This window comes from Delftia sp. WY8 (assembly GCF_018437695.1).
Taxonomy (GTDB): Bacteria; Pseudomonadota; Gammaproteobacteria; order Burkholderiales; family Burkholderiaceae_C; genus Comamonas; species Comamonas tsuruhatensis.
In genome coordinates, this window is the sequence record NZ_CP049795.1 from 5148346 (window position 1) to 5261055 (window position 112710).

The following is a 112710-nucleotide window of genomic DNA, read 5'->3' on the forward strand; positions in this document are numbered from 1 at the left end:
GGCTGCCTGGCGCGTCTGGCAGGCCGAAGGCGGCGCGCTGCCCGACGTTGTGGCGGGCCACTCGCTGGGTGAGTACTCGGCCCTGGTCGCGTCAGGTGTGCTGACCCTGGCCCAGGCTGCGCCGCTGGTGCGGCTGCGCGCGGCTGCCATGCAGGAGGCCGTTCCCGTGGGAACCGGTGCCATGGCTGCCATCCTGGGGCTGGATGCCGACAAGGTGCGCGCAGGCTGCGCAGAAGTCACGGCGGCATTGGGTGGTGCGGAAGTCGTCGAGGCCGTGAATTTCAACGACCCCTCGCAGACCGTGATTGCCGGCAGCAAGGCGGCTGTCGAGAAGGCCTGCGAGGCCCTCAAGGCCGCAGGCGCCAAACGTGCGCTGCCGCTGCCGGTGTCGGCGCCTTTCCATTCCAGCCTGATGAAGCCTGCGGCCGAAAAGCTCAAGGCGGCGCTGGCTGCCACCGTGCTGGCTGCGCCGCGCATCCCAGTGCTCAACAACATCGACGTGACTGTGCAGCAGGATGCCGACGCCATTCGCGATGCGCTGTATCGCCAGGCCTTCGGCCCGGTGCGCTGGGTGGAATGCGTTCAGGCCATGAAGGCCCGCGGCGTCGTCCACCTCGTCGAGTGCGGTCCCGGCAAGGTGCTGATGGGCCTGACCAAGCGGATTGACGCGGACCTGACGGCCGCTGCCCTCTATGACCCGGCCACGCTGGCCGACGTGAAAGAATCCCTCGCATGACTGACAACCAGAACAAGCCCCAGGTTGCCCTGGTGACGGGTGCCTCGCGCGGCATCGGTGCCGCCATTGCCCAGGAGTTGGCAGCACGCGGCTACCGCGTGATCGGCACGGCCACCACCGATGGTGGTGCCGAGAAGATCAGCCAGGCCCTGTCGGCCCATGAAGGCTGCCGTGGCGTGAACCTCAATGTCACGGACGTGACCGCCGTCGATGCCCTGATCGACAGCATCGTCAAGAATGACGGTGGCCTGCATGTGCTGGTCAACAATGCCGGCATCACACGCGACACCCTGGCCATGCGCATGAAGGACGATGACTGGGATGCGGTGATCGACACCAATCTCAAGGCGGTTTTCCGAGTCAGCCGTACGGCCATTCGGCCCATGATGAAGCAGCGCTTCGGACGCATCATCAACATCACCAGCGTCGTTGGTGCCTCCGGAAACCCCGGTCAAGCCAACTATGCAGCTGCCAAGGCCGGCGTTGCCGGCATGACGCGTGCGCTGGCCCGTGAACTGGGCAGCCGCGGCATCACGGTCAATTGCGTGGCTCCGGGCTTCATCGCCACCGACATGACGGCGGAGCTGCCTGAAGAGCAGAAAAATGCCCTGAAATCGCAGATCGCCATGGGTGATCTGGGCCAGCCCAGCGACATCGCCCATGCCGTGGCCTATCTCGCATCGGCGGGCGCAGGCTACGTCACCGGCCAGGAATTGCACGTCAACGGCGGCATGTACATGTAAGCGCTGCGGCGGCTGCGGGCAAATCCCTGCCAGAAGCCGCCGTTGCTTGCAACCGAAGAGGCCGTTTCCTCGCGACGGCCGGCTGAAGAGGGCGTAAGGTCCGAAACGGCTAGAATCGCGGGTTCATTCACAACCCCCAGAGGGAAACCATGAGCGATATCGAAGCACGTGTCAAAAAAATCATTGCCGAACAACTCGGCGTTGAAGAGTCTCAAGTCACCAACGAAAAGGCCTTCGTGGCTGATCTGGGTGCTGACTCCCTGGACACGGTGGAGCTGGTGATGGCCCTGGAAGATGAATTCGGCATCGAGATCCCCGACGAAGACGCGGAAAAGATCACGACGGTGCAAAACGCCATCGACTACGCCAACACCCACCAGAAGGCCTGACAGGGCCCTGACCCGAGCGATCAGCAGAAGGTTTTACGCATGAGCCGTCGTCGCGTTGTCGTGACCGGCCTGGGTTGCATCTCCCCCGTGGGTAACACGGTGGGCGACGCCTGGGCCAATCTTTTGGCCGGCCAGTCCGGCATTGACCTCATCACCAAGTTCGATGCCTCGAACTTTGCCTGCAAGATTGCGGGCGAGGTCAAGGGATTCGATGTGGAGTCGTACATGAGCGCCAAGGATGCGCGCTCCATGGACACCTTCATCCATTACGGCATCGCTGCTGCGGCGCAAGCCGTGCAGGACTCAGGTCTGCCCACGGGCGAGGCCTTGTCGGATGATCTGGCTACGCGCATCGGCTGTGTGATCGGTTCGGGCATCGGCGGCTTGCCGCTGATCGAGAACACCCACGCAGAACTGGCTGCGCGCGGACCGCGCCGCATCACGCCGTTCTTCGTGCCTGCCTCCATCATCAACATGGTGGCTGGCCATGTGTCCATGCGGTTTGGCTTCAAGGGGCCGAATCTCGCCGTGGTGACTGCCTGCACGACCGGGCTGCACTGCATAGGCGAAGCAGGGCGCATGATCGAATACGGCGATGCCGATGTGGTGGTGGCTGGCGGCACGGAAGCCACGGTCTCCCCGCTGGGCGTCGGCGGCTTTGCCGCCATGCGCGCACTGTCCACGCGCAATGATGATCCCAAGGCCGCCTCGCGTCCCTGGGACAAGGACCGCGACGGCTTTGTGCTGGGCGAAGGTGCAGGCGTGCTGGTGCTGGAAGAGTACGAGCATGCCAAGGCCCGCGGTGCCAAGATCTATGCTGAACTGTGCGGCTACGGCATGAGTGCCGATGCCGGCCACATGACGGCGCCCAACATGGACGGCCCGCGCCGCGCCATGCTGTCAGCTCTGCGCAACGCCGGCATCAACGCCGACCAGATCGATTATCTGAATGCGCACGGCACATCCACGCCGCTGGGCGACCTCAACGAGACCAATGCCATCAAGGCGGCTCTGGGCGATCACGCCAAGAAAATCGTTGTCAGCTCGACCAAGTCCATGACCGGTCACCTGCTGGGTGGCGCTGGCGGCATCGAGAGCGTCTTCACCGTGCTGGCATTGCACGAGCAGAAGATTCCCCCGACCATCAATCTGGACAACCAGGATCCCGAGTGCGATCTCGACTACTGCGCCAACACGGCACGGGATGCGAAGATCGAAGTGGCAGTGAAAAACAACTTCGGGTTCGGCGGCACCAACGGAACGCTGGTGTTCAAGCGAATCTGAGGCCTGCACGCCTCACCATGAAAAGCCCGCCCCGCAAGGGAGCGGGCTTTTTTATTTCTCCCATGGGTCAGGGCGCGTCCGGCAGGGGTGGAACGCATGTCAGACATGCTGCGGTTTTGCGACACTGCAGGCATGACGTCACGCCATGCCCCGCCCGCAGTCCGCCATCCGCTGAATCCACCGCGTGGGTCGGTCGCATGCCTGTGCGCGCTTTGGCTGCTGGCGGCCATGCTTTTGCTGGCGTGGGCGCTTGATCTTCAGTCCGGATGGGGGCCTGCCGTCGTGGCTGTCACGGGTTCTCTGGTTGCAGCTGCAGGCATGTGGCATGGATGGCGCGCCCTGGGCAGAGGCTTTGTTGCATGGGATGGCGCGCAGTGGTGGCTTGGTGAGGCAGCCGCTGCCGACGATGCGCAGCCGGTGCTGCTGCAGGTGCGCGCTGACGGTGGTCAATGGCTATGGGCGCAGGCCAGACCCGTTTCGACGGGGTCTTTGCGCTGGCGAAGCTCCCGCTGGCTGCTGCTGTCTTACAGGCAGAGTCCTGAAACCTGGGGTGATTTGCGGCGTGCTGTATATTTCCCGCCCAGACCTACAGAACGCGCGCAGTGACTGCGCCAGGGCCGCCACGGCCCGTCTTCACCGATTTCATGACGCCTCCCGAATTCCCGCCTTCTTCTGCCGACAGCGACCTGGCTCTGGTCGAGCGCACCAACGCAGGAGACATGCGGGCCTTCGAGCTGCTGGTCATCAAGTACCAGCGCCGCATCGAGCGCCTCATTGGCCGCATGGTGCGCGACGTGGACCTGGTGCCTGACATTGCGCAGGAAACCTTCATCCGGGCCTATCGGGCGCTGCACCAGTTCCGGGGTGATGCCCAGTTCTACACCTGGCTGTATCGCATCGCCGTGAATACTGCCAAGAAGGCGCTGCTGGACATGAAGCGCTCGCCGCTGATCACCGAAAGCGCGTTACACAACGGGGATGACGATGATGAAACTTCCCGGCTCAGCCAGGAACTAACCACCGAAGAAACACCCGAAACGATCCTGGCGGCCCAGGAGATTGCCCAGGCAGTCAACGCCGCCATGGAGGCCTTGCCCGAAGATCTCCGTCAAGCCGTCACGTTGCGGGAAATCGAAGGCCTGAGCTACGAGGAAATCTCGAACGCCATGGGTTGTCCCATAGGCACCGTGCGTTCACGCATCTTCCGTGCACGCGAAGCGATTTCAGCGAGAGTCAAGCCTTTGCTGGAGCGCCAGTCTGGCAAGCGGTGGTAGCAACGGGTGATGGCCATCGGGTGGCGCATTTTTTGGGTACAGGGTCTCAGAGCAGACAGGCAGGTGATTGATCATGAATGACGATCTGACGAAGCGCGAACAATTGTCGGCATTGGCTGATGGCGAACTCTCTGCCGCGGAGCTGCAGGCCGCGCTGGCCTATGCGCAAAGCGATGCAGGCCAGCAGGAATGGCGCATGTACCACCTGGTGGGCGATGTGCTGCGCTCCCCTGAGCTGGCGCACCACAGCCGGCACGATCTGCTTTCCGGAATCCGCTCCCAGTTGGCCAACGAGCCGCGCCGCCCCCTGGTTCCCGTCGCCGCAGACGAGCTGGAGCAGGTCGCGCGCCCGGCGCACGGCAGGACCGTCGTCAATGGCGCGCCGCTGCACGACGCAGCCAATGCGTCGGTATTCCGCTGGAAGATGGCTGCGGGTTTTGCTTCCGTGGCGGCCGTGGCTGCCATTGGCTGGAGCGTGATGCTCGGCGCGCCTGCAGGCCCCGGCGCGGCGCCGGGCCGGGCATTGGCCACCCTTGAAACGGGGGCGCCTGCAGCGGCTGCTGTCGCTGGAAATGCCCAGGACTTCCCTCTCGGAGATACGGCCCAATCCTCTTCGGTGGTGGCTGTGGCAGGCCCTTACGGCCAAAGCGTCATGCTGCGTGATCCGCGCCTGGATGCGCTGCTGGCCTCCCATCCGCAATACAGTGGTCCGGCCACGTTGCAGATGCCGGCCAGCTTCCTGCGCAATGCCAACTTCGCCTCGGCACCGCGCGCGAACCAGCGCTGAATCCCGCAGGAGAGCATGACTCTCCTGCCTTCTTTTGCACCCGCGTCCAGCCGTTCGGCATTGAAATGGACGCGGGTGCAGTCATTTGTGGCCCATGCACGGCGGTTCGCGCCGCATGCATGCTGCCGATTCGGGAACTAACAGCGTCTTTCAGGCTTCTGAGCCATCGTCTGGCCGGTGCATGCCGGGACTGCGCCAGAATGTGGCGTTCGTCCGAGATGCAAGTCGGCACCGCGTATCTGAACAGGCCGCCCGGGCGCAATGGGCACGGGGGCAACACAATGATTGAGAAGGAAAGGATCACCATGACCACAGTTCGATGGAAGACGCTGCAGTCCTGCACACTGGCAGGCGTTCTGGCGCTGGCTGCTGGCAGCGCCTCAATGCTGGTGCCGGTGAGTGCCGCTCATGCGCAAAGCGGTGCCGTGGTGCGGGGTCTGCCGGACTTCACCGACCTGGTCGAGCAGGTAGGGCCTTCCGTGGTCAACATCCGCACGTTGGAGAAGGCGTCGGCCAACTCTGCCGAGGCGCTGGGCATGGATGAGGACATGCTCGAGTTCTTCCGCCGCTTCGGCCTGCCCGTGCCCAATGTGCCGCGCCAACGCCCCCAGCCGCGTTCACAGCCTGACGAGGAACAGCCGCGTGGCGTGGGGTCGGGCTTCATCCTGACGGCGGACGGCTTTGTGATGACCAATGCCCACGTGGTCGAAGGTGCTGACGAGGTCATCGTCACGCTGACCGACAAGCGTGAGTTCAAGGCCAAGATCGTGGGCAGCGACAAGCGCACCGACGTGGCTGTGGTCAAGATCGATGCCACCGGACTGCCCGCCGTGAAGATCGGCGACGTGAACCGTCTCAAGGTCGGTGAGTGGGTGATGGCCATCGGATCGCCCTTCGGCCTCGACAACTCGGTCACCGCAGGCATCGTCAGCGCCAAGCAGCGCGACACGGGAGACTATCTGCCCTTCATCCAGACCGATGTGGCCATCAATCCCGGCAACTCGGGCGGCCCGTTGCTGAACATGCGCGGCGAGGTCGTGGGCATCAACAGCCAGATCTATTCGCGTTCCGGCGGTTTCATGGGGATCAGCTTCGCGATTCCGATCGACGAGGCCGTGCGCGTCAGCGACCAGCTGCGCGCCACCGGCAAGGTCACGCGAGGGCGCATCGGCGTGCAAATCGGGCAGGTCACCAAGGACATTGCCGAATCCATCGGCCTGGGCAAGGCTCAGGGTGCGCTGGTCTCTGCCGTGGAACCCGATTCCCCAGCCGCCAAGGCCGGCGTCGAGGCGGGTGACGTGATCATCAAGTTCGATGGGAAGGCCATTGAGAAGGTCGCCGACCTGCCGCGTCTGGTGGGCAATACCAAGCCCGGAACGCGCAGCACCATCACCGTATTCCGCCGTGGAGCCGCCAAGGATCTGACCATGGTGATCGCCGAAGTCGAGCCCGATGGCGCTCCCCAGGCAAAGGCTGCAGGCAAGGGCAGCACCCTGGTCTCCCAGTCGCTGGGCCTGACGCTGGCCGAACTCACGGATGCCCAGAAAAGGGAATTGGGCATCAAGGGCGGTGTCCGCGTGACGGCCGCTGTCGAGGCAGCAGCACGCGCAGGCCTGCGCGAAGGTGATGTGATCCTGCAACTGGCCAATGTCGAGATCACGGGGCTCAAGAGCTTCGAGGCCACGCTGGCCAAGGTGGACAAGAGCAAGCCGGTGAACCTTCTGGTGCGCCGCGGCGAATGGGCTCAGTACGTGCTTATCCGTCCTGCCCGCTGAGGGGTTGGGGCAGGCCGGTTTTTCGGGGTACTGGGGAATACCCTCGGAATCCGGATCAAGGCCTGCCCATGCCCCTTGGGGCATTGGGTAAAATGCCCCACCAAAGCGTGACGGCTCAAGGCGTCAGAAACCTGTTTTCAAAGAGGATTGTTGCGGTGCAAAAGCACCGCACTATCCGGTGATCGACGGGCTAGAAATGGCTTGTCGGGTCTGTTGATAAACTGTTGATAAATAATTGTGACAGATCAAGCCCGGAGCTTTGCAGGCCTTGTCAGGGCTTGGTTTCCAGCCCTTTTTGCCTACAATAAAGTCCCAACTATCGCAGTTGCCAGAGATTGTTGGTTCGGGGCGCGTCGTTCATGGACGCGCCCTTTTTTCTTGCGCGCCGACCCTGTCGTTTTCCACTTTCACTAGCAGTCCTTCTCGTTGATGAACCACATCAGAAATTTTTCCATCATTGCGCACATCGACCATGGCAAGTCGACGCTGGCCGACCGCCTGATCCAGCGTTGCGGAGGCCTGGCTGACCGTGACATGGAAGCCCAGGTGCTGGACTCGATGGATATCGAGAAAGAGCGCGGCATCACCATCAAGGCGCAGACGGCTGCCCTGCAGTACAAGGCCAAGGATGGTCAGGTCTACAACCTCAACCTCATCGACACGCCCGGCCACGTGGACTTCTCGTACGAAGTCTCGCGTTCCCTGTCGGCCTGCGAGGGAGCGCTGCTGGTGGTGGACGCCTCTCAGGGCGTAGAGGCACAGACCGTGGCCAACTGCTATACCGCGCTGGATCTCGGCGTGGAAGTGACGGCCGTTCTCAACAAGATGGATCTGCCGCAGGCTGACCCCGACAACGCCAAGGCAGAGATCGAGGACGTCATCGGCATCGATGCCAGCGATGCCATTCCCTGCTCGGCCAAGACCGGCATGGGCATCGACGAGATCCTGGAGGCCGTGGTTGCCAAGGTGCCGCCGCCCAAGGGCAATCCCAATGGCCAACTGCGCGCCATGATCATCGACAGCTGGTTCGACACTTACGTGGGCGTCGTGATGCTGGTGCGCGTGGTCGATGGTGAACTCAAGCGTGGCGAGCGCTTCAAGATGATGGCTTCGGGCGCTGCCTACGAAGCCAACAACCTGGGCGTGTTCACTCCGGCCGACGTGCCGCGCGACGCGCTGCGCGCCGGCGAGGTGGGTTACATCATCGCCGGCATCAAGGAGCTCAAGGCAGCCAAGGTGGGCGACACCATCACGCTGGAAAAGAAGCTTCCCAACAATCTGGGCCCTGCCACCGAGGCCCTGCCCGGCTTCAAGGAAATCAAGCCCCAGGTGTTCGCGGGTCTGTACCCCACCGAAGCCAGCGAATATGACCAGCTGCGCGATGCGCTGGAAAAGCTGCAGCTCAACGATTCGTCCCTGCAGTTCGAGCCTGAAGTCTCTCAGGCGCTGGGCTTCGGCTTTCGCTGCGGCTTCCTGGGCCTGCTGCACATGGAAATCGTGCAGGAGCGCCTGGAGCGCGAATTCGACCAGGACCTGATCACCACCGCGCCCAGCGTGGTCTACGAAGTGGTCAAGGGCGATGGCGAGGTCATCCAGGTCGAGAACCCGTCCAAGATGCCCGATGCCGGCCGTATCGAGGAGGTGCGCGAGCCCATCGTGACCGTGCACCTGTACATGCCCCAGGACTATGTGGGCCCGGTGATGACGCTGGCCAACCAGAAGCGTGGCGTGCAGATCAACATGCAGTACCACGGCCGCCAGGTGATGCTCACCTATGAGATGCCGCTGGGCGAGATCGTGCTGGACTTCTTCGACAAGCTCAAGTCGGTCTCGCGCGGCTATGCCTCCATGGACTACGAGTTCAAGGAGTACCGCGCCTCCGACGTGGTCAAGGTGGACATCCTGCTCAACGGCGAGAAGGTCGATGCGCTGTCCATCATCGTGCACCGCTCCCAGGCCACGTACCGCGGCCGGGCCGTGGTGGCGAAGATGCGCGAGATCATCAGCCGCCAGATGTTCGACGTGGCCATCCAGGCCGCCATCGGCGCCAACATCATTGCTCGGGAAACCGTCAAGGCCATGCGCAAGAACGTGCTGGCCAAGTGCTATGGCGGCGACATCACCCGCAAGCGCAAGCTGCTGGAGAAGCAAAAGGCCGGCAAGAAGCGCATGAAGCAGATCGGTTCGGTGGAAGTGCCTCAGGAGGCCTTCCTGGCCATCTTGCAAGTGGAGGATTGATGCAAGCCATGCAATGGATTACGGCCGTCGTGCTGGCGGCTTTCGTGGGCTATATCGGCGCCTGGTACACGGGCTTCATCGAGGGCAACTTCGCGTTGCTGCTGTTCCTGGCCACCGTGGTCACTGGCCTGTACTGGGTGGCCGAACGGCTGTATTTCCTGCCCCGCCGCCGCCGCGCCGCCGTGGCCATCGAGGAGGCTGCCGTGGCGCGCCGCGCAGAACTCGACCGCATGGGCATCGCCAAGACCGACATCGAGGTGTCGGAAGAGGCCAAGGGCCGCATCCTCATGCAGCCCTGGTGGCTTGACTGGACCGCGGGCCTGTTCCCCGTGATCGCCATCGTCTTTGTTCTGCGCTCGTTCCTGTTCGAGCCGTTCAAGATTCCCTCGGGCTCCATGATTCCCACGCTGCTCGTGGGCGACCTGATCCTGGTGAACAAGTTCACCTACGGCGTGCGCCTGCCGGTGATCAACACCAAGATCACCCAGGGCCAGCCGCTGCAGCGCGGCGATGTGGTGGTGTTCCGCTATCCTCCGCAACCCAGCCTGGACTACATCAAGCGCGTGGTGGGCCTGCCGGGTGACGAGATCTCCTATCTGAACAAGCGGCTGACGGTCAATGGCAAGGAAGTCCCGGTCAGCGAACTGCCGGACTTCTTCGACAAGGACGCGATGCGCTACTTCAAGCAGTACGAGGAGTCGCTGGGCGACAAGCCGCACCGCATGATCGTGAACCAGGACGTGCCCGCCTTCATCCAGGGTGCCAGCGGCTTCGAGTTCCGCGAGAACTGCCGCTACAGCGTCGAAGGCATCACCTGCAAGGTGCCCGAGGGCCAGTACTTCATGATGGGCGACAACCGCGACAATTCGCTGGATTCCCGATACTGGGGCTTTGTGCCCGACAAGAACATCGTTGGCCGGGCCTTCTTCGTCTGGATGAACTTCGGGGATTTCAAGCGCATCGGCGGCTTCCATTGATCACATGCATGCCTGAGGGCCGGATGCCCCCAGGCATGCGCGAGGGATTCACATCGGAGGAGGAAAAAGCATGTTGACATCGAACAACCGGCGTTCGCGCCAGCGCGGTCTGTCCTTTCTGGGACTGGTGTTTGTGATTGCCCTGGGCGTGGGTGTGGTGGCCGTGGGCGCACAATCCGTGCCGGTCTTCCTGGAGTACCAGGCCATCGTCAAGGCCGCCAACAAGGCGGCCCGCGAAGGCAATTCCGTGGCCGAGGTCAAGGCCAGCTTCGAGCGTTCCGCCGCCATTGATGACTTCACATCCGTGAAGGGCGCAGACCTCGAGGTGACCAAAATCAATGACCGTGTGGTGGTGGGGTTCGAATATTCGCGCGAGATCCATCTCGTGGGCCCCGCCTACCTGACTTACCGTTTTAAGAAGCAGACCCAATAGGTGCCTCCCTTACTGAATGCGCTGCAGCTGAGGCTGCAGCATCAATTTGCCGAGCCTGCATTGCTGCAGCGTGCCGTCACGCACCGCAGTTTCTCGGCAGACAACAACGAGCGCCTGGAATTCCTCGGCGACTCGGTGCTGAATCTTGCCATTTCCAGCCTGCTCTACCAGCGGCTCAGTTCCATGCCCGAGGGCGATCTGTCCCGCGTGCGCGCCAACCTGGTCAAGGAAGGCACGCTGCACCAGATCGCGCTGAGGCTGCAGTTGCCCGATCTGCTGCGCCTGGGCGAAGGCGAATCCAAGTCGGGCGGCAAGCAACGCCCCTCCATCCTGGCCGATGCGGTCGAGGCCCTGATCGGCGCAGTGTATCTGGACGCCGGCTACGCTGCGGGCGAGAAGGTGGTACACCATCTCTTCGAGGGCGTGGACATCAACCCCCACATGCGCGCAGCCGAAAAGGATGCGAAGACGGCCCTGCAGGAATGGCTGCAGGGGCGGCGCATGAAGCTGCCGCAGTACGAAGTGGTTGCCACCACGGGCGCCGCCCATCGCCAGACCTTCGAGGTGGCCTGCGCGATTGCCGAGTTGCAACTGCAGGCCCGGGGAACGGGTGCCTCGCGCAGGGCCGCCGAGCAGACGGCTGCCACAGCCATGCTGGAACTATTGAAAGCAAGACACGCATGAACCAAGACAAACCCCCGGCGCCGACACAGACCGCCGCCGAACTCGACGCCCTGCTGGCTGCGGCCAAGCCCGGCGCTGGCGCAGCTCGCACGGCATCCGCTGCTGATGACACCCCGGCACCCGAGGTGCCGACCGGCCCGCAGCGCTGCGGCCTGATCGCCATCGTCGGCAAGCCCAATGTGGGCAAGTCCACGCTGATGAATGCGCTGGTGGGCCAGAAGATCAGCATCACCTCGCGCAAGGCGCAGACCACGCGCCACCGCATCACGGGCATTCGCACGCGCGCCGCGACGCAGTTCATCTTTGTCGATACGCCGGGTTTCCAGACCAAGCACAGCACGGCACTGAACAAGTCGCTCAACAAGACCGTGATGGGCGCCATCGGCGACGTGGACCTGATCCTGTTCGTCGTGGAAGCCGGCCAGTTCACGCTGGCCGATGCCAAGGTGCTGTCGCTGTTCAAGCCTGGCATCCCCACGCTGCTGATTGCCAACAAGCTGGACACCGTGGGCCGCCGTGCCGAGATCGCACCCTGGCTCAAGGGCATGCAGGAGCGCCATCCGTTTGCCGAATTCGTGCCCATGTCGGCCAAGAACAAGGGAGACATCGAACGCCTGTTCGGCATCTGCGAGAAGTACCTGCCCGAGCAGGACTGGATGTACGCCGCCGACGAGCTGACCGACCGCAGCGAGAAGTTCCTCGCCTCGGAGACCGTGCGCGAGAAGCTGTTCCGATTCACGGGCGACGAGCTGCCCTACACCTCCACGGTGGTCATCGACAAGTTCGAGGAAGAGGCCAGCAAGCAGCACAAGCGTTTCATCCGCGTGGCGGCCACCATCGTGGTCGAGCGCGACGGCCACAAGGCCATGATCATCGGAGAGAAGGGCGAGCGCCTCAAGCGCATCAGCACCGAGGCGCGCCAGGAGCTGGAAAAGCTCATGGATGCCAAGGTCTTCCTCGAAGTCTGGGTCAAGGTCCGCTCCGGCTGGGCCGACGACGAAGCCCGCGTGCGTTCGTTCGGCTACGAGTGAGCACCCTTACCGCAAGGCCCTGGGTCCATGGCTAGCGCCAAGCGTGTCTCGGACGAGCCGGCCTTCGTCCTGCACAGCTACGACTGGAGCGAGTCCAGCTTGATCCTTGAGGTCTTCACGCGTCACCGGGGCCGCGTGGCGCTGGCGGCCAAGGGCGTCAAGCGGCCGACCTCGAACTTTCGCCCCGTGCTGCTGCCGCTGCAGCCGCTGAGCCTGAGCTACAGCCTGGGCGGCGAGGGCAATGGCGAGATCCATACCCTCAAGGGCGCAGAGTGGGTGGGCGGGCATGTCATGCCCCAGGGTGACGCCCTGCTGTCGGGCCTGTACCTCAACGAGCTGCTGATGCGCCTGCTGGCGCGCGACGATCCCTACGCGGCGCTGTTCGACATCTATGCCGGTGTGGTGCGCGTGCTGGCAGGCCAGCATGGCGATGCCATCGAGCCCGTGCTGCGCACCTTCGAGCTGCTGCTGCTGCGCGAATTGGGCCATCTGCCTGCCTTGAATGAGGAAAGCGCCACGCTGGCGCCGCTGGCCGAGGGGCGTCGCTATGCGCTGGTGGCCGAAGGCGGCCTGCGCCCGGCGCTGCAGGGCGAGCGCGCCGTGCTGGGCGCTGCGCAGTGGCAGGCCATTGAAAGCGCGCTGCAGGCACGGCAGGCCTTCAACGCCACACTGCATGTGGTGGCCCAGCCCGAGGCGGCGCTGGCCCTCAAGCCCCAACTGAGGGCCTTGCTGCAATACCATTGCGGCAGTCCCATGCTGCGCACCCGCCAGCTGATGATGGATCTGCAATCGCTATGAATCTTTCCCACGCTTCGCAGCGCACGGCGCTGTCGGTCAATGTCAACAAGGTTGCGCTGCTGCGCAACACGCGCCATCTGGGCATTCCCAGCGTGACGCGCGCCGCGCGCATCTGCCTGGAGGCCGGTGCCCAGGGCATCACCATCCATCCGCGTCCCGACCAGCGCCATATCCGCAGCGAAGATGTCTATGAACTGCATGCGCTGATGAAGCATTGGCCGCAGGCGGAGTTCAACATCGAGGGCAACCCGACGCAGAACCTGATGGACTTCATCCGGGCCACGCGCCCGCATCAGGCCACCTTCGTGCCCGACAGCGAGGACCAGTTCACCAGCGACCATGGCTGGAACTTCCCGCAGGATGCCGAGCGCCTGAAGCCGCTGATCGCCGAATGCCGCCAACTCGGCGTGCGCGTCAGCCTGTTCATGGACCCGGTTCCCGCACAGATGGCCGCTGCGCGCGCCGCAGGCGCCGACCGGGTCGAGCTGTACACCGAGCCCTATGCGGCCGCCTGGGGCACGGCAGACCAGGAAGTTCAACTGCAGGCCTACGCGGCGGCGGCCCAGGCTGCGCTGGACGCCGGGCTGGGCATCAATGCCGGCCATGACCTCAGCCGCGACAACCTGGCCGCCTTCGTGGCGCGCGTGCCGGGCCTGCTCGAAGTCTCCATCGGCCATGCGCTGATCGCCGACGCGCTGGAGCTGGGCTACGCCCAAACCGTGCGCGCCTACCAGCAGTGCATAGACCAGGGCATGGCGGCGCGCGCCTGAAGCTTTCGCGGAGCGAATCCATGATCTACGGCATCGGTACCGACATCTGCGACGTGCGCCGCATCCGCGCCAGCCTGGAGCGCCATGGCGACCGTTTCGCCGAGAAGGTGCTGGCCGAAGGCGAACTGTCCACCTGGCGAGCCCGCCGCGCGCGCTGGCCCGAGCGCGGCATCCGCTTCGTCGCCACGCGCTTTTCCGCCAAGGAGGCCTTTTCCAAGGCCATAGGCATGGGCATGGTCATGCCCATGACCTGGCGCAGCTGCGAGGTCGTCAAGCTGCCCAGTGGCCAGCCAGCCATCGTGCTGCACGGCGCGCTCAAGGAATGGTTCGAGGCACGGAACCTGCAGGTGCACCTGTCCGTGACCGACGAGAGCGACTACGCGGCCAGCTTCTGCGTGGTCGAGCGCCGCGCCTGACACCCGGCCGGCGCAGCGCTGGCTTTTTTGACTCCACAGGATTCATAGCATGACCGAGCACGCACCCCTGATCATCGACATCGCCGGCAAGGCGCTCACCGACGCGGACCGCCGGCGCCTGGCGCATCCGCTGGTCGGCGGCATCATCCTCTTCGCCCGCAACTGGGAAAGCCGCGAGCAACTGGTGCAGCTGTGCGCCGATATCAAGGGCGTCAAAGCCGACTTGCTGATCTGCGTGGACCACGAGGGCGGGCGCGTGCAGCGTTTTCGTGCCGACGGATTCACGCATCTGCCGCCAATGCGCGCCTTCGGCCAGATGTGGATGGACGACGGCAAGGGCAGCAGGCAGCGCGAAGGCAGCGGCGCCCTGGCTGCCATGAACGCCGCCACGGCGGCCGGCTACGTGCTGGGCACCGAACTGCGCGCCTGCGGCGTGGATTTCAGCTTCACCCCGGTGCTGGACCTTGACTATGGTGCCAGCAGCGTCATCGGCGACCGCAGCTTCCACCGCGACCCGCGCGTGGTGGCGGCACTGGCCCGCAGCCTCATGCACGGCCTGCTGCAGGCCGGCATGGGCAACTGCGGCAAGCACTTTCCCGGCCACGGCTTCGTCAAGGCCGATTCGCATGTGGACATTCCGGTCGATGGCCGCAGCCTCACCGCCATCCTGGGCGAGGACGCCGCGCCCTATCCCTGGCTGTCCAGCGTGCTCACGGCCGTGATGCCGGCCCACGTGATCTACCCCAAGGTCGACAGGCGCCCGGCCGGTTTTTCCGCCAAGTGGCTCAAGGACATCCTGCGCAGCCGCCTGCGCTACGACGGCGCCATCTTCAGCGACGACCTGAGCATGGAGGGCGCGCGCCGCATCGACGGGCAACTCATCGGCTACACCGACGCAGCCCTGGCCGCACTGGAGGCCGGCTGCGACATGGTGCTGCTGTGCAACCAGAGCCTGGGCCTGGGCGAGCATGTGGACGAGCTGCTGGCCGGCATGGAGGCCGCGCAGCGCAGCGGCCGCTGGCAGCCCGATGCCGACAGCGAATCGCGCCGCCTGGCCCTGCTGCCGGAGACCGTGCCCCAGCCCTGGGACGATCTCATGCGCCAGCCGGCCTACCTCCAGGCGCTGGACCTGCTGCCTTGATGGATTGACGAGCGCAGCGGCTGGCCGGCTGAGGGCTGGCGGGCCTTGCAAAGGCTGTGCGGGCCATGGAGGACGCGCACGCCAAGTGTTTTCACAGGAGAGTTTTCCCATGCGCGTTGGCGTGCTGACCGGAGGTGGCGACTGCCCCGGCCTGAATGCGGTGATCCGTGCGGTCACCAAGTCCCTGATCAACCACGGCCAGTGCGAGGTACTGGGCATTGCCGACGGCTTCGAGGGCCTGATGCTCGACCCGCCCGGCGTCAAGCCCCTGGGCTGGGACGAGGTCTCGGGCATCCTGCATGTGGGCGGCACCATCCTGGGCACCAGCAACAGCGCCAATCCCCTGCGCGATGAGGCCACGCTGGAGCATGTGGGCCGAAATGTCCGGGCGCTGGGACTGGACGTGGTGGTGGCCATCGGCGGTGACGGCACCATGAGCCTGGCGCATGGCCTGGCCGAACAGGTGGGCCTGACCTGCGTGGGCGTGCCCAAGACCATAGACAACGACATTGCCAATTGCGAGCGCAGCTTTGGTTTCGACACCGCCGTGGCCACGGCCACCGAGGCGCTGCGCCGCATCGAGAGCACAGCCAACAGCCACCACCGCGTGATGATCGTCGAGACCATGGGGCGCCATGCCGGATGGCTGGCGCTGGAGGCCGGCATTGCCGGCGCGGCCGACGTCATCCTGCTGCCCGAGATCGATTACGACCTGCAGGCCATCGTGGATTTCTGCCGCATGCGCGAGCAGCGCCAGCGCTACACCATCATCTGCATCGGCGAGGGCGCCAAGGAAAGCGGTGCCAGCCTCACGGTGCGTGAGCGCATAGAGCAAAGCCCGGACCCCGTACGCCTGGGCGGCGTCGGCCATGTGCTGCGCGAGCGCCTGCAGCCCCATCTCAGGAGCGAGGTGCGCACCACGGTGCTGGGCCATGTGCAACGCGGCGGCGACCCCACTCCCTTTGACCGCGTGCTGGCCACCCAGTACGGCCACCATGCGGCGCAGCTGGTGCTGTCCGGCGGCTTTGGGCGCATGGTCACGCTGCAGGGCGGGCAGATCGGCAGCGTGGAAATCTCACGCGTGGCCAACACCCAGCGCACCGTGCCGCTGGACCACGGCCTGCTCACCATGGCGCGCGACATAGGCATTTGCCTGGGCGAGCCCCGCAAGCCTGCTGCGTCGCCGGCCGCCGCTGGCCGCCACTGAGCCCGCCATGCGGCAACAGGGGCGCATCACCGGCTGGAAGGACGAGCAGGGCTTCGGCTTCATCGAGCCCGATGGCGGCGGGGCGCCGGTCTTTGTCCACATCAAGTCCTTCACCGATCGCCGCCGCAGGCCCGAGGGCGGCGAGCGCGTCAGCTACGTGCCCGGCCGCAACGCCCAGGGGAAATGGCGCGCCCAGGATGTCGCCTTCATTGGCGAGTCCAGGAGCGGCCATCCGCAGCCTGCGCGGCGACGCCGTGCCGGCATGTCCTCGCGGCCTCAGTCAACTGTGCGAGGCCAGGTGGCAGTGGGGCTGGCCGCTGCCTTCTTCTGCGTGCTGATGGCCGTTGCCTGGATTGGCCGCATGCCCTGGGCACTGTTCGGCCTGTATGCGGCGGCAAGCCTGGTGACCTTCATGGTCTACGGATTCGACAAGTCCGCCGCCGTGCACGACCGCTGGCGTACCAGCGAAGGCCGTCTGCACCTGCTGGCGCTGCTGGGCGGCTGGCCTGGCGCGCTGCTCGCGCAAGGGCTGCTGCGGCACAAGTCCAGCAAGGCCTCGTTCCAGTTGGTGTTCTGGATCACCGTGGGGATCAACTGCGGCCTGCTGGCCTGGCTGCTGTCACCGGCGGGTGCGCCGTTGCGGGCTCTGGCACCCGGCATCTTCTGAAGACCCAAGGAGCAGGCGATGACCCAGGTTGGACCAGGGGCCGAAATGCCCAGCGCAAACGATGCATCGCTGCAGACCTGGCAGGCGTCCTGGGATAGCGCCTGGTCCGCACTGGGTGCCAGCGCTCCGCCGCCTGTGCTGGCCGAGTTGCTGCAAAGCTACAGCGAGCCCCAGCGCCACTACCACACGCTGCAGCATCTGGGCGAGGCCATGGGCCTGCTGCAGCCGGCGCTGGGCCTGGCCGCGCACCCCGGCGAGGTGGCGCTGGCGCTGTGGTTCCATGATGCCGTCTACGAAACCCAGGCCAAGGACAACGAGGCGCGCAGCGCCGACTGGGCCGTGGCCGTGGTGCGCGGGCAGGGCCTGCCGGCGGAGGTGGCCGGGCGCGTGCACGGCCTGATCATGGCGACCTGCCACGCGGCACAGCCGTCCGGGATCGACGCCCAACTGCTGGTGGATGCCGACCTGGGCATTCTGGCGGCCGACCCTCTGCGGTTTTCCGAATACGAGCTGCAGGTGCGGGCCGAGTACGAATGGGTGCCCTTGCCGCTGTACCGCGCCAAGCGCCGCGAGGTGTTGCTGGGCTTCATGCAGCGCGAGGCCATCTACTGCACCGACTGGTTCCGGCAACGGCTGGAGGTGCGGGCGCGGCGCAACCTCGCGCAGGCGCTGGGTTTGTAGGCGGCGCCTGTGTCGGCACCCTATGATCGGGGGCTGCTGCGGGCCGTGCAGGCCTGCCTCCCTCTCTTTCTTATCTTGCCCAGGCTCTGCCTGGCTCACCGGACGCGCAGATGACCACCCTTGGAACCCCTTACTCCCCCCATGCCACCAAAGTCATGCTGCTGGGCAGCGGCGAACTCGGCAAGGAAGTGCTGATCGCGCTGCAGCGCCTGGGCGTGGAGACGATCGCCGTGGATCGCTACGAGAACGCGCCCGGTCAGCAGGTGGCCCACCACGCACGCACCATCACCATGAGCGATCCGGCCCAGCTCAAGGCCTTGATCGAGGCCGAGAAACCCCACCTGGTCGTGCCCGAGATCGAGGCCATTGCCACGCCCATGCTCGAAGAGCTGGAAGCGGCAGGCGTGGTCACCGTGATCCCCACGGCCCGCGCCGCGCGCCTGACCATGGACCGCGAAGGCATTCGCCGCCTGGCCGCCGAGACGCTGGGCCTGGCCACCAGCCCTTACCGCTTCTGTGATTCGCAGCAGGAACTGCAGGCTGCCATCGACGGCACGGATGGCCAGCCCGCCATCGGCTTTCCCTGCGTGGTCAAGCCCGTGATGAGCAGCTCGGGCAAGGGCCAGAGCAAGCTGGACGGCCCGGACGACGTGGCCAAGGCCTGGGACTACGCCATGGCCGGCGGCCGCGTGAGCCATGGCCGTGTGATCGTCGAAGGCTTCATCGACTTCGACTACGAAATCACCCAGCTCACGGTGCGCGCCAAGGGTGCGGACGGCCAGGTGCAGACGCATTTCTGCGATCCGATCGGCCACATCCAGCAGTCCGGCGACTATGTGGAAAGCTGGCAGCCCCATCCCATGCACCCGGCGGCGCTGCAGAAGTCGCGCGACATCGCAAAGGCGGTGACCGATGACCTGGGCGGCCTGGGCCTGTTTGGCGTGGAGCTGTTCGTCAAGGGCGAGCAGGTCTGGTTCAGCGAAGTCTCGCCACGCCCGCACGACACGGGGCTGGTCACGCTGGCCACGCAGTGGCAAAGCGAGTTCGAGCTGCATGCGCGCGCCATTCTGGGCCTGCCCGTGGATGCCTCGCTGCGCAACCCCGGCGCCAGCGCCGTGATCTATGGCGGGCAGGATGCCGAAGGCCTGGTGTTCGACGGCGTGGACGAGGCCCTGGCCGTGCCGGGCACGGACCTGCGCCTGTTTGGCAAGCCAGAGAGCTTCGTCAAGCGCCGCATGGGCGTGGCCCTGGCGCGCGCCCAGGATGTGGAGCAGGCGCGCACCAACGCCAAGCTGGCCGCCAGCAAGGTCCGGCCGCGCAAGCCCTGAGGCGCTGCCCAATGACAAAGCCGCCGTCCCTTTGCCGGGCGGCGGCTTTTTTCATGGGGTGCCGGCCTTAGTTGGTCGTGTGCATGGGAGGCTGCGAGGGCTGGGCATCATGCGGCGTGGTCAGGCGGATGGCGCGCTCCTCCTCGCCATGGCTGGCATGCTCGCCATCCACACCCAGGCCGCCCTTCCAGCGCCGGACCACGCGCTGGAAGATCAGCGAGTTGGGGATCTGCAGCAGATTGGGTGAGCCATCGGGCGCATGGGCATCCTGCAAGGTGGTGTAGAGCATGTTGATGTCGATCACGCGGCCCTTGGCACCGGGCTTTTCGGCCGTGTCCAGCACCTCGATGTAGTCGCCCAGGCGAAAGGGCCCGACGATGACGATGAGCAGGGCGCAGAACAGGTTGGACAGCACGCTCCAGGCCGCAAAGAAGGCCACGGCGCCCACGGTGGCAAAACCGGTGAAGGCCGTCCACAGCACGGTGGCCGAGACGCCCAGGCGCTCCAGTACCAGCGGCACGGTGGCGGCGATGAGAATCCAGCGGAACACGCCGCGCAGCGGCACCAGCAGCTCCGGCGGCAGGCCGTAGTGCCTGCCCGCGCGTGCGATCAGCCGGCGAACCAGGCGATTGAGCAGCCAGGCCGCACCGATGATCAGCAGGATCTGGGCGCCGGGGATGATGAACTCCAGCCAATCCTGCATCCAGGCGGGCAGGTGCGCTTGAAAACGACGCATAACTTCAAACATTCAGGAAACAGCAATCCGCATTCAGGACCCGGATGCGCGGCTTGCGCGCGCCCGGCATTGAGCTGCGATCGTAAGCGCAGGCGCAAGGCCCGGCAGTCAGGTGCGGCGCTGCTCCACCGTGTCCATCTGCATCTCGAAGCTGAAGAAGCGGTCGCGCCCCTGCGCCTTGGCCGCGTACAGGGCCTGGTCGGCGCGCATGAGCATGGCTTCGGCGCTGGTGTATTCGTCGGGGACGCAGGTGGTGATGCCGCCCGACAGCGTGAGGCCCGATTCATGGGGTGAGTCGGGGTGGCGTATGCGCAGCACGCGCAGCATCTGGCCCACGGCACGCGCGAACGTCATGGCCCCCGAGCGTGGCGTGCGCGGCAGGATGAGCGCGAATTCCTCGCCGCCATAGCGCGCCGCCACGTCACGCGGGCGCACGCAGACCTCGCGCAGCAGGCGGCCTATCTGTTTCAGGCATTCATCGCCATGCACGTGGCCATAGGTGTCGTTGTAGCGCTTGAAATGGTCCAGGTCGCAGAGCATCAGCGTCAGCGGCTGGCCCTCGCGGCGGGCCGAGGCGATCTCGGCATGCAGGATGCGGTCGAAGCCTCGGCGGTTGACCAGGCCCGTGAGCTGGTCGAGCTCGACCATTTCGTTGAGCTTCTGGTTGGCCTCATGCAGCTCGGCCGACAGCGATACCAGGCGCCGGCGCATGTCCAGCAGGCGGCGCATGGCGCGCAGCTTGGCCACGAGCACGATGGGCTTGACGGGCTTGACCAGGTAGTCGTCGCCTCCGGCCTCGATGCCGCGCCACACGTCCAGGTCATTGTCCAGTCCGGACAGGAAGATGACGGGCGTCCACTCGCCGGGCTCGGCCTCGCGCAGCTGGCGGGCCACCCAGTAGCCGTCCTCGCCCGGCAGACGGATGTCGAGCAGCACGAGGTCGGGGCGCTGCTCGCGGAACAGTGCCAGGGCGCTGGGGCCATCGGCGGCCTCCAGCACGCGGGTCACGCCGGCATGCAGCAGCTCGCTGACCAGACTGGTGCGTACCGAGGCCTGGTCTTCCACGACCAGCACGCAAAACGGCGATGCCTCGTCCGTCGGCTTGGCGAAGCGCGCTCCGGTGGGCTCGATGGCGGGAGAGTCGGTGCTGTCGGTGGGCGAAGGTGGTGGGGCAGCGGGCATGGCCTTCAGGGTTGTGAGACCAGAAATGGGTCAGGGGGCTGCGCAGTACGCGGCATGGGGGTGGCGCCAGTGTAAGTCGGTCGTTGTATTCGTGTGCGATTGTGGATGCCCGGCTTTCTTCAGGCCAGGGGCAGGTCCGTGCGGGCCCGGCTGGCTTCGTCGTGCCATTGCACAAAGGCGTCGGCGGCCGCACACAGGCGTGGGTTGCCCAGTTGCTGCAGCAGCCTGCAAGCTGCAAAGCCCTGGGCTTTTTCGTCATAGGCAAGCGCCCACTGGCGGCGCTCTTGCCGCGTCTGCTCGGGCTGGGGCCAGCGGCGCAGCGAGGTGGACAGTCCGGTCAGGCCCATGCGCCAGGGCTTGCCCGATACGCGGGCGCGAAAGCACTGCTGGCGCTCGCACAGCAGGGCATAGAGCGGGTCCACCTGCAAGGCGTCGAACAACTGCGCGACGGCAGGGTCGTCGGGTGCGAAATCGGTATGCGTGACGATGACACGCAGGCCCTTGGGCGTTTCATAGACGCGCAGCCCCCAGTCGGCATGGCTTTGGTGGAAGGCCTGCACGCGCTCCATGGCGCGTGCGGGCGGCGAGTCCGTGGCCGCGCGCCGGCGCGCCTGCCGCGCCTCCCACCAGCGCTGCACGCGCCGCATGGCCAGGAACAGCAGCAGCACGACCAGCGCCGTGGCCACCATCCTCGAATTGTTCTTGTGCGGTGCCAGCCGGGCCAGCCAGGTGGCGGCCGAAGCCAGCAAAAGCAGGGTCACGACGGGAAAGCGCACAGCGCTCGGCGGCTCGGGCAGGTCGATATCGGCGATGGCCACGCGCTCGGTGTTCAGGCAGTGGGCGCCGTAGCTGTTGCGTGTCATCACCGTGCCGTCGCGCCGCTGCAGGACTTCTTCGCGTATGGGGGTGCTGAAGCCGTCGAGCGCGTACTCGTTCTTCCATTCCATGCGCGGCTCGCCTGGGGGCAGCGCCGCATGGCGGGCGTCTTGCAGGGCCTTGGCGGCACGCTCCTGGGCGTGGGCCTGGGCAGCCTCCTGGCTGGTGTCGGACCATCCCCAGCGCTGGACGGTGATGCCGTGGGTGGGGCGGCTTTCATGCCGCAGGCGCGCCTGCGCCCAGTAGGTGGGGATGTGCATGGCGAGCCAGTATAGGGAAAAGCCGCCTGGCTCCCAAGGGAACGCAGGCGGCTTCAGTTGGCCATGCGCGCAGGCGCTGGATGCCGGGGGGTTACTGTTCGCGGCGCAGGGCGGGGAACAGGATCACGTCGCGGATGCTGGCGCTGTCGGTCAGCAGCATCATCAGGCGGTCGATGCCGATGCCGCAGCCGCCCGTGGGGGGCATGCCGTACTCGAGGGCACGCACGAAGTCGTGGTCGAAGTACATGGCTTCGTCGTCGCCGCCGTCCTTGGCCTGGACCTGGGCGTTGAAGCGCGCGGCCTGGTCCTCGGCGTCGTTGAGTTCGGAGAAGCCGTTGCCGAATTCACGGCCCGTGATGTACAGCTCGAAGCGCTCGGTGACTTCGGGGCGCTCGTCATTGGCGCGTGCCAGCGGCGAGATCTCGGTGGGGTGCTCCATGATGAAGGTGGGCTGCCAGAGCTTTTCCTCGACCACTTCCTCGAAGTACAGCACCTGCAGGCTGGCCAGGGTACGGGTGGACAGGCGGTCCTTTTCTTCCGTCATGCCCAGCTTGCGCAGGGCATTGGTCAGCCATTCGCGGTCGGCCACCTTGTCACCGGCTTCGGTGAACTTGACGATGGCCTCGGGAATGGTCAGGCGCTGGAAGGGCTGGGACAGGTCCACGGGCTTGCCGCCGTAGGTCAGCTGCAGCGTGCCCACGGCCTTTTGCGCGGCGTCGCGCACCAGTGCCTCGGTGTAGTCCATCAGGTCGCGGTAGTTCCAGTAGGCCGCGTAGAACTCCATCATGGTGAACTCGGGGTTGTGGCGCACCGAGATGCCTTCGTTGCGGAAGTTGCGGTTGATTTCGAACACGCGCTCGAAGCCGCCGACCACCAGGCGCTTGAGGTACAGCTCGGGCGCGATGCGCAGGTACATCTCCTGGTCCAGCGCGTTGTGGTGGGTGACGAAGGGCTTGGCGTTGGCGCCGCCGGGAATGGGATGCAGCATGGGCGTCTCCACTTCCAGGAAGCCATGCTCCACCATGAATTCGCGGATGCCCGAGACGGCCTTGCTGCGCGCGATGAAGCGGCGGCGGGCCTGCTCGTCCATCATCAGGTCCACGTAGCGCTGGCGCACCTTCTGCTCCAGATCGGCCATGCCGTGGAACTTGTCGGGCATGGGGCGCAGGCTCTTGGTGAGCAGGCGCAGCGTCTGCACCTTGACCGACAGCTCGCCGGTCTTGGTCTTCATCAGCGTGCCTTCGGCGCCCAGGATGTCGCCCAGGTCCCAGCGCTTGAAGGCCGCATAGACCTCCTCGCCCACGGTGTCGCGCGTGATGTACAGCTGGATGCGGCCGTGCGTGGGGCCCAGCGATCCGTCCTGGATGGTGGCGAAGCTGGCCTTGCCCATGACGCGCTTGAGCATCATGCGGCCGCCCAGGCTGACCTGCACGGATTCGGCGTCGAGTTGCTCGGCGCTCTTGTCGGAATGGGCCTGCTGCAGCGCCTCGGCGCGGTCGGCCGGCTTGAAGTCGTTGGGGAAGGCCACGCCGCCCTGTTCACGCACCTGTTCGCGCAGGGCCTTGAGTTTTTCGCGGCGCTCGGCGATGAGTTGGTTTTCGTCCTGGGGAGCGGTCTGGTCCGCTGCAGATGGTGTGTTGTGTTCGGTCATGACAATGAGCGCCAGCGCAAAACGCCGAGGGGCCGGAAAAAAGCCGGAGGGGGAAATCGGGGAAAGCCGAAAAAAAGCCAGGCGGGAAGGGCTGGAAAATGCAGCGGCAGCAGCAAATGCCACCGGCAGGCCCCGCAGCTGGCGGGCTGAATCCGCGATTTTAAGTTTTTTGTCGCGCTTTCGGTGCGTGGTGCCGTCAATGTGCCGGACCTTGCTGCGGTATGACGCCGCAGGACCGCCAATTCGTCAGTGCGCGGCGGGCGGGGAGCCGGGCGCCGTCCCCTGCGAATTGCCTATGCCGCTGCGTTCCAGCACATCCGCCACCAGTTCCAGCCGCACCAGCGGGCTGTCCAAGGCCATCAGTTGCTGCTTGATGGACACGGGCAGGGGCAGCAGCTCGGTCCAGCGGTTGGCCACCCAGCCGCAGTCGCCCATCTGTTCGGCGCTGGGCAGCCGGGCATGGTCGGCGTCGGTGGATCGTGCGTGCAGCTGCATCAGCACCTGGGCCAGGGCCTGGGCCGTGGCGAGCAGGTGATCGGGGACGGGGACGGCGGCGTCGGCAGGCAGCATCTGCACATCGGCCACCCACAGGCCGTGGGGCAGCTGCCGGTGATCCTGCATGCGAAAGCGCTGCGTGCCCTCGCACTGCAGGTGCAGCAGGCCGGGCTGGGGCTGCTGCAGCTGGACGATGCGTGCCAGCGTGCCCACGGCATGCAGCTGCTCGGCGGCAGCACCGGCCTTGCGCACTTCGCTGCCGGCCTGCAATGCCACCACGCCGAAGGGGGCTCCCGTGCGCTCGCACTTGCGGATCATGTCCAGGTAGCGGACCTCGAAGACGCGAAGGCTCAGCAGGCCTTGGGGAAAAAGGACGCTGCCCAGGGGGAAAAGCGGCAGGGAGTGCAGTGCGGTATGGGCGGTCATGTGATGGGCGGGATGCGGCAGCTATCATCCCATGCTGTGCCAAGGCCGGCTGGCCGTGGTCCGATCTTCCTCTCGCAGTCCTACAACGCCATGCTTTTTCAGATCGTTTCCTTTTTGCTCGACGTGGTCGTTGGCCTGCTGACCGGCGTCTGCCTGTTGCGCATGTACATGCAGGCCCAGCGCATTCCCTTCGGCAACCCGGTCGGCCAACTGGTGTTTGCGCTGTCCGACTGGATCGTGATGCCGCTGCGCCGCGTCATCAAGCCGGCCGGGCGCTGGGACATGTCCAGCCTGATCGCGGCCTTCCTGCTGCAGATGCTGCAGTTCGTGCTGCTGTGGCTGCTGATGGGCGGGCAGTCCAATGTGGTCGCCCTGCCGTGGCTGGCCCTGTGCGGCCTGGCGCGCGTGGCGCTGTCGGGCATGGTGGGCGTGCTGCTGATCTATGTCATCTTGTCGTGGGTGCAGCCGCAGTCGCCGATGTACGGCGTGCTGCAGCGCCTGTCCGAGCCCATGCTGCGGCCCATTCGCCGCATCGTGCCCCTGATCGGCGGTATCGATCTGTCGGCACTGGTGGCCCTGGTGCTGCTGCAGATTGCGCTGATGGTGCTGGGCTATATCCAGGGCTCTGGCCTGATGCTGCTGGCCTGATTTCCCCAGTTTCCCGGACGTGAAAAAGCCGCCGCAGGCACCCACCTGCGGCGGCTTTTCTGTGTCTGCGCGAGGCTTTACTGAACAGCGTCGGCCGGCAGGCGCTGCAGCATGGCAAGCGATGCGGCGATGCGGTCGCGCAGTTCGCGGCGGTCCACGATCATGTCCACGGCGCCCTTGTCCTGCAGGAACTCGGCGCGCTGGAAGCCTTCGGGCAGCTTCACGCGCACCGTGGTTTCGATCACGCGCGGGCCGGCGAAGCCGACCAGGGTCTTGGGCTCGGCAATGACGATGTCTCCCACGAAGGCGAAGCTGGCGGAGACGCCGCCGAAGGTGGGGTCGGTCAGCACCGAGACGTAGGGCAGGCCCTTCTTGGCCAGGCGTGTGAGCGCGGCGTTGGCCTTGGCCATCTGCATCAGGCTCAGCAGGCCTTCCTGCATGCGCGCGCCGCCGGTGGCGGTGAAGCAGATGAAGGGGACCTTCTGCTCGATGGCGGTCTCGACGCCACGCACGAAGCGCTCGCCGACCACGGAGCCCATGGAGCCGCCCATGAATTCGAACTCGAAGCAGGCTGCGACCACGTTGACGCTCTTGATGGCGCCGCCCATGACGACCAGGGCATCGGTCTCGCCGGTGTTCTCCAGCGCTTCCTTGAGGCGCTCGGGGTACTTGCGGCTGTCCTTGAACTTCAGGGCGTCGACAGGAATGACTTCCTGGCCGATCTCATAGCGGCCTTCGGCATCCAGGAAATGGTTCAGGCGGGCGCGCGCGCCGATGCGGTGATGGTGGCTGCAGCTGGGGCAGACGTTCTGGTTTTTCTCCAGATCGGCCTTGTAGAGCACGGTCTCGCAGCTCGGGCACTTGATCCACAGACCTTCGGGGATCTGCTGGAGGCGATCCGTAGGGTTGGTTTGCTGGATTTTGGCAGGCAGGAGTTTTTCAAGCCAGGACATGGTGTTTCCTTTTCAGGCGCAGGGCATGCGGCACCGGGCCGCATGCAAGGGCTGCATTATGCGACCTACGCGTCGAGTGCCTTGCGCACGCCGCGCAGGAAGTCGATGGTCAGGGGGACGATCTTTTCGTGGGGCTGGCCGTCCAGCATCTCGATGATGCGGCTGCCGATCACCACCGCATCGGCCACGCGGCCGATGGCCTGTGCCGTGGCCGCGTCGCGGATGCCGAAGCCCACGCCCACGGGAATGCTCACATGCTCGCGGATGCGCGGCAGCATGGCTTCCACGGCTGCCGTGTCGAGCGCGCCCGAGCCGGTCACGCCCTTGAGCGAGACGTAGTAGACATAGCCGCTGGCCACGCGCGCCACCTGCTGCATGCGCTCGGTGGTGGACGTGGGTGCCAGCAGGAAGATGAGGTCCATGTCGCGCGCACGCAGTTGCGCGGCGAATGCCTCGCACTCCTCGGGCGGGTAGTCCACGATGAGCAGGCCGTCGACGCCGGCTTCGGCCGCATCGTCCACGAAGCGGTCCTTGCCGTGGATCTGGTCGTAGCGCTCCACCGGGTTGGCATAGCCCATCAGCACCACGGGCGTGGTCTGGTTTTTCTGGCGGAACTCGCGCACATAGGCCAGCACCTGCACCAGGCCCACGCCGTTGGCGATGGCACGGTCGCCAGCCTTCTGGATGGTGGGGCCGTCGGCCATGGGGTCGGAGAAGGGCACGCCCAGCTCGATCACATCGGCGCCAGCCTCCACCATGCCGTGCATCAGCGACGGCGTGATGGCCGCGAACGGGAAGCCCGCGGTGATGTAGGGGATCAGGGCCTTGCGGCCATCTTCCTGAAGTTTGGTGAAAGTCGTGGTGATGCGGCTCATTGAGCTGCTCCTCCCTTGACCGTGAGCCCGCGCATGGAGGGACGGTCGTAATAGTCGGCGCCCGAGAGATCGGCCACGGTGCCGATGTCCTTGTCGCCGCGACCGGACAGGTTCACGAGGATGGACTGGTCGGCGCGCATGGTCTTGGCCAGTTGCATGGCATAGGCCACGGCATGGCTGGACTCCAGGGCGGGAATGATGCCTTCGGTGCGGCACAGGTAGTGGAAGGCGTCCAAGGCCTCCTGGTCCGTGATGCCCACGTATTGGGCGCGGCCCAGTTCCTGCAGCCAGGCGTGCTCGGGGCCGACGCCGGGATAGTCAAGGCCGGCGCTGATGCTGTGCGTCTCGGTGATCTGGCCGTTCTCGTCCTGCAGGATGAAGGTGCGGTTGCCGTGCAGCACGCCGCTGCTGCCGCGCTGCAGCGAGGCCGAGTGCTTGCCGCTGTCCAGGCCCTCGCCCGCAGCCTCCACGCCGATCAGGCGCGTGTTCTCGAACGGGATGTAGGGGTGGAAGATGCCCATGGCATTGCTGCCGCCGCCCACGCAGGCGACCACGGCGTCGGGCTGGCGGTCGGCGCCCAGAAACTCGGGCATCTGCGTGAGGCATTCCTCGCCGATGACCTTCTGGAAGTCGCGCACCATCGCGGGATAGGGGTGGGGGCCGGCCACGGTGCCGATGATGTAGAAGGTGTTGTCCACGTTGGCCACCCAGTCGCGCATGGCCTCGTTGAGCGCATCCTTGAGCGTGCGGCTGCCCGATTCCACTGGCACCACGGTGGCGCCCAGCAGGCGCATGCGGTAGACGTTGGGGCTTTGGCGCTTCACGTCCTCGGAGCCCATGTAGACGATGCACTTGAGGCCGTAGCGCGCGCAGATGGTGGCCGTGGCCACGCCGTGCTGGCCGGCGCCCGTCTCGGCAATGATGCGGGGCTTGCCCATGCGCCGGGCGAGCATGGCCTGGCCGATCACGTTGTTGATCTTGTGCGCGCCCGTGTGGTTGAGGTCTTCGCGCTTGAGGTAGATCTGCGCGCCGCCCATCTCGCGCGACATGCGCGCCGCGTGGTAGACGGGCGAGGGGCGGCCGACGAAATGGGCCAGCTCGGACTGGAATTCGGCAACGAATTCCGGGTCGTTCTGGTACTTGGCGTAGGCGTCGCGCAGCTCGGTCAGAGCGTGTGTCAGGGTTTCGCTGGCAAAGCTGCCGCCGAAGCGGCCAAAGTGGCCAGATGCGTCAGGGTACTGGTATTCGAACATGGCTTGTCTGCAAAAGTTGGTCATCGGCCGCGCGCACGGCGGCGATGAATCGGTGTATCTTGCCGGCGTCCTTGATGCCCCTGAGGGGCTTGCCGTCGGGACCATCGGCCTCGACGCCGGAACTGACATCAACGGCCAGCGAGAGTCCTCGCGGGCGCACTTGCAAGATGCCATCGGTCACGTTTGCAGGCGTGAGTCCACCAGACAAAACGAGGTGAGAGGCGACGTTTGGTGGAAGGAGTGACCAATTGAATGCTTTTCCGCCACCACCATAGCCGTCGACATGGGCGTCGAGCAGTATGGCCTGGGCTTTCGAGTAACGCTGGGCATATTCTACGAGGTCGAAGCGCGCGGCATCGGGACCAAGGGGAATGCGCGCGGCGCGCAGGAAGGCGCGGGTGCCGCCCGATGTGGCGGCAAGGCAGTCCTCGGGCGACTCGTCGCCGTGGAACTGCACGCAGGCGCCCGGGATGGCGGCGCAGGCGGCCATCACGTTGGCGGCGCTTTCATTGACGAACAGCAGCACCGGTGTCACGAAGGGCGGCAGGCGCCGCGCCAGCTCGGCGGCACGCTGCACCGTCACGGCGCGCGGGCTGGGGGCGTAGAGGACAAAGCCCACGGCGTCGGCGCCGGCGGCCACGGCTGCGTCCACATCCTGTTCGCGGGTGAGTCCGCAGATCTTGATTCGGGTGCGCTGCATGGGGGCTGAAGAATGGGGGAAGGCCTGCTCGTTCACGGGAGCCAATCATAGGCCGGGCTGCGCGAAGGAAGGCCCCATGAAGGATCGTATACGGGACCCAGAAAGTACAGGCCGTCCGGCGAGAAGGTGGGCGCGGCGGCATCGCGGGAGCGCGCCTCCAGCACCTGTTGCATCCACTGCGGCGCGTGTGTGCCCTGGCCTACGGCGAGCAGGCAGCCCATGATGTTGCGCACCATGTGGTGGAGGAAGGCGCTGCCCTCGAACTCGAATCGCCAGTAGCAGCATTCCATGGCTGCATCCCCGGGACGCATGGAGCTGGCCGCGGCCATCTGGGCGCCGTCGCCTGCCATGCGGCGGGTGATGGACAGGCGGTGCAGTGTCTTGACGGGGGATTTGGCCTGGCAACCCGATGCGCGGAACGAGCTGAAATCGTGCTCTCCCAGCAGGTGCTGGGCGGCGGCCTGCATGGCGTCACCGTTGAGTGCATGGAACACCCAGCCCACACGCCCGGCCTCCACGCTGGGCCGCACGGGCGACTGCAGCAGCACATAGGCATAGCGCCTGGCTGTGGCGCAGGCCCGTGAATGGAAGGAGTCGGGCACGGGCTGGGCCCATTGCACGGCGATGTCCGGCGGCAGGAAGGTGTTGGTGCCACGGACCCAGGAGAACGGGGCCCTGTCCAGCGGCGTGTCGAAGTGGACGACCTGCATGAGGCCGTGCACTCCGGCATCGGTGCGGCCCGCACAGAGGGTGTGGACCTCCTGAGCGGCAAAGCGGCCCAGGGCCGCTTCGAGATGGTCTTGAATGGTGTTGCCAGACAGCTGGCTTTGCCAGCCGCTGTAGCGCTGGCCGTTGTAGGCGACGCCGAGGGCTACGCGCATGGCGAGGCCTCCGGCATGGGTTGGGTGTGCATCAAGTTGTCAGTTTTCCATGGTGGCATGTACCACCCTGTCACGCGAAACCGGCACGCGGCGCCTGGGCAGGCGCCGTCGGGCTTCAGTCTATCTCGGCAAGGAGGCGCTGGGCTTTGGCCTTGAGATCGCCGTGGGCCTCGGAGATCACTTCCTCGATGAGTGTACGGGCTCCGTCGCTGTCGCCGATGGCATTGAATTCCTGGGCCAGGGCGAGCTTGGTGGCCAGCGGGTCCTCGGGCGCCGAAGGCGGCGTTGCGGCCGTGGGAGTGTCATTGCCCAGGTCCAGGGACAGGCTGCCCAAGTCGAATTCCAGCGATTCGGCCGGTTCCGGCTTGGCCTTGGCCGCCGTTTCCAGCACGCCGCCGGAATGCGCTGCTGCCGGCGCTTGGGCTGGCGCCTCGGTGCCCAGGTCTTCCAGGTTGAACTCCATGGCGTCCAGCGACAGCAGATCGGTACTGGCGTGGCTGTCGTCCGTGGTGGAACCGGTCAGGGGCGAGGGTTCGGTGGCCGGGAAGCTGTCCGTGACCTGCCGTGTGACGGGCATGTCCAGCGGCAGCATCTCGGTCGGCTGCATGTCGCTCATGGCGCTGCTGTGGTTCAGGGCATCCGTCAGCGAGGCATGGGCCGTGGGCTGGAAGCCGGGCATGTCCAGCGATGCAGCAGGCGGCTCCACGCGGGGATCCATGCGAGGCGCCTCGCTTGCTGCGGGCTGCATGGGCTCCAGTGGTGCGCGCAGCGTGGGCTCCAGCGCAGCGAAGTCCTGTTCGCTGGGCATGGGGGCCGGTGCGGGCAGCGGGCTGGCGTGCTGCGCGGGCAGGCTGGCGTCGGCCAGGCCGCCGGGCAGGTCCATGTTGAGGTCCATGTCCAGGTCCATGGGCAGGGTGGCAGGGCCTTCGCGGTGCGCCTCCATGTCCAGGGGGCGGCTGGCCAGCGAGGCGGCCGCCAGTCCGGCAGCTGCCGCTGCGGCGCCGCCGGCAACGGCGGCAGCAGACAGGGGCGCGGCGCCGGCAGGCTGGTAGAGGGCGTTTTCCGGGTCCAGGATGCGGCCCTGGTCGGCCAGGCGCTGCCAGTCCACGCCCTTGCCCTGGGTCAGGCCGTGCAGGGTCTGCGCGACGGCCTCGAAGGCCTTGCGGTCATGGCGCTTGGCGTAGATGTCGGCCAGCTTCTGGTGCAGTGCGGTGCGGCTGGGATCGGTGCGCAGGGCTTCCTTGAGGATTTCCTCTGCCTGCAGGTCGCGGCCATAGGCCAGGTAGACATCGGCCTCGGCCACGGGGTCCACATCGCCGGCATCGAGCTGACTGGGCGAGTAGTGCATGGAGGTGCCCGACAGCTGGCTCGATGTGCCGGTATCCACGCGTTGGCCGCCACTGGCTCCAAAGAAGGAATCGGCCGCGAGCTGGCTGTCGCCAAAGGCGCTTTCGCTGGAGGCTGCGGCAGCGCGGCGGCGCTGCATGACGCGGTAGCCACCATAGCCCAGCAGCAGGGCCAGCAAGGCGGCGCCGGCCAGCGGGATGGTGGGATCTTCCATCAGCGTATCGATGAAGCTGGGCTCGGCGATCGGTGCGACGGGGGCGGGTGCCGGCTTGGGCTTCGGCGGCTCGGCAGGAGCGGGCGTGGCGGGCACGGCTTCTGCCGCGGGCGCTGCCGGGCCGGCAGCATTGGCTGCGGCGTCTGGAGCAGCAGCGGTGGCGGCAGCGGCCGCAGCGGCTGCATCGGCAGGCGCCGCCGGGGCCGGGGGCGTTGTCTGGGGCGCTGCAGCTTCAGGCGCTGCAGGCACGGTCGGCGCGCCCGGCACAGCCACGCCGTTTGCCGTGCCGCCGGCTGCCGAGGCAGGTGCTGCAGCAGCACCTTCGGCGGGCTTGGTGGCGGCGGCGATCTGGCTCAGCTCGGACATGTTGCGCTGCAGTTCGGCCGTGCGCGATGCCTGGTCGTCGGACTGCTTTTGCTTGGCCAGGCGCTCGTCTGCCTCCACGCCCTTGACAGCACCTTTGGACAGGGTGAGCTTGTCGGGTGCGGCGGTGGAGGGCTTGCGGTCTTCGACCTGGGCCTGGACGCTGCCCGATGCTTCACGATTGGCCGATGCCACGGGCGCGGCCGGCGCGGCGCTGGCCAGCTGGCGGCGGAACTGGTTGAAATCCCGGGACTGGGCTGCAACGATCTGGCGCGCCTCGCGCGGCGAGGTGGCCTGTGCCGTGGCCTCGTCAGGCACGGTGAGCACGGCGCCGGAGCGCATGCGGTTCACATTGCCGTTGATGAAGGCCTTGGGATTGGAGCGCAGCATGGCCACCAGCATCTGGTCCAGCGAAACGCCTGCGGGCAGGTGGGCGGCGGCAATGCGGCCAGCCGTGTCTCCGGTCTTGATGCGGACCTCGGATGCTTCGGACGGCGCCGGCGCTGCAGCAGCGCGCTCGCGGGCTGATGCGGTGCTCCGGCGCGGGGCTGCCGGAGCAGGGGCTGGACGGCTTTCCTCGGTGTTGCCTGCGGCAGCTGGCGAGGGGGCCGGCGCGGCGCGGCGCGGTGCGGCGCCCGGTTCGGGGGCGGAGGCCTGGGCCGCAGCCGTCACGGCAGGCGGCAGCTTTTGCAGGGTGGGCGGATCCAGCAGCAGGGTGTAGTTGCGCTGCAGGTTGCCCGAGGCCCAGCTGGCGTCGATCACCAGATCGACAAAGGGCTCGTTGACGGGCTGGGTGCTTGTGAGTCGCAGCACGGCCGATCCGTCCGCGCGACGCTGCACGCTGACGCGCACCTGGCTGGCCGTGGCGTTGTACTCCATGCCCTGGGTGCGGAAGACGCCGGGAGAGGCCACGCCCACGCGCAGGCCTTCGGCTTCAGCCGCCGTGATCTGGGGGATTTCGACTTCGGCACGCAGGGGCTCGCCCAGGGCCGATTGCACGTTCACCCGGCCCAGAGCCAGTGCCCAGGCCTCGGAGGCGGGCAGTGCGACCGAGACGACGGCCGCAGCGGCCAGCACAGAGAGTTTCCAACGATGCATAAAGCGTCAAACCTGTGTGGATGCAATTGGGCGGGCACTATTGTTATTGTGAGGATGCCCGCGTTTGCACATGTAATTGAAATTTACCCGGGGATAGATGGCACGCCATATACCAAGGTGCTTGGGTCGCATTGTCGGCCACGCTATAGGATCGCAAGCGTCTGGTTGCCGGTGAACGCTGCCAGTTGTTGTCGAACGGCAACGAGAAGAAACACAATGTATCTTCGGTGATTGTAGGCAACCGCCTACAGTCAGGGGACAAGAGACTTGGGCATTGTGCCCAATCGCACAGGGTTTAAAGCCGAAAAAAGCGCCATGTCCCGGGCCAGGACATGGCGCTTTTTGTGTTGGCTCAAGCCGGCGGTGCTCAGGCGGCCAGCAGGATGCGCAGCATGCGGCGCAGCGGCTCGGCGGCGCCCCACAGCAGTTGGTCGCCGATCACGAAGGCCGACAGGTATTCGGGGCCCATGTTCAGCTTGCGCACGCGGCCCACGCCGACTTCCAGGCCGCCGGTGATGGCGGCGGGCGTCAGTTCCTTGACGGTGATGGCGCGTTCATTGGGCACCCACTTCACCCAGGGGTTGCCGGACTTGATGATGGCTTCCAGCTCCTGCAGGGGCAGGTCCTTCTTGAGCTTGAGGGTCAGCGCCAGGCTGTGGCAGCGCATGGCGCCGATGCGCACGCACAGGCCGTCGACGGGAATGGTCTGCTCCGTGCCCAGGATCTTGTTGACCTCGGCCTGGCCCTTCCACTCTTCCTTGGACTGGCCGTTGTCCAGCTGTGCGTCGATCCAGGGGATCAGGCCGCCAGCCAGAGGCGCGCCGAAGAATTCGGTGGGCACATCGGTGCGGATGGTCTGAGCCACCTTGCGGTCGATATCCAGGATGGCGGAGGCGGGCGTGGCCAGCTCGTCGGCCACGGCCGCATGCACCACGCCCATGCCCTTGAGCAGTTCGCGCATGTGGTTGGCGCCGCCACCGGAGGCTGCCTGGTAGGTCATGGAGCTGACCCATTCCACGAGACCGGCCTTGAACAGGCCGCCCAGCCCCATCAGCAGGATGGAGTTGGTGCAGTTGCCGCCAATCCAGTTCTTGCCGCCCGCGGCGAGCTTGGACTGGATCAGGCCTTCATTGACGGGGTCGAGCACGATGACGGCATCGCCTTCCATGCGCAGCGACGATGCGGCATCGATCCAGTGGCCGTTCCAGCCCGAGGCGCGCAGCTGGGGGAAGACTTCCTTGGTGTAGTCACCGCCCTGGCAGGTGATGATGATGTCGCACTTGGACAGCTCGGCAATGTCGTTGGCATTGCGCAGCTCGGTGTGGGTCTTCGCCATGGCCGGGGCCTTGCCGCCGGCGTTGGAGGTGGAGAAGAAAACGGGCTCGATCAGGTCGAAATCGCCCTCTGCCTGCATGCGGTCCATCAGCACGGAGCCGACCATGCCGCGCCAGCCCACCAGGCCTACCAATTGCTTGCTCATTTTTGAAACGCCCTTTCAGTGTGAAAACAGTGCTGGATCAAAACTGTTGTCGCCCGGCTCGTCTGGGCCAGGTGAGGGCGCACGACGAACCGGGCTGGGTCAGCCTTTGATTGTCGTAATGGTTGTGGATGTGATTGCGCGCACGGCCACACCAGCCTGGGCGGCGGGTGCAATGTTCAGCAGGAGGAACGGGCGGGCGGCAAACATAAGAGCAGTCATTCTAGCGAATACGCCAGGAAAGAGAATGTCTGTTTGATGAATATCTTCGTCGAAATGGCGAAAAGCAGACGTCTGTTTTGACGCTTTGCCAAGTTCTGGAAAATCCTGGCCAGGCCAGGCCAGGCCAGGCCAGGCCAGGCAGCCGCAAGCCCGGAGGCTCGCGGCTGTCGTGGACGTCAGGCCAGCGCGGCCACCACGGCATCGCCCATCTCGCGGGTGGAGACCTTGGTCGTGCCTTCGCTGTGGATGTCGGCCGTGCGCAGGCCCTGGGCCAGGACCTTTTGCACGGCGGCTTCGATGCGCTGTGCAGCAGCCTCCTGGTTCAGCGAGAAGCGCAGCATCATCGCAGCCGACAGGATGGTGGCCAGCGGATTGGCAATGCCCTTGCCCGCAATGTCGGGGGCCGAGCCATGGCTGGGCTCGTACAGACCCTGGCCCTTGGCGTTGAGCGAGGCGGAGGGCAGCATGCCGATGGAGCCGGTGAGCATGGAGGCTTCATCGGACAGGATGTCGCCAAACATATTGCCCGTGACCACCACGTCGAAGCGCTTGGGCTCCTTGACCAGTTGCATGGCGGCGTTGTCCACGTACATGTGGTCCAGTTGCACGTCGGGGTACTGCTGGCCTACCTCGGTGACCACGTCCTTCCAGAACTGGAAGGTTTCCAGCACGTTGGCCTTGTCCACGCTGGTCACGCGCTTGCTGCGCTTTTGCGCGGCCTGGAAGGCCACGTGGGCGATGCGCTCGATTTCGGGCTTGGAGTAGCGCATGGTGTCGAAGGCTTCCTCGGCGCCGGGGAAGTGGCCGTCGGTGGCCACGCGGCGGCCGCGCGGCTGGCCGAAGTAGATGTCGCCGGTCAGCTCGCGGATGATGAGGATGTCCAGGCCTGCGACCAGTTCGGGCTTGAGGCTGGAGGCATGGGTCAGCTCCGCATAGCAGATGGCCGGGCGGAAGTTGGCAAACAGGCCCATGTGCTTGCGCAGGCCCAGGATGGCCTGCTCGGGGCGCAGCGGGCGGTCCAGCGTGTCGTACTTCCAGTCGCCCACGGCGCCGAACAGCACGGCGTCGGACTCCATGGCCAGCTTCAGCGTGGATTCGGGCAACGGGTGGCCGGCAGCTTCGTAGGCAGCGCCGCCCACGGGGGCCGTCTGCATGTCGAAGTCCAGGCCCAGGGCGCCCAGCACCTTCACGGCTTCCGCAACGATTTCGGGGCCGATGCCATCACCGGGCAAGACTGCGATTTTCATGGTGTTCCTTTTGAGAGACTGTTCGGATGGTGGAAGGCCGCCGGCGGCTGGTTCAGCAACGCCTGCGGCCCATTGATGCGCGCAAGTGGAGATCGATCAGCGCTGCACCAGCGTGTGGGCCAGCCAGGGCTTGGTGGCCAGGCGCTCGGCCTCGTAGGCGCGGATCTTGTCGGCATGGCGCAGGGTCAGGCCGATGTCGTCAAAACCGTTGAGCAGGCAGTACTTGCGGAAGGCAATGACGTCGAAGGGGATCTCCTCGCCCTGCGGGCGCACGATCACCTGGCGGTCCAGGTCGATGGTCAGCTCGTAGCCGGGGAAGGCCGCGATCTCGTTGAACAGCATGTCGATCGTGGCTTCGGGCAGCACGATGGGCAGCAGGCCGTTCTTGAAGCAGTTGTTGAAGAAGATGTCGGCGAAGCTGGGTGCCAGGATGGTGCGAAAGCCGTACTGGTCCAGGGCCCAGGGCGCGTGCTCGCGGCTGGAGCCGCAGCCGAAGTTCTTGCGTGCGACCAGGATGGAGGCGCCCGCATAGCGCGGCTGATTGAGCACGAAGTCGGGGTTGGGCTTGCGCGAGGCCGGGTCCTGGCCGGGTTCGCCATGGTCCAGGTAGCGCCACTCGTCGAACAGGTTCACACCGAAGCCGGTCTTCTTGATCGACTTGAGGAACTGCTTGGGAATGATGGCGTCGGTGTCGACGTTCTCGCGGTCCATGGGGGCGACAAGGCCCTTGTGCACGGTGAATTGTTGCATGGCTGTATCGGATTCGGGGTTCAGCGGGCGGCGCGTTCGATGGCGCTGCCCGCGCTTTGCACGTCCTGGCCAATGCCCTTGACGGTATTGCAGGCGGCCAGGGTGAAGGCCAGGCCGATCAGGAGGATCGAGAAGGAGGGCTTCATGGTGTGCAGGCGGGGCAGTTGCGGGATCGGATCAGGAGAACCTGCGGATGTCCACGAAGTGGCCGTGGATGGCCGCGGCAGCGGCCATGGCGGGGCTCACCAGGTGGGTGCGTCCGCCCGCGCCCTGGCGGCCTTCGAAGTTGCGGTTGCTGGTGGAGGCGCAGCGCTCGCCGGGCTCCAGGCGGTCGGCGTTCATGGCCAGGCACATGGAGCAGCCGGGTTCGCGCCATTCAAAGCCTGCCGCCTTGAAGATCTGGTCCAGGCCTTCGCGCTCGGCCTGCTCCTTGACCAGGCCCGATCCGGGCACCACCATGGCCAGCTTGATGTTGCGTGCCACCTTCTGGCCCAGCTTCTTGACCACGGCGGCGGCTTCGCGCATGTCTTCGATGCGGCTGTTGGTGCACGAGCCGATGAAGACCTTGTCCACGAAGATGTCGTCGATGGCCTTGCCGGGTTCCAGCGCCATGTAGGTTAGCGCGCGCTCGATGGCGCCGCGCTTGCTGGCATCCTTTTCCTTGTCGGGATCGGGCACGCGGGCATCCACGCCCAGCACCATTTCGGGCGAGGTGCCCCAGGTGACCTGCGGCACGATCTCGCTGGCCTGCAGCTCGACCACGCGGTCGAACTTTGCGTCGGGGTCCGAGTGCAGCGTCTTCCAGTAGGCGACGGCGGCGTCCCATTCGGCGCCCGTGGGCGCCAGCGGGCGGCCCTTGACGTAGGCGATGGTCTTGTCGTCCACGGCCACCAGACCGGCGCGTGCGCCGCCTTCGATGGCCATGTTGCAGACCGTCATGCGGCCTTCCATGCTCAGGTCGCGGATGGCCTCGCCTGCGAACTCGATGGTGTAGCCCGTGCCGCCGGCCGTGCCGATCTTGCCGATGATGGCCAGCACGATGTCCTTGGCCGTGATGCCGGGCGCCGCCTTGCCGCTGACGTTGATCAGCATGTTCTTGGCCTTCTTGGCCAGCAGGGTCTGGGTGGCCATCACGTGCTCGACTTCGGAGGTGCCGATGCCGTGGGCCAGTGCGCCGAAGGCCCCATGCGTGGACGTGTGGCTGTCGCCGCAGACCACGGTCATGCCGGGCAGGGTGGCGCCTTGCTCGGGACCCATGACGTGGACGATGCCCTGGCCCTTGTCCATGAAGGGAAAGAAGGCCGCAGAGCCGAACTCGCCGATGTTGGTGTTCAGCGTGGTGATCTGTTCCTTGCTGATGGGGTCGGCAATGCCGTCATAGCCGCGCTCCCAGCCGTCGGTGGGTGTGTTGTGGTCGGCCGTGGCCACCACGGAGCTGATGCGCCACAGCTTGCGGCCGGCCATGCGCAGGCCTTCGAAGGCCTGGGGGCTGGTGACTTCGTGCACCAGGTGGCGGTCGATGTAGAGGACGGCGGTGCCGTCATCCTCGGTGTGGATGACATGCTCGTCGAAGATCTTGTCGTAGAGGGTGCGTCCCATGGCGTTCTCGAATGGTTGGTGTCGTGGGGAAATTCTTGGATGTGCATCCGGGGGCCAAGGGGCCTTCAGGATGCGCTGGCCGGCGGGCTCAGGTGCTCCACCAGCAGGCGGGCCGTAACGGGTAGCGCGTCGAAGTCGCGCGCCACGATGCTCAGCTCGCGCCGTGCCCAGTCGTCGCTGAGCTCCAGGGCGCGCAGATGGCCCACGCCGTGCATGAGCTCGAAGGCGCGGTCGGGGATCAGTCCCACGCCCAGGCCGTTGTCGATCATGCGGCACATGGCATCCAGGCTGGTGACCTGGATGCGCTGGTGCAGCGCATGCCCGGCCTGGGCCGCAGCCGCACGCATGGCCAGGCTGATGGAGGAGCCGGCCTGCAGGCTGACGATGTCCCATTCGAGCACATCGGCAAAGGCCACGCTGTCGCTGTGCGCCAGCGCGTGCTGCTCGGGCACCACGACGACCAGCCGGTCCTCGCGGTAGGGGCGGTGCTGCAGCGCGGGAGTAGCCTGGCCATTGCCCAGCGGCATGTATGCCATGGAGCAGATGCCGATGTCGGCCGTGCCTTCCTGCACCGCCGCCAGCACGGCGGGGCTGAGCTGCTCCTGCAGGTCGATCTTGACCTGGCCATGCTTGCGCGCGAAGACGCCCAGGTCTTCCGGCAGGAACTGCACGATGGCCGACATATTGGCGTGGATGCGTACATGGCCGCGCACGCCATCGGCGTACTCGGACAGCTCGCCCTGCATGCGCTCCAGGCCATACAGCACGTTGCGCGCGTGGTGCAGCAGGCTTTCGCCGGCAGGAGTGAGTGTCACGCCACGGCTGTGGCGATACAGCAGGGCCGTGTCCACGGTGGCCTCGAGGTCGGACAGGCGCTTGCTCACCGCCGAAGCGGCGATGAACTCGCGCTCTGCCGCTCGTCCGATGCTGCCAAGTTCGCAGACAGCCACGAACAGCTGCAAGGAGGTAAGGTCTATGCGCCGTGCAAAACTGCGCTCTGAATTCTTCATGTGGTGGGGTTCAGGCTTCTCATTAGGAGAAGTTGAATGGATTTTCTCGCACAAGTCATCGATCTGTCATCTTCAAGCGCGATGTCTTTGGTGATGTCGTGCGATTTCATGGAGATGGGGGTCATGCCTCATGGCGATGGCTGCGGGCAACCATGCCCGCCGGAACGCCGGTTGCATACTGAAAGAATTTGTCAATCTTTGCGCCAGTCGCCTGCATGGATTGCTGCAAAAATAAGAGCATATGAACGATCGATACCCGACGGGCCTGCGAGCCCTGCCTGCAGGCCTGTCATTGCTGCTGGCCGCAGCCCTGTCCTGCATGGCCGTCCCGGCGTCTGCCAAGCCGCAGCCACCGGCGAAGAACACGGCCAAGAGCGGCGCGAAGGCTCCGGCCAAGCCTGCGGCCAAGGCAGCTGCGAGGCCGACAGGCAAGACCGCCGTCAAATCCAAGGGCAAGCCGGCACCTGCCACCACCCGCAGCGCACCTGCCAAGGCGGCCGCCGCTGCAGGCGTGGTGGGCGGCGCTGCCGCAGCGGGGGCTGCAGCTGCAGGTGGCGGCGCGTCCAAGGGTGAGTCCGGCCTGAGCGCTGCCGAGCTTGCAGCGCTGCAGCAGCATGCCGAGCAGGGCGAGGCCAGCGCCCAGTACGCGCTGGGCTCGCTGTACAAGCGCGGCCAGGGCGTTGCCCTGGATGCGGAGACTGCCGCCCGGTGGTATGAGAAATCGGCCCAGCAAGGCTATGCGCCGGCTCAGTCCGACCTGGGTTTGATGTACGCCAATGGCCGTGGCGTGGTGCGCGACGATGCGCAGGCCGTGCAGTGGTATCGCAAGGCGGCCGAGCAGGGTGACGCCGTGGCACAGAACAACCTGGGCCTGATGCTTGCCGAAGGGCGCGGAGCCGCCAAGGATCCCGTCCAGGCCGTGCAATGGTTCCAGCGCTCGGCCGAACAGGGGGAGGCGGCCGGCCAGTACAGCCTGGGCGTGATGTATGCCACGGGCCGGGGCGTGGCCGAGGATGTGGCGCAGGCGCTGCGCTGGTTCGTGGCGGCGGCAGGCCAGGGCCATGTCGATGCGCAATTCAACGCCGGCATGCTCTATGCCGAGGGTGGCGTGGTCGATCGCGACATGGCGCAGGCCGCACACTGGCTGGAGAAGGCGGCCGAGCAGGGCAGTGCCGCAGCCCAGTCCAACCTGGGCGTTCTGTATGCCAATGGCCAGGGCGTGCCTGCCAGCGACAAGCAGGCCGCGCGCTGGCTGGAGCGTGCCGCCCAGCAGGGCGACGCGCTGGCGCAGTCCAATCTGGCCAGCCTCTATTCCTCGGGCAAGGGCGTGGAGCGCAGCCCGTCGCAGGCCTATTTCTGGATGCTGCTGGCAGCGGGCAAGGACAGCTCTCTGGCGGCCAAGCGCGACAGCATGGCCCAGCCGCTGAGCGCGGCAGAGCGCGCACGTGCGGAGCGGCAGGCGGCGGCCTGGAAGGCCAAACCCGCTCCCTGAGCCCTGTTGAGGATGCACCAATGAAAAACGCCTCGGAAGAGGCGTTTTTGTTGGGGGCTCAGTGCTGCATCAGCTGAAGAAGCTCTTGAGCCTGTCGGTCCAGCTCTCGCCGCTGGGCGAATGCTTGGCGCCGCCCTTCTTGAGCGATTCCTCCAGCTCGCGCAGCAGCTTGCGCTGGTACTCGGTCAGCTTGACGGGCGTCTCGACCACGATGTGGCAGTACAGGTCACCGGGGTAGCTGGAGCGCACGCCCTTGATGCCCTTGCCGCGCAGGCGGAACTGCTTGCCGGCCTGGGTGCCTTCGGGGATGTCGATGGCCGCCTTGCCCGAGAGGGTGGGTACCTCGATCTCGCCACCCAGCGCCGCCGTGATGAAGCTCACGGGCACGTTGCAGTGCAGATCGTCGCCATCGCGCTCGAAGATGTCGTGGTCCTTGATGCGGATCTCGATGTAGAGATCGCCTGCAGGCCCGCCATTGGTGCCGGGTTCGCCATTGCCCGAGGAGCGGATGCGCATGCCGTCGTCGATGCCTGCGGGAATCTTCACTTCCAGCGTCTTCTGGCGCTTGACCTTGCCCTGGCCGCCGCAGCTGGTGCAGGGTTCGGGAATGATCTTGCCGGTGCCTCGGCAGTGCGGGCAGGTCTGCTGCACGCTGAAGAAGCCCTGGCGCATCTGCACGCTGCCCATGCCGTTGCAGGTGGTGCAGGTCTTGGCGCTGGTGCCGGGCTTGGCGCCGCTGCCGTGGCAGGTGTCGCAGCTGTCCCAGCTGGGGATGCGTATCTGCGCATCCTTGCCGTGGGCCGCCTCTTCCAGCGTGATCTCCATGGCATAGCTGAGGTCGTTGCCACGGTAGACCTGGCGGCCGCCACCTGCGCCGCCGCGCCGCCCGCCCTGGTTGAACATGTCGCCGAAGATGTCGCCAAAGGCCTCGGCAAAGCCGCCAAAGCCTTCTGCGCCGCCGCCCATGCCGCGGTTGGGGTCCACGCCTGCGTGGCCGTACTGATCGTAGGCCGCGCGTTTGTTGCTGTCGGAGAGCATCTCGTAGGCCTCCTTGGCCTCCTTGAATTTCTCTTCCGCCTCGCGTGCGGCATCCCCCTGGTTGCGGTCAGGGTGGTACTTCATCGCCAGCTTGCGATAAGCCTTCTTGATGTCGTCGTCCGAGGCGTTCTTGGCAACGCCGAGGACCTCGTAAAAATCGCGTTTGGACATGGTGTTTGCTAGCCAGTCAGTGAGAACAGGAACGCCGCGTCAGCCCCTTGGCAGGGCCGAGCGCGGCGGCAAGCGGTCGTCAAGGGACCACGCGCTGGGTTCAGTCCTTCTTGACTTCCTTGACTTCGGCGTCGACGACGTTGTCGTCAGCGGCTGCAGCACCGGCCGAGGCGCCTGCAGCACCGGCGGCTGCTGCGGCGGCGGCTGCCTCGGGGGCGCCCGCTGCCTGTGCATCGGCGTACATCTTCTCGCCGAGCTTCTGGCTGACCGTCATCAGCGCCGTGGTCTTGGCGTCGATGGCGTCCTTGTCCTCGCCCTTGAGCGCTTCTTCCAGGTCCTTGACGGCGCTCTCGATGGCGGTCTTCTCGCCAGCGTCGAGCTTGTCGCCATGCTCGCCCAGGCTCTTCTTGACGCTGTGCACGGCAGCCTCGCCCTGGTTGCGGGCCTGGACCAGTTCCAGCTTCTTCTTGTCGTCGGCGGCGTTCAGCTCGGCGTCCTTGACCATCTTCTGGATCTCTTCCTCGGACAGGCCGGAGTTCGCCTTGATGGTGATCTTGTTTTCCTTGCCCGATGCCTTGTCCTTGGCGGACACGTTCAGGATGCCGTTGGCGTCGATGTCAAAGGCCACTTCGATCTGGGGCACACCACGCGCGGCCGGCGGGATGCCTTCGAGGTTGAACTCGCCCAGCATCTTGTTGCCCGAAGCCATTTCGCGCTCGCCCTGGAACACCTTGATCGTCACGGCAGGCTGGTTGTCGTCGGCCGTCGAGAAGGTCTGTGCGAACTTCGTCGGGATGGTGGTGTTCTTGGTGATCATCTTGGTCATCACGCCACCCAGCGTCTCGATGCCCAGCGACAGCGGTGTCACGTCCAGCAGCAGCACGTCCTTGCGGTCACCCGACAGAACCTGGCCCTGCACGGCGGCGCCCACGGCCACGGCTTCGTCGGGGTTCACGTCCTTGCGGGGATCCTTGCCGAAGAATTCCTTGACCTTTTCCTGCACCTTGGGCATGCGGGTCATGCCGCCGACCAGGATGACGTCATCGATGTCGGACACGGACACGCCTGCGTCCTTGATGGCCGTGCGGCAGGGCGCAATGGTGCGCTCGATCAGGTCCTCGACCAGGCTTTCCAGCTTGGCGCGGGTCAGCTTGATGTTCAGGTGCTTGGGACCCGAGGCATCGGCCGTGATGTAGGGCAGGTTGATGTCGGTCTGGGCCGAGTTCGACAGCTCGATCTTGGCCTTCTCGGCGGCTTCCTTCAGGCGCTGCAGGGCCAGCACGTCCTTGGACAGATCGACGCCCTGTTCCTTCTTGAACTCGGTGATGATGTAGTCGATGATGCGCTGGTCGAAGTCTTCGCCGCCCAGGAACGTGTCGCCGTTGGTCGACAGCACTTCGAACTGCTTTTCGCCGTCCACATCGGCGATTTCGATGATGGACACGTCGAAGGTGCCGCCGCCCAGGTCATACACGGCGATCTTGCGGTCGCCCTTGTCGGTCTTGTCCAGGCCGAAGGCCAGGGCCGCCGCCGTGGGTTCGTTGATGATGCGCTTGACTTCCAGGCCGGCGATGCGGCCGGCGTCCTTGGTGGCCTGGCGCTGGGCGTCGTTGAAGTAAGCGGGCACGGTGATCACGGCCTCGGTCACGGGCTCGCCCAGGTAGTCCTCGGCGGTCTTCTTCATCTTGCGCAGCACTTCGGCGGAAATCTGCGGCGGGGCCAGCTTCTGGCCGCGCACTTCCACCCAGGCGTCGCCGTTGTCGGCGCGCGAGATGGTGTAGGGCATCAGGTCGATGTCCTTTTGCACTTCCTTCTCGTCGAACTTGCGGCCGATCAGGCGCTTGGCGGCATAGATGGTGTTGCGGGGGTTGGTGACCGCCTGGCGCTTGGCCGAGGCGCCGACGAGGATCTCGCCGTCTTCCTGGTACGCAATGATCGACGGCGTGGTGCGCGCACCTTCGCTGTTCTCGATCACGCGCGTGGTGTTGCCGTCCATGATGGCCACGCAGCTATTGGTGGTGCCCAGGTCAATACCGATGATTTTTCCCATTTTGAGTTCTCTCCGCGTTCTGTGAAATGTTTGAATGACTGCTAACTTGTGGCCGGCTCGCGCAGCTTCAAGGGGCTTGTCCCCTTTTTTGTCAGTGCTGCCGTGAGTGCCCGCTTACTGGGGCTGGGCCACGGTCACGAGGGCCGGGCGCAGGATGCGGTCGGCGATCAGGTAGCCCTTTTGCAGCACCGACACCACGGTGTTGGCTTCCTGCTGTGCAGGCACCATGCTGATCGCCTGGTGCAGGTTGGGGTCGAATTTCTCGCCGGCAGCCGGATTGATGGTCACGACCTTGTTGCGCTCAAGGGCCGAGGTCAGCTGGCGCAGCGTGGCGTCGGCACCTTCGCGCAGCTGTTCCGGCGTGGCCTGTTGAATGGCCAGGGCGGCATCCAGGCTGTCGCAGACAGGCAGAAGGCTTTCGGCAAAGCTCTCGATGCCGAATTTGCGCGCCTTGGAGACTTCGTCTTCCGCGCGGCGGCGCACATTCTCGGCCTCGGCCTTGGCGCGCAGGAACTGGTCTGCCAGCTCGGCGCTCTTGGCCTTGAGTTCGGCCAGCTCGGCCTGCAGGCGCTGCAGCTCGTCGGCTGCATTGGCCGCCATGGCGGCTTCGATTTCTTCCGGGGCTGCGTCTTGCAAGGGGTTGGAGTTTTGTTCAGACATGGATAGAGACTTCAGCTACAAAACAAAGCGGTCGCCAGACTGGAGGCCAGGCGATTGCACGATCTTGAATCGAGATGCGAGCGGATCGGTGTATTTTCAAGGGCTTTGTGCATGTGCATCCGCGCGGCAGAGGTACACGGTGAGGGCAAAAGCCGGGCGACGGGGCAAAAGCCCCACACAGATCCGGGGTCTCGGGCAGAGCGAAGTGTACAGATGGAAGAGGGCTGCGCTAGAATCCAATGCTTTGCCTTGCCGCACCGCTACAAGACGCAGTGGGCGGCGTTTTCCCAAAAGGAGTCGATATGCGTCATTACGAAATCGTTTTGTTGATCCACCCGGATCAGAGCGAGCAGGTTCCCGCCATGCTGGAACGCTACAAGGGCATGATCACCGCTGGCGGTGGCAAGGTCCATCGCGAAGAAGACTGGGGCCGTCGCCAACTGGCTTACATGATCAACAAGCTCGCCAAGGCCCACTACCTGTGCCTGAACATCGAAGCCGACCAGGCTGTGATGGCTGAGCTGGAGCATGCCTTCAAGTTCAACGATGCCGTGCTGCGTCACCTGACGGTTCAGAAGAAGAAGGCCGATACGGCTCCTTCCTCGATGATGAAGACCGTCGAGCGTGAAGAGGCCCGCAAGGCCAGCCAGACCGAACAGGCCTGAGCCCAGCCCTGTCAGAACCTGAAGGAGTGGAGAACCACGTTGTACTGACGGCCGCCATTGCAGAGCTTCAAGCACTGCGCTACACGCCGGCAGGGCTGCCAGCCCTTGAACTGCGACTCGAGCATGCGTCGCGGCAGAAAGAGGCGGGAAGCGAGCGCAGCGTGACGGCATCTGTCAAGGCGGTGGCCTTTGGCGCGCTGGCTGAAAAGCTGGCCCGCCAGGCGCTCGGCAGCCAGTGGAAGTTCCAAGGCTTCCTGGCAACGCCCCGCAACGGCAAATTGCTGGTTCTTCACATCCAGGACATTCAACAAAACTAATTTTCAAGAGGTCCAGAAATGGCCACGTTCAAGAAATTCAACAAGGACAAGCGCCCCAAGCGCAACACGCAGTCGCTGCTGTTCAAGCGCAAGCGCTTCTGCCGCTTCACCGTCGCCGGCGTCGAAGAAATCGACTACAAGGATGTGGACACCCTGCGTGACTTCATCGGTGAAAACGGCAAGATCGTCCCCGCTCGCCTGACCGGCACGCGCGCCATCTACCAGCGTCAGTTGAACACTGCCATCAAGCGCGCCCGCTTCCTGGCTCTGGTTCCTTACTCTGACCAGCACAAGATCTAAGGAATACAACCCATGCAAGTCATTCTGCTCGACAAGGTTGTGAACCTCGGTGGCCTCGGCGATATCGTCAAGGTCAAGGACGGCTACGCCCGCAACTTCCTGATCCCCACGGGCGCTGCCCGTCGCGCCACGGCTTCCGCCAAGGCCGAGTTCGAAGCCAAGCGCGCCGAACTGGAAAAGCAAGCGGCTGAAAAGCTGGCTGCTGCCCAGCAACTGGGCGAAAAGCTCAACGGCGTGAACGTCAAGCTGACCCAGAAGGCTGGCGTTGACGGCCGCCTGTTCGGTTCGGTGACCAATGCCGACATCGCCGAAGAACTGACCAAGGCCGGCTTCGCCGTTGCCAAGTCGCAAGTTCGCCTGGTCAACGGTCCCATCAAGACCGTGGGCGACGCCACCGTGGTCGTGGCACTGCACACCGACGTCAGCGTCGAAGTGTCGGTGTCGGTCTACGGCGACCACTCCTGATCCGGGGCTTGTCCCGTATCACCAAAAAGCCGCCTTCGGGCGGCTTTTTGCTTTGCCGCGCCCGGGTGATGACGCCGGGTGGCGCGGCCTTTTGCCAGCCGCTACGATGGCGGGCTCATCTCCAGGAATTCCATGTCGTCCGTAATGCCCCCGCTCGATCTCGATGATGCGTTCGCACCGCTGCTGCCCGCTGGCGACCAGCAGGTCGCGCAGTTGCGCGTGCCGCCGCATTCGATGGAGTCCGAGTCCAGCGTGCTGGGTGGCCTGCTTCTGGACAACAGTGCCTGGGACCGCGTGGGCGATCTGCTGGTGGATGGTGATTTCTACCGCCATGAGCACAAGCTGATTTACGAGGCCATCGGCAAGCTGATCAATGCCAGCAAGCCGGCCGACGTGATCACGGTGTACGAGCATTTGCAGGGCATGGGCAAGGCCGAGGAAATTGGCGGCCTGCTGTACCTGAACCAGCTGGCGCAGTACGTGCCCAGTGCCACCAACATCCGGCGCTACGCGGAGATCGTGCGCGAGCGCTCCATCCTGCGCAAGCTGGTGACGGCCAGTGATGACATCGCCACCAATGCCTTCAATCCGCAGGGCAAGACGGTGGACCGCATCCTTGACGAGGCCGAGCAGAAGATCCTGGCCATCGGCGAGGAGGGGGCGCGCAACAAGCAGGGCTTCCAGTCGCTCGACACGCTGGTGGTGGACCTGCTGGACCGTGTCCAGGAGATGGCCGACAACCCCATGGACGTGACCGGCGTGCCCACGGGCTTCGTCGATCTGGACCGCATGACCAGCGGCCTGCAGGCTGGTGACTTGGTGGTGTTGGCTGCCCGTCCCTCGATGGGTAAGACCTCGTTTGCGGTGAATATCGCCGAGCATGTAGCGCTCAACGAGGGCCTGCCGGTCGCCATTTTCTCCATGGAAATGGGCGCGGCCCAGCTGGCGGTTCGTATCGTCGGCTCCATCGGCCGCGTCAACCAGGGCAATCTGCGCACGGGCAAGCTCAACGATGACGAGTGGCCGCGCCTGACGGAAGCCATCGAGCGGCTGCGCACGGTGTCCCTGCACATCGACGAGACACCGGGCCTGTCCCCCACGGAGCTGCGCGCCAATGCGCGGCGCCTGGCGCGCACCTGTGGCAAGCTGGGCCTGATCGTGGTGGACTATTTGCAGCTGATGAGCGGCTCGGGCTCGGCTGCCAGTTCCGACAACCGTGCGACCGAGCTGGGCGAGATTTCGCGGGGCTTGAAGATGCTGGCCAAGGAGTTGCAGTGCCCGGTGATTGCCCTGTCCCAGCTCAACCGTTCGGTGGAGCAGCGCACCGACAAGCGCCCCATGATGTCCGACCTGCGCGAATCGGGCGCCATCGAGCAGGATGCCGACATCATCATGTTCATCTACCGCGATGACTACTACAACAAGGACAGCAAGGAGCCCAACATCGCCGAAGTCATCATCGGCAAGCAGCGTAACGGCCCGACCGGCACGGTCAAGCTGTTCTTCCAGAAAAACCAGACGCGCTTCGAGAACCTGGCCGTGGGCTACGGTGGTGGCGACGAGTACTGATTGCAGCGCTTGGCTTTCAGGCTTTCCATGAAAAACGGCCCCGAGGGGCCGTTTGGTTTTTTTGCAGTGGGCGGTCTATGTACGCCAGGCATGGATCAGCAGACCTGCCACGCAGGCGCCGAGGATGGCGCAGGCCCAGGCCAGCCGCTGGGCGCCTGTGCGCAGCGCACCCACGGTGGCCACGATCTGGGCATTCTGCTCGGCCAGCTTCTCGATCAGTTCCAGCGACTGGCGCTGTGACTGCTCCAGCTGCGTGATGCGGGCTTCCTGGGCCTGGATCAGCAGCAGAGCCTGTTCGCCAGCCGAGCGCGGGGCTGCCAGCGGCTCGCCGGCTGCAGCCGGCTGCGCGCCGACCGCCTGCTCCGCATCCTTTTTGCGCAGCAGGCTCTTGGCTGCCTTGACGACCTGGGGGGTGGCCTCGATGACATCGCCCCAGGGCACCAGCTTCAGCGCCGTGATCCAGCTGATCGCCATGGCTTACAGCACCTCGCTGGCGAAGTCGGCCAGGCGCGAGCGCTCGCCGCGCGCCAGCGTGATGTGGCCGCTGTGGGGCCAGCCCTTGAAGCGGTCCACGGCGTAGGTCAGTCCCGACGATCCCTCGGTCAGGTAGGGTGTGTCGATCTGCGCCAGATTGCCCATGCAGATGATCTTGGTGCCGGGGCCGGCGCGCGTGATCAGGGTCTTCATCTGCTTGGGCGTCAGGTTCTGGGCCTCGTCGATGATGACGTACTTGTTCAGGAAGGTGCGGCCGCGCATGAAGTTCATGCTCTTGATCTTGATGCGGCTGCGGATCAGCTCGTTGGTGGCGGCGCGGCCCCATTCGCCGGCATTGCCGCCATCGCCCTTGGCCAGGAATTCGAGGTTGTCGTCGAGGGCGCCCATCCAGGGGCCCATCTTCTCTTCCTCGGTGCCGGGCAGGAAGCCGATGTCCTCGCCCACGCTGACCGTGGCGCGCGTCATGATGATCTCGGTGTAGCGGCGGTCGTCCAGCACCTGGGACAGGCCGGCGGCCAGGGCCAGCAGGGTCTTGCCCGTGCCGGCCGTGCCGGTCAGCGTGACCAGGTCGATGTCCGGGTTCATCAACAGGTTCATCGCGAAGTTCTGTTCGCGGTTGCGCGCCGTGACGCCCCAGACGGCGTACTTGGGATTGCCGAAGTCCTTGAGCGTCTTGAGCACGGCCGTCTTGTCGCGGATCTCGGTCACGCGCATGAACAGGCTGGGCTCGCCCGGTGCCTCGTGGTAGACGAACTGGTTGATCATCAGCTGGTCGACGATGGCGCCGCTGATGCGGTAGTAGGTGATGGCGCCTTCCTGCCAGCTTTCGACGTTCTTGCCGGCCTTGGCCCAGAAGTCCTGGGGCAGGGCCAGGGCGCCTGCGTACAGCAGGTCGCCGTCGTCCAGTACCTTGTCGTTCTGGTAGTCCTCGGCCGCAAGGCCCAGGGCGCGTGCCTTGACGCGCATGTTGATGTCCTTGGACACCAGCACGACTTCACGCTCGCTGAACTTCTTGCGCAGCGCGGCGACAACACCCAGGATCTGGTTGTCCGCCTTGCCCTGGGGCAGGCTGTCGGGCAACGAGGTCTCCAGCGGTTCCGTCTGGAAATACAGCATGCCGGTGGCGCTGCGCTGGCCCGTGGCATTCAGCGGCAGGCCCTTGTCCAGCGTCTCGGAGGGCTGGGAGGCGACCAGTGAATCCAGCGTGCGGCTGACCTGGCGGCCGTTGCGCGCCACTTCGGTCATTCCCTTCTTGTGGCCGTCGAGCTCTTCCAGCACCACCATGGGCAGGAAGATGTCGTGCTCCTCGAAGCGGAACAGGCTGGTCGGGTCGTGCAGCAGCACGTTGGTGTCGAGCACGAACAGCGTCTTCGGGCCTGTGCGCGTGCGGCGTGGGCGAACCGGCGCTGCCAGCAGTGCTGCCGGCTTGGCTTCCGTGGCCGACCTGTTGGCCGACCGGGCGCTGGACGGCGCTGCCGTTGCGTTGGAATTGTCGGTTGCACGGCGCTGCCGATGGGCAGGGGCTGCAGTCGCGGGTGCAGGAGCCGGTGATGCGGCCTTGGTGTTGCGGCCGCGCGCCGGTGCGGGCTTTGCAGCTGTGGTGGTGGTGTTGGAGGCGGAGGCCGGGGCCGGCTTGCGCTTGCGTGGCGCGGCGGCAGCTACGGCCTCGACTGCATCGGGAAGATCGTCAGCGGGCAGGGGGTCTGCGTGCTGGGCACCGCGCACGGGAAGAAAGGCTTCGGGGGAGAGCTTGGCGGCACGGCGGCCGGGTGCGGGGGGCAGGGGCATGGTGGACGAACCGTTCCTCAACAAGGATCAAAAAGCACAAAGCCGCCTGGAAACCGAGGCGGCTTTGGAGGGGTGACAGGGAAAAGCGTCTTTGCTAAGAGGCATTGCCCCATTATGCATAGGCGGACGGCCTGAATATGTCGGCCGGCACTCTGTCACCTGTCGGATTGTTGCTATCAGGCAGCCTGCTTCAATGCCTTCAGGGTCTTGACAGCCTTGAGGACCTCGTCAACGTGACCGGGAACCTTCAGGCCGCGCCATTCCTGCACCAGCAGGCCATCGGCTCCGACCAGGAAGGTGGAGCGCTCGATGCCCTTCACCTTCTTGCCGTACATGATCTTGTTCTTGACCACGCCGAACATGTGGCACATCTTCTCTTCCGTATCGGCGATCAGCTCGAACGGCAGTTCCAGCTTTTCCTTGAAGTCGTCGTGCGACTTCATGTTGTCGCGCGAGACGCCAAACACGGTGGCGCCAGCTTTCACGAAGTCCTTGTACTTGTCGCGGAACTGCATGGCTTCGGTGGTGCAGCCAGGCGTATTGTCCTTGGGGTAGAAATACAGGATCAGAATCTGGCCCGTGTGGGAGGTGTTGGTCACCTTGATCCCGCCGGTAGCGTTGGCTTCAAATTCGGGAAGGGGTTTGTTGACAACGATCGCCATGCGCTTATATCTCTCGGGTGTAGTCGTTGAAATGCCGAGGGCCGTGTTTGTGTTTTTGCTTTTATCGGAAATGCCCCCAACCGCAACCTGCAATTTTACCCTGAAAACGGAATTTCTCCCAATCAGGGGGGCAGGAGTCTACTCCAAGAGTAGGGCCGCGACGACGTTACGGCCTTCGCTGGCAAGGATGTTGTAGGTGCGACACGCGGCCTGCGTATCCATGCTTTCCAGGCCGATGCGTCGGGCCATGAGCGGGCGCAGCCAGGCCGCTGGCGGGAAGCGGTTGCGCTGGCCGCTGCCCAGGATGATGACCTCTGCATCCAGCTGGGACAGGGCCTCGAAATGCTCAGGCGTCAGGTCTTCGAAGCGGGCGCAGTCCCAGGCCTGGCGCAGGCCTTTGGCGCCGACAAGCAGGCTGTGTTCGAACTTTTCCCGGTCCACGGCGACCCAGCCGGGGCCATAGCCCGTGATGCTCTGTGCTTCGGATTTGTCGGCGTGGAATTTCATGGATGAGGGTGGCGCGGTCTGCGCGATGGGGGTGGCCGCCACATGGGTCGGGGCCAGGGCGATGCTGCATTGCGGAACTGTGGTCAAATTATAGGTTTCACCAGGGTGCATGGGGCACTTTGGCGTGCATGAAGGCCGCAAGCCCGCGCCGGCCATTTTCATATTCTCAGCATGAAAACCGTTCTCAAATCCGCAAAACTAGCCAACGTCTGTTATGACATCCGCGGGCCCATCATGGACGCGGCCAAGAAGATGGAAGAGGACGGCCAGAAGATCATCAAGCTCAATATCGGCAATCTGGCCGTGTTCGGCTTCGACGCTCCTGAGGAAGTGCAGCAGGACATGATCCGCAACCTGCCCAATTCGGCAGGCTACTCGGACAGCAAGGGCATCTTCGCGGCGCGCAAGGCCGTGATGCATGAGACCCAGCGCCAGGGCATCCTGGGCGTGACGCTGGACGATATCTACCTGGGCAATGGCGCATCCGAGCTGATCAGCCTGGCCACGAACGCGCTGCTGGACGACGGCGACGAGATGCTGCTGCCGGCGCCCGACTATCCGCTGTGGACCGCCGTGACCAGCCTGTCCGGCGGCACGCCCGTGCACTATATGTGCGACGAGTCCAACGGCTGGATGCCCGACCTGGACGACATCCGCGCCAAGATCACGCCGCGCACCAAGGGCATCGTCGTCATCAACCCCAACAATCCGACAGGTGCCCTGTACAGCAAGCAGCTGCTGCAAAGCATCGTGGCGCTGGCCCGCGAGCATGGCCTGGTGATCTTCGCCGACGAGGTCTATGACAAGGTGCTCTACGACGACGTCGTGCATACGCCGCTGGCCAGCCTGTCCACCGATGTGCTGACGCTGACCTTCAACTCGCTGTCCAAGGCCTATCGCAGCTGCGGCTACCGCGCCGGCTGGATGGTGGTCTCGGGCGACAAGAAGGCGGCCAAGGACTATATCGAGGGCCTGAACATGCTCTCCAACATGCGCCTGTGCGCCAATGTGCCCGGCCAATGGGCCGTGCAGACGGCGCTGGGCGGGCATCAGAGCATCGACGAGCTGGTGCAGGAAGGCGGCCGGCTGCGCGTGCAGCGCGACCTGGCCTACCAACTGATCACCGAAATCCCCGGCGTGAGCTGCGTCAAGCCGCAGGCCGCGCTGTATATGTTCCCGCGCCTGGACCCCGAGATCTACCCGATCAAGGATGACCAGGCGTTCTTCCTGGAAGTGCTGCAGGAGACCAAGGTCATGCTGGTGCAGGGAACAGGCTTCAACTGGCCGCACCCCGACCATTTCCGCATCGTCTTCCTGCCGCACGACACCGACCTGCGCGAGGCCATCCGCCGCCTGGCCGTGTTCCTCGAGAAATACCGCAAGCGCCACGGCACGGACCGCGGCTGAGCTGTGCGGGGGCCGGCGGGGGAGAGGGCCTTGCGCCGACCATCGCTTTTTACCGGCTGCCGGCGCGCACCCTCTGGGCGCCGCAGCATTTTTTGACTGGCAAGTAGTTTATGAAACCGATCCAAGTAGGCCTTCTGGGCATTGGCACCGTGGGCAGCGGCACCTTCAACGTGCTGCAGCGCAACCAGGAAGAGATCCGCCGCCGCGCGGGCCGCGGTATTGAGATTGCCATGGTGGCCGACCTGGATACGGAACGCGCACGCTCCGTCGTGGGCGACACGGCCAAGGTGGTCGGCGATGCGCGCGAGATCATCGCCAACCCCGAGATCGACGTGGTGATCGAGCTGATCGGCGGCTACGGCATTGCCAAGGCCCTGGTGCTGGAGGCCATTGCCGCCGGCAAGCATGTGGTCACGGCCAACAAGGCCCTGCTGGCCGTGCATGGCAGCGAAATCTTCAAGGCCGCCGCCGAGAAGGGCGTGATGGTGGCCTACGAAGCGGCGGTGGCCGGTGGCATCCCCATCATCAAGGCGCTGCGCGAAGGCCTGACGGCCAACCAGATCCAGTGGGTGGCCGGCATCATCAACGGCACGACCAACTTCATCCTGTCCGAGATGCGCGACAAGGGCCTGGACTTCGACGTGGTGCTCAAGGAGGCCCAGCGCCTGGGCTATGCCGAAGCCGATCCGACCTTCGACATCGAAGGCGTGGACGCCGCCCACAAGGTCACGCTGATGAGCGCCATCGCCTTCGGCATTCCCGTGCAGTTCGACAAGGCGCATGTGGAAGGCATCACCAAGCTGTCTGCGGCCGACATCAAGTACGCCGAGCAACTGGGCTACCGCATCAAGCTGCTGGGCATCACCAAGCGCACGGACAAGGGCATCGAGCTGCGCGTGCACCCCAGCCTGGTGCCGACCAAGCGCCTGATCGCCAACGTGGAAGGCGCGATGAACGCCGTCGTCGTCCATGGCGACGCCGTGGGCACGACGCTGTACTACGGCAAGGGCGCGGGCTCCGAGCCCACGGCCAGCGCCGTGATTGCCGACCTGGTGGACATTGCCCGCCTGCACACGGCCGACCCCGAGCACCGCGTGCCCCCGCTGGCCTTCCAGTCGAACACGCTGGTCGCCGCAGGTGGCGAGCTGCCCGTGCTGCCCATGAGCGAGGTGGTCACCAGCTACTACCTGCGCATCCGCGTGGCCGACGAAGCCGGTGTGCTGGCCAAGATCACCAGCATCCTCGCCGGTGCCGGCATCAGCATCGATGCCCTGCTGCAGCGCGAGGCTGGCGAGGTGAGCGGCGACAGCGAAGGCAGCCAGGGCGTGCCGCAGACCGACCTGATCATCCTGACCCACGCCACGCGCGAAGGCGACATGGATGCTGCCCTGGCGCAGATCCAGCAGTTGCCCACGGTGCTGGCCCCTATCAACCGCATCCGCAAGGAAGAGTTGAACTAAGACACCCCCTGAGCGGCTGCGCCGCTTCCCCCTCTCTCGCACGCGGGAGGGGGACGACGCCCTCGCTGCGGGGCGGCCCTTGCTCGGCATCCCTGGCATCGGCCGCGCCCCGTCTCACAGAATACTGACGAGGAAGCGACATGCTTTATCTTTCCACGCGCGGCCACGCGGACCGCAAGCGCTTTTGCGACATCCTGCTCGAGGGCCTGGCGCCCGATGGCGGGCTGTACCTGCCCGAGCGCTATCCGCAGATCGATGCCGCCCGCCTGGGCGAGCTGCGCGGCATCTACAAGGAGCAGGGCTACGCGGCCCTGGCCTTCGAGATCCTGAGCCTGTACATCGACGACATCCCGGCCGAGGATCTGCGCGCCCTGTGCGCCAAGACCTATACGCAGCAGGTGTTCGGCACGGCCGAGATCACGCCGCTGCGCCCGCTGGAAGACGGCCTGTGGCTCGAAGCCCTGTCCAACGGCCCCACGCTGGCCTTCAAGGACATGGCCATGCAGCTGCTGGGCAACCTGTTCGAGTACGAACTGGGCCGCCGTGGCGAGGAGCTGAACATCCTGGGCGCCACCAGCGGCGACACCGGCAGCGCCGCCGAGTACGCCATGCGCGGCAAAAAGGGCGTGCGCGTGTTCATGACCAGCCCGCGCGGCCGCATGAGCCCCTTCCAGCAGGCCCAGATGTTCAGCCTGCAGGATGCCAACATCCACAACATCGCCATCGAAGGCGTGTTCGACGACTGCCAGGACATCGTCAAGGCCGTCTCCAACGACCACGCCTTCAAGGCGAAGTACAAGATCGGCACGGTCAACTCGATCAACTGGGCCCGCCTGCTGGCCCAGGTCGTCTACTACTTCGCCGGCTACCTGCAGGCCACGCAGAGCAATGACCAGAAGGTCAGCTTCACGGTGCCCAGCGGCAACTTCGGCAACATCTGCGCCGGCCATGTGGCGCGCCAGATGGGCCTGCCGATCGAACGCCTGGTGGTGGCGACCAACGAGAACGACGTGCTCGACGAGTTCTTCCGCACGGGCGCCTACGTGGTGCGCGGCAGCGAGCACACCTACGAGACATCGAGCCCCTCGATGGACATCTCCAAGGCCAGCAACTTCGAGCGCTTCGTGTTCGACCTGCTGGGTCGCGATGGACAGGCCACGCGCGAATTGTTCGCCGAGGGCGTGGCACGCCAGGGCCGCTTCGACCTGGGCGGCAACCCGCTGTTCCAGGAAGCTGCTGCCCGCTACGGCTTCGTCAGCGGCAAGAGCACGCATGCCGACCGCCTGGCCACCATCCGGGATACCTTCGAGCGCTTCGGCACCATGATCGACACGCACACGGCCGACGGCGTCAAGGTGGCGCGCGAGCAGCTGCAGGCCGGCGTGCCCATGATCGTGCTGGAGACGGCACTGCCCATCAAGTTCGCCGCCACCATCGAGGAGGCCCTGGGCCGCCTGCCCGATCGCCCGGCCAAGTTCGAAGGCATCGAGGACCTGCCCAAGCGCGTGACCGACTTGCCGGCCGACGCCGAGCAGGTCAAGGCCTACATCGCCCGGCATTGCGACTGATGCCACGGCCGGGCTGTCCGCAGGTCCGCAGCTGGAGTGCATGGCGATGAAGGTCATCGGCTTTGCCGGCTACTCCGGCTCGGGCAAGACCAGCCTGGTGGAGCTCCTGATCACGCTGATGCGTGCGCAGGGGCTCAGCGTTTCGGTGGTCAAGCATGCCCACCACCATTTCGATGTCGATCACGAGGGCAAGGACAGCTGGCGCCACCGCAAGGCGGGTGCCTATGAGGTGGTGCTGGCTTCCGATCGCCGTCTGGCGCTGATGCGCGAATTCCCCCGGCCCACGGAGCTGTCGGTGCACGACATGCTGGCCGAGCTGGACCCCCTCGTGGACTGGGTGCTGGTAGAGGGTTTCAAGCACGCCGATCTGCTCAAGATAGAAATCTGGCGCGAGCAGCCCGAGCGCACCAGCGCCGGCAAGACCCAGGCGCCTTTGTTCCCGCACGATCCCCATGTGCTGGCCGTGGCAACCGATGCGCCGGCCCGCCTGCCCGAGCCGCCGCGCCAGCCCGTGCTGGACCTCAACGCGCCAGCGCAGATACTGCAATGGCTGCTGGATCAGGGGGAGCGCCTGCGCTACCGTGCACCTGACAGCGGCCAAGACTAGGAGAAAAACCATGCGAGCCCCGCTCAAGCCCCTCGATGAAGCGCTGGCCGAACTGCTGGCCCAGGCACTGCCGCTGGCTGGCGATGACACCGTGGACTGCTTTGACGCCGATGGCCGCGTGCTGCGGGCCGACGCCGTCTCGCCGCTGCAGGTGCCGCCCCAGGACAACAGCGCCATGGACGGCTACGCCGTGCGCAGCGCCGAATGCACGCAGGGCAATGCCGAGCTGCCCGTCTCGCAGCGCATCCCCGCAGGCGCCGTGGGCCAGCCGCTGGCCGTGGGCACGGTGGCGCGCATCTTCACGGGGGCTCCGGTGCCCGAAGGTGCCGATGCCATCGTCATGCAGGAAGACTGCGAAGTTCTGGAAGACGGTCGCGTGCGCATCAAGGCGCGGCCCGAGGCCGGGCAATGGATACGCCGCTCGGGCGAGGACATCCGGCGCGGCGCCACCGTCATCGCGGCCGGCACGCGCCTGTCGCCGGCCGAGCTGGGCCTGGCCGCCAGCATCGGCCTGGCCTCTTTGCGCGTGGCACGCAAGCCGCGCGTGGCCCTGTTCTCCACGGGCGACGAGCTGGTCATGCCGGGCACGGTCGCGCCCGAGCAGATGCCGCCCGGCAGCATCTACAACAGCAACCGATTCTTCCTTCGCGCCCTGCTGCAGCGCATGGGCTGCGAGGTCACCGACTTCGGCATCGTCCCCGACCGGCGCGAGGCCACTGTGGATGCTTTGCGCGAGGCGGCCCGCGCGCATGACCTGATCCTGACCAGCGGCGGGGTGTCGGTCGGCGAGGAAGACCATGTCAAGCCCGCCGTGCAGGCGCTGGGCCAGCTCGACCTCTGGCAGATCGCCGTCAAGCCCGGCAAGCCCTTCGCCTATGGCCGCGTGAACCGCGAGGGCGAAGGCTTTGCCCACTTCATCGGCCTGCCCGGCAACCCGGTCTCCAGCTTCGTCACCTTCCTTTTGCTGGTGCGCCCCTTCGTGCTGCGCCTGCAGGGCGTGCAGCAGGCGCTGCCGCGCTCGGTCGAGGTGCGCGCCGACTTCCATTGGCCTCGCGGGGACAAGCGCCGCGAATTCCTGCGCGTGCGCTACAACGAGGGCGGTGGCCTGGAGCTGTTCCGCAACCAGAGTTCGGGCGTGCTGACCTCGGCAGCCTGGGGAGATGGCGTGGTGGACAACCCGCCAGGCCAGGCCATAGCGCCGGGCGACCGGGTGCGCTTCATCGCCTTTTCGGAGCTGCTGTCATGAGCCAGGCCGTCCCCACCGCCATCACCATCACCGTGCGCTATTTCGCCTCCATCCGCGAAGCCCTGGGCACGGGCAGCGAAACCCTGTCCACCGAGGCCGCCACCGTGGGCGCGCTGCGTGAGGAACTGATTGCGCGTGGCGGTGCAGCCGCCGAAGCGCTGGCCCCTGGCAAGGCCGTGCGCATGGCGCTGAACCAGGTCCTGTGCGATGCCGGTGCCGCCATTCGCCAGGGGGACGAGGTGGCTTTCTTCCCTCCCGTGACCGGAGGTTGACCCAAATGACCACCGACAAGCCCGTGGACCAGGCCATCAGCGCGCGCACGCGCAAGGCCTTGTCCGAAGCCAAGGCGCGCGGCGTGCAACTGGGCCGCGCAGGCGCAGACAACCTGCGCGCCACCGTGGAAAAGCGCAAATCCACGGCCGATGCCTTTGCCCAGCAGCATGAGGCGCTGTTCGCCGAACTGCAGGCGCGCGGCCTGACGCACCGCGCCATGGCCGCCGAACTCAATGCCCGCGGCATTGCCGCGGCCCGGGGCGGCGAGTGGACGCACGGTCAGGTGCAGCGCATCCTGAACCGCTATGCCGACCTGCGTTCGGCAACACTGTCTGCGGACGGCAGCAGCGGCAGCTGAATCCCGGCCAGCCGCTGCGCCAGCGCGGCCGATGCCGGCTGCATGGGCGCCCGCAGCGTTGCCCGCATTCGGCCCTGCTGCGCCAGCAAGGCCTTGATGGGGGCGGGGTTGGGCTCGGCAAAGCAGGCGGCGATGTGCGGCTGCAGCGGCTGCCACAGCGCACGGGCAGCGGGCAGGTCGCCGCGCTCCAGGCATTGCATCAGCTCGACGAAGTGCCCTGTATGCGCGTGCGCGCTGGCAGCAATCGCTCCCGCGCCGCCCAGGGCCAGCGTGGAAAAGATCTGCGCGTCTTCGCCGGCCAGCACCTGCAGTTGCCCATCGGCGATCAGTGCCTGGGTCTTGGCGGCATCGCCCCCGCAATCCTTGATGGCCACGATGCGCTCATGTGCGGCCAGCGCACGCAGCGTGGCCAGCTCCAGCACCACGCCGGTGCGGTAGGGAATGTCGTAGACGATGACCGGATGGGCGCTGCGCTCGGCAATCGCCGTGAACCACTGCAGCAGACCTGCCTGCGACGGGCGTATGTAATGCGGCGCGGGCACCAGAATGCCGGCCAGCGGCAGGGCGTTCAGTGCCTGAACGCGGGCCAGCGCATGCCCCAGGTGGCAGTCCGAAACGCCCATGACCACGGGCATGCCCTGGGCCGCTGAGAGGATGGTGGACAGGGCGGCATCGTGCTCCGCTTCGCTCAGCGCGGCGGCCTCGGCGGTCGAGCCGCAGGCCACGTAGCCGGCGATGCCGCTGGCGTTGTAGTGCTGCACCAGGGCGCGCAGCGCCCCGTGGTCCACCGCCGCCTCATCTCCAGGAAGAAAGGGCGTGACCAGCGGAAGCCACAGCCCCTGGAATCGGGCTTGTGGCGAGGTGGTGGAAGGCAAAGACATGGAAGATCCCTTCGGGTGATTCAAACAATGAACGACCGGACGCAGCCACCGGCCAGACCGAGGGCGGAAAGGCAGGCGCCTGAAGGGATGCGGGAAGGGGAGATGGAGGCTGCCGGGCCGGTTCCGTCGCTCATCTGGACGGAACCTCAGCTCCGGTCAGACGAGCTGGGGTTTGCAGGCTTTGCCCAGGCACAGGCACACGGCATCGCCGTGGCATGTGGGGAAGGCAAAGATGGCAGGCATGGCGCGCAGTGTAGCGCGCCTGAGCGCCTCGGTGGTGGCCTTCAGGCTGCGCCTTCGGCGCCGGTAGGGGGTGATGCATCGGGCAGCAGCGGTGCCTGCCACTCCAGCAGCTCGGCCAGGCGCTGCACGATCCAGCGTGCCTCGCCGGGGCTGACGATGGAGCCTTCGGCAGCCAGGCCGGCGTGCATGCCCAGCAGCACGCCTTGCTCCGAAGAATTGCCCGAGTGGTAAAGCGTCTGTGCCTGCTCGACCAGGTGGCTGGCCAGGTCCTCGCACAGTTCATAACGTCCGACCACGTCTGCAATGGATGCCTTGAGCCGGCCGTGCCGGTCGGCATACAGGGCGGCAAAGCTCGGCGGCGGCTGTATCTGGCTGGTCTCGTCCATGGCGCGCCTCAATCGGGTTCGAACAGGCGTTCGAAGCGTGCGATGTCTTCGGCCAGCTCGCAGCTCACCAGCTGGCCCATCTTGCCGTCGCCCAGCCGGTGGGCTGCAAACAGCGTGGCCTTGCCGCGAAAGCCGTAGTCGGGCAGGTGGATGATGGTGTAGGGATGGGGCACGAACAGCTGGTGCTCGTAGACCACGCGCTGCTCGTTGCGCGGCGAGGGATAGAGCGTGTATTCGGGGGTGGTGATCGTGAGTGTGGCCATGCGTGGCCCGCCGCAGCAAAAAAGCGCTGGGGGCGGGGGAGGGCAATGCTACCGCGTTCATCGCCTTCTGGCGCGTCACCGGCCTGCGACAATGCGGGCATGCAAGCAGCCCGTGTATCCATCCAGACCGAGGATTTCGACGTATCGGCCGAACTCGCCGCCCTGCGCTCCGGCGACGCCCGCGTGGGGGCGGTCTGCAGCTTCATCGGCACCGTGCGCGACCGCAACGAGGGCGCCACCGTGGCCAGCATGGAGCTGGAGCACTACCCGGGCATGACCGAGAAATCCATCGAGGCCATCATCGACGAGGCCGTGCAGCGCTTCGGCATCCATGGCGCGCGCGTCATCCACCGCATCGGCCCGTTGCAGCCCATGGACCAGATCGTGCTCGTGGCCGTCACCGCATCGCACCGGGGCATGGCCTTCCAAGCCTGCGAATACATCATGGACTACCTCAAGTCGCTGGCGCCTTTCTGGAAAAAGGAACAGACGCCCGAGGGCGCGCGCTGGGTGGATGCGCGCGTCAGCGACGAAGAGGCGCTGGCGCGCTGGCGCCAGTGAGCTGACGCTTCAGGCCCTGCGCAGTGCGGCACCCCGCAACCATTACGGCGGCCGGAACACCAGCAGGTTGCCGAACATCACCAGCAGCAGGCCACCCACGGCCAGCGGCGTCCACACATAGCCTTCGAAAAGTGCCGAGATACTGAGCGCAACGATGGGGAACAGCACCGTCGCATAGGCCGCCTTCTCGGGGCCCAGGCGCCCGACCAGGGTCAGGTAGGCCGTGAACGCGATCACCGAGCCCGGAATGGCCAGGTACAGCCAGGAGCCCACATAGGTCCAGCTGGCATCGAAGCGCCAGGGCAGGCCTGCCACCAGCGCATAGCCTGTCAGCAGCAGCGTGCCGGCCAGCATGCCCCAGGCATTGGTCTGGGCCGGCCGCCAGCCCATGGACTGCAGCGAGGCCGACAGCATGTTCCCGCAGGAAAAGCACAGCGTGCCCAGCACGGCCCAGCCCAGGCCGGGCAGGCTGGCATGCCGGCCTTCTCGCAGCTCGGGCCAGAACAGCGCCACCAGGCCTGCAAGGCCGAAGAGGCTGCCGGCCAGCACATGGGGCGCCAGCCTGCGGCCGTGGATGATGCGCGCCAGCAGCGCGTTCCAGAGATTGGCGCTGGAGAACACCACGGCGGCCAGGCCGCTGGCCAGCGTCTCGCTGGCATGCATGAAGCACACGAAGTTGAAGCTGAACAGGCACAGGCCCTGGGCCAGCACGCGCGGCAGCGCCGGGCCGCGGGGCACGCGCAGCTGGCGCGACCAGGCCAGCCAGGCGAACATCAGCACGGCGGCCAGCGCAAAGCGGTAGGCAATGGACAGCTCCACGGGCACGGCGCCCAGCTGCAGCTTCAGGGCGATCCAGGTCGAACCCCAGATCAGCACGACCAGGGCATAGAGGGTGGCAGTCATGGCCGGTGATGATGGCGCCGCAGGCTGGGCGGGCATGGCAGATTCCTGCGGTTTGATGGCCTGGCGCCATGCGTCGGTATGGCTGCGGGACCACAATCGCTGCCATGACGCCCACGCCGCTGCCCGAGCTGCCCTCCAGCCACCTGTGCCAGGTGCTGTCACGCTCCAAGGCCCGGCTGCAGCGGCGCGTGCGCCTGAGCGAGGGGGTGGAGCTGGCCGTCTGGGCCAATGTGGACGACGAGGTGCGCTACTGCCAGCCAGGCCACCACACGCTGTCGGTCTACCTGGCCGGCGGCGAGGGCTCGCAGCTCAAGGCGCGGCCCGAGGCCATGGGGGCGCCGGGGCGCATCTGCATCTTCACGCCAGAGGACGAATCGCACTGGCTGGTGCGCTCGCCCGTGCAGTTCCTGCACCTGTATGTGTCCGACCTGGCCTGGGCGGGGCGCGTGGTCCGAATGCTGGATGCCGAGCCCCGCTCACGCACCTTGCGTGCGCAGATCTACGGGGACGATCAGGCCTTCCACGCCGGTGCCCGTGCGCTGATGCAGCTGGACTGGCAGGACCCGCAGCAGCAACTGGCGGCCGATGCCATTGGCCAGCAGCTGGTGGACCGGCTGGTGCTGCAGTCCGCCACGCCGCGCCAGGTGCAGGCGCTGCAGCGGCCGCTGGGCGGGCTCTCTGCGGCCGTGCGGCGCAGGGTGCTTGCCCATATCGAGGCGCATCTGCATGACTCCAAGGCCGTGTCGCTGCCGGCACTGGCGAGACAGGCCTGCCTCTCGGAATTCCATTTCGCGCGCATGTTCCGCCAGAGCATGGGCTGCACGGTGCACGAATGGGTGCTGCAGCAGCGCCTGGCCCGGGCACGGCGCGCCCTGTCTGCGCGCAACGTGCCGCCGCTGGCCGAGCTGGCGCTGGATTGCGGCTTTTCCAGCGCCAGCCACCTGGTGCGCAGCTTCCGGGCGCATTTGGGCGTTACGCCTACGCAGTTCTCGATCTTTCAGCGCAATGCTTGAGAAGGATGGCCGGCCTCGCCGGCCTTGATCTGGCGCAAGCGTCTGTCCTTGCGGGCCGGGCATGGCTTGAAATTTGCCCTGCCGGTATCAGATAAATCGCAATGACCCTGTTTCAGGAGCGAAAAGAAACACCATGCGAATCGACAAACTGACAACCAAGTTCCAGGAAGCCCTGGCCGACGCGCAAACGCTGGCCCTGGGCGGTGACCAATCCAATATCGAACCCCTGCACCTGCTCGTGGCGCTGCTGCGCCAGGACGATGGTCCGCGCTCGCTCTTGCAGCGCGCCGGCGCCAACGTGGGCCAACTGCAGGCCGCGGCCGAGAAGGCCCTGGCAGACCTGCCGCGCGTGCAGCACCAGGACCAGGTGCAGGTCGGCTCCGAGCTGGGCCGGCTGCTGCAGGCGACCGAGAAGGAAGCCCTCAAGCGCGGCGACCAGTTCATTGCCAGCGAGCTGTTCCTGCTGGCGCTGACCGACAGCAGCGGCGCCTCCACGCGTGCGGGCCAACTGCTCAAGGAAAGCGGCGTGACGCGCTCCAGCCTGGAGTCGGCCATCAACGCCGTGCGCGGCGGCCAGACCATGGACAGCGCCGAAGGCGAAGGCCAGCGCGAGGCCCTCAAGAAATACACCATGGACCTGACCGAGCGCGCGCGCATCGGCAAGCTGGATCCGGTGATCGGTCGCGACGACGAAATCCGCCGCTCCATCCAGGTGCTGCAGCGCCGCAGCAAGAACAACCCCGTGCTCATCGGCGAGCCCGGCGTGGGCAAGACCGCCATTGTCGAGGGCCTGGCCCAGCGCATCGTGGCCGGCGAGGTGCCCGAAAGCCTCAAGAACAAGCGCGTGCTGTCGCTGGACATGGCGGGCCTGCTGGCCGGCGCCAAGTACCGCGGCGACTTCGAGGAACGCCTGAAGTCCGTGCTCAAGGAAGTGGCCCAGGAAGAGGGGCGCATCATCCTGTTCATCGACGAGATCCACACCATGGTCGGTGCCGGCAAGGCCGACGGCGCCATGGACGCGGGCAACATGCTCAAGCCGGCCCTGGCGCGCGGCGAGCTGCACTGCATCGGTGCGACCACGCTCGATGAATACCGCAAGTACATCGAAAAGGATGCGGCGCTGGAGCGGCGCTTCCAGAAGGTGCTGGTCGAGGAGCCCTCGGTCGAGGACACCATCGCCATCCTGCGCGGCCTGCAGGTGCGCTACGAGGCCCACCACGGCGTGGACATCACCGACCCGGCCATCGTGGCCGCGGCCGAGCTGAGCCACCGCTACATCACCGACCGCTTCCTGCCCGACAAGGCCATCGACCTGATCGACGAGGCTGCGGCCAAGATCAAGATCGAGATCGACTCCAAGCCCGAGGTCATGGACAAGCTCGAGCGCCGCATGATCCAGCTCAAGATCGAGCGCGAGGCCATGAAGAAGGAAAAGGACGAGGCCTCGCAAAAGCGCCTGCAACTGATCGAGGAAGAACTCGGCAGCCTGGAGCGCGAGTACGCCGACCTCGAAGACGTGTGGAAGAGCGAGAAGGCCAGCGCCCAGGGCTCCGAGCAGATCCGCAAGGAGATCGACCAGATCCGTATCCAGATCGACGAGCTCAAGCGCAAGGGCGACTTCAACAAGGTGGCCGAGCTGCAGTACGGCAAGCTGCCCTCGCTGGAAAAGCAGCTCAACGAAGCCCAGGCCAGCGAGCAGGGGCAGGGCGGTGCGCCCGCCCACAGATTGCTGCGCACCCATGTGGGCGCCGAGGAGATTGCCGAGGTGGTCAGCCGTGCCACGGGCATTCCCGTGGCCAAGATGATGCAGGGCGAGAAGGACAAGCTGCTGCGCATGGAAGACCGGCTGCATGACCGCGTCGTCGGCCAGGACGAGGCCATCTCGGCCGTGGCCAACGCCATCCGCCGTTCGCGCTCGGGCCTGTCCGATCCCAACCGGCCCACCGGTTCCTTCCTGTTCCTGGGCCCCACGGGCGTGGGCAAGACCGAGCTGTGCAAGGCGCTGGCCGGCTTCCTGTTCGACAGCGAAGACCATCTGGTGCGCATCGACATGAGCGAGTTCATGGAAAAGCATTCCGTGGCCCGCCTGATCGGCGCGCCGCCCGGCTACGTGGGCTACGAGGAAGGCGGCTACCTGACCGAGGCCGTTCGCCGCAAGCCCTACAGCGTGCTGCTGCTCGACGAGGTGGAGAAGGCCCATCCCGACGTCTTCAACGTGCTGCTGCAGGTACTGGACGACGGCCGGCTGACCGACGGCCAGGGCCGCACCGTGGACTTCAAGAATACGGTCATCGTGATGACGAGCAACATAGGCTCTTTGCTGATCCAGGCCATGGTCGGCGAGGATTACGATGATGTGAAAGACGCGGTCTGGGGGGAACTCAAGAACCATTTCCGACCCGAATTCCTCAACCGCATCGACGAGACCGTGGTGTTCCACGCGCTCGACGCGAAGAATATCGAGTCGATCGCAAGGATTCAGCTCAAGCTGCTGGAGCGGCGTTTGGAGAAAATGGACCTTGCGCTGCAGGTGTCCGACCAGGCACTGGCCGAACTGGCCAAGGTGGGCTTCGATCCCGTTTTCGGGGCCCGGCCGCTCAAGCGCGCGATACAGCAGCGGATCGAGAATCCGTTGTCGAAACTGCTGCTCGAAGGGCGCTTCCCGCCCAAGAGCACGATTGCGGTGCATGTGGACCCGGTACAGGAACCGGGCGTATTCCGGTTCGATGCGGCAGACTCCGCCTGACGCACCGGGCCAGCCAAGAAAGGCTTTGCTTTGAACGATTTCGTCGCCACCCTGACCCGCTGGGCCGTTCGCATCCTGCTGATGCTTGTGGGCCTGGTCTTCTTTGTCAGCCTGCTCACCGCAGCGGCGCTGCTGGCCCTGGTCTGGGCCGTGCGGGCGCTGTGGGCCAGGCTCACCGGCCAGCCGGTCATGCCCTGGGCCATGCGCATGAGCCCGCGGGCTGGCTGGCAGACCGTCTACCGCTCCGGCTCCGAGTGGATGGCCCAGCGCCCGCAGCGCGCCTACGGCGCGGCTGAAGGCGGTGGCCGTCGCGCAGGTGCAGGCGCAGGCGTGCTGCCGGGAGCGGGCGAGGTGACCGACGTTCAGCCCCGTGAAGTGCGCGAGCCCTGAAGCGTCTTGCTGCAGCCTTTACGCGGCCTGCGCATCTTCGCGCCCAGGCCGCGCATATCGGCCCGTATAGTCTGTAACCCTCGGGAGCCCGTGCAAGGCTCCCTTTTTTTTCTCCGAGCCGTTCTGGCTGCTTGCTGCCGTATCCAGCCAACCCGCAGGCGGCCTGTGCAGCATGAGAGCGTCTGCCGCGTCTTCTTACCATTGAGCCCTATGACCCAGATGGATCTTCATCGCGTCTTCGAACTTCAGTACCAGGCCAGCCGGGCGCAGGTGGACGTGCCGCTGCTGGTGCGCCGCGAGAGGCTGCTGCGCATGCAAAAGCTGCTGGACGAGCACGGCCCCGTGCTGGCTGCCGCAGTGCAGGCCGACTTCGGCATGCGCTCGCCACGGTTGACCGAGATGGTGGAGCTGTTCGTGCTGCGCAACCTGCTCAAGCACACGCTGCGCCATCTGGCGCGCTGGTCGGGGCGCCAGCGGGTGCGCACGCCGCTGATACTCATGCCGGGCCGGGGGTGGATAGAGCGCCAGCCGCTGGGCGTGGTGGGGGTGATCTCCCCGTGGAACTATCCGGTGCAGCTGGCGCTGGGGCCTGCCATCACGGCCCTGGCAGCGGGCAACCGCGTCATGCTCAAGCCCAGCGAACTCACGCCGCACACGTCGGCGCAACTGGCCGCGCTGGTGGGGCAGTTCTTTGCGCCCGAGGAGTTCGCCGTGATCGAAGGCGATGTGAGCGTGGCCACGCAGTTCTCGGGCCTGCACTTCGACCACTTGCTGTTCACCGGATCGACGGCCGTGGGCCGGCGCGTGGCCCAGGCGGCCGCAGCGCACCTGACGCCGACCACGCTGGAACTGGGCGGCAAGTCGCCCTGCATCGTCTCCACCGACTGCGACCTGAAGGAGGCGGCGCTCAAGATCGCACATGGCAAGCTCGTCAACGCAGGCCAGACCTGCATTGCCCCCGACTACGTGCTGCTGCCGCATGGACAGGAGGCCGAATTCGCCGAGGCCTTTCGCGCCGCCGCGCAGCGGCTGTTCCCGCGCTTTGCCGGCAACCCGGACTATGCCGCCATCCTCACCAAGCGCCACTTGGCCCGCCTGCGGCAGATGCTGCGCCAGGCCCAGGGCATGGGCGCCCATGTCGAATGGATGGAGGACGGCGGCGCCAGCCAGGAGGGGGCGGACATGGCCTGGGGTGATGCCGTGGAGCGCCAGATGGCACCGGCCCTGGTCTTCAATGCCACCAGCCAGATGCAGCTCATGCAGGAGGAGATCTTCGGCCCCATCCTGCCCGTGATCAGCTACGACAGGCTGGACGACGTGGTCTCGGCCATCAATGCCGGGCCCAGGCCGCTGGCGCTGTACTGGTTCGGCCGCGACGAGAAGGTGCGTGATGCGGTGCTGTCACGCACCATCAGCGGCGGGGTGACGGTCAATGACACCCTGCTGCACTTCGCGCACGAGAACCTGCCCTTCGGTGGCGTGGGCGACAGCGGTTGGGGTGCCTATCATTCGGAGCAGGGCTTTGCGCGGCTGAGCCATCAGAAGGCGGTGTTCGTGCAGTCGCGCTGGTCAGGGGCCGCCATGCTGTATCCGCCCTATGGTGCGAAGTTCGATCGCATCATGGAACTGATGCGCCGCTGGCTGTGAGCAAGGGCTCGATCGGGCGTGTTGCCGGGCATGCCTGCATCGTGAGTAATTGTCAACTGATTCCTTGGCGAGCCTTGTGTTGCATGCACTAGCTGCTCTTTTTTGAAGAGCACATAGCACATCCGATAGCCGAGGGCAAGAAAACGAGCACAGCCGTACTTGCGTGCATGGCTAAGGGGCTCGATGCACGCAAAAAGCGCGATTCCGGTGAAAATCACGCCCTTCTATTTTCACCTGTTTTCGTTTCGGTTTTTCCATGTCTAGTATCCAGGTTCGTCCAGCCACTCTCCGCGATGCAAAAGCGATTGCCCAGATCCATACTGCTTCCGCCATGGAGGCTTACCGAGGTCTGGTTCCCGATGACCAGCTCAAGAGCATGTCGTCGGTAGAAAAACGCCAGGCCTATTGGCGCGAAGCCATTGAATTTTGCGAGCCCCAGGTTCAGGTCGCCATCGATGGCGACAAGATCGTCGGCTTCGTCGGCTTCGACCGCTCGCGCGATGAGAAGTCGCGCCAGACCACCGGTGAAATCTGGGCCATCTATGCTGCACCTACCCACTGGAATCAGGGTGTGGGCGTAGCCCTGTGGGACGCCGCACGCGACGGCCTGCTTGAAGAAGGCTGCACCAATGTCACGTCGTGGGTGCCGCTGCGCAATGAACGCGCGCTGCGCTTTCACGAGCTCGCCGGCTTCAAGCGCGAAATGTCCACCGCCAAGACGGCCCAGGTGGGCGGTCTCAAGATCGAGGAAGTGCGGCTCAAGCGCGCACTGAACTGATCGGGTCTCCGACCCGCTTTCCCCCTAAATCACTCACGGAGCAGCAGGCCTTGTCCTCTTCCCAGAACTGGTCCCTGCTGCAATGGCAGGAGAACGAGGCCACGCAGGCAGCGCTGTGGCGCGCGGACAGCACCATGACCGCACCGCGCCGCATCGTCATCGCCGACGACAGCCTGTCTGCCGACAGCGCCTACCGCTTGGCCTGCGAAGGCCAGGCGATGCTGTGGCGCGGCGATTTCCAGAATGCCAGGCAATTGCTGTCGGCGCTGGGCCGCCGCCTGGACAAGCCTGCACGTGAGACGTCCGCCAAGGCTCGCCATCGGCGGGCCGGCAAGGAAGACGCCAAGCCTGTCTTTCCCCATGCCTTCCACCTGCACCGCCAGGCGCTGGCGCAGCGGGCACGCATTCTGTCCAGCGTGATGATCGAGCTCGATGCCAGCTGGCATTGCGCCCTGCGCCGCGCCCCGGACTGGAGCGAGGCCTGCCGCGAGGCCTGGGGCGACATTCCCGCCGATCAGGGTGCGCGCAGCGTCATCGTTCCCTTGCGTGAACTGCTGGGCGCGCTGGGCGCGCATGAGTGGCGCAAGAAGGGCGTGGCCCTGGCTGTGCCGGGCATGCCGGAGTTCAGCATTCATCCGCACTACGGCGTGTTCTCCCCGGTGCGCGGCGAGTACCTGGATCTGGTGGCGCAGGCGCCCCTGCCGGCCGCAGCCCAGCAGGCCGATGCCGCAGTCTGGGATATCGGCACGGGCACGGGTGTGCTTTCCGCTCTCTTGCTGCACCGTGGCGTGCGGCAGGTGGTGGCCACCGACCTGAGCGACCGGGCCCTGGCCTGTGCGCAGGACAACCTGCAGCGACTGGGATTGGCGCAGCGCGTGAGCCTGCGCAAGGCAGACCTGTTCACCGAAGGCCGGGCCGCCCTGGTGGTCTGCAATCCACCGTGGTTGCCGGGCAAGGCCAGCTCCCTGCTGGAGCAGGCCGTCTACGACGAAGGCAGCCGCATGCTGCGCAGCTTTGTGCAAGGCCTTGCAGCGCATCTGCTGCCGGGCGGCGAAGGCTGGCTGATCCTGTCGGATCTGGCCGAGCATCTGCAACTGCGCTCGCGCGAGCAATTGCTGGAGTGGATCGAGGCCGCTGGCCTGCAGGTCCTGGGCCGAGAGGACATCCGCCCGCGCCATGGGAAGGCTGCGGACGCTGTCGATCCGCTGCACGCCGCACGCGCTGCCGAAGTCACCTCGCTGTGGCGCCTGGCGCCTCGCTGATCGCCGGCACCCACGCTTTCATCCCGGTCAGGCGCCTTGCGCTGCCATTGACTCGTTTGCCTGCTGGGGCAGCAGATGCTGCAGCCGCTCGCGCAGCGCATCCGCGCGCTCGTTGCCGGCATGCTCCTGCACGGTCTGCAGCAGCTGCAAGGCGGCGGCCTGCAGGGCCGCCAGGTCGCGCGCTTCGCGCAGCAGATGGCGCAGCACCTGGGCCTTGTCCTCATGGCGGTTGGCGAACATGCGCTCGCACAGGTCGAACAGATACATGCGTGTGCCGGCCAGATTCAGCGTGGCGGCAGGGCCTGGTGAAGCGGGTTGCCTGGCAGCGGCTGGCGCCATCGCGGGGGGCTGCGGCTGGGGCGATGTTTCGATGGCATTGCCGGCCAGGCGCTGAAGATGGCCGCTGTCTATCAGCTGCTGTACCAGCTCCCTGGCCTGGGCACCCAGCACCTGCTGCAGCTGCTCCTCGGTGCGGCCATCGGCCATCAGCAGCACCGAGCGCTCGCGCAGCGGCAGGCTGCGCCGGCCGGGCTGCAGCTCTTCAAGGGCCTTGGCGGTTTTTTGCAGCAGCATGGTTGGGGCAGGGGAGTCCGACAAGCCCCGATTGCACGTTACATGAATGACCGTGGCGTGAAAAAGCCATGACAACTGGTCCGGTGCAACTTGCTGCGGCAAGGGCACAATCGCCTGCCGCCGCCTTGATGAGGGGCGATTCGAAGGGGCAGGCGGCCAATACGGGCCGCAGGAATATTGTTTGATCTGTAACAGGAAGACGGGGCTGCAGGCCCCGGAACACAGCTGATGAGACTGTTGCTGGCGCCCATGGAGGGCTTGCTTGATTTCGTGCTGCGCGATGTGCTCACGCGCGTGGGCGGTGCGGACCGCTGCGTCTCTGAGTTCATCCGCGTCACGGGGACGCTGCTGCCCGACAAGGTATTCCTGCGCACCATGCCGGAATTGAACAATGGCAGCCGGACGCTGGCGGGGGTGCCCGTGCGGGCCCAGTTGCTGGGATCGGACCCGGACAGCATGGCGGCCAACGCGGCCAATCTGGCGCGCCTGGGGCCGGAGGGCATCGACCTGAACTTCGGCTGCCCGGCCAAGGTGGTCAACCGCCACGGCGGCGGCGCTGCGCTGCTGCAGGACCCGGAACAGATTGCGCGCGTGGTGGGCGCCGTGCGTGCCGCCGTGCCAGCGGCCATGCCCGTGTCGGCCAAGATGCGGCTGGGCTTCAACGACACCGCCCTGATGACCGAATGCGCCCAGGCCATGCAGGCCGGCGGTGCCTGCGAAATCGTCGTTCATGCCCGCACCAAGCTCGATGGCTACCGCCCGCCCGCCTACTGGGAGATGATCCCGCGCATCCGCGAATCCGTGACCGTGCCCGTGGTGGCCAACGGCGAGATATGGACGGTGCAGGAGGCGCTGCGCTGCCGCGAGCAATCGGGTTGCAGCGACCTGATGCTGGGGCGGGGAATCGTTGCCGACCCGGGCCTGGCGCTGGCCATTCGCGCTGCCGTTGAAGGTGAGCAGACCCCGGCCGCCGAGGTGTGCTGGAGCGACCTCGTGCCCCAGGTTCAGCGCTTCTGGGACATGGTCTGCGAGGACCTGGAGCCGCGCCAGCGCGCAGGCCGTCTCAAGCAATGGCTGAACCTGCTGCGCCGCCGCTTTCCCGAGGCCGAGCAGGCCTATCAGGAGGTGCGCACCCAGACCGATCAGCGCGAGATCACCCTCTGGGTCCAGGCGCTGGCTCGGCGCCAGGAGTGGGCGGGGTTGTAGCGCTGTCGCCCGCCTACAGCAGGTGGTCCGGCGCCAGCGGGCCCAGGAGCTTGAGCATCAGGCGCAGGCCCCAGCTGGCATCGGGCTCGCTGTGCTCGTCGGCGCGGTCGCTGTCTTCCGAGGCCCGCCAGACCAGTCCTCCATCCTTGTCGATCTCCACGCGCCAGCTGCCGTCCTGCAGGCCCTCGTCAATACTTTGCGTGGCCAGCCTGCCGAACTCGCGGCTGGCGATGAGCAGGGCGATCTCGGTGTTCTGCAGTTGCGAGCGCAGGTCCAGATTCATCGAGCCGACTGCCACCAGGTGACCATCCACCACCAGCAGCTTGGAATGCAGCATGGCGCGCGAGGCACCCGTGGCGCCTGAAGGACCGCCACCGCCACTGCTGCCCGAGCCAAACGCAGAGCGGACACTGGCCGCTGTGCTGCGCATCTCATAGAGTTCAACGCCCATCTCCAGCAACGCCTTGCGATGGCGTGCATAGCCGGCATGGGCCAGGGGCGCGTCATTGGAGGCCAGTGAATTGGTCAGGATGCGCACGCGCACCCCGCGTTGCCGCGCGCCGCGAAACGCCTCCATCATGTCCGGACCGGGCACGAAATAGGGCGAGACCACCAGTAGATCGCGCCGCGTCTTGCGGACCAGGGCCAGCAGGCCGTCCACTACCGAATCGGCCTCCAGTACCGGGCGCGCCGCCTGGCGCAAGGCCGGAGTTGGCTGGCCCATGGACAGCGTGCCAGCAGGCTTGGCCTGCGGGCTGTTCGGGGCGGGTGTGGCTGGCGCAGACGCGTCCGCACTGGTGCTCGGGCTGTCATCCCTGTCCAGCGGGATCTTGGCCGGCTGGTCCACCAGCACGGCGGCCGAGGCCCAGGTCCATGGCGCCTTGCGCAAATCCATGGGCTGCTGGTCCCAGATGATGCGGCTGTGTGCGGCGGCCTGCTCAGCCGTCTTTGCCTCTTTGGCGGCAACGGCAGGCGTAGGGTCCTCGTCCTGCGCCTGATCGCCATCATCGGCAAAGCGCTCGCGCAGCTGCTTGAGCTCCTTGAGACTGATGAGCGACTGAACCGGATAGGCGCGCGGGTTGTTCCAATAGCTGTCGAAGCTGCGTGACAGATCGCCGACCACCGGCCCCGCAGCCAGCACGTCGAGGTCCACGAAATTGCTGGCGCTGTCCGCGTCGAAATACGCATCGCCCAGATTGCGCCCCCCGATCACGCCCATGGCGTTGTCGGCAATGAAGAGCTTGTTGTGCATGCGCTGCTGCGCCCGCTGGAAATCCGTCAACAGCGTATAGGCCCGCCCCAGCACGGAACTGCGTGCGCCCGCCAGCGGGTTGAACATGCGCATCTCTATGCCCGGCACAAAGGCCAGCCGCATGACCTGCGCATTCGCACCCGTGCTGTGGAAGTCGTCCAGCAACACCCGCACCCGCACGCCACGCCGCGCCGCCTCCACCACGCCGCGCAGCAGGCGCTGCGTGCTCTCGTCGGCATGGATGGCGTAGTACTGCAGGTCCAGCGTCTGCTGCGCACCCTCGACCAGGGCCAGCCGTGCGCCGTAGGCGGCCTGGGCGCCGGACAGGAGGGTGAAGGCGGAGGTTTGAGGCCTGACGCTGGCTGGCCGCAATTGCTGCACCAAAGAGCCCAATGGCGTGCTTTGCGGAGCTTCCAAGGCGGCGGTGACGGGGCGATCGACCTGAGAGGGCAAGCTGCTGGCGCAGCCGCAGACCACGGCGGACACCAGCAGGACAAGCGTGGTCCGCAGGCCTCGGAAGAGGCTGACGGATGGAAGAGGCTGTAGGTTGCGAGCGCCGGACATGATTCGAAGATTTGGCCCAAGGATCGGTCAATCGGGTGTCGGACGGCTGCGCCAGCCGCTGGTCCAGGAAGCTGCTGTCCGCGTCAGAAGCTGGCGCGCCCTTCAACACGAGCGACAACGCGCAGATCCGGCCCTATACGCTGCACATCGTGCAACTCCAGCGCAAGGGCCTCGGACAGCGCGTCCAGTGGCCCGAAACTGGCAATGCCCATGCCACCCGTGCCCAGCAGCTTGGGGGCCAGGTACAGCAGCAGTTCATCGACCAGCCCTTCGCGTATCAGCGAGCCATTGAGCTTGAAGCCTGCTTCCACATGCAGCTCGTTCGTACCGCGCGCGGCCAGGTCACGCAGCATGGCGGCCAAGTCCACCTTGCCGTGCGCGTTGGGCATGTGGATGATCGTCGCGCCAGCCGCCTGCAAATCTTCGGACCGCAAAGTATCCTGACTGCTGGTGTAGATAAGGCAGCCGCCGGGCGTTTTCAGCACCTGGGCGGTGAGCGGCGTGTCCAGCCGGCTATCCACCACCGCGATGCGCGGTTGGCGCTGGGTAGGCACTTCACGCACGTTCAGACGCGGATCGTCTTCCAGCACCGTGCCTATGCCCGTCAGCAGGGTGCAGGCCCTCGCGCGCCAGGCATGGCCGTCGGCACGTGCCTCGGGCGAGGTGATCCATTGGCTGACACCGTTGTGCAATGCGGTTGCGCCGTCAAGGGAACTGGCGGCCTTCATGCGCACCCACGGTATGCCGCGCAGCATGCGGCTGAAGAAGCCGATGTTCAGTTCGCGCGATTCGGCGGCACCTGGTCCCACCTCCACCTGTACACCTGCAGCACGCAGCCGCGCAAAACCTTGGCCAGCTACCTGGGGATTGGGATCGGTGAGTGCGCCTACCACCTTGGCAACGCCTGCAGCGATCAGGGCATCGCAGCAGGGACCTGTACGGCCCTGGTGCGAGCAAGGCTCCAGCGTCACATAGGCGGTGGCTCCGCGCACATCCCCGCCCTGTGCTGCGGCATCGCGCAGCGCCATCACTTCGGCATGTGGGCCACCAGCCTGCTGGGTGAACCCCTGGCCAACGACCCGGCCATCGGGTGCCACCAGTACGCAGCCCACGCGCGGATTGGGGGAGGAAAGAAAAAGCGCCTGGGCGGCGAGCCCAAGCGCTTGGTGCATGTGTGGCACGGTGTTTTTCATGGTGCCTGGGATGGTAACAAGCCTGGGCTCGATCAGCGCCTGGCAGATTGGCATCTACCCGGTGCTCACTTGCCCCAGCAGTCGGTAACGATGGTGCCTGTCGTGGCTCCGTTGGCTCCACGCAGGCCGCTTTGCGTCAAGGTGTAGTTGCCGCACTTGTCGTTGGCTTGGGCTCCCTTGGGTGTGGCTGTCAGCGTAAAAGTACTTCCATCTGTTGAATTCAATGAAATGTCGTAGCGGCTGGAAGGAACCGTCTTCAAGGAAGCGGGGAACGCGGCAGTAAGTGGGTAGGTTCCATTGGAGGTGGCTGCACGCTCCAACCATTGTGCCGCCTGCAATAGGCCCGCCCTGGCTTCTGCTCGATGCCCGCGTCGGATGTACTCGTTGTAGCTCGGCATGGCGATGGCTGAAAGTATGCCTACCACGGCGACCACAATCATCAATTCGATCAGTGTAAATCCACCGTATCTTGTTTTCATGATTTTATTTTCATCAATCTTCATTAATTGAGTTGTCGCCAGTTGGGGCGCAGCAGCAACTCTGGGATTTTTGCTAAAGAATCGCAATTGGTGCCGCAGCCGCCACCACCACCACCACCACCACTGCTGCTGCTGCCCTTACGGATCTGCAGTGTCTTTGTACTGAAGCGAAGTTCTTTGGTATCTGCCGTCATGCGGTTGGCATATTTGTCACCGGAGTTGTAGAGACCATCTCCATTTTGGTCGAGAATCTGTGTCCGTGGGCGTGCTCCTTGATCAATTGTGAGCAGGGTGCGAAAAGGCTTCGCGGCCTTTGGTGTCGGTTCACAACTTTCTTCAGAACCAGCTGTAGCGCCTCCAGATGCCGGTACTTCACTCATGATTTCGAGAACACTGCTTCCGTCAAAGAACTCAATGGCCCTGAGGACACGCTCTCCAGCTTCTGGTAGGTCGAAATACCATCCTTTGACCGCAGTGCAATTTGATTTTCCTCGGCAGTCAAAAATGGCGCGATTTTCAGTGACCGCCCAGAAATCACGGCTGGCGCTTGAACCTTCTCCACTTTTCTTGGCGCCTTCGATCATTTGACTCATTAGCTGGGAGCGGGATACGGTTGCAGGGGTGGGGTCTGAGGTTTGTGAGACTACCTTGCCTTTATTTTCTCCCGTCAAGCTTATTTTATAGCGCGTGTTGTCAAGAACGGAATAGACGGTCTGCTTGGAGTCGGTGTCCGTGCGATCACCTTCAGTCAGACTGCGGCCCGTCCCAAAGGCAACCATCAGTCCGCCTACCTGTCTGTTCGGGCGTAGCACTGGTGGCGTGGTGATCGGTTGCCGGCTTGTGGCACTGCCGGTCACCCCCGTGGAATAGGTGGCAGTGAATAATGGCTGACCATCGAAGGCGACGCCCCAATTGGAAGCATTATTGCTGGAGATGTCGAATTTCCAGAGATTTCCACGCAGATCTCCTGCATAGACGATATCCGGAATGCTATCTCCATTGACGTCAAGGAACTGTGGAGTGGATAGACCATTCTGATCTGCTTCCACATTCTTGGGATTGGTGACGGGGACGGCAGAGATTTTCTGGAGTTCCTTGTTGCCGTCCAGATATTGAATCAGCAGAACAGGCCTTTCATTGATGCTGTTGTAGCCGTTGCCCATGATGACTGCCCAGCGCCCATTGTTGGTTTGCGTGATTTGCAATGCTCTTTGAGGGTTCGCCTCATCAACCACCGGGGTTCCGAAAATATGACCAATATCGTCGTCAACGGCATCTGTTTTGTCCATGACAACCAGGGTGCTGGCATTGGTCTTTGTAAAGTTCGAGGAAATCAGCCCGTCGGTGGTTCCTGGTTTTGTGACATCAAGAACAAAATAACCCTTTCCTCCGGCACCCAGTGTGCCGGTTAGGTAGGTGGCCCAATTGGCGGAATTCTGCGTCCCAAGATTGACATCACCTGTAAAAGGCGATCCATCCACATAATATCTGTGAGTGTATCCAGTATTGGAGAACTCTGGAAGGTTCTTGATGACTCCGCGTGGAACGTAGGCTATTTTTTCAGAGCCATCAATTGCGGAGAAACCATGCAGCATGCCATCATTGCCACCTACATAAAGCATTGGGATGCGCTTGCTCTGCACGCCGACATAGCTGATATAGCTATTCGCACTGTAGCTTAGCGATGGAGGGCCTGCATACCAGATGTTGGAGTTAACAATGTCTGCTTGGCGGGACTTTCTCTGGCGAAAAACGCCATTAGTCTGATTCTCTTCCTTACTGCGATCTCCGCGAATATAGTTGACTCTGTCTTTGCCGCGACCATCGCTGGGCGTGAGATTAAGGAGTGCTTGTTGTGCGGTGCTCAGTGGTGTTGTCGTTCCCCACTCAAAAGATATCCCGGCGCTTCCATCGTGGGACAGGATCAGTCGAGAGGTAATGTCTGCCGGGGACAAGGCATCAAGCTTGTCAGCAGTGGTCATGTGATTGTTAGGAGCTGTTTTGTTTGGATTGGTACCCCATGATGGGTTTGGGGCCGTGGTCCAAGTAATTTTCTGAGGATTCTGTGGATCTACGACGATAGAGATTTTCTCGGATGCGACAAAGCCGCTCCAGCGGTTCTTGTTTGAGTTGAGATCCTCGGCAGCAACGTAGCCTGATTGGAAGGATTCCGTATTGTTGCGGCTGATGGAGCTTGAAGCACTGGTGAAGCCTGTCAGCGGACTTGTATTGTCCGCGACAATCGATGTGAAAATTTCGTCAAATGCCTTTTCCAGGTCGGCACCGGTCTGTACGGGGAAGAATTTCCCACGACTGTTAATTGCCATGTGCCATAGCTCTTCAGGGCGGACATAATCGGTAATGGCTTGGCCGCGGCGACTTCCGCTGGTGTAACTGCCGTCGTAATCAGTGTCGGTAGCATCCGTCCACGTCTTGGTGCCTAAGATGGCTTCTGTGAAGCCGTCTCCGTACATGCCATTCGTGAAAATAGGATTGCTTCCACTGTTGTCCCAATTGCTGGCGCGTGCACCATACCCAATCGTATGGGTGACAAGGTGCTGCCATGTTGCCGGATCATTCTTGGGATTCCATTCTGGTTTGATGGTCACAGATTTGTTGCCCATCTTGAATGTCTCATCCGTCGATTTTTTGGGCTCAAAGGGTATTTGGTTCCCGATGTTGGGTTGTAAATCAGTCGACCAATAATGAAAAGCCATGTCGGCAAGAGTAGGGTATGCGTAATAATAGTCTTTTCTGCTGATGGTTTGTTTTTTCGTGCCCCCACCATAGTTGTCTCGATATATCTTGGTCTGGTCGCTTGTCGTGCTATAGGTCAGTGTGGGACCATATTTCGATGCATCCGGCTGTGGAAGTGCCTTGCTTGTTCCATCTGAATTTCCAATGGCCTCCGCATGGGTGCTGATCATCTTGGTTTGAAAGTCGAATGCATCAAAGCTGGTGCTCGGCAGATAACTGTTCCAGCCACCATCGGTCATGAAGACGTGGTATGCCCTGCGGCATGAAATGGGCCTGCTATCGGCCACGCCAGGAGTCGCATTCCACGGGCTATCCTTGCCAGTGGTCTTCATATATTGACCTGCATTCCACATCATCGTATGAGATGGTGTGCCACCACTGGCGGATATGGAGTCCACCCATGTGGAAAAATTTGTTTTGTGCGTGCCGGAGAAAACTGCCATGGCATTCTTGCCATCGCATCCTGACTGGCTGCTGGGGATATCATTGCATCGCCACATTGACTGCCATGCCAGACGAAACTGGTTGTCATACTTGCTGGTATTGATCAGGACATTTTTCAGACCGTTCTTCAGTGAAGAGATGCGTGACGGCTGACTGCTCGTTGCACTGCCTCCCGCATCATTCCAGGCCATACTTCCCGAATCATCAACCGACAACACCACGTTCGGTATGGGCATTTTGTGTGCCGAACCTGCAGGGTACTGTGCAAGCGGGATCTCTGCGGAAAATGCTGATGGATTCGTGAATGCGGAGATCAAGGCGCAGACGAGGGCTTGCTGTGGAAATGAAGGAAGTTTCATGGTTTTCTCCGTCTATTTATTCGGCCAAGCTGAGGGAAAGGGCAGATTGGAGTACAACCTCTGTTCCGGGTTTTAGTCCTCTGGCCAATGCCGTAATGCGATATACCCATCTTTTCTTCCGGGAGGGTGAAAATGTTTCCACGTTGGAGCCAGGTGGAACCCCACCTAGCAGGGAAATGTTGGGGTCTACATAGGGAAGGACTTCAACCCAATACCAGGCTCCACGCCTTTGCTTCATATCGCTTGGAGTGGCTGTGATGTTGAGTATCGGGTTTCCTGCGTCGCCAGTTTTTGCTCCCGTAAACTGTCCATAGCGTGCGCCAACATCTGCTGCAGTCATCTGAGCAAGGCGGTCAGGGTCATGCCAAAAATCCTGTGGATCTTTGAACTTCTGGCAGATGCCTTTGTAGCATTTTGAATCCTGGGTATCCAGGAAATTAATGAGCTTAGGGAGATCTTTTGTCTCTATGTCGAAATACGCGGAAGTTGTTCTGCGACAAATATCTCCTTTGGAAGAGTCTGGGACACAGAAGGAGCCGTCAGTGTTGACGCCGCGTATATCCATTTCTGCATCTTGCAGCATGGCTTGTGCTGCCTCGAAGGCTCGACGGTAATCTGCATCATTGCCGACAATCATTTCGTTAAGTAATGTGGTTCGCGATGCCCACAAAGCCAAAAGCATGGATAGAAGAACCAGCACGATGATGACGTATAGCGAGATGCCCTGCTGCCTGGACCTTCGAAGAAGACCGGAGGGTGAATGGTGAGGATGGGGCGTGCCATTCATGATTGCACCTGGCCTTGGCTACGAATTTGAAAAGTGTTTTTGAAGACCATACGCAGGCGATTCCCTCGAGAAACAGAGCTGCCATCGCATTTCGTGTAGTTGGCTCCCGCTGTATCTAGGGTTTCTGTGCCTTCCAACTCCAGGCAGACTTCGATTGCATATACATCGCGCCAACCGTTAGGCGATGAAGAGGCTGTGGAGGCATTGGCATATATGGTTTTGGGAAACCCAGTTTTTGCACTGGTAGGTTCCTGTATGAGATAGCGAATCTTCATGTCTTTGACATTGCGGATTATTGGTTTTGCAGTGCCGCCGACACCTTCGCAGACAAGCTCGTTATCGCTAGATATTCGAAATTTGCTCTCTATAACATAGTTTGATGACACGCCATTGTTTTCACCAAGGCAGTCTCGCAACTGATTCCCGGAAACCAGAGCCGTTGCAGGGGGAGGAGGTGTTATTTGTTCTTGATAATTTTGATATCCAATGCTCAAGGCATACTCGCTGCTGCTGGGGGTGTCAATGCCTTTAAGCATTTTCTCTCCTCTGCTAAACATCGGGCGTTGTCCAGCAGGATCTGGGGGGTCGAATGCTACGGGCAGCATGGCGTAGGACGTCTCTGAAGGTGTGAATGCAGTGGCATCAAGGCTCAGTTGAATGGTGCCCGCTTGGCGAACCTGTGAGCCAATTACCCGAAAGGCATAAGCGGCTTGCTGCTGCATGTTACTGGCATCGCTGACTGTTCCTGAGACACCCCGAGAAATCATCAAGGCACCGATGCCTACTGCCACCGTCAAGAGTCCTATGGTGATGCCTACCAACAGCTCAAGAAGTGTAGCTCCCGCCTGAAGCAACGGAGGAGCTAATTTTCTGGTTGAGTGGTGTGTATTTGTTCTCATGAACTATCTCTTTAGTTTCTGGATTCAGCCTGGGCAATAAACGGGTACGTTGCCATTTAACGATCCCATTGGGAAGGGGGTGCAGCGCTGGTTAGGTTGAATATATTGGAGGTGGCATATCAACCCATCTGGGCAGCTTATGCGGGCACTCCCTGTATTGGCTGGTGCAAATGGCTCGGTATATTTTTCATCGTTGCTTCCATCGGCTGCCTTGTGTTCCTTTTCATTGGCCTTCCAGGCAACCATCACACCCAGTTGTCGGCGGTTTTCAGCGGCGCTGTCTACCGCGCTGATAAAAATGGCCGCGTCTCCCTTGGGGAGAGTTGCTTTGACAGCCTCTTTCCATTGTTTGACGTCGTAGGCACCCATCTCCGACAAGGTGCATCCGTCTGTTGCGCACGTGCCTGTAGGTGTGTCATTCCAGGTGCTTTCATATGCACTCAGACTGCCCAGTCCATTAGGGTTGGCTTGAATTTTCTCGCTCAAATCCTCTATCAGTCGAATGGCTTGGGCGCGGTTGAGGCTGGTTTGGGTATCTGCGAGATTTCGCAGTTGCAAGCCGAGAATCCCAAGAATGCCCAACGACATCACGACAATGGCAACAAGAGATTCGATCAGGCTGATGCCGGATTGAATATTGGCCGCACGTATTGTTTTCATGGTGGTTCTTGGTACTGGTGCTGCATCGCAGATCTGCAAGCCATGATGGATATTCATGGAAAGCAAAGGAGGTAGCCCGATTTTGGCAACGCGGGATTGAAAGAAGGATTTTTTGGGATTCAGCATGTGCCATCCCCCGTGTTCAATCGGCGGATCATTCCTCCTGCTGCCACGCAAAGCGTTGCAGCGGCCGAGTTGGTGGCATTTGAGCCTTGGGGGAAGAGGCGGAAATTGAAACTGCTGCTTCCGGCGCTGGCAAGCTGGCCCCAACGGTCCACCGTGATATATCCGTTGCTGCTTGCGAGATTGATTTCCAGCTTGGTAGGGGCAGAAGATGTCTGAAGCGTCAGTTCACCGGAGTCCTGGGTGGCGTTGTTGTTGGCATCGATAAAGACAGTCCAGCCGCAACCCCACTGTGTATTGGCGTCGGCCGCGGTGCAGCCATTGCCACTGGCGATCTTTTTGAGGACGATCTTTCCACCGCGCTTGATGGCTTCTGAGCGTGCGTAATAGAGGATGGACTGAAGGTCTTCGGTCGCTGCGCGTACACGCCATCGTTCGATGAGTGGCCGAAAGCTGGGTGCTGCCAACGCAGCCAGTATGGTGATGATGGCTATCACAACCATCAGTTCGATTGTGGTGAAGCCACGTGTGGCCAGCCTTAGTTGTTGGCTGGACAGGCTGGATGTGGGAGGGGCAGCGTACATTGGCGCATCCTAGATTTCTGGATGCGCGTTGGGAGTTCATTCCGGATGGATGGCTCAGGCAGCGGGATGAGTGGTGCGCTTTGTAAACCTCCGCTCAGTTCGTCTGGCAGTCACTTGCCGATGCTGAGCGAGAGGGAGTGAAGGGGCGTAAATCTCCCAGTTAGACGCACTTGCTCGGATCTCCTTGGATCCTTGTGTCGCGGATGCGCAGCAACAGGTCAAGAAGCTGGCACTCTGAACTTGTAAGACTACCGCCCCCAGCACTCCACCGCAGTGGTATTCACACCCAGGCCGAGCGCATCACGCTCGCCCGTATGGGTCAGCGTGAAATCGCCACATCGGTCACCGAACTGGGAGCCGCGGCGTGTGGCGATCAGGGTGTAGGTGTCGTCGTCGTGGCCGCTGGTTGACAGGAAGTCGATGGTGTAGCGCTTGCTGGAGTCGTGGGCCCAGGTCAGGTCTGCAGGCAGCTCGGTGGGGTAGGTGCCGTTGGCGGTGGCGGCGCGCTCCAGCCATTGCTGGGCCTGGAGCAGGCCGGCGCGGGCGTCGGCGCGGTGGACTGCGCGGATGTACTCGTTGTAGCTGGGGACGGCGACCGTGCCGAGGATGACGATGACGGCCACGACGATCATGAGTTCGATGAGCGTGAATCCTGGGGATCGAGGGCGGCGCATGTGGTGCCTCATTTCATTTGGCGCCAGCTGGGGCGCAGGGATTGCTCCGGCATGCGGGCGAGTACATTGCGACGGCCTTCGGCGTCGTAGCCGATGGCGTGATGGCCCTTGTGGAGCAAGGCCTGGGATCCCCTGGCGACGCTTGTGCGCGAGACCTCCTCATCTGCCGTGCCGTAGACCCCATCGCCGTTGCTGTCCATCAACGGAACGCCGGGTCGCTTGCCATCCATGATGTTCATGAATGTCAGGAATTGGCGCTCCTCGCTCGCATTGCAGGCGTCGGGCGGGCTTGCGCTTTCGCCGGGGCGCCTGGGGGATCCGGCAGGTATCTGGCTGTAGATCGCGAGGATGTTGCTGCCGTCGTGGAAGCCCATTGGCTTGAGCAGGCGCTCGCCCGGCAGGGGCAGGTCCATGTACCAGCCTTTGTGCCGCGTCCAGTCGAGGTCGGTCGTGGAGTCAACGCGCCAGAAGCCTTGGCCGGCGGCCCCTGCCGGCTGATGGTTCACCGAGCGCCTGGCCAGTTCTCCGATGCCTGAAACGGGTGCCGCTCGCTGTCCGTCAGGCTGCCTGCAGTCCGAATCCTTGCCATCGAGGCAAGCTTGCACTCTGCCGTCCGCGAGCAGCCTGTAGCGGGTGCTGTCGAGGATGGAATAGATGCTCTGGACCGCTGTGTTGCCAGAATCCTGCCGCGTGATGTGGCGTCCGGTACCGAATGCCACCAGCATGCCGCCTGCCGTCAAGCGCTCGCGCCCTTCTTTGGCATTTTTGCTGGCCCTGCGCCGGTCATTGGCGCGTACGGAAGGAGGAGCGGTGATGGCTTGACGCAGGTTGCGAGTGGCCGATGGAGAACTGCCACCCCAGGCTGTGTACAGCGGCCGGCCGTCGAAGGCCACGCCCCAGCGGGAGGAGGCACCGCTGGCGATGAGGAATTTCCACAGATTGCCCTGGATGTCACCTGCGTAGACCACATCGGCCCGGCCGTCTCCATTGATGTCCACGAGGCGCGGGGCGGAGAGGCCGTTGTGGGTGGTCTCGGGGGTGGTGCCGGTTGGGGTATTGCCCGTGGCAACGAGGCGCAACAGCTCCTGGTTGCCATCGAGATACTGGATCAGCAACACGGGCCGCTGGTTGGTGCTGTGGTAGCCGTTGCCCGTCACCAGTGCCCAGCGATGGTTGTTCAACTGCGTGATCTGAGTGCTGCGTTGCGGGTTGGCATCGTCCAGCACGGGCGCCGCAAAAATATGGCCCAGGTCTTTGTTTTCCTGGCAAGTGGCGCGCTGGCGCATGTCATCCAGGCTGGTGCAGTCGCCGGGATCGCTGTTGCGTGTCTGGGTTCGGTCAAGCAGGACCAGCGAGCTGGCACCGGACTCGCTGAAAGCCTCCGGATGGGTGATGTCCAGCACGAAGTAGCCCTTGGCTCCGGCGCCCGCCATGCCAGCCAGCACAGTGCGCCACTGCGAGGACGCAACGCTGCCCGAGGGGATGTCGCCGCTCATGGCGGAGCCGTCCACAAAGTAGCGATGCCGGGCGTCGTAGTCGGGGTCGGAAAGTCTTGCCAGTCCGGAGATCACGCCTCGTGGGATGTAGGCGATCTTTTCCCTGCCGTCGGTGGCCGAAAAGCCATGCAGCATGCCGTCATTGCCGCCTGCATAGATCATGGGCTGGCGGTTCTGCTGGGCGAGGGTATAGGCGGCATAGCCCGGCAGGGGCCAGTTGTCCACGGGATGGCCGGTATGCCAGATCTGGGAGTTGACGATGTCGCCCTGGCGCGAGCTGCGCTGGCGAAAAGGACGGGTGGGGCCAACGCGCGGCGGTTGTCCCGGCGCTTCCATGCGGCGGTCGCCGCGTATGAAGTTGAGCCTGTGCTTGCCCAGGTTGTCTGCTCTTCCTTCGACATCGATGCCCAGGGAGGCTTTCTGCCGGTGGTCGAGTTCATTCCACTTGAAGGACACGCCTCTTTGCAGTCTGTCGCTCCAGGTCAGGATCAGACGGTCATTGATTGCCTGTTCGTCGCTGAGTGCATCCAGGTGGCCGGCCGTGGTTTTGCCTTGCCAGCTGGCTGTTGCGGTGAGGCTGCCATCGGCCTGGACGGTTTCTGCGCTGATCCAGCCGCTCCAGGCCGCTTTTGCGCTGTAGCGGGCGCTGAATATGTCCACGCCGGCCCGCGTAATCACGCTGCCGCTGGAGGCCATGGAGCTGCTGCGGCCCTTGGCATCTGCCTGTTGTCCGGCCGGGCAGTCTTCAATGGGCGCGGCGAATTCGGTGCCATCTGCCAGAACCCTGGCAACTGGAGTGTCTGCCTCCAAGACCTGCTGGACCTGGATGGGTGCCGGCAGGCCAGGCTTTATCGTGACCTTGACTCGGGGCCCAAGCGACGACTGGATCATATCCATTGCCTGGCTGTTTTGCGCGGCCAGGACTGCAGCGGCCATGGCTGCGGCTGTCGGCGCTGGCAGCAGGATGCGCCGGAGCCAGGGATGGCAGAGGTGGGGCATGTCAGGTGTCCTGAGTCAGTCGCGGCGTTTCTGCCGGGCGTAGGTCTGCTGCATCACCACCTGGGTGTTGCTCTTGCGGCCATGGGCAATGGCCGTGATGCGATAGATCACCTGAGGCTGCATGTAAAGGGCCAGTCGGGGTGAGCCGTTGGCGATGACGCCCGAGTTCCCTGCGTTGACGTCATAGGGCAGGATCTCTATCCAGTACCAGCCGCCCTTTCCTGCCTCACGATTTGCCAGGATGGAGTCGCTCTTTCCGCCAGCGATGGCGCCCGTGAACTGGCCGTAGCGTGCGCCGACGTCAGCGGCCGTCATCTGGCCCAGCGTGATCCCTTGGCCTTCGTCCGCGTTGTTCCAGAAGTCCTGAGGTCCCGTGCGCTTGGTGCACAGGCCATCGCGGCATCCAGTGGGTGTGGCCTCAGCGAGGCTGGCCAGCAGCAGGCCGACTTCCCCGGTTTCCCGGGGGAACTGTGCGATGCCTGCACCGCTGCGGCAGACGGATGGCTGGCTGCTGCTGGCGGCGCAGGCGGCGCCGCTGGCCTGTTCGCCCCGAATATCCAGTTCGGCATCCTGCAGCAAGGCCTGTGCAGCCTCCAGGGCACGCTGGTAGTCGGCATCGTTGCCCACGAACATTTCGTTGAACAGTGCGCTGCGCGACGCCCACAGGGCGAGCAGCATGGACAGCATGACCAGGACCACCACGATGAACAGGGCGATGCCTTTTTGGCGCTGCGCTGCGCAGGTGTGGGCATGTCGCATGCCTGCAGCCTTGTGCGTCATCCGGCCAACCCCTGGCTGCGCAACTGGTACACGCTGCGAAAGACCATGTGCAGGCGCCGCGTCCTGGGCGCAGGCAGCGTGGCCATGTGGATGGATTCGGCCGTACCGTCGCTGTCGGCGCAGTCGGTATAGCTGCTGTTGGCGGGCATGTCGATGGCCTCGTTGCCGAAGAGCACCAGGCAGACCTCGGCGCCGACGACGCGAGGCCAGTCCTGGCCTACGGCGGCTGCGTTGACATACTGGATGCGGGCGGCGCCCCCCGGCGCCTGGATCAGGTAGCGCACCTGGAAGTTGGCGACGTTCCTGGCGAGGGGCTGGGCACCCGCGGAGGGCGCTCCGGCGCAGCGCAGGGTGTTTTTACTGGCGTCCAGGACAAAGCGGCTCAGGATGAGGCTGTCGCTGTTGGTCTGCCCCAGGCAATTGCGCTGCAGTGAGGTCTCGATGGCCGATGTGTGCAGCGGCTGCGTGTAGTTGCTGTAGCCCACGGCGAGCTTGTATTGGGAGCGCCCGGGTGCATCGAGGCCCTGGATGGTGTCGTGCACGGGGTTGAAGTCCAGTGCGCCCGCCTCGAATGCAACGGGGTCTGCCACGTCAATGGCTTCTGTTGCCTTCTTGTGTGATGCAAGAAGCAGCCGCAGGGACCCCGCCTGCCGGATCTGCCGGCCCATGACACGGAAGAGATGGGAAGCCTGCTGTTGCAACTGACCGGCATCGCTGACGGTGGCGGACACGGCGCGTGACGCCATGAGTGCGCCCATGGCCACGCCGATGATCAGCAGTCCCAGGAAAAGTCCGACCAGCAGTTCGACGAGGCTCAGGCCGCGTTGACGCGGTCTGGCCGCAATGGCGGTGGCGATGCGATGGGGATTCATGGGCCTGCGCAGAAGAGCTGGACTGCGTTGTTTGCAAGGTAGGGAGCGCAGCGAGCGCTGAGTGCGATGTATTGCAGGTGGCAGGTTCTGCCTGCAGGACAGGCCATGGCCTGATCGCCGTGCATGCGATCGCCATCGCCATCAAGCCCGATGGGGTCCTTGTAGTCGGCCTTGCCGGACTTTTCGTTCTCGCGCCAACTGATCATGATCCCCAGCTGGCGCCCATTGCCGGCGCTGGCGGCTGCCTCGTCTCCTGCGAGGAAGACCTTGGCGGCCCCGCCTGGCAGCAGTTGGCGAACGGATGCCTTCCATCGTGCGAGGTGGTAGCTGGCCATTGCGTCCGGGCCGCATGCGGCGGCACTGCAGTCGGCGACGGATTCGGGGGCGTGATTCCAGTCGGAAACGTAGCGGCCGATCTGTCCGAGGGAGTTGGGGTTGGCGTGCGTGCGCTCGCTGAGGTCCTCGATCAGCCGGATGGCCTGGGCGCGGCGCACGCCGCTTTGGTTGTCGGCCAGGGTGCGCATCTGCAGTCCCAGGATTCCCAGAACACCCAGGGCCGTGATGACGGTGGCGACCAGGGTTTCGATCAGGGTAAAGCCATTGGGATGCCGATTGCGGGTACGAGTCAGGCGCATGGAATACCCTCCTGGCCGACCACCCGGATGCGTCCGCCGGACGAGACGCAAATGCCTTGGGTTGCGGCGGAAGTGATTCCGGCCGGAGATGGCGCAATGGCGAAACCCATGGCGGTGAGTCCGCCCAACTGACCCCAGCGGTCCACACTGATGATGGAGGCAGACCGGGAGCGGGTGACGAGGGTGCGGGCGGGCGTGTCGAAGCGCTGCAGCTCCTCCTTGGGATCCCAGTGCCTGTTGCCATTGCGGTCGGCGAACACCACCCAGCCGCAGCCCCAGTCGGCGTGCTGCGCCGCCAGGGTGCAGCCATTGGTGCCTTGGGGCAGTTTCTGGATGAAAACGCCGCCACCGCGCCGCACGGCTTCGGAGCGCGCGTACTGCAGCGTCGATTGCAGGGCCTCGACGGTCTGGCGAACACGCCAGCGCTCGATGATGAGGTTGAAGCTGGGAGTTGCCAGCGTGGTGAGCACGGCGAGGATGGCGACGACCACCATCAACTCGATGGCAGTGAAGCCTTCGGCGCCCGGGCGAGCCTGAGGCCTGGTCGATGACATGTCTTGAATCCCTCCCCGTCGATTGGCTTGCGCAACGCTGGTTGTTGCTGCTTGTTTCGTGCGCCGCTCAATCTATTGGGGTTGTTCGTGCATGTCTTTCAGACCAATCTGTTTCTCTGGTCAAAAAATAGGAGTTGTGCCGTGAATGGGGCTGAATTCAGGCGTGCAGAGGTGCGAAAAAATCCAATGATGGCAAAGCTTTGCCGGATTTTTGGGTATTCGAGGCTGGCCTAGGACTGTTTCTGGGAGCGTGTCAGCGCTGGCGCCTGCCCGGCGGCTGCCCGGTGTATCCGGCGCATGCTCCGGCGTTGTGCCTGCCCTGGCATTCGCGGTAAAGCCGCTTGTCGCGTTGCTCGGGCGACTCGTCTGAGCTGCTGCGCTGCGCCGGCACCCGGACCCGCTGCCCGCCCTTTTTGCGCTTGGAGCCTTGCGCAGCCGATGCGTCGGCGCGATGGGACGCAGCCTGGGCAGGCAGGGCCAGGCCCAGGGCCGCGACCAGGCAGAGCAGGGCGCATTGCCGCAGCTGCGCTTGTCGGGTCGATGGAATGAATGAAAAACGCACTGCCATGGCGTGGCCCTCCCTTGGTGTATGGAATGCCTGCGCACCACATATCCGTGCTTCGTGACGGCATGCCTGTGGCGCGGGCTTTGCGGGATTCTGGGCGGCCAGCAGGCCGAAGTGGCAAAGGGCCGCAAATCAGGTGTGGATGCCGGTCCGGGCGTGCTTGTTATAATCCCAGGGTTTTGCATGGTGCAAGACGCACGTCGGGGCCTTTCCAGTCCCGGCGCAAGTAACCAAGGCTGCCTCCTTGCTTTTGTCTTTGAGGCGCCAATTTCCAAGGAAAAAAATGATCGCATCTTCCGTGAAGGCTGAAGTCGTCAAGTCCAACGCACGCTCTGCCAACGACACTGGTAGCCCAGAAGTGCAAGTGGCCCTGCTGACCGCACGCATCAACGAGCTGACCCCTCACTTCAAGCAACACGCCAAGGACCACCACGGTCGCCGTGGCCTGCTGCGCATGGTGAGCCGCCGTCGCAAGCTGCTGGACTACCTCAAGTCCAAGGACGCTGATCGCTACACCGCACTGATCGCCAAGCTGGGCCTGCGCAAGTAAGCACGGTGGGAGATCGAAACGCCTGAGTTAGCCTGTCTAGCTCAGGCGTTTTTTACTTCGGAGAAAGCAAGACAGAGCGAAGCTGTGTCATTCCATTGCTGCGGATTTGATAGCAAGAAATCCAGCAATGGAATGGCATCGTGTTCTGAATTGCTCTCCATCATGGCCGGATGAGTGCATCTGGCCAACATTCCCTAGGAGCAACAATGTCCATCTTCAACAAAGTCACCAAGACCTTCCAGTGGGGCCAGCACACGGTCACCATGGAAACCGGCGAGATCGCCCGCCAGGCTTCCGGCGCCGTGCTGGTCAACATCGATGACACCGTGGTGCTGGCCACCGTGGTGGCGTCCAAGCAGGCCAAGTCCGGCCAGGACTTCTTCCCGCTGACCGTCGATTACATCGAGAAGACCTACGCCGCAGGCAAGATCCCCGGCAGCTTCTTCAAGCGCGAAGCCAAGCCCAGCGAACTGGAAACCCTGACCAGCCGCCTGATCGACCGTCCGATCCGCCCGCTGTTCCCCGAAGGCTTCTACAACGACGTGCATGTGGTCATCCACACCGTGTCGCTGAACCCCGAAGTCGATGCCGACATCGCCGCCCTGATCGCCACGTCGGCCGCCCTGTCCGTGTCGGGCATTCCGTTCAACGGTCCCATCGGTGCCGCCCGCGTGGGCTACATCAATGGCGAGTACGTGCTCAACCCCGGCCAGACCCAGCGCAAGGATTCGCAGATGGATCTGGTCGTGGCCGGCACCGAAGCCGCCGTGCTGATGGTGGAGTCCGAGGCGCAGCAACTGCCTGAAGACGTGATGCTGGGCGCCGTGGTCTTCGGCCACGAGCAAGGTCGCATCGCCATCGAAGCCATCCACGAGCTGGTGCGCGAAGCCGGCAAGCCCGTCTGGGACTGGGTTGCTCCCGCCAAGGATGAAGAGCTGATCGCCAAGGTGGCTGCACTGGGTGACGAAGCCCTGCGCACGGCCTACCAGATCCGCAACAAGCAAAGCCGCACGCAGGCCTGCCGCGAAGCCTACGCCGCCGTGAAGGCCGGCCTGACGGCCCAGGGCGTGGAGTTCGACGGCGTCAAGGTCGAAGGCATGCTGTTCGACATCGAGGCACGCATCGTTCGCAGCCAGATCCTGGCCGGCGAGCCGCGCATCGACGGCCGTGACACGCGCACCGTGCGCCCCATCGAAATCCGCAACTCCGTGCTGCCCCGCACGCACGGCTCGGCCCTGTTCACGCGCGGCGAGACGCAGGCCCTGGTAGTGTCCACGCTGGGCACCGAGCGCGACGCGCAGCGCATCGACGCGCTGGCTGGCGAGTTCGAGGACCGCTTCCTGTTCCACTACAACATGCCTCCCTTTGCCACCGGCGAAGTGGGCCGCATGGGCTCGACCAAGCGCCGCGAAATCGGCCACGGCCGTCTGGCCAAGCGCGCCCTGGCGGCCTGCCTGCCCAGCAAGGAAGAATTCCCCTACACCATCCGCGTGGTGTCGGAAATCACCGAGTCCAACGGCTCCTCGTCCATGGCTTCGGTCTGTGGCGGCTGCCTGTCGATGATGGATGCAGGCGTTCCGATGAAGGCCCACGTGGCCGGCATCGCCATGGGCCTGATCAAGGAAGACAACCGCTTCGCCGTGCTGACCGACATCCTGGGTGACGAAGATCACTTGGGCGACATGGACTTCAAGGTGGCCGGCACGACCAGCGGCATCACCGCGCTGCAGATGGACATCAAGATCCAGGGCATCACCAAGGAAATCATGCAGGTCGCCCTGGCCCAGGCCAAGGAAGCGCGCATGCACATCCTGGGCAAGATGCAGGAAGCCATGGGCGAAGCCAAGGCCGAGATCTCGTCCTTCGCTCCCAAGCTGTACACGATGAAGATCAACCCCGAGAAGATCCGTGACGTGATCGGCAAGGGCGGCTCCACCATCCGTGCACTGACCGAAGAGACCGGCACGCAGATCGACATCGGCGAAGACGGCACCATCACCATCGCCTCCAGCGATGCCGCCAAGGCCGATGAAGCCAAGCGCCGCATCGAAGAGATCACGGCCGAAGTCGAAATCGGCAAGATCTACGAAGGCCCGGTCACCAAGATCCTGGACTTCGGTGCTCTCGTGAACCTGCTGCCCGGCAAGGACGGTCTGCTGCACATCAGCCAGATTGCCCACGAGCGCGTGGAGCGCGTCGCCGACTACCTGCAGGAAGGCCAGATCATCAAGGTCAAGGTCATGGAGACCGACGAAAAGGGTCGTGTCAAGCTGTCGCTGAAGGCGTTGACCGAGCGTCCTGCCGGCATGGAGCGCAGCGAGCGCCCCGCGCCTGCCGAGCGTGAGTTCCGCCAGCCGCGTGAGCCCCGCCAGCAACGCGAGTACCGCGAGCCGCGTGAACCTCGCGAGCCCCGTGAAGGCGGTCGTCCGGCTGCCGAGGGCGAGCAGCAACAGCAACAGCAGCAGCAGCAGTAATGCCCGGCAAGGCCGTTCCCCAAAAAGGGGGTGGCCTTGCAGGTGCATGCGGTGACTGGAAAAAGCGCTGACCTGTTCAGCGCTTGTGGCATTTTTGACAGGGATTGCGAGGTCGAAAAATGGAAAAGCAAATCATGCGTGCCGTGGAACTCACGGACTTTGGTGGTCCCGAGGTCTTGCGCCTGGGCGAGCGTCCGCTGCCCGTGGCCGGCGCGCAGGAGTTGCTGATCCAGGTCTCGGCCAGCGGTGTCAATCGTCCTGATGTGTTGCAGCGCAAGGGGCACTACGCCCCGCCGCCCGGTGCCTCGGATCTGCCCGGGCTGGAAGTGGCCGGGGTGATCGTGTCGGGTGACGACGACGCCATGCGGCTGGCAGGCCTGCGCGTGGGCGACCGCGTGTGCGCGCTGCTGGCCGGTGGTGGCTATGCGGAGTACTGCGTTGCGCCAGTGGCCCAGTGCCTGCCCATCCCGGCGGGGCTCAGCGAGGTGGAGGCTTCGGCATTGCCTGAAACCTTCTTCACCGTCTGGAGCAATGTGTTCGATCGCGGCGCCTTGCAGGCGGGCGAAACCCTGCTGGTGCAGGGCGGCAGCAGCGGCATTGGCGTGACGGCCATCCAGTTGGCCAAGGCGCGTGGCGCCACGGTCATCGTGACGGCTGGCTCCGATGCCAAATGCGCCGACTGCCTGAAGCTGGGCGCCGACCATGCCATCAACTACCGTACCCAGGACTTTGCCGCGGAGGTGCAGCGCATCACCGACGGCAAGGGCGTGGACGTGATCCTGGACATGGTGGCGGGCAGCTATGTGGCGCGCGAAGTGCAGAGCCTGGCCGAGGATGGCCGTCTGGTCATCATTGCGGTGCAGGGCGGCATCAAGGCGGAGTTCGATGCGGGCCTGGTCCTGCGCCGTCGCCTGCTGGTGACGGGCTCCACGCTGCGTCCGCGTCCTGTCGCCTTCAAGGCGGCCATCGCCCAGGCGCTGCGGCGCGAGGTCTGGCCGCTCATCGAGGCAGGCGGTATCCGCCCTGTGATTCACAGCACCTTTGCTGCCGCTGATGCCGACAAGGCGCACGCGCTGATGGAGTCGAGTCAGCACACCGGCAAAATCGTTTTGACGTGGTAACCATGAAGAAGAAACTCATCGTCGGCAACTGGAAGATGAATGGCAGCCTGGCTGCCAATGCCGTGTTGCTCAAGGCCCTCAAGCAGGGGCTGCCCGAAGGTGGAAATGCGGGTGTGGCGGTGGCCGTGCCGGCCGCCTATCTGGCCCAGGCCCAGGCCGAGCTTGCAGGTTCGTCCATTGGCGTGGCTGCGCAGGATGTGTCGCAGCATGACTCGGGCGCCTACACGGGCGAGCTTTCGGCTGCCATGCTCCAGGATTTTGACGTGCGCTACACCTTGGTGGGGCACTCGGAGCGTCGCCAATACCATGGCGAAACCGATGCCGTGGTGGCCTTGAAGGCGCAGGCTGCGCTGGCCAAGGGCGTCACGCCCATCGTCTGTGTGGGCGAAACGCTGGCAGAGCGCGAGGCGGGGCAGACCGAGGAAGTCGTCAAGCGCCAGCTGGCAGCCGTGATCCATCAGGTGGGTCAGTGCATCAGTGAGCTGGTCGTGGCCTACGAGCCTGTCTGGGCCATCGGCACCGGCAGGACCGCAACACCCGAGCAGGCGCAGCAGGTGCATGCCGTGCTGCGCGCCCAGCTGGCGGCTGCCAGCCGGCAGGCTGACCGCATCCCCTTGCTCTACGGCGGCAGCATGAACGCCTCCAATGCAGCCCAGCTTCTGGCCCAGGCCGACATTGACGGTGGTCTTGTGGGCGGGGCGTCGCTCAAGGCGCCGGATTTCCTGACCATCATCGCTGCGGCCCATTGAGCCGGAGCAGTTTCTCCATTCGCTTTTTTAGCTCTCGCGTTACTAGCAGGTACAACCAATGAATGCATTCGCAAGCGTGATCCTCGCCGTCCAGATGCTGTCGGCACTCGGCATGATCGGCCTGATCCTGATCCAGCACGGAAAGGGCGCCGACATGGGCGCCTCGTTCGGCAGCGGCAGCTCCGGCAGCCTGTTCGGTGCCTCGGGCAGCGCGAACTTTCTGTCGCGCTCCACGGCAGGCCTGGCCACGGTGTTCTTCGTGACCACGCTGGCGCTGGCCTATCTGAGCAATGCGCGCCCCGTCAGCTCGGGCAGCGTGCTGGAAGGCGCGGCCCCCATCACGGCACCGGCTCCCGCAGTCCCTGGCGCTGCTGGCGAAGTGCCTGCTCCTGCGGCAGGTCAGGCGCCTGCTGCCGGTGCTGAAGGTGCGGCCCAGATCCCCACGAAATAATTTCGAACAAAGCCCTCGGTCCTCCTGGTCCGAGGGTTTTTCAGAGTAGAATCTAGAGATTGTTCGGTAGGCAGAATCTTTGCAACGAAGATAAAGAGCCAGCCGAAATCGAGACGTAGCCGTCGTGGTGAAATTGGTAGACACGCTATCTTGAGGGGGTAGTGGCGAAAGCTGTGCGAGTTCGAGTCTCGCCGACGGCACCAAGATATAACTAAGAGCCTGCCCTGCTGATCAGGCTGATCGGTGCGGGCATGCCTTTCAAGGTAGCCGCACACGATGAACATCGACCAGTATCTTCCCGTTCTCTTGTTCATTCTCGTCGGCATGGGTGTCGGCGTAGTCCCCCTGGTACTGGGGTATGTGCTGGGTCCGAACCGGCCCGATGCCGCCAAGAACTCTCCCTACGAATGTGGCTTCGAGGCCTTCGAAGACGCGCGCATGAAATTCGATGTGCGCTACTACCTCGTCGCCATCCTGTTCATCCTATTTGATTTGGAAATCGCCTTTCTGCTGCCCTGGGCCGTTGCGCTTCGGGACGTGGGTGGGGCTGGTTTCGCCGCTGTCCTGATTTTCCTGACCGTTCTCGTCGTGGGCTTTGTCTACGAATGGAAGAAGGGTGCGTTGGACTGGGACTGATGCGGGTTCACTAAGGAAACACGATGATCGAAGGCGTGATGAAGGAAGGCTTCATCACCACGAGTTACGACTCGGTGGTGAATTGGGCCAAGACGGGCTCGCTGTGGCCCATGACATTTGGTCTGGCCTGCTGCGCGGTCGAGATGATGCACGCTGCGGCGGCGCGTTACGACATTGGCCGCTTTGGCTCGGAAGTCTTCCGTGCCAGCCCCCGCCAGTCGGACCTGATGATTGTGGCCGGCACCCTGTGCAACAAGATGGCGCCCGCCATGCGCAAGGTCTATGACCAGATGTCCGAGCCCCGCTGGGTCATCTCCATGGGCTCGTGCGCCAATGGCGGCGGCTACTACCACTACAGCTATTCCGTGGTGCGTGGCTGCGACCGCATCGTGCCGGTCGATGTCTATGTGCCTGGCTGCCCCCCCACGGCGGAAGCCCTGATCTACGGCATCATCCAGCTGCAGCAGAAGATCCGCCGCACCCATACCATCGCTCGCGTCTAAGGGCTAGATGATGACTGCTATTGCGATTCACCCCGAAGTGCTTCGGGATGTGGTGGCTGCTGCCTTGGGCGACAAGGCGCGCAGCGTGACCGTGGCCCTGGGCGAGGTGACGGTCGAAGTGTCCGCTGCCAACTATCTGGAGGCCATGCAGGTTCTGCACAGCGCCCCGGATTGCCGGTTCGAGGTCCTGGTGGACCTGTGTGGCGTGGACTATTCCACCTATGCAGAAGTCGGCCGCGAAGGGCCGCGCTTTGCCGTGGTGTCCCACCTGCTGTCGATCAGCCTGAACCAGCGCCTGCGCGTTCGCGTCTTCTGTACCGACGACGATTTTCCGGTGGTGGCTTCGGTTACTCCCATCTGGGCCGGCGCCAACTGGTTCGAGCGCGAGGCGTTCGACCTGTTCGGCATTGTCTTCGATGGCCATGACGACCTGCGCCGCATCCTGACCGACTACGGCTTCATCGGCCATCCCTTCCGCAAGGACTTCCCGCTATCGGGCCATGTGGAGATGCGCTATGACCCCGAACAGCAGCGCGTGGTGTACCAGCCGGTCACCATCGAGCCCCGCGAGATCACGCCGCGGATCATCCGCGAAGACAACTACGGGGGCCTGCACTGAAGGCGCTGCAGGCGCCTTTTTGATGGACGACCATGGCTGAAATCAAGAACTATTCCCTGAACTTTGGTCCGCAGCACCCGGCAGCGCACGGCGTGCTGCGCCTGGTGCTGGAGCTCGACGGTGAAGTGGTGCAGCGTGCAGACCCGCACATCGGTCTGCTGCACCGCGCGACGGAAAAACTGGCAGAGAGCAAGACCTACATCCAGTCGCTGCCCTATATGGACCGGCTGGACTACGTGTCCATGATGTGCAACGAGCACGCCTACTGCCTGGCCATCGAGAAGCTGCTGGGCATCGAAGTGCCCATTCGCGCCCAGTACATCCGCGTGATGTATTCGGAGATCACCCGCATCATGAATCACCTGATGTGGCTGGGCTCCAGCGGCAACGATGCAGGCAGCTCCACGACGCTGATCTATACCTTCCGTGAGCGCGAAGACCTCATGGACATGTACGAGGCGGTCTCCGGCGCGCGCATGCACGCGGCCTATTTCCGTCCGGGCGGCGTCTACCGCGACCTGCCCGACACCATGCCGCAGTACAAGGCCAGCAAGGTGCGCAATGCGCGCTCGGTCGAGGTCATGAACCGCAACCGCCAGGGCTCGCTGCTGGACTTCATCGACGACTTCACGCAGCGCTTCCCCAAGTGCGCCGACGAGTACGAGACCCTGCTGACCGACAACCGCATCTGGAAGCAGCGCAACGTGGACATCGGCGTGGTGACGGCCGAGCGTGCCATGAACCTGGGCCTGACCGGCCCCATGCTGCGTGCCTCCGGCGTGGCCTGGGACATGCGCAAATCGCAGCCCTACGAGGTCTATGACCGCATGGACTTCGACGTGCCCGTGGGCAAGACCGGCGACTGCTACGACCGCTACCTGGTGCGCGTGGCCGAAATGCGCCAGTCCAACCGCATCATCAAGCAGTGCGTGGACTGGCTGCGTGCCAACCCGGGCCCGGTGATCGTGGACAACCACAAGATCGCCCCGCCGCCGCGCGAAGGCATGAAGTCCAACATGGAAGAGCTGATCCACCACTTCAAGCTCTTCACCGAAGGTTTCCGCGTGCCCGAAGGCGAGGCTTACGCGGCCATCGAACACCCCAAGGGGGAGTTCGGCATCTACATCGTGAGCGACGGGGCCAACAAGCCCTACCGCCTGAAGATCCGTCCGCCGGGATTCGCCAATCTGTCCGCCATGGACGAACTGTGCCGAGGCCACATGCTGGCCGACGCCGTGATGGTGCTGAGTACCCTGGACATCGTGTTTGGAGACGTTGACCGATGATTACCGAAGCGACCAAGGAGCGCTTTGCGCGCGAGGTGGCCAAGTACCCGGCCGACCAGAAGCAGTCGGCCGTGATGGCCTGCCTGTCCATCGTGCAGCAGGAACAGGGCTGGGTCAGTCCCGAGAGCGAGGCCGTGATCGCCGAGTTCCTGGGCATGGCCGAGATCGCGGTGCACGAAGTCACCACGTTCTACAACATGTACAACCAGCGGCCGGTGGGCAAGTTCAAGCTGAACGTCTGCACCAACCTGCCCTGTCAGCTGCGCGACGGCTACAAGGCGCTGCACCATCTGGAATCCCGCCTGGGCATCAAGATGGGCGAGACCACGCCCGATGGCATGTTCACGCTGCAGCAGTCCGAGTGCCTGGGTGCCTGCGCGGATTCGCCGGTGATGCTGGTGAACGACCGCTGCATGTGCAGCTTCATGAGCAACGAAAAGCTCGACGAACTGATCGACGGCCTGCGCGCCGCGGAGGGCAAGGCATGAACGCCGCCGCACAATCGGTCCTGGCCAGGTTTGCCGCTTCGGGCAGCGAGACCTGCTTCCACGACCGCCACATCAATCCCCAGATCTATGCCGATCTGACCGGCGCCAACTGGTCCATCAAGGACTACGAGGCACGCGGCGGCTACCAGGCGCTGCGCAAGATCCTGGGCAAGGACGGCAGCGAAGGCCTGACGCAGGATCAGGTGATCGCCACCGTCAAGGAGTCGGGGCTGCGCGGCCGCGGAGGCGCAGGTTTCCCCACGGGCCTGAAGTGGAGCTTCATGCCCCGCCAGTTCCCGGGCCAGAAGCATCTGGTGTGCAACTCGGACGAAGGCGAGCCGGGCACCTGCAAGGACCGGGACATCCTGGTGCACAACCCCCACATCGTGATCGAGGGCATGATCATCGCGGCCTACGCGATGGGCATCTCCCTGGGCTACAACTACATCCACGGCGAAATCTTCGAGGCCTATGAGCGCTTCGAGGCCGCGCTGGAGGAAGCCCGCGCTGCCGGCTACCTGGGCGACAACATCATGGGCAGCAGCTTCAGCTTCCAGCTGCACGCGCACCATGGCTTCGGCGCCTACATCTGCGGCGAAGAGACTGCGCTGCTGGAGTCGCTGGAAGGCAAGAAGGGCCAGCCGCGCTTCAAGCCGCCGTTCCCGGCCAGCTTCGGCCTGTACGGCAAGCCCACCACCATCAATAACACCGAAACCTTTGCGGCCGTTCCCTGGATCATCCGCAACGGCGGTGCTGCGTACCTGGAGTGCGGCAAGCCCAACAATGGCGGCACCAAGATCTTCTCGGTCAGCGGCGACGTCAACCTGCCCGGCAACTACGAAGTGCCGCTGGGCACGCCCTTCAGCAAGCTGCTGGAGCTGGCCGGTGGCGTGCGCACGGGCCGCAAGCTCAAGGCCGTGATCCCCGGCGGATCGTCCTCGCCCGTGCTGCCGGCCGACATCATCATGGAATGCACGATGGACTACGACTCCATCGCCAAGGCCGGCTCCATGCTGGGCTCGGGCGCCGTGATCGTGATGGACGACTCGCGCGACATGGTCGAGAGCCTGCTGCGCCTGTCCTACTTCTACCAGCACGAGTCCTGCGGCCAGTGCACTCCCTGCCGCGAAGGCACGGGCTGGCTGTGGCGCGTGGTCAACCGAATCGAGCACGGCGAAGGCCGTCCTGAAGACATCGAGCTGTTGGACTCGGTGTCCGTGAACATCATGGGGCGCACGATCTGTGCGCTGGGCGATGCGGCAGCGATGCCGGTGCGCGCCATGATCAAGCACTTCCGCCACGAGTTTGAAGCGAAGATCCAGAACGCTTCCAAGCAGACGGTCCACGCCGCCTGATCGCGAGAAAAGCATATGGTTGAAATTGAACTGGACGGAAAGAAGGTGGAGGTCGCCGAGGGCTGCATGGTCATGCATGCAGCCGAGAAGGCAGGCACCTACATCCCGCATTTCTGCTACCACAAGAAACTTTCCATCGCCGCCAACTGCCGCATGTGCCTGGTGGACGTGGAAAAGGCCCCCAAGCCCATGCCCGCCTGCGCCACGCCCGTGACGCAGGGCATGATCGTGCGCACCAAGAGCGAGAAGGCGATCAAGGCACAGCAATCGGTGATGGAGTTCCTGCTCATCAATCACCCGCTGGACTGCCCGATCTGCGACCAGGGCGGCGAATGCCAGCTGCAGGATCTGGCCGTGGGCTACGGCAGCTCCGCCTCGCGCTACGAGGAAGAAAAGCGCGTGGTCTTCCACAAGGACGTGGGCCCGCTGATCTCCATGCAGGAGATGAGCCGCTGCATCCACTGCACCCGCTGCGTGCGCTTCGGACAGGAAGTGTCCGGCGTGATGGAGCTGGGCATGATCAACCGCGGCGAGCACTCCGAGATCACCACGGTGGTGGGCGATACCGTGGACTCCGAGCTGTCGGGCAACATGATCGACATCTGCCCCGTGGGCGCGCTGACCAGCAAGCCCTTCCGCTACAGCGCCCGCACCTGGGAGCTGTCGCGCCGCAAGTCGGTCTCGCCCCATGACTCCACGGGTGCCAACCTCATCGTCCAGGTCAAGAACCACAAGGTCCTGCGCGTCGTGCCCTTCGAGAACGAAGAGGTCAACGAGTGCTGGATCGCCGACCGCGACCGCTTCTCCTACGAAGCCCTGAACAGTGACGAACGCCTGACCCGCCCCATGCTCAAGCAGGGCGGTGAGTGGAAGGAGGTCGACTGGCAGACGGCCCTCGAATACGTGGCCAACGGCCTGCGCCAGATCAAGAACGACCATGGCGCCTCCGCCATCGGTGCGCTGGTCAGCCCGCACAGCACGCTGGAAGAGCTGTTCCTGGCAGGCAAGCTGGTGCGCGGCCTGGGCAGCGAGAACATCGACCATCGCCTGCGCAACGCCGAGTTCACCGCCGCCCAGGGCGTGCAGTGGCTGGGCACGCCCATCGCCTCGCTTTCCAAGCTGCAAGGCGTCCTGGTGCTCGGCTCCAACCTGCGCAAGGACCATCCGCTGTTCGCGCAGCGCATCCGCCAGGCGGCCAAGCAGGGCTGCACCGTGCTCGCCATCAATGAGCGTGTCTACGACTGGGCCATGCCGGTGACGGCGTCCATCGTGGCAGCCCCGGACTGGGCCCAGGCGCTGGCCGATGTGGCCGCCGCCGTGGCGCAGGAAAAGGGTGTTGCCGCTCCCGTGGCCGCCGCCAACGTGCATGCCGAGGCCCAGGCCATTGCCACCGCGCTGCTGCGCGGCGAGCGCAAGGCCATCTTGCTGGGCAATGCCGCTGCGCACCACGCACAGGCATCGACCCTGCTGTCGCTGGCCAACTGGATTGCCGAGCAGACCGGCGCCTCGGTCGGCTACCTGACCGAAGCCGCCAACACGGTGGGCGCGCAGTGGGTGGGCGCACAGCCTGCCGCTTCGGGCCTGAACGCAGGCCAGATGCTGGCCGGCGGCCTCAAGGCCGTGCTGCTGCTGAACAACGAGCCCGTGTTCGACTCCGCTGCCGGCGCCCGCGCCGCAGAGGCACTGGGCAAGGCCGAGATGGTCGTGACCCTGAGCCCGTTCAAGGCCAACATGGAATTCAGCGACGTGCTGCTGCCCATCGCCCCGTTCACGGAAACCTCGGGCAGCTTCGTCAACGCCGAAGGCCGCCTGCAGAGCTTTCATGCCGTGGTCAAGCCGCTGGCCGAAGTCCGTCCGGGCTGGAAGGTGCTGCGCGTTCTGGCCAACCTGCTGGGCGTGCAGGGCGTGGACTACGAGACGTCGCAGGATGTGCTCGCAGCCGCCACCGCCGGCGCCACCAGCGTGCCGGCCAACCTGCTGGGCAATGGTGCGCCTGCCGTGAATTCCATCGCCAACGGCGCAGGCCATGCCGCGCCCGTGGTGGCCAGCATTTATCAGCTCGACAGCATCGTGCGCCGCGCGACGTCGCTGCAACTGACGGCAGATGCACGTCAGGCTCGTGAGGGAGGCGCCGCATGATTGACGCACTCAAGACGGCCGGTGCCGGCCTGATCGCCGCCTCCTGGTGGACCGACGTGGCCTGGCCCGTGCTCTGGATCCTGCTGGGCATCGTCGCCATCGTCGCCCCGCTGATGGGCGCCGTGGCCTACCTGACGCTGTGGGAGCGCAAGCTGCTGGGCTTCATGCAGGTTCGCATGGGTCCCAACCGCGTGGGTCCCTTCGGCCTGCTGCAGCCCCTGGCCGACGGCCTGAAGCTGCTGACCAAGGAACTGATCCAGCCCACGGCTGCCGCCAAGGGCCTGTTCTACGTGGGTCCCGTGATGGCCATCATGCCCGCCCTGGCGGCATGGGTGGCGATCCCCTTCGGTCCCGAAGTGGCGCTGGCCAACGTCAACGCCGGCCTGCTGCTGATCATGGCCATCACGTCCATCGAAGTCTATGGCGTGATCATTGCCGGCTGGGCCTCCAACTCCAAGTACGCCTTCCTGGGCGCGCTGCGCGCCTCGGCGCAGATGGTCAGCTACGAGATTGCGCTGGGCTTCTGCTTCCTGGTCGTGATCATGGTCACGGGCAGCATGAATCTGACGCAGATCGTGCTGAGCCAGGGCCAGGGCCAGTTCGCCAGCATGGGTGCCAGCGTCCTGTCGTGGAACTGGCTGCCGCTGCTGCCGATCTTCGTGGTGTACCTGATCTCGGCCGTGGCTGAGACCAACCGCCACCCCTTCGACGTGGTCGAAGGCGAAGCCGAAATCGTGGCCGGCCACATGGTCGAGTACTCGGGCATGGGCTTTGCCATCTTCTTCCTGGCCGAGTACGCCAGCATGTGGCTGGTGTCCATCCTGGCCGTGATCATGTTCCTGGGCGGCTGGCTGCCTCCGTTCGACTTCCTGTCGTTCATCCCCGGATGGATCTGGCTGGCGGCGAAGACTTTCCTGGTCGTGTCCATGTTCATCTGGATCCGTGCCACCTTCCCGCGCTTTCGCTATGACCAGATCATGCGTCTGGGCTGGAAGATCTTCATTCCCGTCACCCTGGTGTGGCTGGTCATCGTGGGTGGCTGGATGCACTCGCCTTGGAACATCTGGAACTGAGCGGAGCAAGAATGTCTGCGGTTGCTGCTACCCCATTTTCGATCAAAGATTTCTTCAAGAGCTTCATGCTCTGGGAACTGGCCAAGGGCATGGCCCTGACTGGCCGCTACACCTTCCGCCGCAAGGTCACGGTGCAGTTCCCCGAAGAAAAGACACCTCTGTCGCCGCGTTTTCGCGGACTGCACGCCCTGCGCCGTTATGACAACGGCGAAGAGCGCTGCATCGCCTGCAAGCTGTGCGAAGCGGTCTGCCCGGCCATGGCCATCACCATCGAGTCCGATGTGCGTGACGACGGCTCGCGCCGCACCACGCGCTACGACATCGACCTGACCAAGTGCATCTTCTGCGGCTTCTGCGAGGAAAGCTGCCCGGTGGATTCCATCGTCGAGACGCATATCTTCGAATACCACGGAGAAAAGCGCGGCGACCTGTACTTCACCAAGGACATGCTGCTGGCCGTTGGCGATCGCTACGAACCCGAGATTGCCGCCGCCAAGGCTGCGGACGCCAAGTACCGCTGAAGCGGCTCCTTGATCACTTGAAAAGATTCGATCCATGGACGCCAAAACTGGTTTCTTCTATCTGTTCTCGGTCGTGCTGCTGTTTGCAGCCTTCCGGGTCGTCACGGCGCGCAACCCCGTGCATGCCGTGCTCAACCTGATCCTGGCCTTCTCGCAGGCTGCCGGCATCTGGCTTTTGCTCAAGGCCGAGTTCCTGGGCGTGACCCTGGTGCTGGTCTACCTGGGCGCCGTGATGGTGCTGTTCCTGTTCGTGGTGATGATGCTGGACATCCGCATCGACGCCGTGCGCCAGGGCTTCTGGAAGCATTTCCCCTTCGCTGCCCTGATCGGCGCACTGATCGCCTTTGAAATGGGCATGGTGCTGATGGGCGGCTTCAGCGGCGTCGAGGAGCCCAAGGCCATTGCGGCCACGGTCAACGCTGCCGGCCAGACCGTGCAGTACTCCAACACCCAGGCCCTGGGCAAGCTGCTGTACACCGAATACCTGTACCCCGTCGAGATCGCTGCCGTGATCCTGCTGGTGGCCATGATCGCCGCCATCGCCCTGACCCTGCGCAAGCGCAAGGACAGCAAGGCAGTGAACCCGGCCCAGCAGATCCGCGTGCGCGCAAAGGATCGCCTCGAGCTGGTCAAGGTGCCGGTCACCCAGGCGCCGCAGGCACCGGCCGCCGAGGCAACCCCCGCCGTGGAGACAAAAGCATGACGCTGACTTTGGGCCATTACTTGACGCTGGGCGCCATGCTGTTCGCGCTCTCCGTCGTTGGCATTTTTCTGAACCGCAAGAACCTGATCGTGCTGCTGATGGCCATCGAGCTGATGCTCCTGGCCGTCAACATGAACTTCGTGGCCTTCTCCAGCTATCTGGGTGACATGCACGGACAGGTGTTCGTGTTCTTCATCCTGACAGTGGCAGCGGCCGAGTCGGCCATCGGTCTGGCGATCCTGGTGCTTCTGTTCCGCAACAAGACCAGCATCAATGCGGAAGATCTCAACTCCCTCAAGGGTTGAGTCCGCCGTAACTTGCAAGGTTCTTAAGAATGAGTCAAACACTCTCTGCATCCATGCTCCTGGCGGTGCCGCTGGCACCGCTGGCGGGTTCCGCGCTCGCGGGTATCTGGGGCACGGCCTTCGGCGGCAACAAGATCGGTCGCGGCGGCAGCCATTCCCTCACGATTTTGGGCGTGCTGATCGCCTTCATCCTGTCGGCCATCACCTTCAACAGCGTGATCTTCGACGGGGCGCGCTTCGACCAGTCCATCTACACCTGGATGGAAATCGGCGGGCTGAAGATGGAAGTCGGTTTCCTGATCGACAGCATCACGGCCATGATGATGTGCGTGGTGACCTTCGTGTCGCTGATGGTGCACATCTACACCATCGGCTACATGCAGGAAGATGACGGCTACAACCGTTTCTTCTCCTACATCTCGCTGTTCACCTTCTCCATGTTGATGCTCGTCATGAGCAACAACCTGCTGCAGCTGTTCTTCGGCTGGGAAGCCGTGGGCCTGGTGTCGTACCTGCTGATCGGCTTCTACTACAACAAGCCCTCGGCCATCTTCGCCAACATGAAGGCCTTCCTGGTCAACCGCGTGGGCGACTTCGGCTTCATCCTGGGCATCGGCCTGATCGCTGCCTACACGGGCACCATGAACTACGGCGAGATCTTCGCCAAGCTGCCCGAGATCCAGAACACCCTGCTGCCGGGCACCGGCTGGCTGCTGGTGACGGTGACGGCCATCTGCCTGTTCATCGGCGCCATGGGCAAGTCGGCCCAGTTCCCGCTGCATGCCTGGCTGCCCGATTCGATGGAAGGCCCGACCCCCATCTCGGCACTGATCCACGCCGCCACCATGGTGACGGCCGGCATCTTCATGGTCTCGCGCATGTCGCCGCTGTACGAGCTGTCGGACACCGCGCTGAGCTTCATCCTGGTGATCGGCTCCATCACGGCGCTGTTCATGGGCGTGCTGGGCATCATCCAGAACGACATCAAGCGCGTGATCGCGTACTCCACGCTGTCGCAGCTGGGCTACATGACCGTGGCCCTGGGCGCCTCGGCCTACTCGGTGGCCGTGTTCCACCTGATGACCCACGCCTTCTTCAAGGCCCTGCTGTTCCTTGGCGCCGGCTCGGTGATCATGGGCATGCACCACAACCAGGACATCCGCTGGATGGGCGGCGTGCGCAAGTACATGCCCATCACCTGGATCACGTTCCTGCTGGGCAACCTGGCGCTGATCGGCACGCCGTTCTTCTCGGGCTTCTACTCGAAGGACGCCATCATCGAGGCCGTGCATGCCACCAACCTGCCGGGTGCTGGCTTCGCCAATTTCGCGGTGCTGGCCGGCGTGTTCATCACGGCGTTCTACTCCTTCCGCCTGTACTTCATCGTCTTCCACGGCAAGGAGCGCTACGACCAGAATCCCGATGCGCACCACCATGGCCACGATGACCACCACGCCCATGACGACCACCACGGCCATGGCCACGATGCCAAGCCGCATGAGTCGCCACTGGTCGTGACCGGCCCGCTGATGCTGCTGGCCATCCCCTCGGTGGTGATCGGTGCCCTGGCACTGATGCCCATGCTGTTCGGTGATTTCTTCAAGGGTGTGATCCACGTCGATGGCAGCAAGCACGGCGCCATGGCCGAGCTGGCCGAGAAGATCCACGGCTGGGTGCCCATGGCGCTGCACGGCTTCACGGCCGCGCCGTTCTGGCTTGCACTGGCAGGCGTCGTCGTCTCCTACCTGTTCTACATGGTCAAGCCCGAAGTGCCTGCCGCCATCAAGTCGTCCATGCAGAAGATCGGTGTCTACCAGGCACTGGAAGGCAAGTACGGCGTGGACTGGGTCTACGAGAACATCTTCGCCCGCGGCGCACGCGCCTTCGGCAGCTTCTTCTGGAAGGTCGGCGACCAGGCCATCATCGATGGCGGCATCGTCAACGGCTCGTGGAAGCTCATCGGCCGCATCGGCCAGTGGGTGCGCAAGCTGCAGTCGGGCTATCTCTATCACTACGCGTTGGTCATGCTGCTGGGCGTGTTCGCTCTCATGACGTATTTCGTGTGGCTCAACAAGTAGTAGGGGAAGAACAAAAATGCATTGGTTGAGTCTTTCAATCTGGGTGCCGATCGCCTTCGGCGCCCTCCTGCTGGCCCTGGGCCGCGAGGATCAGGTCAAGGCAGTGCGCTGGCTGGCCCTGGTCGGCGCGCTGGCAGGCCTGGCCGTCACGCTGCCGCTGATACAGCAGTTCGACAACAGCACGGCTGCCATGCAGTTCGTGGAGAAGGCGCTGTGGATCGAGCGCTTCAACATCCACTACCACCTGGGCGTGGATGGCATCTCGTTCTGGTTCGTGCCGCTGACCGCCTTCATCACCGTGATCGTCGTGATCGCGTCGTGGGAGAACATCACCGAGCGCGTGAACCAGTACATGGGCGCCTTCCTGATCCTGTCCGGCCTGATGGTCGGCGTGTTCAGCGCGCTGGACGGCCTGCTGTTCTACGTGTTCTTCGAGGCCACGCTGATCCCGATGTACCTGATCATCGGCATCTGGGGAGGTCCCAACCGCATCTATGCGGCCTTCAAGTTCTTCCTGTACACGCTGATGGGTTCGCTGCTGACCCTGGTCGCCGTGATCTACCTGTACACCCAGTCGGGTGGCAGCTTCGAGATCCTCGACTGGCACAAGCTGCCGCTGTCCATGACGGCCCAGACGCTGATCTTCTTCGCCTTCTTCGCGGCCTTTGCCGTGAAGGTGCCGATGTGGCCGGTCCACACCTGGCTGCCCGACGTGCACGTGGAAGCGCCCACCGGCGGCTCCGCCGTGCTGGCCGCCATCATGCTGAAGCTGGGCGCCTACGGTTTCCTGCGCTTTTCCATGCCCATCGCACCCGATGCCTCGCACAAGTGGGCCTGGCTGGTCATCGCCCTGTCGCTGATCGCCGTGATCTACGTGGGCGTGGTCGCCCTGGTGCAAAAGGACATGAAGAAGCTGGTGGCCTACTCGTCCGTGGCCCACATGGGCTTCGTGACCCTGGGCTTCTTCATCTTCAATCCGCTGGGCATTGCCGGCGGCATCGTGCAGATGATTGCCCACGGCTTCGTGTCGGGCGCCATGTTCCTGTGCATCGGCGTGCTCTACGACCGCGTGCACTCGCGTGAAATCGCTTCCTACGGCGGCGTGGTCAACACCATGCCCAAGTTCGCGGCCTTCGCGCTGCTGTTCGCCATGGCCAACTGCGGCCTGCCCGCGACGGCCGGCTTCGTCGGCGAGTGGATGGTGATCCTGGGCGCCGTGCAATACAACTTCTGGATCGGCCTGGGCGCTGCCACGGCGCTGATCTTCGGCGCAGCCTATACGCTGTGGATGTACAAGCGCGTCTACCTGGGTCCTGTCACCAATGACAATGTGCGCGGCCTGACCGACATCGGCAACCGCGAGTTCCTGGTGCTGGGTCTGCTGGCCATCGCCGTGCTGTACATGGGCCTGTATCCCAAGCCCTTCACTGACGTGATGGATGTGTCCGTGGCCGAGCTGCTCAAGCATGTGGCCATGAGCAAGCTGCAGTGACCAGACTGAAACGAGAGAATCGAGATGATTGACAACATCAGCTGGCTGGCCATCTATCCGGAGATCCTTCTCCTGGTCATGGCCTGCGTGATCGCCCTGGTGGACCTGGGCGTCAAAAGCCCGCGCCGCACGGGCACCTATGTTCTGACACTGCTGACCCTGGGCGTGGTGGCCGTGCTGCAAGGCATGTATGCCTCCAGTGGCAACACGTTCTATGGCTGGGGCAACATGGTCGTCTCCGACGCCATGGGCAACTGGCTCAAGTGTTTCGCCACCGTGGCCATGATGGTCACCCTGGTCTACGGCCGCCCCTACGCCGCCGACCGCGACATGCTGCGCGGCGGCGAGCTGTTCACGTTGGCCATGCTCGCGCTGCTGGGCATGTTCATCATGATCTCGGGCAACAACTTCCTGGTCATCTACCTGGGCCTGGAGCTGCTGACGCTGTCCAGCTACGCCCTGGTGGCGCTGCGCCGCGACCACACGGCTTCGGTCGAGGCCGCGATGAAGTACTTCGTGCTTGGCGCCATGGCCAGCGGCTTCCTGCTGTACGGCATGTCCATGCTCTACGGCGCGACCGGTTCGCTGGACATCGGCCAGGTGTTCAAGGCCATCAACTCGGGCGAAATCAAGCACCAGGTGCTGGTGTTCGGCCTGGTCTTCGTGGTCTCCGGCCTGGCCTTCAAGCTGGGCGTGGTTCCCTTCCACATGTGGGTCCCCGACGTGTACCAGGGCGCTCCCACGGCCATCACCACCATGATCGGTGGCGCGCCCAAGCTGGCGGCCTTCGCCATCGTCATCCGCCTGCTGGTGGACGGCCTGCTGCCGCTGGCCATCGACTGGCAGCAGATGCTGGCCGTGCTTGCCATTGCCTCTCTGCTGGTCGGCAACCTGGCCGGCCTGCAGCAGACCAACCTCAAGCGCATGCTGGCCTACTCGACCATCTCGCAGATGGGCTTCGTGCTGCTGGGCCTGATGTCGGGTGTGGTCGACGGCAAGGTCGATCCGGCCACCGTCGAGAACGCCTACAGCTCGGCCATGTTCTACGTGGTGACCTATGTGCTGACCACGCTGGCCGCCTTCGGCGTGATCCAGCTGCTGGCCCGCGAAGGCTTCGAGAGCGAAGAGGTCGCCGACTTTGCCGGCCTGAACCAGCGCAGCCCGCTGTATGCCGGCGTGATGGCGATCTGCCTGTTCTCCATGGCCGGCATTCCGCCCCTGGTCGGCTTCTACGCCAAGCTGTCGGTGCTGCAGGCGCTGGTGGCTTCGGGCCACAGCCTGTACATCGCCCTGGCCGTGTTCGCCGTGGTCATGTCGCTGATCGGCGCCTTCTACTACCTGCGCGTCGTCAAGGTCATGTACTTCGATGAGCCCATCACCGCCACCAGCGTTTCCGCTTCGCTGGACGTGCGCGTGGTGCTGACCCTCAATGGCGCCCTGGTGCTGGGTCTGGGCATCCTGCCCGGCGGCCTGATGGCCCTGTGCGCCGACGCCGTCGTGCGCGCCCTGGCTTCCTGATCCACTTTCCCTGTGCAGGGCCTTGCGCGCAAGGCCCTGCGGTGAGGACATCGGCTTGTCGCAAACCGCTTCGATCTGGCTCGTGATATTGGCTGCCCTTGTGGCAGCCAATTTGCCTTTCTTCAACCCCCGCTGGCTGCAGCTGGGGCCGCTGCGCACCCAGCGCAAGCCGCTGGCCCTGTGCCTGCTGGAGATGGTGCTGCTGTACTTCATCGTCGGCGGCGTGGCGCTGCTGCTGGAGCGCCGCGTGGGGCAGATTGCACCCCAGGGCTGGGAGTTCTATGCCATCACGGGGGCGTTGTTCCTGACACTGGCATTCCCGGGTTTCGTCTATCGTTTCCTGATTCACCGCCGCGGCTGAGGCCGCGGTGCCGGTTGCTTCATGGATGAGGGTGCGCGATGAAAGTGCTCGACCTCCATTGCCCGCAGGGCCACCTCTTCGAGGGCTGGTTCGCCTCGGAAGAGGATTTCCAGAGCCAGCTGCAGCGCCAGCTGGTGCTGTGCCCCGTCTGCGGCCACAGCGACATCACCAAGCGCCTGAGCGCCCCCCGCATCAATCTTGGCGCCAAGCCTGCAAGCTTGCCCCCGGCGGCGGCGGCAGAGCCTGCTGCAGCCGCCTCGGCCGCCAGCGCGGCAGCCGCTGCTTCAACGGCCATGCCGCCCCAGGCGCGTGAGCAATTGCAGGCCATGTAGGCCGCCTGGCTGCAGTGGTCGCGCAAGGTCGCGCAGCAGACCGAGGACGTGGGCGAACGCTTTGCCGATGAAGCCCGCCGCATGCACTATGGCGAGACCGAAGAGCGCGCCATCCGCGGCAAGGCGAGTCCCGAGCAGGCCATGCAATTGCTGGACGAAGGCATTGCCGTGGTTCCATTGGCCTTGCCGCAAGGCAGCAAGGAAACGCTGCAGTAACTTGCTCCGGGCACATGCTGTCTTGGCGGCGACAATTGCGCTCATGCCGATCAATCGCCAATTCACATGCCAGGCAATCACCTGATGCTATTAATTGAATAGCGCTTTGAGTCGCTTTGTCGCCATTCAATTGATGGGGCGACAAACCCAAGCATATCCGCGGCTTTTCGCATAGTGACTGAGCAGGCCACAGGGAGATTGCCCACCTGGGTGTTTCCCGTAAGGCAGCAGACATTGGTCGCTGTCTGCCAAGCCGCAAAAAGGGTAGTTTGCTATCTCTTTGGAAGCGCTCTGGCCTTCCGCGTGGGCGTCGCCGGGCCGAGGTGATGGAGAACCCTAGGGCCCGCCTGCAGCCGCGGCGCCTTGCAGCCCCGTGACTGCTTGATTATTTCAAGTGTGAGTGGTTGCTTCTTGTTTTTGCGGCGACTCGTCTTGATGCGCCATGCTGCAGTGCGGGGCAGGGCCTGTGCTTAGGAGCACCTACGTAGGCGTTTTCCCGCTGCGGTGCACAACGTCGGCAAGCCTACGATGCGTCCGACCCTGCACAACGCCCACCAGAGCCTCTGGCGACGCGTTGGCGGCTGGCAGCATCAACGGAGCAGGCGAAGCGCACATGAGCGACGTTATTCTCGAAACCCGGAACCTGACCAAAGAGTTCAAGGGATTTACGGCGGTGAGCAAGGTGGACCTTTCGGTGCGCCGCGGCTCCATCCATGCCTTGATCGGCCCCAATGGCGCAGGCAAGACCACCTGCTTCAATCTGCTGACCAAGTTCCTGGAGCCCACCTCCGGCACCATCCGTTTCAATGGCGAGGACATCACGCGGGAAGCACCGGCGCAGATTGCGCGCCGTGGCGTGATCCGGTCCTTCCAGATCTCGGCCGTGTTCCCGCATTGCACGCTGCTGGAGAACGTGCGCATCGGCCTGCAGCGCAAGCTGGGCACGGAGTTCCATTTCTGGCGCAGCGAGAAGAGCCTGTCGCAGCTCGATGACCGCGCCATGCAGTTGCTGGCCGAAGTGGGCCTGCAGGACCTGGCCGACGAGGTCACGGTCAACCTGCCCTATGGCCGCAAGCGTGCGCTGGAGATTGCCACCACGCTGGCCATGGAGCCCGAGCTGATGCTGCTGGACGAACCCACGCAGGGCATGGGCCACGAAGACGTGGACCGCGTGACCCAGCTGATCAAGAAGGTCTCGGCCGGCCGCACGATTCTCATGGTGGAGCACAACATGAAGGTGATCTCCACCATTGCCGACCGCATCACGGTGCTGCAGCGCGGCGCCGTGCTGGCCGAGGGGCCGTACGAGGAAGTTTCGCGCAACCCCCAAGTGATGGAAGCGTATATGGGCACCACCGACGGCCAGTTGCAGGGAGCGCATTGAGATGACTGCACCGGCATTGGAAATCAAGGGCCTGCAGGCCTGGTACGGCGAATCCCATGTGCTGCACGGCATGGACCTGGTGGTCCAGCCCGGCGAGGTGGTCACGCTGCTGGGGCGCAACGGCGCGGGCCGCACGTCCACGCTGCGCGCCATCATGGGTCTGACGGGCGCGCGCAAGGGCTCGATCAGGATCAATGGCGTGGAAGCCATCCACATGCCCACGCACCGCATTGCCCACCTGGGTGTGGGCTACTGCCCTGAAGAGCGCGGCATCTTCTCCAGCCTCTCGTGCGAAGAGAACCTGATGCTGCCGCCGCCGCTCAAGACCGGCCAGCCGGGCATGAGCGTGGATGAGATCTACGCCATGTTCCCCAACCTGGCCGAGCGCCGCCACAGCCAGGGCACGCGCCTGTCGGGTGGCGAGCAGCAGATGCTGGCTGTTGCGCGCATCCTGCGCACGGGCGCGCGGCTGTTGCTGCTCGACGAGATCTCCGAAGGCCTGGCCCCCGTCATCGTGCAGGCGCTGGCCCGCATGATCACCATGCTGCGCACCAAGGGCTACACCGTGGTGATGGTGGAGCAGAACTTCCACTTCGCGGCGCCGCTGGCCGACCGCTTCTACGTGGTCGAGCACGGCCATGTGGTCGAGCGTTTCGGCGCGGCCGAGCTGCAGGCCAAGATGCCCGTGCTCAACGAACTGCTCGGAGTCTGACCCGGATATCCATCGTGGCTGGCGCCTGGGGCTCGCCGGCTGCATTCCTGCCATGGCCCTGTGACAAAAAACCCAAGACATCAACGCGAAGGAGACACCAATGAAAGCAAAACTGACCGCACTGTCGTGCATGCTGGCCGCCGCCGGCCTGGCCAGCCCGCTTGCCATGGCACAGGAGAAGGTGAAGATCGGCTTCGTGACCGACATGTCCAGCCTCTATGCGGACGTGGAAGGCAAGAATGCCGTCACCGCGATGCAGATGGCCATCGATGACTTCGGCGGCAAGGTGCTGGGCCAGCCCATCGAGCTGCTGAGCGCCGACCACCAGAACAAGGCCGACATCGCCGCCTCCAAGGTGCGCGAGTGGGTGGACACGCAGGGTATCTCGCTGGTGTTCAGCGGCACCAACTCCGGAACGGCCCTGGCGGTGTCGCAGGTGGCCAATGAGAAAAAGCGCGTGCACTTCAACAGCGGCGCAGGCTCGTCGGCGCTGACCAACGAGCAGTGCAATCCCTACACCGTGCACTACGCCTATGACACCGTGGCCCTGGCCAAGGGCACGGGCACGGCCGTGGTGGAGCGCGGCGGCAAGGACTGGTTCTTCCTGACGGCAGACTACGCCTTCGGCCACGCGCTGGAGAACGACACCACGGCGGTGATCAAGGCCAAGGGCGGCAAGGTGGTGGGCGGCGTCAAGCATCCGCTCAATGCCTCGGACTTCTCGTCCTTCCTGCTGCAGGCGCAGGCCTCCAAGGCCCAGATCCTGGGCCTGGCCAATGCCGGTGGCGACACCATCAACGCCATCAAGGCGGCCAAGGAATTCGGCATCAACAAGAGCATGAAGACCGTGGGCCTGCTGGTGTTCCTGACCGACATCCACAGCCTGGGCCTGAAGAACACCGAAGGCATGCAGTTCACCACCAGCTGGTACTGGGACCAGAACGACGCGGCGCGCAAGTTCGCCGAGCGCTTCTTTGCCAAGACCAAGCGCATGCCCACCTCCATCCAGGCCGCCGACTACTCGGCCGTGACCAGCTACCTCAAGGCCGTGCAGGCCGTGAAGTCCACGGATGCCGACAAGGTCATGGCCCATCTCAAGAGCACGCCCATCGACGACTTCTACGGCAAGGGCTCGATCCGTCCCGACGGCACCTTTGCCCACGACATGTACCTGGTCGAGGTCAAGAAGCCCGCCGAGTCCAAGAAGCCCTGGGACTACCTGAAGGTCGTGGCCACGCTGCCCGCCGACCAGGTCTGGACCACCAAGGCCGAGACCAAGTGCGCGCTGTGGAAGTAACGCCGCGCCGCCACTGACCCCCAACCGCCACCCGGCCAACCACGACAGCTGCATCCCATGGAAATCTTTGGTGTTTCCCTGCCAGGCCTGATGAGCCAG

110 protein-coding genes, 1 tRNA gene and 1 pseudogene (2 of these 112 cut by a window edge) are annotated in these 112710 nt (G+C 64.4%); 68 read left to right on the plus strand and 44 right to left on the minus strand.

What is annotated here, in order from left to right:
* The 20 genes from fabD to purT all read left to right on the plus strand — a co-directional run.
* A protein-coding gene (fabD, locus tag G4D77_RS23635; protein ID WP_026062373.1) for an ACP S-malonyltransferase crosses the window boundary here: on the plus strand, nt 1-736 show its 3' portion. The gene continues 209 nt to the left of window position 1, outside the view; 736 of the gene's 945 nt are visible here — the last part of the coding sequence; its start codon lies beyond the left edge, outside the window; the stop codon is at nt 734-736.
* Nucleotides 733-1479, plus strand: a complete 747-nt coding sequence (gene fabG / locus G4D77_RS23640) for a 3-oxoacyl-ACP reductase FabG (RefSeq protein WP_016447794.1) — start codon at nt 733-735, stop codon at nt 1477-1479. Before fabD ends, fabG begins: the two co-directional genes overlap by 4 nt.
* A 149-nt stretch (nt 1480-1628) precedes the next feature.
* Nucleotides 1629-1868 (plus strand): acyl carrier protein, encoded by a 240-nt coding sequence (gene acpP, locus G4D77_RS23645; RefSeq protein WP_003058049.1) that lies wholly within the window; start codon nt 1629-1631, stop codon nt 1866-1868.
* Between the two features lie 39 nt (nt 1869-1907).
* Nucleotides 1908-3152: a beta-ketoacyl-ACP synthase II gene (gene fabF, locus G4D77_RS23650; RefSeq protein WP_016447793.1), complete on the plus strand. Its 1245-nt coding sequence runs from the start codon at nt 1908-1910 to the stop codon at nt 3150-3152.
* A gap of 644 nt (nt 3153-3796) precedes the next feature.
* Nucleotides 3797-4426: an RNA polymerase sigma factor RpoE gene (gene rpoE / locus G4D77_RS23655; RefSeq protein WP_016447792.1), complete on the plus strand. Its 630-nt coding sequence runs from the start codon at nt 3797-3799 to the stop codon at nt 4424-4426.
* A gap of 73 nt (nt 4427-4499) precedes the next feature.
* Entirely contained in the window at nt 4500-5213 is a 714-nt protein-coding gene (locus G4D77_RS23660; protein WP_154833686.1) for a sigma-E factor negative regulatory protein, read from the plus strand.
* 305 nt (nt 5214-5518) lie between these two features.
* A complete protein-coding gene (locus tag G4D77_RS23665) occupies nt 5519-6988 on the plus strand; it encodes a DegQ family serine endoprotease (RefSeq protein WP_026062374.1) in 1470 nt (489 codons plus the stop codon).
* A 429-nt stretch (nt 6989-7417) separates the two neighbouring features.
* Entirely contained in the window at nt 7418-9226 is a 1809-nt protein-coding gene (lepA, locus tag G4D77_RS23670; RefSeq protein ID WP_016447789.1) for a translation elongation factor 4, read from the plus strand.
* Nucleotides 9226-10203, plus strand: coding sequence for a signal peptidase I (gene lepB, locus G4D77_RS23675; RefSeq protein WP_016451178.1), 978 nt, complete (start codon nt 9226-9228; stop codon nt 10201-10203). Before lepA ends, lepB begins: the two co-directional genes overlap by 1 nt.
* Before the next feature lie 70 nt (nt 10204-10273).
* Nucleotides 10274-10636, plus strand: a complete 363-nt coding sequence (locus tag G4D77_RS23680) for a DUF4845 domain-containing protein (protein ID WP_016451179.1) — start codon at nt 10274-10276, stop codon at nt 10634-10636.
* Nucleotides 10637-11320 carry a ribonuclease III gene (rnc, locus tag G4D77_RS23685; protein ID WP_012207060.1) on the plus strand — a complete coding sequence of 228 codons (684 nt, stop codon included), beginning with the start codon at nt 10637-10639 and terminating at the stop codon, nt 11318-11320.
* A complete protein-coding gene (gene era / locus G4D77_RS23690) occupies nt 11317-12351 on the plus strand; it encodes a GTPase Era (RefSeq protein WP_047326616.1) in 1035 nt (344 codons plus the stop codon). Before rnc ends, era begins: the two co-directional genes overlap by 4 nt.
* 27 nt (nt 12352-12378) lie before the next feature.
* Entirely contained in the window at nt 12379-13149 is a 771-nt protein-coding gene (gene recO, locus G4D77_RS23695; RefSeq protein ID WP_016451180.1) for a DNA repair protein RecO, read from the plus strand.
* Nucleotides 13146-13919, plus strand: a complete 774-nt coding sequence (locus G4D77_RS23700) for a pyridoxine 5'-phosphate synthase (protein ID WP_016447784.1) — start codon at nt 13146-13148, stop codon at nt 13917-13919. The genes recO and G4D77_RS23700 overlap by 4 nt, the downstream gene beginning before the upstream one ends.
* Nucleotides 13920-13939: 20 nt before the next feature.
* Nucleotides 13940-14335, plus strand: coding sequence for a holo-ACP synthase (gene acpS, locus G4D77_RS23705; RefSeq protein WP_016447783.1), 396 nt, complete (start codon nt 13940-13942; stop codon nt 14333-14335).
* Between the two features lie 49 nt (nt 14336-14384).
* The gene (nagZ, locus tag G4D77_RS23710) at nt 14385-15476 is read left to right on the plus strand and encodes a beta-N-acetylhexosaminidase (RefSeq protein ID WP_016451181.1); all 1092 of its coding nucleotides are present in this window, start codon (nt 14385-14387) and stop codon (nt 15474-15476) included.
* 109 nt (nt 15477-15585) lie between these two features.
* Nucleotides 15586-16683, plus strand: coding sequence for a 6-phosphofructokinase (locus G4D77_RS23715; protein ID WP_016447781.1), 1098 nt, complete (start codon nt 15586-15588; stop codon nt 16681-16683).
* A 7-nt stretch (nt 16684-16690) separates the two neighbouring features.
* The gene (locus G4D77_RS23720; RefSeq protein WP_046239855.1) at nt 16691-17350 is read left to right on the plus strand and encodes a DUF1294 domain-containing protein; all 660 of its coding nucleotides are present in this window, start codon (nt 16691-16693) and stop codon (nt 17348-17350) included.
* An 18-nt stretch (nt 17351-17368) separates the two neighbouring features.
* The gene (locus G4D77_RS23725; protein ID WP_047326617.1) at nt 17369-18031 is read left to right on the plus strand and encodes an HD domain-containing protein; all 663 of its coding nucleotides are present in this window, start codon (nt 17369-17371) and stop codon (nt 18029-18031) included.
* A 110-nt stretch (nt 18032-18141) separates the two neighbouring features.
* Complete coding sequence (gene purT, locus G4D77_RS23730; protein ID WP_016447778.1) at nt 18142-19359, plus strand: formate-dependent phosphoribosylglycinamide formyltransferase; 1218 nt, start codon at nt 18142-18144, stop codon at nt 19357-19359.
* A 67-nt stretch (nt 19360-19426) separates the two neighbouring features.
* Here the strand turns inward: purT and G4D77_RS23735 are convergent, their stop codons facing one another.
* The 5 genes from G4D77_RS23735 to G4D77_RS23755 form a co-directional block, all read right to left on the minus strand.
* A complete protein-coding gene (locus G4D77_RS23735) occupies nt 19427-20095 on the minus strand; it encodes a mechanosensitive ion channel family protein (RefSeq protein WP_193726195.1) in 669 nt (222 codons plus the stop codon).
* Between the two features lie 108 nt (nt 20096-20203).
* Nucleotides 20204-21277: a GGDEF domain-containing response regulator gene (locus G4D77_RS23740; RefSeq protein WP_016447776.1), complete on the minus strand. Its 1074-nt coding sequence runs from the start codon at nt 21275-21277 to the stop codon at nt 20204-20206.
* 119 nt (nt 21278-21396) lie between these two features.
* Nucleotides 21397-22413: a hypothetical protein gene (locus tag G4D77_RS23745; RefSeq protein WP_047326618.1), complete on the minus strand. Its 1017-nt coding sequence runs from the start codon at nt 22411-22413 to the stop codon at nt 21397-21399.
* A gap of 91 nt (nt 22414-22504) precedes the next feature.
* Complete coding sequence (gene lysS, locus G4D77_RS23750; RefSeq protein WP_047326619.1) at nt 22505-24064, minus strand: lysine--tRNA ligase; 1560 nt, start codon at nt 24062-24064, stop codon at nt 22505-22507.
* Between the two features lie 246 nt (nt 24065-24310).
* Nucleotides 24311-24985, minus strand: coding sequence for an LON peptidase substrate-binding domain-containing protein (locus G4D77_RS23755; protein ID WP_016451187.1), 675 nt, complete (start codon nt 24983-24985; stop codon nt 24311-24313).
* 90 nt (nt 24986-25075) lie between these two features.
* Here G4D77_RS23755 and G4D77_RS23760 point away from each other — a divergent pair, with 90 nt between their 5' ends.
* Entirely contained in the window at nt 25076-25633 is a 558-nt protein-coding gene (locus G4D77_RS23760; protein ID WP_016451188.1) for a YggT family protein, read from the plus strand.
* A 77-nt stretch (nt 25634-25710) separates the two neighbouring features.
* On the opposite strand, the gene accD is transcribed toward G4D77_RS23760, so the two are convergent.
* The 12 genes from accD to G4D77_RS23820 all read right to left on the minus strand — a co-directional run bounded on the left by accD (nt 25711) and on the right by G4D77_RS23820 (nt 39622).
* Nucleotides 25711-26586 (minus strand): acetyl-CoA carboxylase, carboxyltransferase subunit beta, encoded by an 876-nt coding sequence (gene accD, locus G4D77_RS23765; protein WP_016447771.1) that lies wholly within the window; start codon nt 26584-26586, stop codon nt 25711-25713.
* 65 nt (nt 26587-26651) lie between these two features.
* Nucleotides 26652-27461 (minus strand): tryptophan synthase subunit alpha, encoded by an 810-nt coding sequence (gene trpA / locus G4D77_RS23770; protein ID WP_016447770.1) that lies wholly within the window; start codon nt 27459-27461, stop codon nt 26652-26654.
* Nucleotides 27458-28714 carry a tryptophan synthase subunit beta gene (gene trpB / locus G4D77_RS23775; RefSeq protein WP_154833689.1) on the minus strand — a complete coding sequence of 419 codons (1257 nt, stop codon included), beginning with the start codon at nt 28712-28714 and terminating at the stop codon, nt 27458-27460. Before trpB ends, trpA begins: the two co-directional genes overlap by 4 nt.
* Nucleotides 28692-29414, minus strand: coding sequence for a phosphoribosylanthranilate isomerase (locus G4D77_RS23780; protein WP_016447768.1), 723 nt, complete (start codon nt 29412-29414; stop codon nt 28692-28694). Before G4D77_RS23780 ends, trpB begins: the two co-directional genes overlap by 23 nt.
* Nucleotides 29415-29446: 32 nt before the next feature.
* Complete coding sequence (gene truA, locus G4D77_RS23785; RefSeq protein WP_016447767.1) at nt 29447-30295, minus strand: tRNA pseudouridine(38-40) synthase TruA; 849 nt, start codon at nt 30293-30295, stop codon at nt 29447-29449.
* Between the two features lie 115 nt (nt 30296-30410).
* Entirely contained in the window at nt 30411-33317 is a 2907-nt protein-coding gene (locus tag G4D77_RS23790; RefSeq protein ID WP_026062376.1) for a motility hub landmark protein FimV, read from the minus strand.
* A gap of 367 nt (nt 33318-33684) precedes the next feature.
* On the minus strand, nt 33685-34797 hold the full coding sequence (asd, locus tag G4D77_RS23795) for an aspartate-semialdehyde dehydrogenase (protein WP_016447765.1): 1113 nt from the start codon (nt 34795-34797) through the stop codon (nt 33685-33687).
* Nucleotides 34798-35192: 395 nt separating this feature from the next.
* On the minus strand, nt 35193-36263 hold the full coding sequence (gene leuB, locus G4D77_RS23800; protein ID WP_016447764.1) for a 3-isopropylmalate dehydrogenase: 1071 nt from the start codon (nt 36261-36263) through the stop codon (nt 35193-35195).
* 96 nt (nt 36264-36359) lie between these two features.
* Entirely contained in the window at nt 36360-37013 is a 654-nt protein-coding gene (gene leuD / locus G4D77_RS23805) for a 3-isopropylmalate dehydratase small subunit (RefSeq protein WP_213757747.1), read from the minus strand.
* A 20-nt stretch (nt 37014-37033) separates the two neighbouring features.
* Entirely contained in the window at nt 37034-37159 is a 126-nt protein-coding gene (locus tag G4D77_RS23810; protein WP_012207035.1) for an entericidin A/B family lipoprotein, read from the minus strand.
* 31 nt (nt 37160-37190) lie between these two features.
* Entirely contained in the window at nt 37191-38612 is a 1422-nt protein-coding gene (gene leuC / locus G4D77_RS23815) for a 3-isopropylmalate dehydratase large subunit (protein WP_046238500.1), read from the minus strand.
* A gap of 65 nt (nt 38613-38677) precedes the next feature.
* Nucleotides 38678-39622 (minus strand): LysR family transcriptional regulator, encoded by a 945-nt coding sequence (locus tag G4D77_RS23820; RefSeq protein ID WP_016447761.1) that lies wholly within the window; start codon nt 39620-39622, stop codon nt 38678-38680.
* A 241-nt stretch (nt 39623-39863) separates the two neighbouring features.
* Here G4D77_RS23820 and G4D77_RS23825 point away from each other — a divergent pair, with 241 nt between their 5' ends.
* Nucleotides 39864-41114, plus strand: coding sequence for a tetratricopeptide repeat protein (locus tag G4D77_RS23825; protein ID WP_227740930.1), 1251 nt, complete (start codon nt 39864-39866; stop codon nt 41112-41114).
* Between the two features lie 69 nt (nt 41115-41183).
* On the opposite strand, the gene dnaJ is transcribed toward G4D77_RS23825, so the two are convergent.
* The 3 genes from dnaJ to grpE form a co-directional block, all read right to left on the minus strand.
* Nucleotides 41184-42323, minus strand: coding sequence for a molecular chaperone DnaJ (gene dnaJ / locus G4D77_RS23830; protein ID WP_017405356.1), 1140 nt, complete (start codon nt 42321-42323; stop codon nt 41184-41186).
* 100 nt (nt 42324-42423) lie between these two features.
* A complete protein-coding gene (gene dnaK / locus G4D77_RS23835) occupies nt 42424-44373 on the minus strand; it encodes a molecular chaperone DnaK (protein WP_016447758.1) in 1950 nt (649 codons plus the stop codon).
* 114 nt (nt 44374-44487) lie between these two features.
* A complete protein-coding gene (gene grpE, locus G4D77_RS23840; RefSeq protein ID WP_016447757.1) occupies nt 44488-45033 on the minus strand; it encodes a nucleotide exchange factor GrpE in 546 nt (181 codons plus the stop codon).
* A gap of 302 nt (nt 45034-45335) precedes the next feature.
* Between grpE and rpsF the strand changes: the two genes are divergently transcribed.
* The 5 genes from rpsF (at nt 45336) to dnaB (ending at nt 48349) form a co-directional block, all read left to right on the plus strand.
* Nucleotides 45336-45698, plus strand: coding sequence for a 30S ribosomal protein S6 (gene rpsF, locus G4D77_RS23845; RefSeq protein ID WP_012207028.1), 363 nt, complete (start codon nt 45336-45338; stop codon nt 45696-45698).
* A 26-nt stretch (nt 45699-45724) separates the two neighbouring features.
* On the plus strand, nt 45725-46015 hold the full coding sequence (gene priB / locus G4D77_RS23850; RefSeq protein ID WP_016451191.1) for a primosomal replication protein N: 291 nt from the start codon (nt 45725-45727) through the stop codon (nt 46013-46015).
* A gap of 18 nt (nt 46016-46033) precedes the next feature.
* Nucleotides 46034-46315, plus strand: a complete 282-nt coding sequence (gene rpsR, locus G4D77_RS23855; RefSeq protein ID WP_012207026.1) for a 30S ribosomal protein S18 — start codon at nt 46034-46036, stop codon at nt 46313-46315.
* Between the two features lie 12 nt (nt 46316-46327).
* Nucleotides 46328-46780, plus strand: a complete 453-nt coding sequence (gene rplI, locus G4D77_RS23860) for a 50S ribosomal protein L9 (RefSeq protein ID WP_016447755.1) — start codon at nt 46328-46330, stop codon at nt 46778-46780.
* Between the two features lie 132 nt (nt 46781-46912).
* On the plus strand, nt 46913-48349 hold the full coding sequence (dnaB, locus tag G4D77_RS23865) for a replicative DNA helicase (RefSeq protein ID WP_016447754.1): 1437 nt from the start codon (nt 46913-46915) through the stop codon (nt 48347-48349).
* Between the two features lie 75 nt (nt 48350-48424).
* Here the strand turns inward: dnaB and G4D77_RS23870 are convergent, their stop codons facing one another.
* The 4 genes from G4D77_RS23870 to G4D77_RS23885 all read right to left on the minus strand — a co-directional run bounded on the left by G4D77_RS23870 (nt 48425) and on the right by G4D77_RS23885 (nt 51801).
* Nucleotides 48425-48823, minus strand: a complete 399-nt coding sequence (locus G4D77_RS23870; RefSeq protein ID WP_016447753.1) for a hypothetical protein — start codon at nt 48821-48823, stop codon at nt 48425-48427.
* A gap of 3 nt (nt 48824-48826) precedes the next feature.
* The gene (locus G4D77_RS23875) at nt 48827-50632 is read right to left on the minus strand and encodes a PhoH family protein (protein ID WP_016447752.1); all 1806 of its coding nucleotides are present in this window, start codon (nt 50630-50632) and stop codon (nt 48827-48829) included.
* A 176-nt stretch (nt 50633-50808) separates the two neighbouring features.
* Nucleotides 50809-51294 (minus strand): peroxiredoxin, encoded by a 486-nt coding sequence (locus G4D77_RS23880; RefSeq protein ID WP_012207021.1) that lies wholly within the window; start codon nt 51292-51294, stop codon nt 50809-50811.
* 138 nt (nt 51295-51432) lie between these two features.
* Entirely contained in the window at nt 51433-51801 is a 369-nt protein-coding gene (locus G4D77_RS23885; RefSeq protein ID WP_017407848.1) for an Mth938-like domain-containing protein, read from the minus strand.
* Between the two features lie 171 nt (nt 51802-51972).
* On the opposite strand from G4D77_RS23885, the gene G4D77_RS23890 reads away from it, so the two are divergent.
* The 7 genes from G4D77_RS23890 to G4D77_RS23920 all read left to right on the plus strand — a co-directional run bounded on the left by G4D77_RS23890 (nt 51973) and on the right by G4D77_RS23920 (nt 58720).
* Complete coding sequence (locus tag G4D77_RS23890; RefSeq protein WP_016447750.1) at nt 51973-53208, plus strand: pyridoxal phosphate-dependent aminotransferase; 1236 nt, start codon at nt 51973-51975, stop codon at nt 53206-53208.
* 110 nt (nt 53209-53318) lie between these two features.
* Nucleotides 53319-54668, plus strand: a complete 1350-nt coding sequence (locus G4D77_RS23895; protein ID WP_016447749.1) for a homoserine dehydrogenase — start codon at nt 53319-53321, stop codon at nt 54666-54668.
* A 140-nt stretch (nt 54669-54808) separates the two neighbouring features.
* A complete protein-coding gene (thrC, locus tag G4D77_RS23900) occupies nt 54809-56236 on the plus strand; it encodes a threonine synthase (protein WP_154833690.1) in 1428 nt (475 codons plus the stop codon).
* A 46-nt stretch (nt 56237-56282) separates the two neighbouring features.
* Nucleotides 56283-56843: a molybdopterin-guanine dinucleotide biosynthesis protein B gene (mobB, locus tag G4D77_RS23905; protein WP_154836329.1), complete on the plus strand. Its 561-nt coding sequence runs from the start codon at nt 56283-56285 to the stop codon at nt 56841-56843.
* Nucleotides 56844-56853: 10 nt separating this feature from the next.
* Nucleotides 56854-58089, plus strand: coding sequence for a molybdopterin molybdotransferase MoeA (locus G4D77_RS23910; RefSeq protein WP_212644974.1), 1236 nt, complete (start codon nt 56854-56856; stop codon nt 58087-58089).
* Nucleotides 58086-58361, plus strand: a complete 276-nt coding sequence (gene moaD, locus G4D77_RS23915; protein WP_154833692.1) for a molybdopterin converting factor subunit 1 — start codon at nt 58086-58088, stop codon at nt 58359-58361. The genes G4D77_RS23910 and moaD overlap by 4 nt, the downstream gene beginning before the upstream one ends.
* 5 nt (nt 58362-58366) lie before the next feature.
* Entirely contained in the window at nt 58367-58720 is a 354-nt protein-coding gene (locus G4D77_RS23920) for a recombinase family protein (protein ID WP_017404077.1), read from the plus strand.
* On the opposite strand, the gene dapA is transcribed toward G4D77_RS23920, so the two are convergent.
* The 3 genes from dapA to G4D77_RS23935 all read right to left on the minus strand — a co-directional run bounded on the left by dapA (nt 58666) and on the right by G4D77_RS23935 (nt 60493).
* On the minus strand, nt 58666-59601 hold the full coding sequence (gene dapA / locus G4D77_RS23925; RefSeq protein WP_016451198.1) for a 4-hydroxy-tetrahydrodipicolinate synthase: 936 nt from the start codon (nt 59599-59601) through the stop codon (nt 58666-58668). The two genes, G4D77_RS23920 and dapA, sit on opposite strands and share 55 nt — an antisense overlap.
* Nucleotides 59602-59885: 284 nt before the next feature.
* Entirely contained in the window at nt 59886-60230 is a 345-nt protein-coding gene (locus G4D77_RS23930) for a hypothetical protein (RefSeq protein ID WP_043789837.1), read from the minus strand.
* Between the two features lie 8 nt (nt 60231-60238).
* Nucleotides 60239-60493 carry a hypothetical protein gene (locus tag G4D77_RS23935; RefSeq protein ID WP_016447741.1) on the minus strand — a complete coding sequence of 85 codons (255 nt, stop codon included), beginning with the start codon at nt 60491-60493 and terminating at the stop codon, nt 60239-60241.
* A gap of 99 nt (nt 60494-60592) precedes the next feature.
* Here G4D77_RS23935 and moaE point away from each other — a divergent pair, with 99 nt between their 5' ends.
* Nucleotides 60593-61054: a molybdopterin synthase catalytic subunit MoaE gene (gene moaE / locus G4D77_RS23940; protein WP_017404080.1), complete on the plus strand. Its 462-nt coding sequence runs from the start codon at nt 60593-60595 to the stop codon at nt 61052-61054.
* A gap of 42 nt (nt 61055-61096) precedes the next feature.
* Here moaE and G4D77_RS23945 read toward each other — a convergent pair whose 3' ends face one another.
* A complete protein-coding gene (locus tag G4D77_RS23945; protein ID WP_227740932.1) occupies nt 61097-61957 on the minus strand; it encodes a DMT family transporter in 861 nt (286 codons plus the stop codon).
* A 104-nt stretch (nt 61958-62061) separates the two neighbouring features.
* On the opposite strand from G4D77_RS23945, the gene G4D77_RS23950 reads away from it, so the two are divergent.
* The 6 genes from G4D77_RS23950 to G4D77_RS23975 all read left to right on the plus strand — a co-directional run bounded on the left by G4D77_RS23950 (nt 62062) and on the right by G4D77_RS23975 (nt 69793).
* On the plus strand, nt 62062-62970 hold the full coding sequence (locus G4D77_RS23950; protein WP_017404082.1) for an AraC family transcriptional regulator: 909 nt from the start codon (nt 62062-62064) through the stop codon (nt 62968-62970).
* Between the two features lie 133 nt (nt 62971-63103).
* Nucleotides 63104-65716 (plus strand): ATP-dependent chaperone ClpB, encoded by a 2613-nt coding sequence (gene clpB, locus G4D77_RS23955; RefSeq protein WP_151019235.1) that lies wholly within the window; start codon nt 63104-63106, stop codon nt 65714-65716.
* Nucleotides 65717-65746: 30 nt separating this feature from the next.
* The gene (locus G4D77_RS23960; RefSeq protein WP_016447736.1) at nt 65747-66106 is read left to right on the plus strand and encodes a hypothetical protein; all 360 of its coding nucleotides are present in this window, start codon (nt 65747-65749) and stop codon (nt 66104-66106) included.
* Between the two features lie 210 nt (nt 66107-66316).
* Nucleotides 66317-67753, plus strand: coding sequence for an aldehyde dehydrogenase family protein (locus G4D77_RS23965; RefSeq protein WP_154833695.1), 1437 nt, complete (start codon nt 66317-66319; stop codon nt 67751-67753).
* 256 nt (nt 67754-68009) lie between these two features.
* Nucleotides 68010-68531: a GNAT family N-acetyltransferase gene (locus G4D77_RS23970; RefSeq protein WP_026062042.1), complete on the plus strand. Its 522-nt coding sequence runs from the start codon at nt 68010-68012 to the stop codon at nt 68529-68531.
* Between the two features lie 50 nt (nt 68532-68581).
* Nucleotides 68582-69793: a N5-glutamine methyltransferase family protein gene (locus tag G4D77_RS23975; protein ID WP_154833696.1), complete on the plus strand. Its 1212-nt coding sequence runs from the start codon at nt 68582-68584 to the stop codon at nt 69791-69793.
* 27 nt (nt 69794-69820) lie between these two features.
* Here the strand turns inward: G4D77_RS23975 and G4D77_RS23980 are convergent, their stop codons facing one another.
* Nucleotides 69821-70366 (minus strand): hypothetical protein, encoded by a 546-nt coding sequence (locus tag G4D77_RS23980; RefSeq protein WP_154833697.1) that lies wholly within the window; start codon nt 70364-70366, stop codon nt 69821-69823.
* Nucleotides 70367-70594: 228 nt separating this feature from the next.
* Here G4D77_RS23980 and G4D77_RS23985 point away from each other — a divergent pair, with 228 nt between their 5' ends.
* Nucleotides 70595-71572 carry a tRNA dihydrouridine synthase gene (locus G4D77_RS23985; RefSeq protein WP_016447731.1) on the plus strand — a complete coding sequence of 326 codons (978 nt, stop codon included), beginning with the start codon at nt 70595-70597 and terminating at the stop codon, nt 71570-71572.
* A 13-nt stretch (nt 71573-71585) separates the two neighbouring features.
* Here G4D77_RS23985 and G4D77_RS23990 read toward each other — a convergent pair whose 3' ends face one another.
* The 15 genes from G4D77_RS23990 to G4D77_RS24060 form a co-directional block, all read right to left on the minus strand.
* Entirely contained in the window at nt 71586-73388 is a 1803-nt protein-coding gene (locus tag G4D77_RS23990; RefSeq protein ID WP_154833698.1) for a phospholipase D family protein, read from the minus strand.
* A gap of 83 nt (nt 73389-73471) precedes the next feature.
* On the minus strand, nt 73472-74560 hold the full coding sequence (gene ribD / locus G4D77_RS23995) for a bifunctional diaminohydroxyphosphoribosylaminopyrimidine deaminase/5-amino-6-(5-phosphoribosylamino)uracil reductase RibD (RefSeq protein WP_250134231.1): 1089 nt from the start codon (nt 74558-74560) through the stop codon (nt 73472-73474).
* A gap of 86 nt (nt 74561-74646) precedes the next feature.
* A complete protein-coding gene (locus G4D77_RS24000; RefSeq protein ID WP_154836330.1) occupies nt 74647-75060 on the minus strand; it encodes a type IV pilin protein in 414 nt (137 codons plus the stop codon).
* A 23-nt stretch (nt 75061-75083) separates the two neighbouring features.
* Nucleotides 75084-78620 (minus strand): pilus assembly protein, encoded by a 3537-nt coding sequence (locus tag G4D77_RS24005; RefSeq protein WP_154833700.1) that lies wholly within the window; start codon nt 78618-78620, stop codon nt 75084-75086.
* A gap of 16 nt (nt 78621-78636) precedes the next feature.
* Nucleotides 78637-79407, minus strand: coding sequence for a pilus assembly PilX family protein (locus G4D77_RS24010; RefSeq protein ID WP_154833701.1), 771 nt, complete (start codon nt 79405-79407; stop codon nt 78637-78639).
* Nucleotides 79404-80306, minus strand: coding sequence for a PilW family protein (locus G4D77_RS24015; protein ID WP_154833702.1), 903 nt, complete (start codon nt 80304-80306; stop codon nt 79404-79406). Before G4D77_RS24015 ends, G4D77_RS24010 begins: the two co-directional genes overlap by 4 nt.
* Before the next feature lie 24 nt (nt 80307-80330).
* Complete coding sequence (gene pilV / locus G4D77_RS24020; RefSeq protein ID WP_154833703.1) at nt 80331-81092, minus strand: type IV pilus modification protein PilV; 762 nt, start codon at nt 81090-81092, stop codon at nt 80331-80333.
* Nucleotides 81086-81673 carry a GspH/FimT family pseudopilin gene (locus G4D77_RS24025; RefSeq protein ID WP_052947221.1) on the minus strand — a complete coding sequence of 196 codons (588 nt, stop codon included), beginning with the start codon at nt 81671-81673 and terminating at the stop codon, nt 81086-81088. Before G4D77_RS24025 ends, pilV (G4D77_RS24020) begins: the two co-directional genes overlap by 7 nt.
* Nucleotides 81674-81921: 248 nt before the next feature.
* Nucleotides 81922-82347 carry a type IV pilin protein gene (locus G4D77_RS24030; RefSeq protein WP_026062047.1) on the minus strand — a complete coding sequence of 142 codons (426 nt, stop codon included), beginning with the start codon at nt 82345-82347 and terminating at the stop codon, nt 81922-81924.
* Between the two features lie 8 nt (nt 82348-82355).
* The gene (locus tag G4D77_RS24035) at nt 82356-84842 is read right to left on the minus strand and encodes a pilus assembly protein (protein ID WP_154833704.1); all 2487 of its coding nucleotides are present in this window, start codon (nt 84840-84842) and stop codon (nt 82356-82358) included.
* Nucleotides 84843-84857: 15 nt separating this feature from the next.
* The gene (locus G4D77_RS24040; protein ID WP_016447720.1) at nt 84858-85622 is read right to left on the minus strand and encodes a pilus assembly PilX family protein; all 765 of its coding nucleotides are present in this window, start codon (nt 85620-85622) and stop codon (nt 84858-84860) included.
* Nucleotides 85619-86494 (minus strand): type IV pilus assembly protein, encoded by an 876-nt coding sequence (locus G4D77_RS24045; protein WP_047326636.1) that lies wholly within the window; start codon nt 86492-86494, stop codon nt 85619-85621. The genes G4D77_RS24040 and G4D77_RS24045 overlap by 4 nt, the downstream gene beginning before the upstream one ends.
* Entirely contained in the window at nt 86491-87129 is a 639-nt protein-coding gene (pilV, locus tag G4D77_RS24050) for a type IV pilus modification protein PilV (RefSeq protein WP_047217368.1), read from the minus strand. Before pilV (G4D77_RS24050) ends, G4D77_RS24045 begins: the two co-directional genes overlap by 4 nt.
* Nucleotides 87120-87683, minus strand: coding sequence for a GspH/FimT family pseudopilin (locus tag G4D77_RS24055; protein WP_154833705.1), 564 nt, complete (start codon nt 87681-87683; stop codon nt 87120-87122). The genes pilV (G4D77_RS24050) and G4D77_RS24055 overlap by 10 nt, the downstream gene beginning before the upstream one ends.
* 253 nt (nt 87684-87936) lie before the next feature.
* On the minus strand, nt 87937-88251 hold the full coding sequence (locus G4D77_RS24060) for a hypothetical protein (protein WP_047217366.1): 315 nt from the start codon (nt 88249-88251) through the stop codon (nt 87937-87939).
* 280 nt (nt 88252-88531) lie between these two features.
* On the opposite strand from G4D77_RS24060, the gene rpsO reads away from it, so the two are divergent.
* The 26 genes and pseudogenes from rpsO to G4D77_RS24190 form a co-directional block, all read left to right on the plus strand.
* Nucleotides 88532-88798, plus strand: a complete 267-nt coding sequence (rpsO, locus tag G4D77_RS24065) for a 30S ribosomal protein S15 (RefSeq protein WP_012206984.1) — start codon at nt 88532-88534, stop codon at nt 88796-88798.
* Between the two features lie 206 nt (nt 88799-89004).
* The gene (gene pnp, locus G4D77_RS24070) at nt 89005-91272 is read left to right on the plus strand and encodes a polyribonucleotide nucleotidyltransferase (RefSeq protein ID WP_154833706.1); all 2268 of its coding nucleotides are present in this window, start codon (nt 89005-89007) and stop codon (nt 91270-91272) included.
* A gap of 119 nt (nt 91273-91391) precedes the next feature.
* Nucleotides 91392-92393 (plus strand): NAD(P)H-quinone oxidoreductase, encoded by a 1002-nt coding sequence (locus tag G4D77_RS24075; protein WP_016447714.1) that lies wholly within the window; start codon nt 91392-91394, stop codon nt 92391-92393.
* 2 nt (nt 92394-92395) lie between these two features.
* Nucleotides 92396-93142, plus strand: a complete 747-nt coding sequence (gene tpiA / locus G4D77_RS24080; protein WP_154833707.1) for a triose-phosphate isomerase — start codon at nt 92396-92398, stop codon at nt 93140-93142.
* 58 nt (nt 93143-93200) lie between these two features.
* Nucleotides 93201-93593 carry a preprotein translocase subunit SecG gene (gene secG, locus G4D77_RS24085; RefSeq protein WP_016447712.1) on the plus strand — a complete coding sequence of 131 codons (393 nt, stop codon included), beginning with the start codon at nt 93201-93203 and terminating at the stop codon, nt 93591-93593.
* A gap of 118 nt (nt 93594-93711) precedes the next feature.
* Nucleotides 93712-93796: transfer RNA gene (locus tag G4D77_RS24090), tRNA-Leu, on the plus strand.
* A gap of 73 nt (nt 93797-93869) precedes the next feature.
* A complete protein-coding gene (locus G4D77_RS24095) occupies nt 93870-94229 on the plus strand; it encodes an NADH-quinone oxidoreductase subunit A (protein ID WP_012206979.1) in 360 nt (119 codons plus the stop codon).
* A 23-nt stretch (nt 94230-94252) separates the two neighbouring features.
* A complete protein-coding gene (locus G4D77_RS24100; protein WP_012206978.1) occupies nt 94253-94732 on the plus strand; it encodes a NuoB/complex I 20 kDa subunit family protein in 480 nt (159 codons plus the stop codon).
* A gap of 10 nt (nt 94733-94742) precedes the next feature.
* Complete coding sequence (locus G4D77_RS24105) at nt 94743-95351, plus strand: NADH-quinone oxidoreductase subunit C (protein WP_026062051.1); 609 nt, start codon at nt 94743-94745, stop codon at nt 95349-95351.
* 32 nt (nt 95352-95383) lie between these two features.
* The gene (locus tag G4D77_RS24110; protein WP_016447710.1) at nt 95384-96637 is read left to right on the plus strand and encodes an NADH-quinone oxidoreductase subunit D; all 1254 of its coding nucleotides are present in this window, start codon (nt 95384-95386) and stop codon (nt 96635-96637) included.
* Complete coding sequence (gene nuoE, locus G4D77_RS24115; protein ID WP_016447709.1) at nt 96634-97125, plus strand: NADH-quinone oxidoreductase subunit NuoE; 492 nt, start codon at nt 96634-96636, stop codon at nt 97123-97125. Before G4D77_RS24110 ends, nuoE begins: the two co-directional genes overlap by 4 nt.
* A complete protein-coding gene (gene nuoF, locus G4D77_RS24120) occupies nt 97122-98480 on the plus strand; it encodes an NADH-quinone oxidoreductase subunit NuoF (protein WP_016447708.1) in 1359 nt (452 codons plus the stop codon). The genes nuoE and nuoF overlap by 4 nt, the downstream gene beginning before the upstream one ends.
* Before the next feature lie 15 nt (nt 98481-98495).
* Nucleotides 98496-100619, plus strand: a complete 2124-nt coding sequence (gene nuoG / locus G4D77_RS24125; RefSeq protein ID WP_154833708.1) for an NADH-quinone oxidoreductase subunit NuoG — start codon at nt 98496-98498, stop codon at nt 100617-100619.
* Entirely contained in the window at nt 100616-101692 is a 1077-nt protein-coding gene (gene nuoH / locus G4D77_RS24130) for an NADH-quinone oxidoreductase subunit NuoH (RefSeq protein ID WP_034363791.1), read from the plus strand. Before nuoG ends, nuoH begins: the two co-directional genes overlap by 4 nt.
* An 11-nt stretch (nt 101693-101703) precedes the next feature.
* Nucleotides 101704-102213 carry an NADH-quinone oxidoreductase subunit NuoI gene (nuoI, locus tag G4D77_RS24135; protein ID WP_016447705.1) on the plus strand — a complete coding sequence of 170 codons (510 nt, stop codon included), beginning with the start codon at nt 101704-101706 and terminating at the stop codon, nt 102211-102213.
* 34 nt (nt 102214-102247) lie between these two features.
* The gene (locus G4D77_RS24140) at nt 102248-102916 is read left to right on the plus strand and encodes an NADH-quinone oxidoreductase subunit J (protein WP_012206970.1); all 669 of its coding nucleotides are present in this window, start codon (nt 102248-102250) and stop codon (nt 102914-102916) included.
* Nucleotides 102913-103221, plus strand: a complete 309-nt coding sequence (gene nuoK / locus G4D77_RS24145) for an NADH-quinone oxidoreductase subunit NuoK (protein WP_016447704.1) — start codon at nt 102913-102915, stop codon at nt 103219-103221. Before G4D77_RS24140 ends, nuoK begins: the two co-directional genes overlap by 4 nt.
* Nucleotides 103222-103250: 29 nt before the next feature.
* Nucleotides 103251-105299 (plus strand): NADH-quinone oxidoreductase subunit L, encoded by a 2049-nt coding sequence (gene nuoL / locus G4D77_RS24150; RefSeq protein ID WP_026062052.1) that lies wholly within the window; start codon nt 103251-103253, stop codon nt 105297-105299.
* Between the two features lie 16 nt (nt 105300-105315).
* On the plus strand, nt 105316-106791 hold the full coding sequence (locus G4D77_RS24155; protein ID WP_046239124.1) for an NADH-quinone oxidoreductase subunit M: 1476 nt from the start codon (nt 105316-105318) through the stop codon (nt 106789-106791).
* 24 nt (nt 106792-106815) lie between these two features.
* Nucleotides 106816-108309: an NADH-quinone oxidoreductase subunit NuoN gene (nuoN, locus tag G4D77_RS24160; protein ID WP_016447701.1), complete on the plus strand. Its 1494-nt coding sequence runs from the start codon at nt 106816-106818 to the stop codon at nt 108307-108309.
* Between the two features lie 55 nt (nt 108310-108364).
* The gene (locus G4D77_RS24165; protein WP_016447700.1) at nt 108365-108670 is read left to right on the plus strand and encodes a DUF2818 family protein; all 306 of its coding nucleotides are present in this window, start codon (nt 108365-108367) and stop codon (nt 108668-108670) included.
* Nucleotides 108671-108708: 38 nt separating this feature from the next.
* A pseudogene (locus G4D77_RS24170) lies at nt 108709-109218 on the plus strand (DUF1178 family protein).
* A gap of 613 nt (nt 109219-109831) precedes the next feature.
* Nucleotides 109832-110602 carry an ABC transporter ATP-binding protein gene (locus G4D77_RS24175; RefSeq protein ID WP_012206963.1) on the plus strand — a complete coding sequence of 257 codons (771 nt, stop codon included), beginning with the start codon at nt 109832-109834 and terminating at the stop codon, nt 110600-110602.
* 1 nt (nt 110603) lies between these two features.
* On the plus strand, nt 110604-111314 hold the full coding sequence (locus tag G4D77_RS24180) for an ABC transporter ATP-binding protein (protein ID WP_154833709.1): 711 nt from the start codon (nt 110604-110606) through the stop codon (nt 111312-111314).
* Between the two features lie 100 nt (nt 111315-111414).
* Nucleotides 111415-112611, plus strand: coding sequence for an ABC transporter substrate-binding protein (locus G4D77_RS24185; RefSeq protein ID WP_016447696.1), 1197 nt, complete (start codon nt 111415-111417; stop codon nt 112609-112611).
* 57 nt (nt 112612-112668) lie between these two features.
* On the plus strand, nt 112669-112710 hold the start of the coding sequence (locus G4D77_RS24190; RefSeq protein ID WP_012206960.1) for a branched-chain amino acid ABC transporter permease. It continues 843 nt past the right edge of the window; only the first 42 of its 885 coding nucleotides appear in the window; the start codon lies at nt 112669-112671; its stop codon lies beyond the right edge, outside the window.

Coding starts and splice junctions, on each gene's coding strand:
- G4D77_RS24095 (WP_012206979.1), top strand. CDS start 93,870: ATGAACATCGACCAGTATCTTCCCGTTCTCTTGTTCATTCTCGTCGGC.
- G4D77_RS23810 (WP_012207035.1), bottom strand. CDS start 37,159: ATGAAGCCCTCCTTCTCGATCCTCCTGATCGGCCTGGCCTTCACCCTG.
- G4D77_RS24185 (WP_016447696.1), top strand. CDS start 111,415: ATGAAAGCAAAACTGACCGCACTGTCGTGCATGCTGGCCGCCGCCGGC.
- G4D77_RS23760 (WP_016451188.1), top strand. CDS start 25,076: ATGCTTTTTCAGATCGTTTCCTTTTTGCTCGACGTGGTCGTTGGCCTG.
- G4D77_RS23720 (WP_046239855.1), top strand. CDS start 16,691: ATGCGGCAACAGGGGCGCATCACCGGCTGGAAGGACGAGCAGGGCTTC.
- dapA (WP_016451198.1), bottom strand. CDS start 59,601: ATGTCTTTGCCTTCCACCACCTCGCCACAAGCCCGATTCCAGGGGCTG.
- pnp (WP_154833706.1), top strand. CDS start 89,005: ATGTCCATCTTCAACAAAGTCACCAAGACCTTCCAGTGGGGCCAGCAC.
- G4D77_RS24140 (WP_012206970.1), top strand. CDS start 102,248: ATGGACGCCAAAACTGGTTTCTTCTATCTGTTCTCGGTCGTGCTGCTG.
- G4D77_RS23950 (WP_017404082.1), top strand. CDS start 62,062: ATGACGCCCACGCCGCTGCCCGAGCTGCCCTCCAGCCACCTGTGCCAG.
- G4D77_RS23660 (WP_154833686.1), top strand. CDS start 4,500: ATGAATGACGATCTGACGAAGCGCGAACAATTGTCGGCATTGGCTGAT.
- rplI (WP_016447755.1), top strand. CDS start 46,328: ATGCAAGTCATTCTGCTCGACAAGGTTGTGAACCTCGGTGGCCTCGGC.
- nuoE (WP_016447709.1), top strand. CDS start 96,634: ATGATTACCGAAGCGACCAAGGAGCGCTTTGCGCGCGAGGTGGCCAAG.
- G4D77_RS24045 (WP_047326636.1), bottom strand. CDS start 86,494: ATGAATCCCCATCGCATCGCCACCGCCATTGCGGCCAGACCGCGTCAA.
- trpA (WP_016447770.1), bottom strand. CDS start 27,461: ATGAGCCGCATCACCACGACTTTCACCAAACTTCAGGAAGATGGCCGC.
- G4D77_RS23745 (WP_047326618.1), bottom strand. CDS start 22,413: ATGCACATCCCCACCTACTGGGCGCAGGCGCGCCTGCGGCATGAAAGC.
- dnaB (WP_016447754.1), top strand. CDS start 46,913: ATGTCGTCCGTAATGCCCCCGCTCGATCTCGATGATGCGTTCGCACCG.
- G4D77_RS24110 (WP_016447710.1), top strand. CDS start 95,384: ATGGCTGAAATCAAGAACTATTCCCTGAACTTTGGTCCGCAGCACCCG.
- clpB (WP_151019235.1), top strand. CDS start 63,104: ATGCGAATCGACAAACTGACAACCAAGTTCCAGGAAGCCCTGGCCGAC.
- G4D77_RS24005 (WP_154833700.1), bottom strand. CDS start 78,620: ATGAAACTTCCTTCATTTCCACAGCAAGCCCTCGTCTGCGCCTTGATC.
- G4D77_RS24025 (WP_052947221.1), bottom strand. CDS start 81,673: ATGTACGCTGCCCCTCCCACATCCAGCCTGTCCAGCCAACAACTAAGG.
- G4D77_RS23725 (WP_047326617.1), top strand. CDS start 17,369: ATGACCCAGGTTGGACCAGGGGCCGAAATGCCCAGCGCAAACGATGCA.
- rpoE (WP_016447792.1), top strand. CDS start 3,797: ATGACGCCTCCCGAATTCCCGCCTTCTTCTGCCGACAGCGACCTGGCT.
- nuoN (WP_016447701.1), top strand. CDS start 106,816: ATGATTGACAACATCAGCTGGCTGGCCATCTATCCGGAGATCCTTCTC.
- G4D77_RS24175 (WP_012206963.1), top strand. CDS start 109,832: ATGAGCGACGTTATTCTCGAAACCCGGAACCTGACCAAAGAGTTCAAG.
- G4D77_RS23885 (WP_017407848.1), bottom strand. CDS start 51,801: ATGAAATTCCACGCCGACAAATCCGAAGCACAGAGCATCACGGGCTAT.
- G4D77_RS23700 (WP_016447784.1), top strand. CDS start 13,146: ATGAATCTTTCCCACGCTTCGCAGCGCACGGCGCTGTCGGTCAATGTC.
- rpsO (WP_012206984.1), top strand. CDS start 88,532: ATGATCGCATCTTCCGTGAAGGCTGAAGTCGTCAAGTCCAACGCACGC.
- nuoF (WP_016447708.1), top strand. CDS start 97,122: ATGAACGCCGCCGCACAATCGGTCCTGGCCAGGTTTGCCGCTTCGGGC.
- G4D77_RS24100 (WP_012206978.1), top strand. CDS start 94,253: ATGATCGAAGGCGTGATGAAGGAAGGCTTCATCACCACGAGTTACGAC.
- G4D77_RS23875 (WP_016447752.1), bottom strand. CDS start 50,632: ATGCCCCTGCCCCCCGCACCCGGCCGCCGTGCCGCCAAGCTCTCCCCC.
- acpP (WP_003058049.1), top strand. CDS start 1,629: ATGAGCGATATCGAAGCACGTGTCAAAAAAATCATTGCCGAACAACTC.
- recO (WP_016451180.1), top strand. CDS start 12,379: ATGGCTAGCGCCAAGCGTGTCTCGGACGAGCCGGCCTTCGTCCTGCAC.
- G4D77_RS23935 (WP_016447741.1), bottom strand. CDS start 60,493: ATGGCCACACTCACGATCACCACCCCCGAATACACGCTCTATCCCTCG.
- moaD (WP_154833692.1), top strand. CDS start 58,086: ATGAGCCAGGCCGTCCCCACCGCCATCACCATCACCGTGCGCTATTTC.
- G4D77_RS23980 (WP_154833697.1), bottom strand. CDS start 70,366: ATGCTGCTGCAAAAAACCGCCAAGGCCCTTGAAGAGCTGCAGCCCGGC.
- G4D77_RS24075 (WP_016447714.1), top strand. CDS start 91,392: ATGGAAAAGCAAATCATGCGTGCCGTGGAACTCACGGACTTTGGTGGT.
- G4D77_RS23945 (WP_227740932.1), bottom strand. CDS start 61,957: ATGACTGCCACCCTCTATGCCCTGGTCGTGCTGATCTGGGGTTCGACC.
- G4D77_RS23890 (WP_016447750.1), top strand. CDS start 51,973: ATGAAAACCGTTCTCAAATCCGCAAAACTAGCCAACGTCTGTTATGAC.
- asd (WP_016447765.1), bottom strand. CDS start 34,797: ATGAGCAAGCAATTGGTAGGCCTGGTGGGCTGGCGCGGCATGGTCGGC.
- dnaJ (WP_017405356.1), bottom strand. CDS start 42,323: ATGTCCAAACGCGATTTTTACGAGGTCCTCGGCGTTGCCAAGAACGCC.
- purT (WP_016447778.1), top strand. CDS start 18,142: ATGACCACCCTTGGAACCCCTTACTCCCCCCATGCCACCAAAGTCATG.
- G4D77_RS23880 (WP_012207021.1), bottom strand. CDS start 51,294: ATGGCGATCGTTGTCAACAAACCCCTTCCCGAATTTGAAGCCAACGCT.
- pilV (WP_154833703.1), bottom strand. CDS start 81,092: ATGCTGAATCCCAAAAAATCCTTCTTTCAATCCCGCGTTGCCAAAATC.
- G4D77_RS23780 (WP_016447768.1), bottom strand. CDS start 29,414: ATGCAGCGCACCCGAATCAAGATCTGCGGACTCACCCGCGAACAGGAT.
- ribD (WP_250134231.1), bottom strand. CDS start 74,560: ATGCACCAAGCGCTTGGGCTCGCCGCCCAGGCGCTTTTTCTTTCCTCC.
- nuoG (WP_154833708.1), top strand. CDS start 98,496: ATGGTTGAAATTGAACTGGACGGAAAGAAGGTGGAGGTCGCCGAGGGC.
- grpE (WP_016447757.1), bottom strand. CDS start 45,033: ATGTCTGAACAAAACTCCAACCCCTTGCAAGACGCAGCCCCGGAAGAA.
- G4D77_RS24055 (WP_154833705.1), bottom strand. CDS start 87,683: ATGTCATCGACCAGGCCTCAGGCTCGCCCGGGCGCCGAAGGCTTCACT.
- secG (WP_016447712.1), top strand. CDS start 93,201: ATGAATGCATTCGCAAGCGTGATCCTCGCCGTCCAGATGCTGTCGGCA.
- nuoI (WP_016447705.1), top strand. CDS start 101,704: ATGTCTGCGGTTGCTGCTACCCCATTTTCGATCAAAGATTTCTTCAAG.
- G4D77_RS24040 (WP_016447720.1), bottom strand. CDS start 85,622: ATGACGCACAAGGCTGCAGGCATGCGACATGCCCACACCTGCGCAGCG.
- G4D77_RS23985 (WP_016447731.1), top strand. CDS start 70,595: ATGAGACTGTTGCTGGCGCCCATGGAGGGCTTGCTTGATTTCGTGCTG.
- moaE (WP_017404080.1), top strand. CDS start 60,593: ATGCAAGCAGCCCGTGTATCCATCCAGACCGAGGATTTCGACGTATCG.
- G4D77_RS24060 (WP_047217366.1), bottom strand. CDS start 88,251: ATGGCAGTGCGTTTTTCATTCATTCCATCGACCCGACAAGCGCAGCTG.
- G4D77_RS23790 (WP_026062376.1), bottom strand. CDS start 33,317: ATGCATCGTTGGAAACTCTCTGTGCTGGCCGCTGCGGCCGTCGTCTCG.
- fabF (WP_016447793.1), top strand. CDS start 1,908: ATGAGCCGTCGTCGCGTTGTCGTGACCGGCCTGGGTTGCATCTCCCCC.
- lysS (WP_047326619.1), bottom strand. CDS start 24,064: ATGACCGAACACAACACACCATCTGCAGCGGACCAGACCGCTCCCCAG.
- leuC (WP_046238500.1), bottom strand. CDS start 38,612: ATGGGACGCACCCTCTACGACAAGATCTTCGACGAGCATGTCATCCAC.
- G4D77_RS23680 (WP_016451179.1), top strand. CDS start 10,274: ATGTTGACATCGAACAACCGGCGTTCGCGCCAGCGCGGTCTGTCCTTT.
- G4D77_RS23665 (WP_026062374.1), top strand. CDS start 5,519: ATGACCACAGTTCGATGGAAGACGCTGCAGTCCTGCACACTGGCAGGC.
- G4D77_RS24180 (WP_154833709.1), top strand. CDS start 110,604: ATGACTGCACCGGCATTGGAAATCAAGGGCCTGCAGGCCTGGTACGGC.
- G4D77_RS23755 (WP_016451187.1), bottom strand. CDS start 24,985: ATGACCGCCCATACCGCACTGCACTCCCTGCCGCTTTTCCCCCTGGGC.
- G4D77_RS24035 (WP_154833704.1), bottom strand. CDS start 84,842: ATGCCCCACCTCTGCCATCCCTGGCTCCGGCGCATCCTGCTGCCAGCG.
- G4D77_RS23735 (WP_193726195.1), bottom strand. CDS start 20,095: ATGCGTCGTTTTCAAGCGCACCTGCCCGCCTGGATGCAGGATTGGCTG.
- fabG (WP_016447794.1), top strand. CDS start 733: ATGACTGACAACCAGAACAAGCCCCAGGTTGCCCTGGTGACGGGTGCC.
- G4D77_RS24155 (WP_046239124.1), top strand. CDS start 105,316: ATGCATTGGTTGAGTCTTTCAATCTGGGTGCCGATCGCCTTCGGCGCC.
- dnaK (WP_016447758.1), bottom strand. CDS start 44,373: ATGGGAAAAATCATCGGTATTGACCTGGGCACCACCAATAGCTGCGTG.
- lepA (WP_016447789.1), top strand. CDS start 7,418: ATGAACCACATCAGAAATTTTTCCATCATTGCGCACATCGACCATGGC.
- G4D77_RS23740 (WP_016447776.1), bottom strand. CDS start 21,277: ATGCCCGCTGCCCCACCACCTTCGCCCACCGACAGCACCGACTCTCCC.
- accD (WP_016447771.1), bottom strand. CDS start 26,586: ATGTCCTGGCTTGAAAAACTCCTGCCTGCCAAAATCCAGCAAACCAAC.
- pilV (WP_047217368.1), bottom strand. CDS start 87,129: ATGCGCCTGACTCGTACCCGCAATCGGCATCCCAATGGCTTTACCCTG.
- lepB (WP_016451178.1), top strand. CDS start 9,226: ATGCAAGCCATGCAATGGATTACGGCCGTCGTGCTGGCGGCTTTCGTG.
- tpiA (WP_154833707.1), top strand. CDS start 92,396: ATGAAGAAGAAACTCATCGTCGGCAACTGGAAGATGAATGGCAGCCTG.
- G4D77_RS23820 (WP_016447761.1), bottom strand. CDS start 39,622: ATGAAGAATTCAGAGCGCAGTTTTGCACGGCGCATAGACCTTACCTCC.
- G4D77_RS24030 (WP_026062047.1), bottom strand. CDS start 82,347: ATGCGCCGCCCTCGATCCCCAGGATTCACGCTCATCGAACTCATGATC.
- G4D77_RS23825 (WP_227740930.1), top strand. CDS start 39,864: ATGAACGATCGATACCCGACGGGCCTGCGAGCCCTGCCTGCAGGCCTG.
- G4D77_RS23870 (WP_016447753.1), bottom strand. CDS start 48,823: ATGGCGATCAGCTGGATCACGGCGCTGAAGCTGGTGCCCTGGGGCGAT.
- G4D77_RS23895 (WP_016447749.1), top strand. CDS start 53,319: ATGAAACCGATCCAAGTAGGCCTTCTGGGCATTGGCACCGTGGGCAGC.
- truA (WP_016447767.1), bottom strand. CDS start 30,295: ATGCGCGTAGCCCTCGGCGTCGCCTACAACGGCCAGCGCTACAGCGGC.
- G4D77_RS24000 (WP_154836330.1), bottom strand. CDS start 75,060: ATGAAAACAAGATACGGTGGATTTACACTGATCGAATTGATGATTGTG.
- G4D77_RS24010 (WP_154833701.1), bottom strand. CDS start 79,407: ATGAATGGCACGCCCCATCCTCACCATTCACCCTCCGGTCTTCTTCGA.
- G4D77_RS23930 (WP_043789837.1), bottom strand. CDS start 60,230: ATGGACGAGACCAGCCAGATACAGCCGCCGCCGAGCTTTGCCGCCCTG.
- trpB (WP_154833689.1), bottom strand. CDS start 28,714: ATGTTCGAATACCAGTACCCTGACGCATCTGGCCACTTTGGCCGCTTC.
- G4D77_RS23965 (WP_154833695.1), top strand. CDS start 66,317: ATGACCCAGATGGATCTTCATCGCGTCTTCGAACTTCAGTACCAGGCC.
- rpsR (WP_012207026.1), top strand. CDS start 46,034: ATGGCCACGTTCAAGAAATTCAACAAGGACAAGCGCCCCAAGCGCAAC.
- nuoH (WP_034363791.1), top strand. CDS start 100,616: ATGATTGACGCACTCAAGACGGCCGGTGCCGGCCTGATCGCCGCCTCC.
- G4D77_RS23715 (WP_016447781.1), top strand. CDS start 15,586: ATGCGCGTTGGCGTGCTGACCGGAGGTGGCGACTGCCCCGGCCTGAAT.
- G4D77_RS23920 (WP_017404077.1), top strand. CDS start 58,367: ATGACCACCGACAAGCCCGTGGACCAGGCCATCAGCGCGCGCACGCGC.
- nuoK (WP_016447704.1), top strand. CDS start 102,913: ATGACGCTGACTTTGGGCCATTACTTGACGCTGGGCGCCATGCTGTTC.
- leuB (WP_016447764.1), bottom strand. CDS start 36,263: ATGAAAATCGCAGTCTTGCCCGGTGATGGCATCGGCCCCGAAATCGTT.
- leuD (WP_213757747.1), bottom strand. CDS start 37,013: ATGCAACAATTCACCGTGCACAAGGGCCTTGTCGCCCCCATGGACCGC.
- G4D77_RS23910 (WP_212644974.1), top strand. CDS start 56,854: ATGCGAGCCCCGCTCAAGCCCCTCGATGAAGCGCTGGCCGAACTGCTG.
- G4D77_RS23990 (WP_154833698.1), bottom strand. CDS start 73,388: ATGTCCGGCGCTCGCAACCTACAGCCTCTTCCATCCGTCAGCCTCTTC.
- thrC (WP_154833690.1), top strand. CDS start 54,809: ATGCTTTATCTTTCCACGCGCGGCCACGCGGACCGCAAGCGCTTTTGC.
- G4D77_RS24105 (WP_026062051.1), top strand. CDS start 94,743: ATGACTGCTATTGCGATTCACCCCGAAGTGCTTCGGGATGTGGTGGCT.
- G4D77_RS23970 (WP_026062042.1), top strand. CDS start 68,010: ATGTCTAGTATCCAGGTTCGTCCAGCCACTCTCCGCGATGCAAAAGCG.
- era (WP_047326616.1), top strand. CDS start 11,317: ATGAACCAAGACAAACCCCCGGCGCCGACACAGACCGCCGCCGAACTC.
- nagZ (WP_016451181.1), top strand. CDS start 14,385: ATGACCGAGCACGCACCCCTGATCATCGACATCGCCGGCAAGGCGCTC.
- mobB (WP_154836329.1), top strand. CDS start 56,283: ATGAAGGTCATCGGCTTTGCCGGCTACTCCGGCTCGGGCAAGACCAGC.
- nuoL (WP_026062052.1), top strand. CDS start 103,251: ATGAGTCAAACACTCTCTGCATCCATGCTCCTGGCGGTGCCGCTGGCA.
- rpsF (WP_012207028.1), top strand. CDS start 45,336: ATGCGTCATTACGAAATCGTTTTGTTGATCCACCCGGATCAGAGCGAG.
- G4D77_RS24015 (WP_154833702.1), bottom strand. CDS start 80,306: ATGAGAACAAATACACACCACTCAACCAGAAAATTAGCTCCTCCGTTG.
- acpS (WP_016447783.1), top strand. CDS start 13,940: ATGATCTACGGCATCGGTACCGACATCTGCGACGTGCGCCGCATCCGC.